This window comes from Candidatus Kapaibacterium sp., assembly GCA_025059875.1.
Taxonomy (GTDB): Bacteria; Bacteroidota; Ignavibacteria; order Kapaibacteriales; family HRBIN21; genus HRBIN21.
Window position 1 is genome coordinate 346030 of the sequence record JANXCT010000002.1, and the last position, 115343, is coordinate 461372.

The 115343-nt window shown below is 58.8% G+C and carries 99 protein-coding genes, 5 tRNA genes and 4 pseudogenes (2 of these 108 only partly in view); 58 read left to right on the forward strand and 50 right to left on the reverse strand.

Translation table 11 applies throughout. The annotated features are described in order from the left end of the window. The 15 genes from atpB to NZ960_04170 form a co-directional block, all read left to right on the forward strand. On the forward strand, positions 1 to 211 hold the 3' end of the coding sequence (atpB, locus tag NZ960_04100) for a F0F1 ATP synthase subunit A (protein ID MCS7176794.1). The gene continues 713 nt to the left of window position 1, outside the view; only the last 211 of its 924 coding nucleotides appear in the window; the start codon falls outside the window, past its left edge; it ends in the stop codon at positions 209 to 211. Positions 212 to 288: 77 nt separating this feature from the next. Continuing rightward, on the forward strand, positions 289 to 519 hold the full coding sequence (gene atpE / locus NZ960_04105; protein MCS7176795.1) for an ATP synthase F0 subunit C: 231 nt from the start codon (positions 289 to 291) through the stop codon (positions 517 to 519). 24 nt (positions 520 to 543) lie between these two features. Then, positions 544 to 1041 (forward strand): F0F1 ATP synthase subunit B, encoded by a 498-nt coding sequence (gene atpF, locus NZ960_04110; protein ID MCS7176796.1) that lies wholly within the window; start codon positions 544 to 546, stop codon positions 1039 to 1041. Between the two features lie 10 nt (positions 1042 to 1051). Then, on the forward strand, positions 1052 to 1651 hold the full coding sequence (gene atpH, locus NZ960_04115) for an ATP synthase F1 subunit delta (GenBank protein ID MCS7176797.1): 600 nt from the start codon (positions 1052 to 1054) through the stop codon (positions 1649 to 1651). Beyond that, entirely contained in the window at positions 1648 to 3210 is a 1563-nt protein-coding gene (atpA, locus tag NZ960_04120) for a F0F1 ATP synthase subunit alpha (GenBank protein MCS7176798.1), read from the forward strand. The genes atpH and atpA overlap by 4 nt, the downstream gene beginning before the upstream one ends. A 6-nt stretch (positions 3211 to 3216) precedes the next feature. After that, positions 3217 to 4176 (forward strand): ADP-glyceromanno-heptose 6-epimerase, encoded by a 960-nt coding sequence (gene rfaD / locus NZ960_04125; GenBank protein MCS7176799.1) that lies wholly within the window; start codon positions 3217 to 3219, stop codon positions 4174 to 4176. A gap of 10 nt (positions 4177 to 4186) precedes the next feature. Further along, positions 4187 to 5068, forward strand: coding sequence for an ATP synthase F1 subunit gamma (gene atpG / locus NZ960_04130; GenBank protein ID MCS7176800.1), 882 nt, complete (start codon positions 4187 to 4189; stop codon positions 5066 to 5068). Between the two features lie 26 nt (positions 5069 to 5094). Beyond that, positions 5095 to 5733: a CoA-binding protein gene (locus tag NZ960_04135; GenBank protein MCS7176801.1), complete on the forward strand. Its 639-nt coding sequence runs from the start codon at positions 5095 to 5097 to the stop codon at positions 5731 to 5733. A gap of 236 nt (positions 5734 to 5969) precedes the next feature. After that, positions 5970 to 6179: a hypothetical protein gene (locus tag NZ960_04140; GenBank protein MCS7176802.1), complete on the forward strand. Its 210-nt coding sequence runs from the start codon at positions 5970 to 5972 to the stop codon at positions 6177 to 6179. Between the two features lie 95 nt (positions 6180 to 6274). After that, positions 6275 to 6538: a hypothetical protein gene (locus tag NZ960_04145; protein ID MCS7176803.1), complete on the forward strand. Its 264-nt coding sequence runs from the start codon at positions 6275 to 6277 to the stop codon at positions 6536 to 6538. Between the two features lie 73 nt (positions 6539 to 6611). Further along, positions 6612 to 6854 (forward strand): acetate--CoA ligase family protein, encoded by a 243-nt coding sequence (locus NZ960_04150; GenBank protein ID MCS7176804.1) that lies wholly within the window; start codon positions 6612 to 6614, stop codon positions 6852 to 6854. Beyond that, the gene (locus NZ960_04155; protein ID MCS7176805.1) at positions 6826 to 7251 is read left to right on the forward strand and encodes an acetate--CoA ligase family protein; all 426 of its coding nucleotides are present in this window, start codon (positions 6826 to 6828) and stop codon (positions 7249 to 7251) included. The genes NZ960_04150 and NZ960_04155 overlap by 29 nt, the downstream gene beginning before the upstream one ends. Further along, on the forward strand, positions 7248 to 8606 hold the full coding sequence (gene radA, locus NZ960_04160) for a DNA repair protein RadA (protein ID MCS7176806.1): 1359 nt from the start codon (positions 7248 to 7250) through the stop codon (positions 8604 to 8606). Before NZ960_04155 ends, radA begins: the two co-directional genes overlap by 4 nt. Positions 8607 to 8630: 24 nt before the next feature. Beyond that, positions 8631 to 9272 (forward strand): sigma-70 family RNA polymerase sigma factor, encoded by a 642-nt coding sequence (locus tag NZ960_04165; protein ID MCS7176807.1) that lies wholly within the window; start codon positions 8631 to 8633, stop codon positions 9270 to 9272. Then, positions 9269 to 9709 (forward strand): hypothetical protein, encoded by a 441-nt coding sequence (locus tag NZ960_04170; GenBank protein MCS7176808.1) that lies wholly within the window; start codon positions 9269 to 9271, stop codon positions 9707 to 9709. Before NZ960_04165 ends, NZ960_04170 begins: the two co-directional genes overlap by 4 nt. 175 nt (positions 9710 to 9884) lie before the next feature. Here NZ960_04170 and NZ960_04175 read toward each other — a convergent pair whose 3' ends face one another. The 6 genes and pseudogenes from NZ960_04175 to ffh all read right to left on the reverse strand — a co-directional run bounded on the left by NZ960_04175 (position 9885) and on the right by ffh (position 16899). Then, on the reverse strand, positions 9885 to 10412 hold the full coding sequence (locus NZ960_04175; GenBank protein MCS7176809.1) for a 3-hydroxyanthranilate 3,4-dioxygenase: 528 nt from the start codon (positions 10410 to 10412) through the stop codon (positions 9885 to 9887). A gap of 130 nt (positions 10413 to 10542) precedes the next feature. After that, a complete protein-coding gene (locus NZ960_04180; GenBank protein MCS7176810.1) occupies positions 10543 to 12510 on the reverse strand; it encodes a tetratricopeptide repeat protein in 1968 nt (655 codons plus the stop codon). After that, positions 12495 to 14378 (reverse strand): PDZ domain-containing protein, encoded by a 1884-nt coding sequence (locus tag NZ960_04185; GenBank protein MCS7176811.1) that lies wholly within the window; start codon positions 14376 to 14378, stop codon positions 12495 to 12497. The genes NZ960_04180 and NZ960_04185 overlap by 16 nt, the downstream gene beginning before the upstream one ends. Then, positions 14365 to 15150 (reverse strand): 23S rRNA (guanosine(2251)-2'-O)-methyltransferase RlmB, encoded by a 786-nt coding sequence (rlmB, locus tag NZ960_04190; protein ID MCS7176812.1) that lies wholly within the window; start codon positions 15148 to 15150, stop codon positions 14365 to 14367. The genes NZ960_04185 and rlmB overlap by 14 nt, the downstream gene beginning before the upstream one ends. Positions 15151 to 15309: 159 nt before the next feature. Next, a pseudogene (gene rpsP, locus NZ960_04195) lies at positions 15310 to 15564 on the reverse strand (30S ribosomal protein S16). Between the two features lie 12 nt (positions 15565 to 15576). Next, positions 15577 to 16899 carry a signal recognition particle protein gene (ffh, locus tag NZ960_04200; GenBank protein MCS7176813.1) on the reverse strand — a complete coding sequence of 441 codons (1323 nt, stop codon included), beginning with the start codon at positions 16897 to 16899 and terminating at the stop codon, positions 15577 to 15579. Between the two features lie 282 nt (positions 16900 to 17181). On the opposite strand from ffh, the gene NZ960_04205 reads away from it, so the two are divergent. Together NZ960_04205 and NZ960_04210 are read left to right on the forward strand one after the other, a co-directional pair. After that, the gene (locus tag NZ960_04205) at positions 17182 to 18453 is read left to right on the forward strand and encodes an amidohydrolase family protein (GenBank protein ID MCS7176814.1); all 1272 of its coding nucleotides are present in this window, start codon (positions 17182 to 17184) and stop codon (positions 18451 to 18453) included. A gap of 6 nt (positions 18454 to 18459) precedes the next feature. Next, positions 18460 to 19350 carry an alpha/beta fold hydrolase gene (locus tag NZ960_04210; GenBank protein ID MCS7176815.1) on the forward strand — a complete coding sequence of 297 codons (891 nt, stop codon included), beginning with the start codon at positions 18460 to 18462 and terminating at the stop codon, positions 19348 to 19350. Here the strand turns inward: NZ960_04210 and NZ960_04215 are convergent. The 4 genes from NZ960_04215 to NZ960_04230 are packed head-to-tail and all read right to left on the reverse strand — an operon-like array spanning position 19299 to position 22458. After that, complete coding sequence (locus NZ960_04215; GenBank protein ID MCS7176816.1) at positions 19299 to 20384, reverse strand: glycosyltransferase family 9 protein; 1086 nt, start codon at positions 20382 to 20384, stop codon at positions 19299 to 19301. The two genes, NZ960_04210 and NZ960_04215, sit on opposite strands and share 52 nt — an antisense overlap. Continuing rightward, a complete protein-coding gene (gene dtd, locus NZ960_04220; GenBank protein ID MCS7176817.1) occupies positions 20385 to 20834 on the reverse strand; it encodes a D-aminoacyl-tRNA deacylase in 450 nt (149 codons plus the stop codon). 3 nt (positions 20835 to 20837) lie between these two features. After that, positions 20838 to 21041 carry a hypothetical protein gene (locus tag NZ960_04225; GenBank protein MCS7176818.1) on the reverse strand — a complete coding sequence of 68 codons (204 nt, stop codon included), beginning with the start codon at positions 21039 to 21041 and terminating at the stop codon, positions 20838 to 20840. Then, the gene (locus NZ960_04230; GenBank protein ID MCS7176819.1) at positions 21034 to 22458 is read right to left on the reverse strand and encodes an RsmB/NOP family class I SAM-dependent RNA methyltransferase; all 1425 of its coding nucleotides are present in this window, start codon (positions 22456 to 22458) and stop codon (positions 21034 to 21036) included. The genes NZ960_04225 and NZ960_04230 overlap by 8 nt, the downstream gene beginning before the upstream one ends. 64 nt (positions 22459 to 22522) lie before the next feature. Between NZ960_04230 and NZ960_04235 the strand changes: the two genes are divergently transcribed. The 3 genes from NZ960_04235 to NZ960_04245 are packed head-to-tail and all read left to right on the forward strand — an operon-like array spanning position 22523 to position 25661. Next, positions 22523 to 23605, forward strand: a complete 1083-nt coding sequence (locus NZ960_04235) for an LptF/LptG family permease (protein MCS7176820.1) — start codon at positions 22523 to 22525, stop codon at positions 23603 to 23605. Further along, positions 23587 to 24264 (forward strand): hypothetical protein, encoded by a 678-nt coding sequence (locus NZ960_04240; GenBank protein MCS7176821.1) that lies wholly within the window; start codon positions 23587 to 23589, stop codon positions 24262 to 24264. Before NZ960_04235 ends, NZ960_04240 begins: the two co-directional genes overlap by 19 nt. Next, positions 24261 to 25661, forward strand: a complete 1401-nt coding sequence (locus tag NZ960_04245) for a hypothetical protein (GenBank protein MCS7176822.1) — start codon at positions 24261 to 24263, stop codon at positions 25659 to 25661. Before NZ960_04240 ends, NZ960_04245 begins: the two co-directional genes overlap by 4 nt. A 7-nt stretch (positions 25662 to 25668) precedes the next feature. Here the strand turns inward: NZ960_04245 and murD are convergent, their stop codons facing one another. Genes murD through NZ960_04265 form a run of 4 tightly spaced genes read right to left on the reverse strand, consistent with a single transcriptional unit; the run spans position 25669 to position 31298 of the window. Next, positions 25669 to 27009 (reverse strand): UDP-N-acetylmuramoyl-L-alanine--D-glutamate ligase, encoded by a 1341-nt coding sequence (gene murD / locus NZ960_04250; GenBank protein MCS7176823.1) that lies wholly within the window; start codon positions 27007 to 27009, stop codon positions 25669 to 25671. Further along, entirely contained in the window at positions 27002 to 27895 is an 894-nt protein-coding gene (locus NZ960_04255; GenBank protein MCS7176824.1) for an endonuclease/exonuclease/phosphatase family protein, read from the reverse strand. Before NZ960_04255 ends, murD begins: the two co-directional genes overlap by 8 nt. 8 nt (positions 27896 to 27903) lie before the next feature. Further along, on the reverse strand, positions 27904 to 28815 hold the full coding sequence (locus tag NZ960_04260) for a proline dehydrogenase family protein (protein ID MCS7176825.1): 912 nt from the start codon (positions 28813 to 28815) through the stop codon (positions 27904 to 27906). 11 nt (positions 28816 to 28826) lie between these two features. Then, positions 28827 to 31298 carry a zinc-dependent metalloprotease gene (locus tag NZ960_04265; protein MCS7176826.1) on the reverse strand — a complete coding sequence of 824 codons (2472 nt, stop codon included), beginning with the start codon at positions 31296 to 31298 and terminating at the stop codon, positions 28827 to 28829. A 133-nt stretch (positions 31299 to 31431) separates the two neighbouring features. Here NZ960_04265 and topA point away from each other — a divergent pair, with 133 nt between their 5' ends. The 7 genes and pseudogenes from topA to tmk all read left to right on the forward strand — a co-directional run bounded on the left by topA (position 31432) and on the right by tmk (position 37969). After that, a complete protein-coding gene (gene topA, locus NZ960_04270; protein ID MCS7176827.1) occupies positions 31432 to 33861 on the forward strand; it encodes a type I DNA topoisomerase in 2430 nt (809 codons plus the stop codon). Positions 33862 to 33892: 31 nt separating this feature from the next. After that, a complete protein-coding gene (locus tag NZ960_04275) occupies positions 33893 to 34417 on the forward strand; it encodes an O-acetyl-ADP-ribose deacetylase (protein ID MCS7176828.1) in 525 nt (174 codons plus the stop codon). Continuing rightward, complete coding sequence (locus NZ960_04280) at positions 34417 to 34926, forward strand: MBL fold metallo-hydrolase (GenBank protein ID MCS7176829.1); 510 nt, start codon at positions 34417 to 34419, stop codon at positions 34924 to 34926. Before NZ960_04275 ends, NZ960_04280 begins: the two co-directional genes overlap by 1 nt. Positions 34927 to 35125: 199 nt before the next feature. Continuing rightward, positions 35126 to 36133 (forward strand): annotated as a pseudogene (locus NZ960_04285) (NUDIX domain-containing protein). 78 nt (positions 36134 to 36211) lie between these two features. Then, positions 36212 to 36676: a tRNA adenosine(34) deaminase TadA gene (gene tadA / locus NZ960_04290; protein MCS7176830.1), complete on the forward strand. Its 465-nt coding sequence runs from the start codon at positions 36212 to 36214 to the stop codon at positions 36674 to 36676. Further along, entirely contained in the window at positions 36645 to 37352 is a 708-nt protein-coding gene (gene rsmI / locus NZ960_04295; protein MCS7176831.1) for a 16S rRNA (cytidine(1402)-2'-O)-methyltransferase, read from the forward strand. The genes tadA and rsmI overlap by 32 nt, the downstream gene beginning before the upstream one ends. 5 nt (positions 37353 to 37357) lie before the next feature. After that, the gene (tmk, locus tag NZ960_04300; protein ID MCS7176832.1) at positions 37358 to 37969 is read left to right on the forward strand and encodes a dTMP kinase; all 612 of its coding nucleotides are present in this window, start codon (positions 37358 to 37360) and stop codon (positions 37967 to 37969) included. Between the two features lie 4 nt (positions 37970 to 37973). Here tmk and NZ960_04305 read toward each other — a convergent pair whose 3' ends face one another. After that, entirely contained in the window at positions 37974 to 38462 is a 489-nt protein-coding gene (locus NZ960_04305) for a hypothetical protein (protein MCS7176833.1), read from the reverse strand. Between the two features lie 32 nt (positions 38463 to 38494). Further along, positions 38495 to 38570: transfer RNA gene (locus NZ960_04310), tRNA-Pro, on the reverse strand. Between the two features lie 94 nt (positions 38571 to 38664). On the opposite strand from NZ960_04310, the gene NZ960_04315 reads away from it, so the two are divergent. The 4 genes from NZ960_04315 to NZ960_04330 all read left to right on the forward strand — a co-directional run bounded on the left by NZ960_04315 (position 38665) and on the right by NZ960_04330 (position 43132). After that, positions 38665 to 39957 (forward strand): MoxR family ATPase, encoded by a 1293-nt coding sequence (locus tag NZ960_04315; protein MCS7176834.1) that lies wholly within the window; start codon positions 38665 to 38667, stop codon positions 39955 to 39957. Positions 39958 to 40029: 72 nt separating this feature from the next. Beyond that, on the forward strand, positions 40030 to 41709 hold the full coding sequence (locus NZ960_04320; GenBank protein ID MCS7176835.1) for a hypothetical protein: 1680 nt from the start codon (positions 40030 to 40032) through the stop codon (positions 41707 to 41709). Then, positions 41706 to 42845: a hypothetical protein gene (locus NZ960_04325; GenBank protein MCS7176836.1), complete on the forward strand. Its 1140-nt coding sequence runs from the start codon at positions 41706 to 41708 to the stop codon at positions 42843 to 42845. The genes NZ960_04320 and NZ960_04325 overlap by 4 nt, the downstream gene beginning before the upstream one ends. An 8-nt stretch (positions 42846 to 42853) precedes the next feature. Continuing rightward, positions 42854 to 43132, forward strand: a complete 279-nt coding sequence (locus tag NZ960_04330; GenBank protein ID MCS7176837.1) for a hypothetical protein — start codon at positions 42854 to 42856, stop codon at positions 43130 to 43132. Here NZ960_04330 and NZ960_04335 read toward each other — a convergent pair. Genes NZ960_04335 through NZ960_04355 form a run of 5 tightly spaced genes read right to left on the reverse strand, consistent with a single transcriptional unit; the run spans position 43109 to position 49065 of the window. Further along, the gene (locus NZ960_04335) at positions 43109 to 44500 is read right to left on the reverse strand and encodes an FAD-dependent monooxygenase (protein ID MCS7176838.1); all 1392 of its coding nucleotides are present in this window, start codon (positions 44498 to 44500) and stop codon (positions 43109 to 43111) included. The genes NZ960_04330 and NZ960_04335 overlap by 24 nt on opposite strands. Continuing rightward, on the reverse strand, positions 44479 to 45105 hold the full coding sequence (locus tag NZ960_04340; protein MCS7176839.1) for a hypothetical protein: 627 nt from the start codon (positions 45103 to 45105) through the stop codon (positions 44479 to 44481). Before NZ960_04340 ends, NZ960_04335 begins: the two co-directional genes overlap by 22 nt. Then, on the reverse strand, positions 45102 to 46964 hold the full coding sequence (locus NZ960_04345) for a bifunctional homocysteine S-methyltransferase/methylenetetrahydrofolate reductase (GenBank protein MCS7176840.1): 1863 nt from the start codon (positions 46962 to 46964) through the stop codon (positions 45102 to 45104). The genes NZ960_04340 and NZ960_04345 overlap by 4 nt, the downstream gene beginning before the upstream one ends. Further along, on the reverse strand, positions 46961 to 47461 hold the full coding sequence (locus tag NZ960_04350; protein ID MCS7176841.1) for a DoxX family membrane protein: 501 nt from the start codon (positions 47459 to 47461) through the stop codon (positions 46961 to 46963). The genes NZ960_04345 and NZ960_04350 overlap by 4 nt, the downstream gene beginning before the upstream one ends. A 26-nt stretch (positions 47462 to 47487) precedes the next feature. Further along, entirely contained in the window at positions 47488 to 49065 is a 1578-nt protein-coding gene (locus NZ960_04355) for a polysaccharide biosynthesis C-terminal domain-containing protein (protein MCS7176842.1), read from the reverse strand. On the opposite strand from NZ960_04355, the gene NZ960_04360 reads away from it, so the two are divergent. The 10 genes from NZ960_04360 (at position 48972) to NZ960_04405 (ending at position 64372) form a co-directional block, all read left to right on the forward strand. Further along, the gene (locus NZ960_04360) at positions 48972 to 50831 is read left to right on the forward strand and encodes a M28 family peptidase (protein MCS7176843.1); all 1860 of its coding nucleotides are present in this window, start codon (positions 48972 to 48974) and stop codon (positions 50829 to 50831) included. The two genes, NZ960_04355 and NZ960_04360, sit on opposite strands and share 94 nt — an antisense overlap. A gap of 12 nt (positions 50832 to 50843) precedes the next feature. Next, on the forward strand, positions 50844 to 51707 hold the full coding sequence (locus NZ960_04365) for an alpha/beta hydrolase (GenBank protein MCS7176844.1): 864 nt from the start codon (positions 50844 to 50846) through the stop codon (positions 51705 to 51707). A 2-nt stretch (positions 51708 to 51709) separates the two neighbouring features. After that, complete coding sequence (locus NZ960_04370) at positions 51710 to 52162, forward strand: hypothetical protein (protein MCS7176845.1); 453 nt, start codon at positions 51710 to 51712, stop codon at positions 52160 to 52162. A gap of 66 nt (positions 52163 to 52228) precedes the next feature. Next, positions 52229 to 52537, forward strand: coding sequence for an MTH1187 family thiamine-binding protein (locus NZ960_04375; GenBank protein ID MCS7176846.1), 309 nt, complete (start codon positions 52229 to 52231; stop codon positions 52535 to 52537). 158 nt (positions 52538 to 52695) lie between these two features. Then, entirely contained in the window at positions 52696 to 56268 is a 3573-nt protein-coding gene (locus NZ960_04380) for a vitamin B12-dependent ribonucleotide reductase (GenBank protein MCS7176847.1), read from the forward strand. Between the two features lie 5 nt (positions 56269 to 56273). Next, positions 56274 to 57182 (forward strand): polyamine aminopropyltransferase, encoded by a 909-nt coding sequence (gene speE / locus NZ960_04385; GenBank protein ID MCS7176848.1) that lies wholly within the window; start codon positions 56274 to 56276, stop codon positions 57180 to 57182. Between the two features lie 484 nt (positions 57183 to 57666). Then, positions 57667 to 59859 (forward strand): hypothetical protein, encoded by a 2193-nt coding sequence (locus NZ960_04390; protein ID MCS7176849.1) that lies wholly within the window; start codon positions 57667 to 57669, stop codon positions 59857 to 59859. 34 nt (positions 59860 to 59893) lie between these two features. Further along, a complete protein-coding gene (locus NZ960_04395) occupies positions 59894 to 61561 on the forward strand; it encodes a hypothetical protein (protein MCS7176850.1) in 1668 nt (555 codons plus the stop codon). A 15-nt stretch (positions 61562 to 61576) separates the two neighbouring features. After that, on the forward strand, positions 61577 to 62989 hold the full coding sequence (locus NZ960_04400) for a hypothetical protein (GenBank protein MCS7176851.1): 1413 nt from the start codon (positions 61577 to 61579) through the stop codon (positions 62987 to 62989). A 69-nt stretch (positions 62990 to 63058) separates the two neighbouring features. Then, positions 63059 to 64372, forward strand: a complete 1314-nt coding sequence (locus tag NZ960_04405; protein ID MCS7176852.1) for an OmpA family protein — start codon at positions 63059 to 63061, stop codon at positions 64370 to 64372. On the opposite strand, the gene mreD is transcribed toward NZ960_04405, so the two are convergent. From mreD to NZ960_04420, 3 genes are read right to left on the reverse strand one after another with little or no spacing between them, the layout of a single operon-like run. Beyond that, positions 64356 to 64886 (reverse strand): rod shape-determining protein MreD, encoded by a 531-nt coding sequence (gene mreD / locus NZ960_04410; protein ID MCS7176853.1) that lies wholly within the window; start codon positions 64884 to 64886, stop codon positions 64356 to 64358. The two genes, NZ960_04405 and mreD, sit on opposite strands and share 17 nt — an antisense overlap. Positions 64887 to 64893: 7 nt before the next feature. After that, complete coding sequence (locus NZ960_04415; GenBank protein ID MCS7176854.1) at positions 64894 to 65745, reverse strand: rod shape-determining protein MreC; 852 nt, start codon at positions 65743 to 65745, stop codon at positions 64894 to 64896. 18 nt (positions 65746 to 65763) lie between these two features. After that, a complete protein-coding gene (locus NZ960_04420) occupies positions 65764 to 66615 on the reverse strand; it encodes a 3-hydroxybutyryl-CoA dehydrogenase (protein MCS7176855.1) in 852 nt (283 codons plus the stop codon). A 125-nt stretch (positions 66616 to 66740) separates the two neighbouring features. Between NZ960_04420 and rimO the strand changes: the two genes are divergently transcribed. Then, positions 66741 to 68051, forward strand: coding sequence for a 30S ribosomal protein S12 methylthiotransferase RimO (gene rimO / locus NZ960_04425; GenBank protein ID MCS7176856.1), 1311 nt, complete (start codon positions 66741 to 66743; stop codon positions 68049 to 68051). After that, on the forward strand, positions 68008 to 69294 hold the full coding sequence (locus tag NZ960_04430; GenBank protein ID MCS7176857.1) for a GWxTD domain-containing protein: 1287 nt from the start codon (positions 68008 to 68010) through the stop codon (positions 69292 to 69294). The genes rimO and NZ960_04430 overlap by 44 nt, the downstream gene beginning before the upstream one ends. A gap of 540 nt (positions 69295 to 69834) precedes the next feature. On the opposite strand, the gene NZ960_04435 is transcribed toward NZ960_04430, so the two are convergent. From NZ960_04435 to NZ960_04460, 6 genes are all read right to left on the reverse strand, one after another. Next, positions 69835 to 69908, reverse strand: a tRNA-Asp gene (locus NZ960_04435). An 8-nt stretch (positions 69909 to 69916) separates the two neighbouring features. Next, positions 69917 to 69989: transfer RNA gene (locus NZ960_04440), tRNA-Ala, on the reverse strand. A 43-nt stretch (positions 69990 to 70032) separates the two neighbouring features. Then, a complete protein-coding gene (locus NZ960_04445) occupies positions 70033 to 71406 on the reverse strand; it encodes a PQQ-dependent sugar dehydrogenase (protein ID MCS7176858.1) in 1374 nt (457 codons plus the stop codon). Continuing rightward, positions 71399 to 73369: a threonine--tRNA ligase gene (thrS, locus tag NZ960_04450; GenBank protein ID MCS7176859.1), complete on the reverse strand. Its 1971-nt coding sequence runs from the start codon at positions 73367 to 73369 to the stop codon at positions 71399 to 71401. The genes NZ960_04445 and thrS overlap by 8 nt, the downstream gene beginning before the upstream one ends. A gap of 67 nt (positions 73370 to 73436) precedes the next feature. Further along, positions 73437 to 79097 carry a C25 family cysteine peptidase gene (locus NZ960_04455; GenBank protein MCS7176860.1) on the reverse strand — a complete coding sequence of 1887 codons (5661 nt, stop codon included), beginning with the start codon at positions 79095 to 79097 and terminating at the stop codon, positions 73437 to 73439. 50 nt (positions 79098 to 79147) lie between these two features. Then, positions 79148 to 80473, reverse strand: a complete 1326-nt coding sequence (locus NZ960_04460) for a hypothetical protein (protein MCS7176861.1) — start codon at positions 80471 to 80473, stop codon at positions 79148 to 79150. A gap of 214 nt (positions 80474 to 80687) precedes the next feature. On the opposite strand from NZ960_04460, the gene lat reads away from it, so the two are divergent. Then, entirely contained in the window at positions 80688 to 82025 is a 1338-nt protein-coding gene (gene lat, locus NZ960_04465; GenBank protein MCS7176862.1) for an L-lysine 6-transaminase, read from the forward strand. On the opposite strand, the gene NZ960_04470 is transcribed toward lat, so the two are convergent. The 3 genes from NZ960_04470 to NZ960_04480 are packed head-to-tail and all read right to left on the reverse strand — an operon-like array spanning position 82015 to position 85116. After that, positions 82015 to 83025: a DHH family phosphoesterase gene (locus tag NZ960_04470; GenBank protein MCS7176863.1), complete on the reverse strand. Its 1011-nt coding sequence runs from the start codon at positions 83023 to 83025 to the stop codon at positions 82015 to 82017. The two genes, lat and NZ960_04470, sit on opposite strands and share 11 nt — an antisense overlap. Positions 83026 to 83027: 2 nt before the next feature. Next, entirely contained in the window at positions 83028 to 84251 is a 1224-nt protein-coding gene (locus tag NZ960_04475; protein ID MCS7176864.1) for a metallophosphoesterase, read from the reverse strand. A 58-nt stretch (positions 84252 to 84309) separates the two neighbouring features. Next, positions 84310 to 85116 carry an SAM-dependent chlorinase/fluorinase gene (locus NZ960_04480; protein ID MCS7176865.1) on the reverse strand — a complete coding sequence of 269 codons (807 nt, stop codon included), beginning with the start codon at positions 85114 to 85116 and terminating at the stop codon, positions 84310 to 84312. Positions 85117 to 85251: 135 nt separating this feature from the next. Between NZ960_04480 and NZ960_04485 the strand changes: the two genes are divergently transcribed. Both NZ960_04485 and NZ960_04490 read left to right on the forward strand, forming a co-directional pair. After that, positions 85252 to 86475, forward strand: a complete 1224-nt coding sequence (locus tag NZ960_04485; GenBank protein MCS7176866.1) for a hypothetical protein — start codon at positions 85252 to 85254, stop codon at positions 86473 to 86475. Continuing rightward, on the forward strand, positions 86472 to 87686 hold the full coding sequence (locus NZ960_04490) for a hypothetical protein (GenBank protein ID MCS7176867.1): 1215 nt from the start codon (positions 86472 to 86474) through the stop codon (positions 87684 to 87686). Before NZ960_04485 ends, NZ960_04490 begins: the two co-directional genes overlap by 4 nt. On the opposite strand, the gene rfaE2 is transcribed toward NZ960_04490, so the two are convergent. Both rfaE2 and NZ960_04500 read right to left on the reverse strand, forming a co-directional pair. Continuing rightward, positions 87683 to 88159 (reverse strand): D-glycero-beta-D-manno-heptose 1-phosphate adenylyltransferase, encoded by a 477-nt coding sequence (gene rfaE2, locus NZ960_04495; GenBank protein MCS7176868.1) that lies wholly within the window; start codon positions 88157 to 88159, stop codon positions 87683 to 87685. The two genes, NZ960_04490 and rfaE2, sit on opposite strands and share 4 nt — an antisense overlap. A 2-nt stretch (positions 88160 to 88161) precedes the next feature. Then, positions 88162 to 89154 (reverse strand): bifunctional ADP-heptose synthase, encoded by a 993-nt coding sequence (locus NZ960_04500; protein MCS7176869.1) that lies wholly within the window; start codon positions 89152 to 89154, stop codon positions 88162 to 88164. 167 nt (positions 89155 to 89321) lie between these two features. Here NZ960_04500 and NZ960_04505 point away from each other — a divergent pair, with 167 nt between their 5' ends. Together NZ960_04505 and rlmN are read left to right on the forward strand one after the other, a co-directional pair. Beyond that, the gene (locus NZ960_04505) at positions 89322 to 91823 is read left to right on the forward strand and encodes an ATP-dependent Clp protease ATP-binding subunit (protein ID MCS7176870.1); all 2502 of its coding nucleotides are present in this window, start codon (positions 89322 to 89324) and stop codon (positions 91821 to 91823) included. An 11-nt stretch (positions 91824 to 91834) separates the two neighbouring features. After that, the gene (gene rlmN, locus NZ960_04510; protein MCS7176871.1) at positions 91835 to 92959 is read left to right on the forward strand and encodes a 23S rRNA (adenine(2503)-C(2))-methyltransferase RlmN; all 1125 of its coding nucleotides are present in this window, start codon (positions 91835 to 91837) and stop codon (positions 92957 to 92959) included. Between the two features lie 95 nt (positions 92960 to 93054). On the opposite strand, the gene NZ960_04515 is transcribed toward rlmN, so the two are convergent. The 3 genes from NZ960_04515 to NZ960_04525 form a co-directional block, all read right to left on the reverse strand. Beyond that, entirely contained in the window at positions 93055 to 94611 is a 1557-nt protein-coding gene (locus NZ960_04515) for a Do family serine endopeptidase (GenBank protein MCS7176872.1), read from the reverse strand. 79 nt (positions 94612 to 94690) lie between these two features. Continuing rightward, the gene (locus tag NZ960_04520; GenBank protein MCS7176873.1) at positions 94691 to 95488 is read right to left on the reverse strand and encodes a hypothetical protein; all 798 of its coding nucleotides are present in this window, start codon (positions 95486 to 95488) and stop codon (positions 94691 to 94693) included. Next, the gene (locus tag NZ960_04525) at positions 95485 to 95724 is read right to left on the reverse strand and encodes a hypothetical protein (protein MCS7176874.1); all 240 of its coding nucleotides are present in this window, start codon (positions 95722 to 95724) and stop codon (positions 95485 to 95487) included. Before NZ960_04525 ends, NZ960_04520 begins: the two co-directional genes overlap by 4 nt. A gap of 112 nt (positions 95725 to 95836) precedes the next feature. Between NZ960_04525 and NZ960_04530 the strand changes: the two genes are divergently transcribed. Then, entirely contained in the window at positions 95837 to 98074 is a 2238-nt protein-coding gene (locus NZ960_04530) for a bifunctional (p)ppGpp synthetase/guanosine-3',5'-bis(diphosphate) 3'-pyrophosphohydrolase (protein MCS7176875.1), read from the forward strand. Here the strand turns inward: NZ960_04530 and NZ960_04535 are convergent. Then, positions 98071 to 99327, reverse strand: coding sequence for an asparagine synthetase B (locus tag NZ960_04535; GenBank protein MCS7176876.1), 1257 nt, complete (start codon positions 99325 to 99327; stop codon positions 98071 to 98073). The genes NZ960_04530 and NZ960_04535 overlap by 4 nt on opposite strands. Positions 99328 to 99441: 114 nt before the next feature. On the opposite strand from NZ960_04535, the gene NZ960_04540 reads away from it, so the two are divergent. Genes NZ960_04540 through NZ960_04550 form a run of 3 tightly spaced genes read left to right on the forward strand, consistent with a single transcriptional unit; the run spans position 99442 to position 101927 of the window. Further along, on the forward strand, positions 99442 to 100227 hold the full coding sequence (locus NZ960_04540; GenBank protein ID MCS7176877.1) for an enoyl-CoA hydratase-related protein: 786 nt from the start codon (positions 99442 to 99444) through the stop codon (positions 100225 to 100227). 24 nt (positions 100228 to 100251) lie between these two features. Next, entirely contained in the window at positions 100252 to 101061 is an 810-nt protein-coding gene (locus NZ960_04545) for an enoyl-CoA hydratase-related protein (GenBank protein MCS7176878.1), read from the forward strand. After that, positions 101058 to 101927: a Cof-type HAD-IIB family hydrolase gene (locus tag NZ960_04550; GenBank protein MCS7176879.1), complete on the forward strand. Its 870-nt coding sequence runs from the start codon at positions 101058 to 101060 to the stop codon at positions 101925 to 101927. The genes NZ960_04545 and NZ960_04550 overlap by 4 nt, the downstream gene beginning before the upstream one ends. A gap of 111 nt (positions 101928 to 102038) precedes the next feature. Here the strand turns inward: NZ960_04550 and NZ960_04555 are convergent, their stop codons facing one another. The 7 genes from NZ960_04555 to NZ960_04585 all read right to left on the reverse strand — a co-directional run bounded on the left by NZ960_04555 (position 102039) and on the right by NZ960_04585 (position 108014). Beyond that, entirely contained in the window at positions 102039 to 104825 is a 2787-nt protein-coding gene (locus tag NZ960_04555) for an outer membrane beta-barrel protein (GenBank protein ID MCS7176880.1), read from the reverse strand. Between the two features lie 115 nt (positions 104826 to 104940). Beyond that, the gene (locus tag NZ960_04560; protein ID MCS7176881.1) at positions 104941 to 105654 is read right to left on the reverse strand and encodes an ABC transporter ATP-binding protein; all 714 of its coding nucleotides are present in this window, start codon (positions 105652 to 105654) and stop codon (positions 104941 to 104943) included. Then, a complete protein-coding gene (gene pheS, locus NZ960_04565; GenBank protein MCS7176882.1) occupies positions 105651 to 106667 on the reverse strand; it encodes a phenylalanine--tRNA ligase subunit alpha in 1017 nt (338 codons plus the stop codon). The genes NZ960_04560 and pheS overlap by 4 nt, the downstream gene beginning before the upstream one ends. A gap of 12 nt (positions 106668 to 106679) precedes the next feature. After that, positions 106680 to 107027: a 50S ribosomal protein L20 gene (gene rplT / locus NZ960_04570; GenBank protein MCS7176883.1), complete on the reverse strand. Its 348-nt coding sequence runs from the start codon at positions 107025 to 107027 to the stop codon at positions 106680 to 106682. Between the two features lie 22 nt (positions 107028 to 107049). Beyond that, positions 107050 to 107247 (reverse strand): 50S ribosomal protein L35, encoded by a 198-nt coding sequence (gene rpmI / locus NZ960_04575; GenBank protein ID MCS7176884.1) that lies wholly within the window; start codon positions 107245 to 107247, stop codon positions 107050 to 107052. Positions 107248 to 107276: 29 nt separating this feature from the next. Continuing rightward, positions 107277 to 107861, reverse strand: a complete 585-nt coding sequence (gene infC, locus NZ960_04580; GenBank protein MCS7176885.1) for a translation initiation factor IF-3 — start codon at positions 107859 to 107861, stop codon at positions 107277 to 107279. 71 nt (positions 107862 to 107932) lie between these two features. After that, positions 107933 to 108014: transfer RNA gene (locus NZ960_04585), tRNA-Leu, on the reverse strand. Between the two features lie 808 nt (positions 108015 to 108822). On the opposite strand from NZ960_04585, the pseudogene NZ960_04590 reads away from it, so the two are divergent. The 6 genes and pseudogenes from NZ960_04590 (at position 108823) to NZ960_04615 (ending at position 112428) form a co-directional block, all read left to right on the forward strand. Further along, a pseudogene (locus NZ960_04590) lies at positions 108823 to 109650 on the forward strand (transglycosylase SLT domain-containing protein). 156 nt (positions 109651 to 109806) lie between these two features. Next, positions 109807 to 109950 (forward strand): annotated as a pseudogene (locus NZ960_04595) (LysM peptidoglycan-binding domain-containing protein). A gap of 3 nt (positions 109951 to 109953) precedes the next feature. Further along, positions 109954 to 110289 (forward strand): LysM peptidoglycan-binding domain-containing protein, encoded by a 336-nt coding sequence (locus NZ960_04600; GenBank protein MCS7176886.1) that lies wholly within the window; start codon positions 109954 to 109956, stop codon positions 110287 to 110289. A gap of 26 nt (positions 110290 to 110315) precedes the next feature. Beyond that, complete coding sequence (locus tag NZ960_04605) at positions 110316 to 111512, forward strand: PAS domain-containing sensor histidine kinase (protein ID MCS7176887.1); 1197 nt, start codon at positions 110316 to 110318, stop codon at positions 111510 to 111512. Positions 111513 to 111588: 76 nt separating this feature from the next. Beyond that, positions 111589 to 112347 carry a hypothetical protein gene (locus NZ960_04610; protein MCS7176888.1) on the forward strand — a complete coding sequence of 253 codons (759 nt, stop codon included), beginning with the start codon at positions 111589 to 111591 and terminating at the stop codon, positions 112345 to 112347. A gap of 7 nt (positions 112348 to 112354) precedes the next feature. Further along, positions 112355 to 112428, forward strand: a tRNA-Ile gene (locus tag NZ960_04615). Between the two features lie 1014 nt (positions 112429 to 113442). Here NZ960_04615 and paaJ read toward each other — a convergent pair. The 4 genes in view from paaJ to paaA are tightly spaced (at most 21 nt apart) and all read right to left on the reverse strand, a layout consistent with a single transcriptional unit that may run on beyond the window. Continuing rightward, complete coding sequence (gene paaJ, locus NZ960_04620) at positions 113443 to 113934, reverse strand: phenylacetate-CoA oxygenase subunit PaaJ (protein ID MCS7176889.1); 492 nt, start codon at positions 113932 to 113934, stop codon at positions 113443 to 113445. Then, positions 113928 to 114704, reverse strand: a complete 777-nt coding sequence (paaC, locus tag NZ960_04625; protein ID MCS7176890.1) for a phenylacetate-CoA oxygenase subunit PaaC — start codon at positions 114702 to 114704, stop codon at positions 113928 to 113930. The genes paaJ and paaC overlap by 7 nt, the downstream gene beginning before the upstream one ends. Next, a complete protein-coding gene (locus NZ960_04630) occupies positions 114701 to 115120 on the reverse strand; it encodes a 1,2-phenylacetyl-CoA epoxidase subunit B (GenBank protein MCS7176891.1) in 420 nt (139 codons plus the stop codon). The genes paaC and NZ960_04630 overlap by 4 nt, the downstream gene beginning before the upstream one ends. 21 nt (positions 115121 to 115141) lie before the next feature. Beyond that, a protein-coding gene (gene paaA / locus NZ960_04635) for a 1,2-phenylacetyl-CoA epoxidase subunit A (protein ID MCS7176892.1) crosses the window boundary here: on the reverse strand, positions 115142 to 115343 show its end. It continues 779 nt past the right edge of the window; the window shows 202 of its 981 coding nt (coding positions 780-981); its start codon lies off the right edge, out of view; it ends in the stop codon at positions 115142 to 115144.

The following is a 115343-nucleotide window of genomic DNA, read 5'->3' on the forward strand; positions in this document are numbered from 1 at the left end:
ATTGTTCGCGAATATGACAGCAGGGCATATCGCTTTGCTAGCCCTCGTGGGGCTCATCTTTTTCTTCGGCACCGTGCTCATTGCACCGGTGTCCATTGCTTTCTCGGTATTCGTGTACTTCCTGGAAACCCTGGTGGCCTTCCTACAGGCCTACATCTTCACAATTCTCACTGCGGTCTTCCTCGGCTTAGCGACCGAGGAGAGCCACTGACGTTGGCACTGTTCAGCCTCCCTCCCATGAGGGATGGTAGGGTGAGATGGTGTAACAACATAACGGAGTGACGTGCCATGGAGCTAGGACTAGCGTGGTTAGCTGCAGGCATTGGTGTTGGCATCAGTGTCTTGGGAGCAGGTACCGGCATTGGGCGTCTGGGTGCTGCGGCTCTGGAAGCTGCCAGCCGCCAACCAGAAACGGCTGCTGAGACGCGGACACTGATGCTGATTGCAGCTGCCCTCATCGAGGGAATTGCCCTCATCGCCTGCATCGTCTGCATCCTGTTGGCTGTCAAGACTGCATAGTGCCCCATCCCAAGAGAGAGTACCATGCCCAACTTCCTGGAGGTCTCTCCCGGCTTGATGTTCTGGACTCTCCTCAATTTCGGCATCTTCCTGGTGCTGCTAGCACGTTTTGCATGGAAGCCCATCTTGAATGCCGTAGAGCAGCGCGAGCGCACGATTGCAGAAGCGCTCAGTAGCGCTGAGACTGCGCGCCGAGAAGCTGAGCGACTCCTCCAAGAGGCTCACCAGCGCCTCCAGGAAGCACAGCAGGAGGTCCATCGCCTGCTCCGCGAGGGCAAACAACAGGCAGAAGCTCTCCTACGAGAAGCCAGCGAGCGTGCTGAACAACTGAAGCGGCAGAAGCTGGAGGAGACCCAGCTGGAAATCCAACGCCAGCTGGAGCGCGCCTATGCCCAGCTCTACGCCGATGTTGCCAACCTAGTGGTAGAGGGCACAGCTCGTCTGCTTCAACAGACGCTCGATCCGGAAGCCCACCGAAAGCTGGTAGAATCTTTCGTCAACGAGATTGCACGACAGAACTGAGCCAAGTGGGATGTCGCCCCTGCGGATTGCGCGTCGGTATGCTACAGCGCTCCTAAGGTTAGCGCAGGAGGGCTCCCTCCATGCTCAGGTCTACGAGGAGCTCTGCTGGTTGCGGGACCTCCTACGGCGTTCCTCGGAGCTGCGGGCCTTTCTACGGAACCCCGTCATCCGAGCGGAGCGGAAACGGGCCGTGGTAACGGAGCTCTTTGCTGGACGGCTGACACCCCTGCTGCTACAGTTCCTGTTGCTGCTCGTCGACAAGCGGCGCGAGGCACTGCTACCAGAAATCATCACCGCTTACGAGGAGCTCTACTTCCAGTACACCGACCGCCTAGCAGTCACGGTCCGCTCCGCTATTCCGCTAGAGACACCGCTCCAGAACCGGCTCGTCGAAGCCTTGCAGGAGCGCACCGGAAAAACGATTGTCCCAATCTTCGCTGTAGATCCTACCCTCATCGGAGGGGTGCAGCTCCAGATTGGGGACACCGTCATTGACGGCTCCCTCCGCCACGCCCTGGAGCGCCTCCGGCGAGACCTACACCAGAAAGCCCCCACACGCTGGCTCCGCTCAAACGGCGAGACAAGTCCCCTAACGGATCACAAGCCATGATCGAGCTCCGACCAGAAGAGATTTCGACGATCCTTCGGCGCCAGTTGGCTGGATTTGAGCGCGAGGTTGACATCTACGATGTGGGCACCGTCCTTCAGGTCGGCGACGGAGTAGCCCGTGTCTATGGCTTACGTCAGGCGATGATGTCTGAGCTCGTTGAGTTCCCTAACGGGGTTGTGGGCATGGTCCTCAATCTGGAAGAGGACCACGTCGGCGTCATCCTCTTTGGTGACGATCGCCTGGTAAAGGAGGGCGATGTGGTCCGCCGTACCGGCCGCGTGGCCTCTGTTCCCGTAGGCGAAGAACTGTTGGGCCGTGTCGTCAATCCGTTGGGGGTCCCCTTGGACGGCAAGGGCCCTATCAACGCCAAGCAGTATTTGCCGATGGAACGGAAGGCCATTGGTGTCATCTACCGACAGCCCGTCAAGGAACCGCTCCAGACCGGTATCAAAGCCATCGATGCCCTCATCCCAATTGGACGAGGACAGCGCGAGCTCATCATCGGAGACCGCCAGACTGGGAAGACGGCTATCGCTATCGACACCATCATCAACCAGAAGTACACCCACACCGAGGAAGCCCGTCGCCGCGGGATTAAGCCTGTCTACTGCATCTACGTCGCAATTGGACAGAAAGCTTCTACCGTCGCAAACGTCGTGGCAACATTACGAGAATACGGGGCTATGGACTATACGATTGTTGTAGCCGCGAATGCCTCTGACCCTGCCCCGCTACAGTATATAGCACCGTACTGCGGTGCTTCCATGGGCGAGTACTTCCGAGACACAGGGCGCCATGCGCTGATTGTCTACGACGATCTCTCCAAACAGGCTGCGGCCTATCGGCAGGTCTCCCTTCTGCTCCGCCGTCCGCCAGGACGGGAAGCATACCCAGGAGACATCTTCTACGTCCACAGCCGCCTGTTGGAGCGCGCAGCGAAGCTCAGCGATGAGCTTGGCGGAGGCTCTCTAACCGCCTTACCCATCATTGAAACCCAGGCCGGAGATGTGGCTGCCTACATTCCTACGAACGTCATCTCCATCACTGATGGGCAGATCTACCTGGAGACCGGCCTCTTCAACGCTGGCATCCGTCCCGCTATGAACGTCGGGATCTCTGTCTCCCGCGTTGGCGGCAACGCCCAAATCAAAGCAATGAAGCGCGTTGCCGGGCCGCTGAAGATAGAGCTCGCAATGTACCGCGAACTAGAGGCCTTCGCCAAGTTCGGCTCAGACTTAGACCCGACCACCCAACGCCAGCTCCGCCGTGGAGCCCGGCTGGTGGAAATCCTCAAGCAACCCCAGTACTCACCAATGCCCGTTGAGGAGCAGATTGCTATCCTATACGCTGCCACCAACGGCTGGCTAGATGAACTCCCGCTAGAGTTGGTTGCAGCCTTCGAACGGGAATTCCTGGAGTATCTCCGTACCTTCCACCAACGCTCTATCTTAGAAGCCATCCTAGACACGCAGGACCTCACACCCGAGATCTCCCAGCGGCTGGACGAAGCCCTACAGCACTTCTGCACGGAATTCCGGCAACGCCACGGGCTCTCGTAGTATAGCATGATTCTACTCACCGGCGGTGCCGGCTTCATCGGTAGTTGCTTCCTCTGGAAGCTGAACCAAGAGGGGATCTTCGATGTCATCGTCGTAGACCGACTCAGCGGCGAAAAATGGAGAAACTTAGTCGGCAAGCGCTTCCGTGAGTTTATCCACAGGGACGACCTCCTACCCCGCCTACTACGGAACGAGCTAGGCACACTAGAGGCCATTGTCCATCTGGGAGCCCGTACCAACACGACGGATTCCAACATCGCTGCTCTACTGGCCGATAACTACGAGTACAGCAAGGTCCTCGCGCGCTATGCGGTCGAACGAGGAATTCGCTTCATCTACGCCAGTAGTGCGGCAACCTACGGCGCAGGCGAGCAAGGGTTCCAGGAATCTCGGCTCTGGGCTCTCCGCCCACTCAGCCCGTACGGGTTTTCCAAGCACCTTTTTGACTGCTGGGCAGCAGCAGAAGGAATTCTAGAGCATGCCGTCGGAGTGAAGCTCTTCAACGTCTACGGCCCCAACGAGTACCACAAGGGGCCGATGGCGAGCATGGTTTGGCATGGTTTCCGCAAAATCCAGCAAACGGGCAAAATGCAGCTCTTCAAATCTACCGACTCGCAGTACGTCGACGGCGAACAGAAGCGAGACTTCACGTACGTCAAGGACGTCGTCGCAGTGCTGTGGAAGCTCTTGACACAGCCAAAGCTCGTGGGTCTCTACAACGTCGGTACTGGACAGGCTCGAAGCTGGAACGAGCTTGCCCATGCACTATTTGCTGCCTTAGGCAAACCTGTGCAGATCGAATACATTGAGATGCCCGCTGAGCTGCGTTCCCAGTATCAGAACTTCACCCAGGCCGATCTTAGCAAATTGCAGGCCAGCGGGGTCGTTCACTCCTTCCGGTCACTGGAGGAAGGAGTGACGGAATACGTGCAGGAGTACCTCCTCCCCGGGCAGTTATACTTGTAGGAGTGCAATCATGGCGACGTTGCGAGACATCCGGCGGCGAATCCAGGCTGTGCGAAACACAGCGAAGATTACTGCGGCTATGCGCATGGTCTCCGCAGCCAAGCTGCGACGGGCCCAAGAAGCCATTTGGGCAGCTCGGCCATATGCCCACAAGCTCACGGAAATCCTCTGGCACTTGTCTGGGACAACCCGCGATTTCCTCCATCCCTTCTTCGAAGCACGAAAGGAGATACGCTCTGTCCTGCTGGTGGTCGTCACAGCCGACCGCGGGCTATGTGGGAGTTTCAACAACAACGTCCTCCGGGCAGCGCTCCAGCGCTTGGAAGCTCTACGGCACGATTTCCCCAAAGCGACTGTGCAGATAGCCGCCATCGGGCGGCGCGGGATCTCGTTCTTCCGCAAGCGTGCCAGCGAACCTATCGCCTACGAGAAACCGGACGTCTTCTCACCCCTACGGTACGAGACGGCTCAAGAAATAGCCCAGTTCTGCATGGATGCCTACATGGCAGGACGCTACGACCGAGTGGAAGTTCTCTACAATGAGTTCCGTTCCGTCCTCCGGCAAGAAGTACGCCACGAGCTCCTTTTGCCGATTACCCCACCGGCGCAGATGGAACTCCCGCGCCGAGAGTACATCTACGAGCCCTCCCAAGCAGACATCCTGACAGCGCTCCTTCCGCTCTCTATCCAAACCCAGCTCTGGCGGATTCTGCTGGACTCCTCAGCGGCCGAGCATGCTGCCCGGATGATCGCCATGGAGAATGCAACTTCCAACGCCCACGAGCTAATCCGCCATCTTCAGCTCCAGTACAACAAAGAACGGCAAGCAGCGATTACGAAGGAGATGGTAGAGATCACCAGCGGAGCTGAAGCACTCCGCGGAACAGGATAGAGAGTTGCATGACGGACTCCCCCTCCATGGCACTGCCAGAAGACTTGGGTCCCTTCATCGATGTCCGTCCGCTCCTGGAGCCACGCTCGATTGCTGTCATTGGGGCCTCTCGTCAGCCTCACACCGTCGGATGGCTGATCTTGGATAACCTCCTGAGCTGCGGATATACAGGGGTCGTCTACCCCGTGAATCCCCGCGCCCATGCTGTGCGGGGTGTTCGGGCATATCCCAGCATAGAGGCTGTCCCCGAGAGGGTAGAGTTAGCCATTATCGCAGTACCTGCCCCTATAGTCCCTGAGGTCCTAGATGCATGCGGGCGGCAGGGAGTGCAAGCCGCTATCGTGCTGAGCGCCGGCTTCAAAGAAATTGGCCCAGAAGGAGCCCGACGCGAGGCTCTCATCCGCGACCTTAGCCAGCAGTACGGTATAGCCCTCCTCGGCCCGAACTGCCTAGGAGCCATGAACACAGATCCCACAGTCCGCCTCAATGCCACTTCTGGACAGGCAATGGCACAAGAAGGAAGGATTGGCTTCATCAGCCAGAGCGGAGCTCTATGTGCCGCTGTCTTAGACTACACTCGTGCCCAGAACATCGGACTGAGTAAGGTCATCAGCCTCGGCAATAAAGCTGGAGCAACGGAGGTAGACTTCTTAGCCTACCTTTGACAGGATCCGCAGACAAAGGTCATCCTGCTCTACATCGAAGAACTCTCCGATGGCCGCCGCTTCCTAGAGTTTAGCCCACCGGATTACGAGCGATACCGATAACCCCAAACCCATCTTGGCCCTGAAAAGCTGGACGGACTGTTGCCGGCGCCCGAGCTCTTGCTTCACACACAGGCTCCCTTGGTGGTAGCGACGAGGTCTATCAGGCCCTCTTCAAGCAGGCCGGGGTTCTGCGTGTGGAGACGGTAGAGGACCTATTCGAGTACGCTCTTGCTTTCGCCCACCAGCCCGTCCCAAAGGGTCCGCGGGTGGCTATCATCACGAATGCTGGTGGTGTGGGGATCTGGCAGCCGATACTTGCATTCAACATGGGCTGGAGGTCCCCTCCTTGTCCCAACCGGAACAGTTTCGAGAGCATTGCCAACTTCCACAACACGCTGGGGTAAGCAATCCGATAGACCTCATCGCTGATACTCGCTTGGAGCGATAGGCCTGTGTCCTCGACGTACTGCTCCATGACCCTGCGTTTGATACCCTTCTGGTGCTCTTCGTCCCGATTCCGACAGCAGACACGGAAGAGATTGCTGACGTCATCTTGCAGGTAGCCCACCAGCGCCATAAGCCACTCGTGACCTGCTTCATGGGTGTCATCGGCATTGGTCCGGCGAAGACAAAGCTCCGAGCAGCCGGTATCCCCTGCTACGACTTTCCTGAAGATGCTGCTCGCGCCTTAGCTGCAATGGTGCGATACCATCGTTGGCGTACACGTCCATCCACTGGACCGCACCTATGTTGTCCAGCATAATGTAGCACGCCAGCTCTTAGAGAATGCTCCTACTACTCCCCACGGATTCATCGCTGAAGACATTGCTTTCCGCGTGCTAGAAGCGTACGGGTTCCCTCTACTGCCGTGGGCAACGGCGCGTTCGCCGGAAGAAGCCGTTGCTGTTGCAGCCCAACTCGGCTTTCCTGTTGCACTCAAAGTACTCTCGCCAGACATCATCCACAAGTTCGACATCGGCGGAGTCCTACTGAACGTGTCCTCTCCAGAAGCCCGTCCATGCTGGATTCCAGCACATCCAGCAAGCTGTCATGCAAAATGCACCCCAAGCTCGGTTTGAGGGGGTTATTGTCCAGAAGATGGGTGCGCGAGGGCACGAACTCATCTTGGGCATCAAGCGCGATCCACAGTTTGGACCCATCATCATGGTCGGTCTAGGAGGGATTTACGTCGAGGTCTTCCGTGACGTTGCATTCCGGATTGCCCCACTTCGCGAGCGCAGCGCTTACCTGATGATTGAGGAGACCCGTGTCGCCTCACTACTCCAGGGCATCCGCGGCCAACCTCCAGCCGATATCGACGCCGTTGCCGACTGCCTCCTCCGCCTTTCCCAGCTATCGCTGGAACAGTCGCTGGTGGACGAGTTGGACATCAATCCTCTACTGTATCCGAAAGGCAATGGGGTTGCCGTCGTTGACGTCCGTATAGCCGTTCGGCGGCATCCTGAGTCCAAGTGAAGGTTCGCACAGTTTACATCTGCCAGAACTGCGGTGCAACCTCTGCCCGTTGGAGTGGACGCTGTCCCTTCTGTGGTGAGTGGGGGACCTTCGTTGAGGAACGGCGGGAGGTCCCCTCTGCATCCCAAGGGGACAGCGATTCCACCGAGCTCGTACAGCCTCTGCCACTCAGTCTCATTGTTTCCCAGAGCGTCGAGCGCCTGCCGACAGGAATCCGAGAGCTGGATCGCGTCATCGGTGGCGGCTTCGTACCAGGAACACTCGTTCTCTTGGCTGGAGACCCAGGGGTCGGCAAATCCACCCTACTACTCCAGGTCTGTGCCCACCTTGTAGAGCAACATCCCTTATACGTCTCCGGCGAAGAGTCCTTGGAGCAGCTCCGGCTCCGTGCTGAGCGCCTCATACCCTCCCCCTCCACTACGGAGGCACTCTCGGAGACGGAGCTAGAGCGAATTGAAGCAGCCCTTGCACGCAGTCCCGCGACGCTGGTTGTTCTTGACTCTGTGCAGACAGTATACAGCTCAGCGCTGGAATCCCCCCCGGGTTCCGTTACTCAAGTCCGAGAAGTTGCTTCTCGCCTACAGCGCTTGGCAAAACGAACCGGCAAGATCATCATACTCGTCGGGCACGTTACTAAAGAAGGACTGATTGCTGGCCCAAAGGTGCTAGAGCACGTCGTGGATGTAGTCCTGCAGCTGGAAGGGGAGGTCGGATACCCTTACCGTGTCCTAAGAGCACTCAAGAACCGGTTTGGCCCCACTCATGAATTGGGCTTCTTTGAGATGACCACCGAAGGACTTCGGGAGCTGCCGAACCCTTCTGAACTCTTTCTCAGTGACGGGACAGCAGGACAGTCAGGAGTCGCAATTGCTGCTGTGCTAGAGGGAACTCGTCCTCTGCTGGTCGAAGTACAAGCACTGGTGACGCCAACGCACTATGCAGTCCCTCAGCGGAATATCACGGGCTATGACTACCGTCGCTTGCAGATGATCGTGGCCATCTTAGAGCGCCGACTGGGAATTCCACTGCGGCAGTACGATCTCTTTGCGAATGTTGTCGGTGGGCTCCGTCTCAGCGACCCCGCTGGCGATGCTGCTCTAGCACTAGCTATTGTCAGCTCCTACCGTGATCAGCCCTTATCACCAGGTACTGCTATTTTTGGCGAACTAGGGCTGACTGGCGAATTGCGCCCAGTCCGCATGCCGGAGGTACGCATTCGCGAGGTTCAGCGGATTGGTTTCCGGCGGGTCATTCTGCCTGCGACGACTGCCAGAGCTCTGCAGGCAGCTACTACGGATATAGAACTCATTCCCGTAGACCGTCTCTCGGTAGCACTCGTCCGGCTCTTTACCTGATGTCCCACTCACGTCGGTAAACGAATGGCTCTCCGTGTCGGTGAGCTCAAAGCCCTTGGGCAACTGAGCGATGAAGAGCTCATGCGGCTCTTCCAGCAGGAGGGGTCCGAGGCTGCCTACACTGTTCTAGTGCGCCGCTACAAATCTGCAATTGTGAATTTCCTCTACCGCTACACTGGCAACTACGATGACGCCCTTGACTTAGCGCAGGAAACCTTCCTGCGGTTGTACAAGTATAAGAGCACGTACGTTCGCAACCAGCGCTTCGCAACATGGCTTTACACAATTGCCACGAACGTTGCCCGCACCTTCTACCAGCAGCAACAGCGGCATGGTACAGTTCCTCTATCTTCGCTCAACCAGCAAGATGACGAAGAGTTACAGGAATGGGAAATCCCTGACACCAACTATGTGCCTGACACTCGGGTTGACTCCTCATACATTGCTCAGCGAATCCAACAAGCTCTCATGCAGCTCCCGCCAGTGTTCCGAGAAGTCATCGTACTCCGAGACATCATGGAGCTATCGTATGAGGAAATCGCTGCAGCTACGCAGGCAGAGCTAGGGACAGTAAAATCGCGCATCAACCGTGCGCGTCAACGTCTACAGGCCCTGCTCCGTGACCTTTACGAGGAACTGTACGGTACACCTCCAACACAGCCATGACAGAACATACCCATCGCCAACCACCTCGACTCAAAGACTTGCTGCCAGAGGTCCCGGTACCACAGGGATTTGAGCTCGGGCTTTGGTTGCGCCGCGCCTTACAAGAGTTGCCCACAGCGCCAGTTCCGCAAACTTTCGAGCAAGACCTCTGGATTCGCATTCGCCGTGAACGACGGCAGGCGATACTCCGTAGAAGTCTTGGCGTCCTTGCAGTTGCTCTTGGGCTGCTAGGTGGTGGACTAGGTCTGTGGCATCTACTAACTCCGACACCACCCTCCCAAGCCCCTCTCCAGAGTGTCTCCACGATTGCCCCGCTGACCGTCCCAGAGGTGAAGGCTGTCTCATCCCGGGTGCTCTCAACGTCATCTCCGAAGCTGCGGCATTCTCCCACCCCCCTCCGGGGCGCAGAAACCCCGCTACCTCCTCCTGAGGACTGAACTTCCGTACCCCCAACTGCACGAGGAAAGGAACAGCCCCACAAAACGAAGGGGCACCCTTCCCCTGAGGGTGCCCCTTTCTGTTTCCTCCGTTCCATCATCCCTTGCTGCGGGCACCCCGGGCACCTTGCACCCAGGGACCCGCACACAAGGGAGACAGCTTCCCCGCGGTCTTTTAGCGTGCCGGTTGGGGTGGTTCCATAACAGCCCCGCACTGTTTGCAAGTGCGGAGCTCAACGGAGCTGTAGAAGCGCTCAAAGACCCGTGGAAGCTGCTCTACGATGTCGCTCACGTGAAGGAATTCCTCGTACAACTTGTTTCCGCACTGCTCGCAGAACCACATGAAGCCATCCAGCTCGTCCGGACGGCGCTTGCGCTCAATGACTAACCCAACCGTGTTGGCCGGACGCTGGGGGGAATGCGGTACACGAGGGGGCAGAAGGAAGATTTCTCCTTGGCGGATTAGAATCTCTTTCGGCTTCCCATCTTCAATGACCTTGAGCACGATATCGCCCTCAATCTGGTAGAAGAACTCTTCACCCTCGTCGTAGTGGTAGTCCTTGCGAGAGTTAGGGCCACCAACAACCATGATGATGAAGTCTGAGTTGTCCTTGTAGACGACCGCATTCCCCACAGGGGGCTTCAGTAGGTGCCGGTGCTCCTCTATCCACTGTTGAAAGTTGATTGGCGGCAGTAGTGGCATGGTTGTTTCTCTGGTCGATGCAACCACCTCTGGCTTGGTATGTCTGGAGGTCGCAATTTAAGGAAAAAGGTCCGAAGGACAGTTTGCACAATTCGTTGCATTCCAACAGCTTAGCAACGGCCTTCCGCGCCTACGGTGGAGCGCCCCCTCCCTCCCCAGAGGGTGCTGGAAAAGACGGCACAACGATAGGTGGCACTCCTCCAGAATCCAAGACTGGCTCAGCCGGTGGGGGGGAGGATTGGAGAGACTGCTGCTCCTGTTGCTGCGGTTGGCTAGTCTCCGAAGGTGGAGCTCCACGGCGCACACGAGCGTATGTGACACTGGTTCGAACATCAGCAGCGTAGTCCGTCTCGGGATAGCGCTCCACAAGGAGCTGGTAGTACATCAAGGCGCTGTCGGTATTCCGGAAGGGACCATGCTCATAGCTCCAGCCCAACGCATACAGGGCCTGGGGGGCTGAAGGGGATGTGGAGAAGTTGCTAACAACCCGTCGCCATTGCTCTCGGGCGAAGGCGTGCTCGCCAATCCGCCACAGACGCAGGCCCGACTCGTAGAGCTCTGCCGCAGTATCTACAACCGCCTCCGGCGTATAGCCCAGTAGGAGCTGCGCTTCCCGGCCATAGGGTGTCTTTGGACAGCATGCAACGAGCTCCTCCAGCAGAGAATCCGCCACCGATGATGGACCTGTAGCAGAAAGCAGCGACGCTAGTGCGAAGAGTGCTCGAGGACGCTGCAAGCCTGTATCCGGGGCTACCTGCAGAGCCCGATCGTAGTAGTACCGTGCCGAGTCCTGGTTCCCTAACCGGCTGTGGACCCGGCCTAAGTCGTAGAAAGCATCGCTGAGCTTGGCTCGGAGGCTATCCGAGAGGGGAGTCGAGGGAGAAGCTCCCCGAGCAACCGCTGTAGTTGCCATAGCCCGTTCCCAGCGAACTAGGAGTTCGCTGTAGTCCCTAGCTTTGGCAAAGACTGGGGAGCGTGTCACGCTGGCACGAGCGAAGAGTCGCTGAGCTTGTCGGTAGTCCCCTTGCTGCAGGAGCTGTAGGGCATGTTCATACTGCACCGCTAACAGCGCCGGATTGCCAGGGAAGGCGGAGTCTGCACGCCGTTCAAGCATCCGCAGGGTATCCTCCGAGGCTTTCATAAGGCGTCGAAGGGCCAGCTCCTGAGCTATGGTGTAGCTGCTCCACTGCTCATACCGACGACGCTGCTTAAGTTTGCTTAGGAGTTGGTCAGCTTCTCGGAAGCGCCCACTCCGCGCTAATGCCGCTGCCCGGTAGAGTTGTGCTTCGTACTCTATCACTACCGACGGGCTATGTCGGAGGACCTCAGCGAAGGCAGCCTCCGCTTCCGCAAAGCGACCCAGGCGGTAGTAGATCGCTCCAATTTCAAACTGCCAGCGAGCCCTTAATTCCCCGTCCGGTGCCAACAACATCGCCTGACGATAGGGACGGAGGGCTGCCTCTACATCACCCTGGCTCAGCGCTAGTTCCGCAAGCAACCGGAAAGCCTCGCTGAGCACGTCGTACCGCCGACGGTACCAGGCAATATCAATCGCGCGCGACAAAGCCTGCTGCCCAAGCGAGACCTTGCGCTGCATCAGATACGCCTTCGCCAATAGTAGCTGGGCGTCTGGTGCCAAATCCCCCTTTGGCGACAGTTGCAGCAGCTCCTGGCACTTAATCTGCGCAGGGAGCCACTCGCTGCGATAGAAGAAGGCCTGCGCCATTAGGAAGAGGGCATCGTCCACGAAGTCCGACCGACTGCGGAAGGCCAAAATTTTGGATCCCTTCTGGAGGATGGAGTCCAACTGCCGTGTGACCGGTTGGAGCTTCGGCGGGTCAATGACAAACTCCTGGAGGAATGGCGGGACTTCGCCTGTCTGCGCTGTTGGAACAACTGCAGGGTCGGGCACGATGACACGCGGGCGCTGCACTCGACGCGTCTCATCGTAGTAGCCAAACTCCTCCTCTACTTCGCTCATAAGGCGGCGCATGTTGTAGTAGGTGTTGAAGTAGGCCTCCGCATTCCACCAGAGTTGGCAGCCGGAGGTCCAGAGGAGCAATACCCCTACGGCAACTTTCGCTATTCGGAACCCCATGGGGACCACAAGGCAAAGGGGACAGCTTCACTCAGCTGTGGCTCCAGCAGAGGCTTACGCAGCCATGTCTCCAGGAGGCGGAACTGAGGACTGCCTTCAGTGGCAACCACCTCTAGCTGCGGACGGCAGCGAGGTTCTGAGCTCAACTGCGTTGTATAGAGTCGTCCGTCGCTAGCAGCTAGAATCTCAACAGGACCTTCCGCCATTCCGAGGAACGCTTCCAGTTGTCCGGGAGTCCGCAGCCGGATACCATTCACAGCTATCAACTCATCGCCAACGGCAATACCAGCAGCGGCAGCAGGCGAGAACTCCTCTACCGCCTCCACTACGACCGAGCCGTCCTCTTGGCGAAGTGTTAGCCCTGTGAAGCGAGCTGTCGGGATGCGGCCGAAGACACTTCTCTCCCCAACCAGCCGGTCCTGCTCACTACCCCTAGTCCACGATAACCGCAACCCAATGGCCGGAAGCACCTCCTCATAAGGCAACTCGCCACGCCCTATGAGCCATTCCATTAAGGGCTCCTTGAGACCGACACCCGTACCGGCCTCTAATGCTGCTACGATCTCCTCTTCGGTCCACCCACGTTCAGGCTGCTGACGGGTCCAGCGCCATAGCTCTTGTAGGCCATCCTGGAGGCGCTTCTGTCCTTGGGTCTGTGCTATAATCCAGGCATCTAGCAACCAGGCGATCTGGGCCCCCTTGAGGTAGTACGATGGGAACCGATTTGGCCCATCAGGGCTCCTGGCGTATAGCTTGACCCAAGCCAGAATGCTGCTATCCCGAACGGAGAGGTAGTAGCGCCCGGGGACGTGGGATAGCTGCTCCACTTCCCAACCCAGGTGTGCCAGAAGCTCACGCCGCGTGAGGAAGCCACACCAGTAGGCCAGCATAACTTCGTAGTACGATGTCACTCCTTCCACTAGCCACAGCAGCGGCGTATAGAGCTCGCGCTCGTAGTCAAAGGGTCCTAGACCTACTGGGCGAATACGCTTCCCGTTCCATGTGTGGAAGAACTCGTGGCACAGCAGCCGTAAGAACCGGTGGACCCCAGCAATCTCCCGCAATGCTGCGGGATCTACTGCTAAGACATGTGCCCGAGCATGTTCTAGCCCTCCAGAGCCATTGGGAACGAAGTGGAAGAAGAAGACGTAGCGGTCATACGGGAGCTCTCCTCCCCAGAATGCAGCGGTAACACGGACGACCTGCTCTGCGGCCCGGAGGAGCCACTCTTCGTCAACCGGCTCATCGCTGACGATGGCTACCTCATGGAGCCGGTCCCCTACAGTGAAGGCAGCTACGCGATGGCTACCCACCTGGAGAGGGGAGTCCGCCAGGACATCGTACGTTACAGCACCGAAGCGCGGAGGGAATCCGATGTCTACCGGCGCCAGAGGAGTCGTTACCCGAGGCCATCGCGCAGGGTCGTGTTCCACGACAACGTGGCAAGGCTCCTGCAGCCGCCCTTCGACGTAGGGGCAGCAGGTAGAGGGCATAATGAAGGCTGACCATCGATTCACGTGGGTTGTCCGAACGGAGCGCTCGTTGGCGAAGTAGACGGCCTTCAGGTAGAGCTTTTGCGCACCTGGGCAGAACACACGGAAACGGTTCTTTGCCCGCCACTCCACCTCCAGCATACGCCCACGTTCATCCAGCGCATTCTCCACCGTGAAATGGGTGCTGAACTCGCGCACCTTGTAACTGCCCGGTGTCCAGGTAGGAAGGACGAACTCCAGTGCATCCTCCCCGCGGGTCTCAGCCTCTATCCGCAAGCCCAGGAGGTGACGCTCGGCCCGCTCGAAGGAGAAGGTGTAGCAAATCGAAGCTGGCAACCCGAAGGCCTCCGTATCACGCTGGTCAATTCGGTACATCGGCGAGCTTCAGCGACTCGGACCAGAGACCGATCTGGTATCGCTGGCGCTGTATCTCGAAGAGCAGGACGGCAGCAGCGGCAGCAGCATTGAGGGATTCCACCCGTCCACGGAGCGGAATCCGCACGATGAGATCACATAACGCCCGAATGCTCGGACGCATACCACGATGCTCACTACCAACGACCAGCACAACAGGCCGGTCGTACAAAGGCTCCCAGTAGAGCCGCTCCCCTTCTACGGCAGAGCCCACAATCCACCACCCTAACCGCTGTAAGCGCCGAAGCACATCCCCTAAGTTCACCACGTGGGCCACCGGCAGATGCATGAATGCCCCTGCAGCCGCCTTTACCGCAGCAGGGGTCAGCGGAGCCGCACGGTGGCGCGGTACGATCAAGCCCTGAGCTCCCGCAGCCTCGGCACAGCGCGCGATTGCCCCAAGGTTCTGCGGGTCCTCCACGCCGTCTACGGCTACCAGCAGGCCTTCAGCCGTTGGAGCCGCACGTTCGAGAAGCTCCTCGGCACTCAGCACCGGTAGCGGATAGACCAACGCAATGACTCCTTGACTCTCCTTCAGCGTCGTACCCGCAGCTTGCGCCAACTCTGTAAAGCGCTGGCGCGATAGCTCGGACACGGGAACACCGGAACGTCGTGCTCTCTCCTGGATGTCCGCGGCACTGCCGTAGAGCACGTAAAGCTTCTGCACTCTGGCAGCCTGTCGTAGCGCCTCCACAATAGAGCGACGTCCGTAGATGTAGAAGGCCTCTGACATCAAGCCATTTGGAGGCTACTGCTCTTCTACCTCTGCAGCCGCTGCCCGGCGCCTCTCACGCAGTTTGCGTCGTTCCTTGAGGCGGAAGTAGCGCTGCCGAGCTCGTTCTCGATGCTCGGCCACCAGTCGCTCCACCTCCTCAGGTGGTTTCCCACTCTTCAATAGTCGGCGGCGGAGCAAGACCCCGTCGTAACTCAAGAGCAACCGCACAATGTGCGTCGGTCGGGCGCCGACGTCCAACCAGTAGATTGCCCGCTCATGGTTTACCACGATCGTAGAGGGCGACGTGTTTGGGTCGTAGTACCCAATCCGCTCTATGAATCGCCCATCGCGGGGGGCACGACTGTCGGCGGCGACGATGTCGTAGAAAGCATAGTTGCGCCGCCCTCGGCGCCGCAGTCGGAGTTTTACCATGGATAGCAGTGCTCACAGTTTGTGGAACTTACCGATGATCCCCAACGGGAAGCGCCCGCGTTGCCACTGCTGAAGTAGCTCCCGCATCTGCTCAAGGTGCGCAACAAGACGATTGACCTCCTGGACCGTTGTGCCACTACCACGGGCAATGCGGCGACGCCGCGAGGCGTTCAACAAGTGCGGGTTGCGCCGCTCTTCAGGAGTCATTGACAGGATGATCGCTTCCGCTCGGACCAGGGCCTTGGGATCCAGGGTCAACCCCTTTGTCCATTGGGCTGCCCCGGGCAGAAGCTGCAGCAACTCCGTCAATGATCCCATGCGGCGGATGGAGCGGATGTATTCCAGGAGCGTCTCGAAGTTGACCTCCTCCGCTGTGCGCGGCTGCGCTTTCGGAGCCGCTTCCATCAGCTGTTGCTGGATCCGCTCCACCAGCGTCGCAATATCCCCCATGCCCAGAATTCGAGAAGCAATCCGCTCGGGATGGAATGGTTCGAGCGCCTCGGGGCGCTCGCCGGTGCCATAGAACTTGATGGGAACTCCAATCGCAGCCCGCAGAGAGAGGGCAGCTCCGCCCCGCGCGTCCCCGTCTAGCTTTGTCAGCACAATCCCCGTCAAGCCAACAGCAGCATGGAAAGCCTGGGCTGTCGGCAGGATGTCCTGGCCACTCATAGCGTCTCCGACGAAGAGGACCTCGTCAGGCTGCAGGGTTCCCCGGATTCGGACCAGCTCTTGCATCAAAGGCTCATCAACGGCTAGCCGTCCGGCCGTGTCTACAATCACCACATCGCGAGCGCCGAGACGTGCCCGGTGAAGTGCTGCTTCCACGACCCTTTCTGGCTCTGCAATCCCCTCGGGACGAAAGAAGGCAACGCCTACCTGAGCTGCCAAGCACTCCAACTGTTCAATAGCCGCAGGGCGGCGCAGGTCAGCGGACGTCAGCAGGGGATGTCGGCCCTGTCGCCGGAGGTAGAGTGCGAGCTTGGCTGCTGTCGTCGTCTTGCCAGACCCTTGGAGACCTACAAGCAGAATCCGTGTCGGAGGCTTCGAGGCAAAGCGCAGCGGTACCCATTTCGTCCCTAAGAGCTGCAGCAGCTCTTCGTAGACGAGCTTCAGCAGGAACTGCTCCGGTAGTACCATCGGCGGTATTTGTGCCCCAACCGCTCGTTCGCGGACCCGCTCCAAGAACTGCCGAACGACGCTGACGTGGACGTCTGCTTCCAAGAGAGCGCGGCGGAGTTCCTGGAGTGGCTCTTCCAACTCGGCCGCGCTCAGGCTACGAACTCCACGCAGTCGACGCAGGACCTGCTGGAGACGCTCAGTCAGACGTTCAAACATCCGACTCTCCGTATCGTCCCAGAACTTGCAAAACTACACCTGCGTGCAACTCTATAGCCCCGTCAACAACGCGGTGCCGATCTCTTGCATCTATCGCTGCGAGTGCGTAATTTTGTAGCGCCTCCTAATGGCCTCCTTTGTGGTGGTGAAAGGTGGGAAGGGGAGTGCCCCTCGGCAGCCAACTGTCGAGGGGCATCTCACTTTTTAGAGCCCCAGAGGCACTCAAGCATTACCGCCCTGCGTCAACAGTCGCCGAGGTCTGTCCACAAGGAGCGGCGCCCGATGGTGGTCTCTCTGTTGCTGCTCTGTTGTAGCGGCATACTCCTGGCCCAGGTCCCTGGAGCACCTCAGCAGAGGCCAATAGCCCTCGTGAATGCGACTCTCTACACCGTCTCGCACGGCATCATAGAGGGTGGGACGCTGGTCTTCGACAAGGGCCGCATTGTTGCTGTTGGGAAGGATGTGACCATTCCTCCGACAGCCCTCCGCATCGACTGCACTGGTAAGCAGGTGTATCCTGGCTTCATTACTGCGTTCTCGCAGCTGGGACTCGTCGAGATTGATGCCGTCCGCGCTACGCGAGACGTGGCTGAAGTTGGAGACTTCAATCCAAATGTCGTAGCAGCCACCGCGTACAATGCCGATAGCGAAATCATTCCCACCGTCCGCTCTACTGGCGTCCTGATTGCCCACGTTGCCCCATTAGGAGGGCTCGTTGCCGGACGAAGTTCGGTGATGCATATGGACGGCTGGAACCACGAAGATGCTACCCTCCGACGGGTTGCCGGGATCGTGGTCTCTTTCCCCTCGCTGAGCCTCCGTGGCAGTTGGTGGGACCAGCGCTCTGTGGAGGAACGTCGCCGGGAACAGCGAGAACGGCTGCAGAAGCTCTACGACTTCTTCGAACAAGCCCTTGCATACCACCGGGCAGCCTCAGCTGGGACAGTTCACCTGGTAGACCTGCGATTTGAGGCAATGCGGGCTGTCTTCCGAGATTCGCTACCGGTCTTCATCCTAGCGGACGAATATGCCCAGATTCTGGAAGCCCTCCGCTTCGCCCGACACTTCGGGCTTCGGTGTGTGATCGTTGGAGGTGCTGACGCATGGCGCTGTCTGGAGGAGTTACGAGAAGCACGAGCAGCCGTCATCGTGCACGTCCATCGACTCCCTCGGCGCGAAGAGGACCCGTACGACATCGCCTATCGGCTTCCGGCGATACTGGAACAGGCAGGGATCCCGTTCGCAATCACCGAAGAGCACACTTGGCCTCAGCGGAATCTCCCCTTCAACCTCGGCACAGCTATAGCGTTTGGCCTCTCCCCTGAAGCAGCTCTCCGCTCCGTGACACTCTCCGCTGCAGAAATCCTGGGAGTGGCTGACCGTGTCGGCTCTCTGGAGGTTGGCAAAGACGCGACACTCTTCATCTGCTCTGGCGATCCCTTCGATGTACGCACCAACCGCGTGGAGTATGCTTTCATCCAAGGGCGTGCTGTTGACCTCAGTAGCCGCCACACGCGCCTGTCGGAGAAGTATCGGCAGCGCTATCGCCAGTGAGTCTGAATGACCGGACAACTCGTTGACCAACAGCCGGTAGAGATCCCATCGAACATCCGGTCGCTCTACCGGCGGCGCCTTTCTCCGGAAGCCTTCGAGCGCTTTTGCCGAGTCCGGCTCTACGGCATCACGTACCTCAGTGATGGCCTGCGAATCCGAGGGTTTATGGCACTACCTCCTGAAGAGCACTTGCCAGCCCCAGCACTCATCTTCAACCATGGTGGGGCAGGCGAGCGTGGGGCCCTGACGGCACGAACTGCTGCAGCAACCATCGGGCTCTTTGCAAGCTGGGGATACGTGGCGCTTGCTAGCCAATACCGCGGCGTTGGGGGCAGCGAGGGGACGGAGGAATGGGGCGGAGCAGATGTTGACGATGCGTTAGCCCTCCTCCCTCTCCTGGAGCGCCTCCCGTGGGCTGATCCCGATCGGATCGGACTCATCGGTGGCAGCCGAGGTGGGATGATGGCCCTACAGATGCTGCGTCGCACGAGTCGCTTCCGCGCTGCCGTAACGATTGGTGCTCCTACAATGCTCCACGCCTTGCCCCAAACCGATCCGCTCTACCGGACGATGCTCCGCTTCCTCCCGCCCCATGTCTCCCCTTCGGAAGCGGCCGCGGAGCGCTCCGCGGTGCTTTGGGCCCATGAACTCTGCAAGACGACACCACTCCTAGTACTCCACGGCACCGGGGACCGCCGAGTCTCCCCTGAGCATGCACTCTACCTCGGCTTAGCCCTCCAGCGCTCGCTCCATCCGTACAAGCTCATCCTCTACGACAACGCTGACCACGTCCTAGCTGGCCGGTGGGCTGAAAGCCTTGCTGACATCCGGTGGTGGCTGGACCACTACGTACGCGATCGCGCTCCGCTTCCCAAGGTAGGCCCCCATGGGGCTTGAGTACCTGCTGAGCACCACTGCTGCAGCACCTCTATGGCGTGGAGCACATGGTGGGGTTCCAACGCCGTCATACAGCGGAAATGCCCCAATGGGCACCGCTCCCGGCCAATGTGAGTGCAGGGACGGCAAGGCAGCGGGTACTGCACTACAACGTGCAGCACTCCGACCGGCTCAAACCCTAGCTCTGGTACCGTCGAGCCAAAGATGACAACGCTCGGAACCCGCCGTGCTGCGGCCAAATGGATGATACCACTGTCATTCCCCACAACGAGGTCCACCCCATCCAGCCGACGCGCAAGCTCTAGGAGGGAGTTGGTCACAACAAGCTCCACATCCGAGCCGATTTCGGTAGGCAGGGAATGAGTGCGGGCGTCGCCAGGATCCGTAACCACGACGAGTTCATATCCCCGCTGTCGCAGCAGCCGTCCGAGCGCTTGGAACCGTTCCAGTGGCCACCGCTTCGTCTGATGCCGGGCACCAGGCACAAGCGCAATCCGCTCCCACCGCCGTGGGCAGGACCGCAGCGAAGGCGGATAGACCTCTGCCGTTCGCTCCTCCGGCAGCCAACACTCTAGCCCTTGTCCGTCATCTTCGATACCGAGCTCCGCAACGGCCTGCCGATACCGCTCCACCACTGAAGGCAGTCGCCACCATCCCCATCGCTTGGCCCATACTAGTAAGAGCTTCCTCCAGCGCGCCTTCGGAGCCCGAAAGAGGCGAGCCCGCGGTCCCCAGCGTAGAAACGCTGTCCGCCAGTTGCGGTGGAGATCCACAATCCACAACTGCTCCCTGGGATTAAGCAGTCCAGCTCGCAGTAGACGGCGCTCCCTCTGGGCACTCCAGAAACCACCGGAGGCCTCGTAGGGCACCACAGCCGTCAAATACGGGTTGTACGCCAGCAGCTCGCGGTAGGATGATCGGACCACGGCAACGAGCTCGGCTGTCGGGAAATGCCGCCGCAGCTGCCGAATCAGAGGGGTCATCAGCAGGACATCACCAAGCGAGCTAAGCCGCAGCAGGACGATGCGGAGCATCTACTCGGCTGCCTCGCGTTCAATCCAGATCGTGACTGGTCCATCGTTGAGGAGCTCCACCTCCATCATCGCCCCGAAGATGCCCGAAGCTACAGGAACATCGTAGTCACGGCAGAAGAGGAGGAACTGGTCGTAGAGCTGTCGAGCCTGTTCTGGCGGAGCAGCATCGGTGAAGCTCGGGCGAAAGCCACGTCGGACGTCGCCGTAGAGCGTAAACTGTGACACCACCAACACCCCTCCCCCAACCTCCCGCACAGAGAGGTTCATCCGCCCTTCGGCGTCCGGGAAGACCCGCAAGTGGAAGAGCTTATGCGCCATCCAACGGAGCACCTCCAGGGTATCCGTTGAGGCAAAGCCGACGAATGCGAGGAGTCCTGGACCAATCTCCGCGACTACCTCTCCATCGACCCGAACGCGAGCGTAACGCACACGCTGCACCAATGTCCTCATCGCTCACCAGGGCTGGAACGGATACCCATTTCCAGTTACGTCCCTGCGGCGATGCCAGCGCCGCAGTAAGTACATCACCAACGGCGGAGCAAAGACTAGCACCAGCAGCACAACGCCCGTCAGCCAGTATACCACCGCCGCCAGCAGAAGCCCCAATAGCACTCCTAGCAACGAGAGTCCCCACGCTTGGCGTTCCAACTCATCCATTTTCCACCGCAACGATGGTCTGCAGACTCCGAGGGATTTGGGAATGGAGCTGTCCGCGGGCATAGAGCCCACAGCCAAGCTCAAACTCGCGGTAGCGCACGTGGACGAAGCCAGAATCTGAGAACCCTGCAGCTACATTCTGGGACTGCCCACTGACGAACCGAAGCGCTTCTTCACGACTCTGCAGCTCAACAACATGGCGCTGGATTGCCGCACCGAGTAGTTGGAGGGCCGCTGTCTTCGGCTTCACATGGCGCCGCTTGTAGCTCAGCAGCGGGATTCCGATGCTCTCCGGCGGGAGCAACGACGGCGGAGTGGTCTCAGGCGTGCTCATCCATACGACCTCCTGCCCACGCATCCAGTAGCGGTAACGGTCGAACAGCTCTGGATCTATCCCAAAGTGCGCCTTCATCCACTCTATCCCTTCCAGCCGAGCAGCTGGGACCATTGGGGCAGCCTGCCGAGGCAGCGTCTTCGCTTGCAGAGGCGGTAGAGGCACATCGGTGCGTCGAATCCGGGCCACGAAGAAGCCTCCTGTGTCGTTCAAGTGCGGCCAGTAGCGGCACGCGTGGACGAGATCGCTCCGCAGCTGTTTTCCTTCCCACTGCGTGATCCCAGGCATCGCCTGGAGCTCAGGGATGGAGTATGGCTCAATGACTCCATAGTCTCCAAGCACCGCGTCCAGCACCAACTCATTCTCCTCGGGGGCAAAGGTGCATGTGCTGTAGACGACCACTCCACCCGGCTTGACCAGCCGCAGGGCATGGCGGAGCAGAGCCCGCTGGACGGCCGTACAGTACTGCCGGAAGCGGTCCGTCACAGGTCGCCAGCTCTGGCCCGCCTTTCGTACCGTGCCTTCGCCAGTACAGGGAGCATCCACCAGTACGCGGTCCCAGACGCCCTCAGGAAGAGGCAGGAAGCGTCCGTCGTGCCAAGTCACCAGGACATTGACCAGCCCCAGACGGTCAACCGTCGTCCGCAAGCTCGACAAGCGCTCCCGTTGGAGTTCATTGGCCAGTACGCTCCCTGCGGGATAGACACGGAGAGCAAGCTGGGCGGTCTTCCCCCCTGGGGCAGCGCATAGGTCCACCACGTGTTCCCCCGGCTGCGGGTCTAGCGCCACCACAGCCGCCATAGCGATCTCTTCCTGGACGTAGTACCACCCCGCGATAAAGGGCAGTGTAGCACCCGGACGGTCAGAATTCCGCAGCCGGAAGGCCCCCGGATACCACGGCACTGCCTCCAGTTCGAATCCCTCCTCAGCACAGTAAGCCTGTAGCGCTTCCGGCGTGGTCTTGAGGGGATTGACCCAAATGCACGGAGTCAGCGGGACCTGCAGGCAGGCCCAGAAGTTTGCCGGGTCGTCCAACAGCGGCACGTACCGCGCGAAGGCTTTCTCGATTCGCTGCCACTCCATGTGTCCTTGGCGCTCCAGAGGTAATGACGAGGGGCCGCCTAAATTTGCGAGCGGCGCAGCACCTATGTGGCAGCTGACACTCTACATCGTACGCCAAATTGCTGCAATCTTTGGCTTCGGGATTGCAGCGCTCTGCATCATCTTCATCGTGGTCAACCTCATCGAGAACTTGGACGATTTCCTGGACACCAACACACCACCCGCGGTCATCGTGGAGTACTACCTCCTCTTCCTGCCGGAGATGTTGAAGTACGTCGCCCCGGTGGCTACCCTCCTGGCATGCCTCTTTGGGATCGGCCGCCTGACGCAGCGCCACGAAGTGACCGCAATGAAGGCGGCCGGGGTAGGACTCCACCAGATCACCGGCCCCGTTGTCGGTGCTGCGCTCTCGCTGAGCTTACTGCAGCTCGGCTTCAACGGCTGGATAGTACCGAAGGCTGCTGAGCGGAAGCTCAGCATTGAACGACGATACCTCCATCGCTCGCCTGGCAGCTCCACGCTTTTCCACTTAGCTTTCCGCGAGAGTCCCACGCTGACCATTCTCATCCAGCGCTACGAACCCGAGCGCCAACGAGCCTATGGGGTGGCCGTAGAGGAGTACTCCTCAGAATCCTCACCCCGGCTGCTGCGCCGTATAGAGGCAGCCGAGATGGTGTGGGACAGCTCCCTACAGCGATGGCGATTGTGGGACGTCCGTGAGCGGCACTACGCCGGAGGAGGATCGACCGTGCGGGCCTTTCCTGAGTTGACACTGGCTCTGCGTCTTCGGCACGAGACCATCCTGCAGCTCCAGCATACCCCTGCAGAAATGACACTACCAGAGCTCTCCCAGTACATTGCCACCCTCTCTACCAGCGGCCAAGACGTGCGAGCACTTCAGGTGAGGTACGTCAGTGAGTACGCCTTGCCATTCGCCCATGCAATCGTCGCACTCCTTGCGGTGCCGCTCGCTTCGGTCTACCGTCGCGCGGGACTAGCGGCTCAATTCGGGACAGCAGCCGTGCTGGCGTTTGTTTACTTAGTTGTCGCCCGCATGAGCCAGACAGCAGGTGCTGTTGCTGGACTCCCGCCGCTAGTGGCGGGATGGCTTGCAAATGGGTTGTTTTTGCTCATTGGCCTCGTCATCCTATGGCGCACGCGGACATAAGGGACTCCACTTCCCAACTCTCGGAGCGAGCACGGGAACTCCTCAGCACTCGAGGAAGGCTCTCCGCCCTAACCTCCACGCTCCGCCTTAGCATCTACGGTGACCCTCAAGAAGGACTTCCCCAAAACGGCTGGGGCAAGGGGATCGCAATCTGGTGGCGCGCCGTTGTGGTTCCGTTCTATTCACACTGGATCTCCAGCGCTGTCTATGCTGGGGCCGCCTTGCTACTGTTCCTGGTTGGTCTCCGGCGCTTTGCAGATGCCGTCAGCACCGAACTCCTCATAGTGGGATTTGCTGCTGAGGCAGTGCTCCTCCTCCTACTTGCGCTGGCGTCGCTCGCTGCACCCGTGGAAGCTCCCCAAAGCCCGAAGGAGCTGCAAGCTCTGACAGGACACATCGAAGGAATGGCCTCACACGTTGCTGACATCGCCGAAATTCTAAGCCACTCGCGGGGGCAGACGGCTACATTGGAGCAAGGCGTAGCCCAACTGACCCGATCCGTCGGCGAGCTTGTCCAGTTACTCCGGCAGACAACACAGGAACTCCAGCAGTGGCGCACCCAGGAGCTTCGGAGCCTGGTCCGCCAGGAGTTAGAGCAACTCCTCAGCGATGCTGTTAGGGAGAAGTTGAGCAGAGGCGGACGGGACACCGCCGAATGATGCATCCTTCTCTGCGGCGCGTGGAACCGTACTTCGTGCTCTACCTGATTGCCCTCTTCCTGCTCCTTGACCCCGCGCCACGGGCGACGGACCGACCTCGCACGCCGTCGCCTGACGAGCCCGCAGCCGTGGAGTTCTCTCTGCAGCCCACCGAACTCCGCTGCATCATCGTTGACAGCAGTGGCCGCAGATTTCTCCGACACTACGACTCCGTTGCAGAGCTACGATACTCTCGTCCGCTGAAATCCGCACGGCTCTCTCTGCAGTTGGATTCCGCAGGACATACGATTTGGCGCTCCGAAGCCAGCGACGTAGCCCCAATCCTCGCCGAGCATTCTCCGCAGGAACGCTGCTTCCGAATACTCTGGCGTTTCCCTTGGTGGAGGCCGGTGCTTCCGCCAGGAGAACACGTCTACACACTGTGGCTCCTGCTTCGCCACTCCGGCCCATTAGGATACTTCACGGAGCGCCTTTCTGCAGCGCTCCGCATTAGCGTCTTAGCCCATTCTCAAGCGGGCACCCAGCCAGAGCCTGCACCACCAGCTATAGCGTCGCAGCCTGCCCCTCCACCACCCCTACTGCTGGTGGCACCAGATACCGTCCTAGAGACCGCCCCATACAGCTCGTGGGAGCTAGACATCCTCGTCTATGGGGCGAGCCTCCCTGCTGATTTGGCCGCTCCCCCAGAGATTCAAGTCACAAGCGCCGCCGGAGGCACTGCAACCGTGATCCGCTACACAGACAACGCCGTGCGCCTTGGCGGCGTAGCCCCCCGCGAAGGGACGATGGACATCCGCCTTACACTGCTCCGCCGCGACGGACAGCAAAGCAGCGTCAGCCTCAGTGTCACAGCTCGTGCCCTACCTAATCCAGAGGTACCCTTGGAGCTCTACCCAGAGCGCACTTACACCATCGACCCCGCGCTCCGCCTACGTGGACAACGCACCCGCGCCGAACTGTGGGATGGGAACCGCCTGTGGGCATCCTCCACCGGCACGCCCCTCTCTATCTCTCCCCAATTGGCCGATACCGGAACAACCCTCCTCCTCCGCCGCTTCGTCAACGACCGCCTGGTTGACGAGTTCCGCATACCCATCCGCGACTTTCCCGCGCCGGAAGTAGTGGAAGTCCTTGCCGAAGGCTCAACACTTGTGGCCCGAACGCGGTGCTTCGGCACAGTCCGAAGCGAGCCCAACCGTTGCGAGCTCCGCTGCCGTGATGGGGCTGTCCGCGAGCTCTACGGAAACCGACGCCGCTACACAGTCGAGCCCTACGGGGTCGTGACGGAACAGAGCTTCGTCATAGAGAGCGTGGGTCCAGCCACCAGCGTAGAGTTCTCCGTGCACGATGCCGCTGGACGAGCGACCTACTGGCGCGGACGTCCGCGCAACCGATAGCACATGCTCACTCTGGTAGCTCCCACACTGCCTGGCGGAAGACCTCGCCGCGGTGCTCGAAGTTGAGGAACATGTCGAACGACTTACACGCCGGCGAAAAGAGCACTACATCCCCCGGCTGAGCAGCGTGAGCCGCAATCTGGACTGCTTCCTGCAGGGAGCTTGCCTTTTGGCACCGGACCATCGTGCAGAAATGTGCAAAGAGAGCGTCCGCCTCTTCGCCGATGGCAATGAGCATCCGAACCCGCTGGCGCACGAGGTCGTCTAGTAGGCTGTAGTCGTTGTGCTCCCCACGTCCTCCGGCAATCCAGAGAATCGGCTGAGTGTAGCTGGAGAGGGCATACCAAGCGGCACTGACGTTGGTTGCCTTGGAGTCATTGATGAAGTCTACTCCCCGCCACCGACGGACGAGCTCCAGCCGGTGCTCCACGCCTGAAAACCGCATAAGGCTGTCGCGGAGGTCTTCATTGCGGATTTCCAGTGCCCGAGCCGCCACCGCTGCTGCCAGAGAGTTGTAGAGATTGTGCACCCCTGGCAGGCGCACCTCGTCGGTTCGCATCACCACTTCCTCTCTCTGCTGCCACACAATCACGATGTCCTTGCCTCGGACATAGGCACCCTGCGGGACGGGCCTCTGTCCGAAGTAGGCACACCGTGCTCGCGTCCGGCGCTCCGCTGCACGAGCATGCCGGTCATCTGCATTCAAAACTAGCAAATCCTCCTGGCGTTGCTGTGCTGTGATCCGCCACTTCGCACGGCGATAGGCAGCAAAGCTTCCATGGTAGTCCAAATGGTCCGGCGTAATGTTTAGCAGCACGGCAATATCGGGTCGGAAGCGGTAGCAGAACTGGAGCTGGAAGCTGCTGACCTCCAGAACGACGATTGCCTCCGGCGGGATTCCCTGCAACACAAGCTCTGAGAGTGGTGTCCCGATGTTACCACCGACGACTACCGGCTTACTGGCCTGCCGGAGGATGAACCCCAGAAGAGCTGTGGTCGTTGTCTTGCCGTTTGTTCCTGTCACGGCCACGACCCTCTGCCCAGAAAGCTGCTGCCAGGCGAACTCCAGCTCCGAGACGACTGGAATCCTCCGGCATAGGGCTTGCTGCACTATCGGTGCGTGTGGAGGGATTCCAGGGGAGATGATGATCTGCGCTGCCTGGAGTACACGCTGACTGTGCCCTCCGAACTCAGCCAGTATGTCCTCTTGCTGCAGTGTCTGAGCTGCCCTTGGACACTGCTCTGCTGGCAAGCGCTCGGAGACAAACACCGACAGTCCCAATCGCCGGGCCAATCGAGCGGCTGCTATCCCGCTACGCGCTGCTCCCAGAACAGCGACGTCAGTCATTATCGGGCTGGGTCACGTCGAATTGCGCCACCACAGGGCAGTGATCGGAAAGGCGCTCGGCCTCGGAGAAGGGGTACTGGGCATAGAAGTTCACGACATGGGCGCTGCCCGAACGGAAGCGCTGCCGGAAGCTACTGCTGACAACCACGTGGTCAATCACATACGCCCGCTCATATCGGCAGCTCCGTAGCTCCGCAGTAAGAAACACCAACGCGGGGTTCTCCAGTAGTGGGGTAAGAGTCGGGTACTTCCGCCGACGCGGAGTGTCGTTGAAATCCCCAACGATCACGATGTCCCTCTCCCTCGATCTTGCCAGCAGCGAATCCACCCACTGGGAGAGACGCTGCGCTTGTCGGAGGCGTAGCTGACGAGACAACACCTGCAACTCCGGAGTGTCGTCGTAGCGTGAGGTAGACTTCAAGTGGACCACCATCAGGTAGAAGTCCGCATTCCCGGCACGGCAGTATGCCAAGAGGCCTGGTCGGGTCCGCCCTGGCTGAACCATCAACGGCGTGTACTCCCCAAGGGAGCGAACCTGCACCGAGCGGCGATAGAGGAGTCCGAGGTTCTGCTGTCCTCCCAGGGAACCAACGATGCCCTCAAAATCCGGCAGATACCGCAGCAGCCGCCGCAGGGCCCGGTCGTTCTCCACCTCCTGCACCCCCAGGAGGTCTACGCCTGAGCGCCGAATGAGCTCCCCCAGACGCCGCAAGTCCTCTTCTGTACGAGGCTTGCGGTCGTTGATTCCGTCGCCCAGCCACTCGATGTTGAAGGTCCCAATCGTGATGAACGACTGGGCATCCCGTTGGGCCGACTGCTGCTGGAACTGGCATGAGCCGATGCTGAAGTAGACGAGGAGCAAGAGGCCAAGGCGGCAGCCCCGCATGGTGCCCATCACCGCTGCCGATCGAACTGGAGGAGGGTTCGGAGGATATGCCCGACAATGTTAGGATTCTCCCGCAGACGCCGCAGGGAGTAGCCGTACCAGTTATGCCCAAACGGGATGTAGACCCGCACTGGATGGCCCTGCTGCCGCAGAAGGCGACGACGCTCCGGGCGGACACCCAGGAGCATCTGGAACTCGTACTGATCGGGTGGTACTTCGTATCGCCGAAGCGCTACCTCTGCGAAGCGTAGCAGCTCTTCGTCGTGGGTAGCAATGGCCGTCGGTATATCATGCCGCAGCATGAGTTCCAGGAGCTCCTTATAGCTCCGTCGGACTTCTTCTCGGCTCTGGTAGGCGATCTCTCGAGGTTCGATGTAGATGCCCTTGCACAGCCGTATGGACGGTCGCAACGGTAGGAGCGACTCCACGTCGGCTCGGCTTCTCCGAAGGTAAGCCTGAATGACGATGCCAACGTTGTCGTAGCCTTCACCACGGAGTCGTCGGTAGAACGCGAAGGTAGTGTCCGTGTACGGCGAACTCTCCATGTCTATCCGCACGAAGAGCCCTAGCTGGCGAGCCTGCTCGACAAGTCCCCGTAGCAGTCCGTAGCTGGCCTCACGGTCGATATCGACGCCAAGCGCTGTTAGCTTCACAGACAGGTAGGCTGGTAGCTGATGCTGTGCTATCGCCTGAAGCACCTCCGACGCTTGTGTAGCATACTGCTGCGCTTGGGCCCAGTCTGTGACGAACTCCCCGAGCACGTCTAACGTACTCCGGATGCCTTGAGCAGCGAAGGTGGCAGCACACCGCACAGCGTCGCTCAGCTCCGCACCAGCAATGTAGCGGCGCCCTACTGCCCACACGAGCTGCCGCGGCAGCAGCGGCAGTACCTGTGCAACCACTGCTGCAATCGCCCCCATGGTCTAGTCCCCTACCAGATGACCCTCAGCGGCAGGCTCCATTGGGCACGATCGGACAAGAATTGCAGAACGTACAGTCCGCTGGGGAGCCTGGTCGGAAGCGCAACACTCAGCACCTGCTCCCCCGCTGGCAGTTCCTCCCAGCGCTCTTCATCAATGAGCTGCCCAAGGAGCGTAGCCAGCCGGACTCGGACCCTCCCGAGAGGTTCCTCCGCGCGAATCCGTATCCACGCCCATGAGCCTTCTACCACGGCGGACGGCGGCTGCACTGGAATGGATCGGTCACCCTGCGACACAGAAGAAGCGGGTTCGATGGCAAAGACAGCAGCGCTCTGAACAGTCTGGCTGGGATTTGCCACGTTGCGTAGCCGCACCAACGCCTGTTCTGTTGGCGTATTCGGCACTTGCCAGAGGTACTCCTGCGGCGCCGCTTCTTGGGAGGCTCGGACGACGATCCAACTCTGTCCACCATCGGTGGAATACTCAATCCGCAGGCGGCTGAGGAAATCCGAACACCACCGAATCCGCTGCTGGCTCCCAACCGCCCACCGCTCGCCTCCATTTGGAGCCAAAAGCTCCAAAACCGGCGCTCCAATAGCAAATGGCTGGCTTTGATCGGCCACCCTTAGATCTGCCGTATCCTGAACCCGCACCACTGCTCGGTCTGTCACGATCGTCGTCGGGACAGTCCATAGGTACGAGCGTGCCGTTGTGGCCCTCGCTAACGTATCCCACCGAGTCCCACCGTCGGACGAAAAGAGCAGATGGACCGCGGGGACCAGAGTCGTGCTCCACTCAATGCTGACCCGCTCCCGGTGGCCGTACCGCTCCCCACCCCGTGGGGTATTGAGAGAGACAGTTGGGACAGCAAGCGCAAAGCTCGCCGTCGTTGTATCCCCAACTTGCGGATTCGTCACGTCGTAGATCCGCAACCACACCCGAGGAAAGGTCTGCTGCGGCGTTACCCACCGGTATTTCCGCTGCGCTGCCAGTACTCCCGAAGCAATGCGCTGCCACGTCCGCATGGTGTCCGTGGAGTACTCGATGGCTACAACTTGGACCTGTGCGGAGGTCCAGCGGACTTCCACGGTATCTCCCCCTCGGAAGTTTTGGTTCCCGACAGGGTGCTGAAGGAGGAGTTTGGGTGCCGTCGGCACGGGCAAGCAGCTCTCAGCACGGCTGTTCCGGATGACAACGGCCACACGTGGCCGAAACGTCAGCGCAACATCTGACTGCACCAAGTGGCAATAGCTCATGATGCTTCCTCCGTCCCACGAGCTGCGCGGTCGAATCGGGGACCGATAGCAGGCGTCCGGCGTTGGATAGGGCTGCCCGTCCTGCGTAACGCATGTATCCAGCGGTGGACTCCACACGCAAGCATGCGTATGGGGAGCACCGAACACATGCCCAATTTCGTGAGCGACGACATGCACATCCCACGTGTAGCTCAGCGTGGGGTACTGGTAGCTCCCTCGGACACCACTGATGCTGTAAGCCCCTCCACGATCACACAGCGTGTTAAGGCGTGCGATCCCGCCGACCATTGTCCCGCCAGGAGCGCTCATCACGTGGACAAGGTCGCGCGGAACATTCCGGCGATTGGCATTCCAGTACGATGCGACTTCACCCAAGAGCGCACCGATGTCGTTGTTGTTGTCGCTCACGTACGGGTCCTCCTCCCCGTCGGGAGGAGCCATCCAAATGAGCACCCACGAGAGTTCCAGCGTGACGTTGACCTCGTCCTCGTAGATGCGGCTCACCATCGCAAACACCGAAGCCACGTAAGCAGCAACTCGGTCGTAGTCTCTGTTGAGGCGCTGGTAGAGCGAAGAGGTCGTCTCCACAGCAACCCTTGCCACCTTCAGAGTCACCATCTGCGGTAGTGGCGGTAGTGGTTCCTTGAAAGAGCGAAGTTGCTCCCAATACTCCGCTGTCTGCTCAATCCCACAGATCCAGGGTCGGAGCTCGCGGAGAGCATCCGAGCCGAAGACATGCTCATAGCGCTCTCCCTGCCTCTGGCCCGTTGGGACCAATGCGAACCGGCGGCCATCCGCACGCCACACTATGCCGTAGAGCTCCCCACCGACGATGCTCAGCACGACCCTCGAACCCTGCTCGCCGACGATCGTACCGGTGAAGACATACTGAGCTCGGCCAGGCATCGGCTCAAGGTGTTCTAACTGTCCAGGGCGGGCCGGACGCACTCCGCGCCACCACTGGGTCTGCCCATCCACTACCGAACGGCTGCGCTGAAGAGCAACGGTGGCTTCTTCTCCGCTACCTACCGGAAAGTCCCGAAGCTCCAGCGACGCAACTGGCAGCTTTGCCACGGCATGGAGTGCTTGCCTGTCTACCCAATACCGTACCGCTACCTGCGGAGCCAAGACCTGCTCGCTGGACTGCAGGAAGAGCCGCGCCGAGAGGAGCTCCCGGGCTACCGCGCAGATAGCAGCAATTCCGAGGATCAGCCCACAACGCCACATCTGTCCTTACGCTGCAACGGTTCGTGTACGGCGAAAATACTAACCATAGCCATCCCTACTGGCGAACCCCTACAACGCTCACGACACCGGTATGTCTTAGCGTCTATACTCCGCGACTGTTCAGGCAGGAGCGATGCCACGGCAGCAGACAAAGAGTAAGCGGAAAACAGCTAGCAAGGTAGCGCATCGCCAATCTTCGGCAGCTTCAACGATAGCTACGACGACTTCTGCCCGGCACCTCGTGGTGGTAGAATCTCCAGCCAAAGCACGGACAATCCAGCATTACCTTGGCAAGGACTACACTGTGGAGGCATCCCTAGGCCACATCAAGGACCTGCCAGAGCACAGCTTAGGGGTGGATGTTGCGCGTGGCTTTCAGCCCTACTATATCCTCATCCCTGAACGCCGTAAAGCCCTCGAGCGGCTTAAAGCTCTTGCTGCAAGCGTCGACAGCATTCTGCTAGCAACAGACCCAGACCGTGAAGGGGAGGCTATCGCCTGGCACCTCGCTGAAGAGCTCCATCCCATCAACCCGAACATCCGCCGTGTCCTCTTCTACGAGATCACCAAGACCGGCGTCCAGAACGGCATTGCGCAGCCGCGGGAGCTCGACCGTGACCTTGTCCTCTCCCAGCAGGCTCGCCGCGTCATGGACCGCCTCATCGGTTATGAGATCTCTCCATGGCTGAGCGACGCATTGGCTCACGAAGTCTCGCATGCCCTCTCCGCTGGCCGTGTCCAATCGGTGGCACTCCGCCTCATCTGCGAACGCGAAGAGAGCATCGAACGCTTCCAGCCCATTCCCTTCTGGCGCATCCGTGCCTACTTCCTTCTGCCCTCAGGTCAGGGATTCTGGGCCGAGCTTATTGCCTACCACGGCAAGCCCATTCGGAACCCTGAGGGTTCGATGCACGAACTGTCGCCAGAACAGCTCAGCAACCTCCACTATCTCCGCTCGGAGGCAGAAGCCGAACGAGTACTGGAAGCGCTCCGCAGATGCTCCTCCTGGGAGATAGCCGAAGTCCGCAAGCGGCGGCAGAAGCGTCAGCCTCCCCCACCGTTCACGACCAGCCTCCTCCAGCAAGAGGCCTCGCGCCGGCTTGGACTCTCGCCACGGCAGACAATGCGCTTGGCACAGCAGCTCTACGAAGGCGTCACCGTAGGAGGCGAAGGGCCCGAAGGGCTCATCACATACATGCGCACCGATTCTATGCGCGTCAGCCACGAAGCCCAGCAGGCTGCCCGTACCGCCATTGCAAATCTCTTTGGCACCGAGTATCTCCCGCCGGAACCACCACAGTACACCAGCAAATCCGCCCATGTCCAAGATGCCCACGAAGCGATCCGGCCTACCCACCTGGAGTACACCCCAGAGCGCGTCCGCCCGTACCTACCGGAGGAATTGGCAGAGCTATACGAGCTCATCTACACCCGCTTCCTAGCCTCCCAGATGCAAGCAGCAGAGCTGGAGTCCGTTACGGTCATCATCGCTGGGGACGATTTCCGTTTCCGCGCTAGCGGTAGTAGCATCCTCTTCGACGGCTTCCTCCGCGCCTATGCTGAGTTCAGCGATGAAGACGACGAAGAAGAGCGCCAGACGCTCCCAGCCGAGCTGACCGAAGGGCTTTCACTGAGTCTCCAGACGTGGGAGGTCAAGCCAAGCCAGACGAAGCCGCCTTCTCGATACACAGAAGCCACCCTTGTCAAAGAGCTTGATGAGCTCGGCATCGGACGGCCAAGTACGTACGCCACGATCGTCAGCACGCTCTTCGAACGCCAGTACGTCCGTCGACAGCGCAAACAGTTGGTCCCAACCCCGCTGGGACGGAAGGTGAACGACATCTTGGTGCGCTTCTTCCCGGACATCTTCTCCGTTGGCTTCACTGCTGCTATGGAGCAAGACCTGGATGCCATTGCAGAAAGACAGGCCAGTTACCGCTCTGTGCTGGAGCGCTTTTACAGCCCGTTCCGCAGCGCCCTGGAACGAGCACAGCAGTCGCTGCGGTCTCCTTTCGCTTGTCCCGCATGCGGCGTGCCGATGCAGGTTGCACGCTCACGCCGAGGGAAGCGATACCTACGATGCTCACAATGCGGCAAGACCCAGCCGCTCCCAAAATCCGCGCAGCCCTCAGAGCCGCGGGCCGACCTCCCCTGCCCAACCTGCGGAGCACCGATGGTGCTGCGGCAGAGTCGGTATGGTGCCTTCTACGGCTGCTCGCGCTATCCCGAGTGCAACGGTACCCGCCCGTTGAGCTCTGGCGTTCGGTGTCCACAGTGCGGCGAAGGAGAGCTTGTCGAACGGATGGACCGCCATCAGCGGCGCTTCTGGGGATGTTCGCGCTATCCCGACTGCCGCTATGCATCCCGCTACCGTCCTCTTCCCTCGCCATGTCCTCAGTGCAGCCATCCGTACGTTGAGGAGCGCGGACGATGGTCCGATGGCGAGTGGGTTACTCTCTGGCACTGTCCGCAGTGCCACTCCGAGCTGACGCCTGCCCCTCCGCCAGAGGCAGAGGAAGAGCCGATCTCCTCCGGCAATCCTATCTCAGAGACCCCCGCATAGCTAGTTCCACTATCGCTGTTCGCCTACCATGTTGGAGCGGATTGAGATCGTGCGCGGAGACATCACAACGGAACAGGTAGACGCAATCGTCAACGCTGCCAACTCAGCACTGCTTCCAGGTGGTGGTGTCTGTGGAGCGATTCACCGTGTAGCAGGACCAGAGCTAGCGGAGGAGTGTCGACAAATTGGTTACTGTGCCCCTGGGGATGCTGTCATCACGAAAGGCTATCGCCTCCCGGCCCGCTTCGTCATCCATACCGTTGGGCCGATTTGGCGTGGTGGAACTCACGGCGAAGACGAGACCTTAGCATCGTGCTACCGCCGTGCGCTGGAGCTCGCCCACACGCATGGCATCCGCACCATCGCCTTCCCATCCATCAGCACCGGGGCTTACGGCTTCCCCGTCGACCGGGCCTGCCGCATTGCCTTGCGGGAGCTCGCTGCCGGGCTGCTCAAGTTTCCAGATATCGAGCGTGTCCGCATCGTTTGCTTCGACGAAGCAACCTACTGCTCCTACCTCGAGGCCTACCAGCAAATGACAGATGCACAGCAGTAATGGAAATCGGCTTCTGGGGTGCAGCGCAGACCGTTACCGGTTCGCTCCACATCGTGCATGTCAACGGCCACTACATCTTCTTGGACTGCGGACTCTTCCAGGGCCGACAGGCAGAAGCATACGAGCGGAACTGCACTCTCCCAATCCCTCCCACAGACGTCCATGCTGTCGTGCTCTCCCATGCCCACATAGACCACTCGGGCAATCTCCCCACACTCGTCAAGCATGGCTTCCCAGGGCTGATCTACGCAACCCCACCAACCCAAGACCTCTGCGCCATCCTCCTTGCCGATAGCGCCCAGATCCAAGAGAAGGATGCCGAATACCTACTCCAGGAGCGGGGTGAGCACATCGTTCCACTATACTGCGGGGAAGACGTACCGCGCACAATGGCGCGCTTCTTCCCGATTGCCTACGAGGAGCCCGTGCAGATCGCACCGGGGGTTCTACTGCGCCTACGTCAGGCAGGGCATATCTTAGGCTCAGCGCAGATACTCCTAACTCCCTGAGCGCGGGCGTACGGTCCGCGTAGGCTTTACTGGCGACCTCGGCCGCCAATCCCCTCTTCTACTCTCTCCCCCTGCTCCCCCGGAACCTGTGGACCTCCTGCTTGCTGAGTCCACATACGCTGGGTGCCGACACGAAGGAAGCCAGGCTGTCCGTCAGCGGCTCTGTGACATCTTCCACGAGATTGCCCGTCGAAAAGGTGTGCTCCTCATCCTTGCCTTTACCGTTGGGAGAACCCAAGAGCTCCTCTTCCACCTCAACGCACTGGCACACGCGGGGCAGCTCCCACCGATCCCTGTCTTCGTCGCCAGTCCGCTGGCCGCAGCAGCAACCCAGCTCTTCCGGACCCATCTGGCGGAATTCAACCAGACCGTTCAGGAGCTTCTCGCTTCGGATCCCGATCCATTCGGCTTTCCACATCTGCGCTTTACCCAGAGCGTAGAAGAATCCAAAGCAACCCTCCGTGAAGCCCCACCGTATGCTGTCATTGCCGGCTCGGCGATGTGCGAATCCGGCGCATCCTGCACCATCTCAAGCACCACATCGGGAACCCGCGTACGCTCATCCTCTTCGTTGGCCACAACGCTGCCCATACCTTTAGGACGCCGCCTGGTAGAAGGAGAACGGCGAGTGCGGATCTTCGGAGAGTCGTACACAGTCCATGCCCACGTAGAGGAACTCCCTAGTTTGAGCGCTCATGCCGATGGAGAGAGACTCCTGCACTATCTTCGCCCGCTCCTCACCAGCACGACGATTGTGCTCGTTCATGGGGAGCAACCCCAACAAAGAGCTACTCCGACAGCAACTGCAGGCGTATGGCTACACCGTTATCATCCCTCAGGCAGGCAAATGGCTGACGCTATGACGGCGGTGGATGTTGTCGCCGGCGTCCTCGTGTCCAACCAGCACGTCCTCCTGTGCCAGCGTGCACCAGATGTCCCATACCCGCTTCAGTGGGAGTTCCCCGGTGGCAAGGTAGAACCCAACGAAACTCCTGAAGAGGCTCTGCGCCGTGAACTTCGAGAAGAGCTGGGCATTGCTGCCCAAGTAGGAGCCAACCTCTGGCTGACGGAGTTTGAGTACCCCGACGGCAAGCGCTTCCGCCTCCACTTCTACGCCATAGAAAGCTGGACTGGGGTCCCCCAGCCACGGACAGGCATTTCCCAGGTGGCCTGGATCCCTCTTTCGGACTTAGAACGTTACAACGTCCTAGAGGGAGACCGGGAGTTCTGCCTCGTACTCCCGTGGCTCCTAGACCCAACGAGCGTCGAAACCGATGTCCTCTTCATGCGAATAGCCCTGCTGGAGGCGCAACGGGCATTCCATGATGGGGAAGTCCCCGTAGGCGCAGTCATCGTCCGAGACGGACGCATTGTCGCACGTGGTCGGAATGCTGTTGAGCGCGGCGGGGACGCTACGCTCCACGCTGAAGTCAACGCCATCCGACAGGCCTCCAAACACTTCGGACGTCGCCTTGAAGGCTGCACCCTCTACGTTACCCTGGAACCCTGCCCTATGTGTGCAGGAGCGATTGTCTGGTCACGAATCCAGCGTCTGGTCTACGGCGCCCCCGACCTCCGAGCAGGGGCCTGCGGAACCCTCTACAACATCGTGGAGGATGAGCGACTCAACCACCGTTGCGCCGTCCGCAGGGGAGTTTTGGCCGAAGAGTCTGCCGCACTCCTCCGTCGGTTTTTCCAACAGCTACGAGCCGAAGACCGTGGAGTGGACACCGGAGCCCCTTCAGAATAAGCTCTACGTCGTGCCGACCCCCATTGGAAACCGCGGGGATATCACTCTGCGGGCGCTGCATGTCCTGCACAACGCGGAAGCCATCGCCTGCGAGGACACCCGCCGAACAGGGCTGCTGCTGAAAGCGTATGGGATCGTCCCCCGCCGCCTCCTACGCTGCGATGAACACACAGAGACCCGTTGTGCTGCAGAGCTTCTGCGCCTCCTGCAGGAGGGGAAGAGCGTCGCGCTAGTGAGTGACGCCGGTACGCCTGGAATCTCCGACCCCGGAGCCCGCCTCATTCGGCAGGTACTGGAGGCAGGCTATAGCATCACCGTCCTCCCAGGCCCAACAGCACTGATACCTGCTCTCGTTGGCAGCGGACTCCCTCCGCAGCCGTTTGTCTTCTGGGGTTTCCCGCCCGTCCGTGGTAGCCAACGTCGAGAGCGACTGGAGGCAATTGCAGCATGTCCCTGGACCAGTGTCATCTACGAGGCCCCTCACCGACTCCTACTGCTGCTGCATGACCTCGTTGAGCTTTGCTCCCCTGACCGTCGTGTCTGCATTGCCCGCGAGCTTAGCAAGTTCAACGAGGAGTACCTCCGCGGTACCCTCGCAGAATGCTGCCGTATCTTGGAGCAGCGCCTGCGAATCCAAGGGGAATGTGTGGTGATCCTGCAGGGAGCGGTGTCGTGAAGGGCATACTCATCAGCTTCGAAGGCCTCGATGGCTGCGGGAAATCAACCCAAGTCGAGCTCCTCGCCGAACGGTTACGATCGCTAGGCTACGCCGTCCAGGTTTTCCGAGAGCCCGGGGCAACTCCACTCTCAGAGTCCATCCGCCAGCTCCTCCTCCACACCCCTACGGAGATCGTCCCTGTAGCGGAGATGCTGCTATTCAACGCAGCACGCGCCCAGCTCGTTGAGAGTGCAATCCGTCCGGCATTAGCGGCTGGTGCTATCGTACTCTGTGACCGCTTTGCAGACTCCACCACCGCATACCAAGGGTATGGTCGCGGTCTGCCGATAGACCAAGTGCTGCTTTGCAATCACATTGCTACTGGCGGCCTCAAACCAGCTTTGACGCTCTTCCTGGACGTCCCCGCGGAGGTAGCTATCCAACGCAGCCAGAAAGGAGACCGCATGGAGCGCTCGGGATACGAGTTCTTCGAGCGTGTCCGGCAGGGGTACTGGGAGATTGCCCGCCAAGAGCCAGAACGGGTCGTCTGCATAGAGGCCTCCTCCTCACCTGAGCGAGTTCACGCCACTGTCTGGGAACACGTCCGCCGACTACTCCCGCAGCCCCCAGGGTAAATCCTCAACGTCGCAAAGCCTCCAAGATCACCTGCTCCAACGTCTTGCCTGGTGGCAACCCACCGGCGATGCTTCCCAGAATTTCCTGCCCGCGGGTGATGAAGAAGGATGGCAAGGTCTGGATGTGGAGCCAATGTTGGTGGGGGTGTCTATCGGCAGCAGTGTGCATCGCGTAAATCTCGCACTCCCCCTCTGGCACACCGGCCGCATGGAGGATTCGCAAGAAGCGCGGGAAGAGCTTCTGCGTCCCTACACACGAGCATGTTGGCTCAACGTAAGCGTAGAAGCGATGCTGGCCCGGAACGTACGCTGCCCGGATCTGCTGCACTAGCGCTGAGTCTGGCTGGTACGCTTGGAACTCTGCCTCAAACCACGCAAATCCAGGAGTAGAGCGCAAGGCTTGCAACGTAAGCCGCTCAGCAACTCCCTCCGGCTGTGTGCTCTGCGTACAGGCAAGGAGGGCGAGCGCCCCTACTGCCACCACGTATCGCATCTCCCTACGCCACTACGCAGCACCACTTCTAGTCGGGGCGGTGGGATTCGAACCCACGACCTCTTGGTCCCAAACCAAGCGCGCTCAACCAGGCTGCGCTACGCCCCGACTGGCAAGCAAAGATACAGAATCTCTTGCGCCCGTATCCCCACCCGTCATCGGAATTGCCCTAATTTTCCTTCCGCAAGCCATGCTAGCGAACATGCAGGACGAATACCACAGTTGGAGCTTCGAGGCGATCTCGCGCAAATTCAAGCAGGCAGCCGATTTTGTCTGCCGCCGGGTGGTGAACCGTGAAGAAGTGGTCGAGCAAGCGTTCTGTGCTCTCATCACTGGGGAACACTTGCTCCTACAAAGCCGGACAGGGGTCGGCAAGAGTCTACTGGCAGAGCAGATCTTCCAGATGTTCTCCGGGGCTCATGTCTTCCGTGTCCAAGCTAGCAAAGAACAGCAGCCCGATACCTACTTTGGGGCCCTGGATATCGAAGAGCTCAAGCGCGGCCGCATCGTCCACAACATTGAAGGTTCGATTGTGGACTGCGAGTTCGCCTTCATCGACGAGATCTTCGACGCCAACGACTTCACTCTCCGGGCACTCTTATCAGTTCTCAACGAGCGACAGCTCATGCGAGGGGTGCAGTGCGCACCAGCGAAGCTGCATACCGTCATCGCAGCCACAAACTACCTGCGGGTCAGCGAGATCACCGAGGCAATCCTAGACCGCTTCCTCTACAAGGCCCTCATCCTTCCCGACAAAGAGCCATATATCCAGTACAAAATTGCCCAGCAGTTCTTGCTGCACGGAGGTAAGCCAGCTCAGCCGCCCGAGCGGATTCCATTTGCGCTCCTCCGCTACGTCTACAGTATCGCCACCGGCCAGAATAGCCGGCAAATCCGTATTCGGCCCGAGCTGGTTTACTTTGCTAACCTTGTCATCCGCCAGTACGAAGTGCTTCGCAATCGCGCCCTCCGTGAGCAATACCGCGGGGCCGCTCCACCAATCGACTACTACATTTCACCCCGAACCCAGGCCAAATCTTTGAATCTGCTCCGTGCCATCGCTCTCCTCCATGGACGAGACGAAGTAGTTGTGGAGGACATCAGCAAGCTCTACTTCCTCTTCGCCACTGTAGGGGTACCAGAGGAAGTGGAGCTCTTCCGGCGGGCTTACACAACAGTCCTCCACTCCCTCCACGCCTCCCACGGTTTTGAACAACTGCAGCTCCTGCTATCCTTCCAGTCGCTGCTAGAACAACTCCAACAGGACCGCAGTCTCTTCTTTAAACCGCTGAGCAGCCTCACCAACTCGCCCCTCCGCCGAACATTCCTACAGTGGCTCAAAGAGACGTTTGGAGGCGCCGATCAGACCGTACAGCAGAACAAGCGTGTCTTGGAACAGTTCCTGCGCGACTTCGTCCCGGCTTGCGAAGAGGTCCGAGAACTGAAGCAGGCACTAGAACGCGAGCTCGCTGCACTCCTACGGACCCTTGAGTAGCACGCCTCACCATACTCGATAGCCCTTTTCCGTAGTTTTGTAGCCGCCCCGCACGTTCAGCACTACGTAGCAATGCCGCAGCAGAGGCTCCAACTCACCTATGGCCTGCGCCAGCAGCTCAAGCTCAATCCTGCCCTCATCCAACAGCAAGCACTATTCCAGAAACTGCTCACGTTACCACACGACGAGTTGGAAGAAGAGCTGCTAAGCCAGTTAGCTGAGAACCCCTACCTGGAGCTAGAAGAGTTCCTGAAGGAAGAGCCACAACGGCTAGAGGTATCAGATACCCCCGAAGCAGAGTCTGAAGAGAGGGGCACTGAAGAAGCTGCCCTGGAAAGCGCAGGCGAGCAACTACGAACGCCAGACACAACAGGGTACGACACGCTCCTTGACCCATTCATCTTCCACTCCATGTTCTGGCAGCCCCAGGCTCCTTTGCCTGCAGAAGGTGGTGGCGAGGAGGAGGAAGAGCCTTTCCAGCCTGATGCACGCCCCAGCTTCTACGAAGAGTTGCTGCAGCAGGTAGCCCTCTTGAATCTGACCCCCGAGGAGCGTATCCTCGCTGAAGAGATCATCGGTAACCTGGACCACAACGGCTACCTTCGGGAGTCTCTCAGTGATGTTCTCGCCAATGCAAATGCGCGGATCGCGGAGTTGAACACAGAACACCTCCTCTCTACTCGGCGGAGCACATCTGATAACCCTGCCCATCAGTATGCTCTGGATCCTGTGGCAGCATACCTGGTCCTCCACCATGAACTCCCCTCGGTGATGCTGCTCCAACCGCTGAATTACGAACAGGCAGAACGCCTGCTCTGGCGGCTGCAGCGAGAGCTAGACCCGCCTGGTCTCGCTGCCCGCAACCTCCAGGAATGCCTCGTCGCCCAGTTAGAGGCTCGGCCACTCCAGAGTGAAGCTGAACACTGGGCACTCCGTATCCTCAAGGAGGCTTTCCCGAGCCTGACCCGCCGTACGTGGTCCGAAGTCATTAGGCATTTTGGCGATGAATTGACCCCTGAGATGCTACGTGACGCCCTGGAAATCCTTCGCCACCTCAATCCTGCCCCCGGAGGCACTCTCTCCGAGCCTGCACAGCAGCGATCTCCCGATTTCGTCGTCACCCGAGACCCCGAGACTGGCGAACTGGCCCTTTCGTTCAACGATTCCTCCCTCCCGAGGGTAAGCATTAACCGTCTGATGGAGAGACTGAAGCAGCTCTCCCGACGCTCTCCTCTCCGTGAGCAAACCAAGCGGAACCTGTCTACTTGGCGTCAAGAGTACTACACAAAAGCCCGAGCACTCCTCAGCGCACTCCAACAACGTAAAGAGACTCTTGCCCGCATCATGACGGTGATTATCAAACTCCAGCGAGACTTCTTCGAGCATGGACCAGAACATCTCAAGCCAATGATCTATGCCGATGTTGCCCGAGAGAGTGGGCTGGATACTTCCACAGTCTGCCGGGCTGTGGCGAACAAGTCCGTAATGACCGACTTCGGAGTCTTCGCGCTAAAGGACCTGTTCTCAGAAGCTCTTCCAAGCACGGAAGGTGAGGGCAGAGTCTCTGTGGAAGTGGTCAAGCAGAAGTTGCGAGAGCTGTTGGAGCAGGAAGACCCCAAGTCACCCCTCAGCGATAACCAGTTAGCTGAGGAGCTTCGAAAGACGGGGTACCAGATCTCTCGACGGACCGTCGCTAAGTACCGAGAGGAATTAGGATTCCCCGCCATGTGGAAGCGGAAAGAGCTCTCATGAGCTGGGGACAACACCTTCTGCGGCTGGGGCACCAGGCACGACTGCTCCCTTTGCCATTCCCGTTATCCTTGAGACTCAACAGTTGGGGACGTCGCCTCCTGTGGAGGCTGTTGAGCTCCCGATCCCCTCAAGAGAGCTTCGTTCCGCCTCCTGCTTTCTGCCGCCGGCTCTGGGGATTGAGCTTCCGCTTCCCACTATTCAACGCCGCCGGGATGTTCAAATACGCTGAAGGATACAACTGGGCATATCGTCAGGGAGCAGGAGCCTACTTGGTAGGGACCACCACGAGTCGTCCCCGCTCAGGACTCCGCCGAGATGGGATCCGTCAGCCCTTCATGAGCTACGTCCGATCTCGAGCTGCCCTCAATGCACTTGGACTCCCGAACCCCGGACATGCTGTCGTCGCTCGAATCCTTGAGCGGTTGCCACGATACCCTAATTTCCCTGTGGGCGCTAGCGTCGCTCTAGACCCAGAGCTTCCCCCACAGGAGGCCTTACACCTCCTGCTGGAAGGTATGCGGCTTTACGTAGCTGCTGGTGTCGACTTCATAGAGCTCAACGAGAGCTGTCCGAACGTACCCCACGATCCTGCCTGGAACTCCTCGGAGACTCGGCTTCGATGGATTGCTGAGCACTTCCTCTCGTGCCGAGAGCGCTCCGTCCCGGTCATTGTCAAGGTCTCGGTTGACATAACACCAGAACTCCTTGTCGCCCTTTTGGAGCTACTGCTTGAGCTCGGATATGACGGCCTCTGCATCGGAAACACTTCCACGGCCTATGAGGGGCTCCTACCAACCATTGCAGTGGAGGAGCGCCCCGACTTCGTTGCCTTCTGGCGACGCATCGGCGGTGGGGTCAGCGGAGCCCCAATTGCTGACCGACGCCGCCACCTGGTCCGATTCGCCACCCAATGGTTGGCCCAGCAGCGGCCTAAGCGTGAGTTCCACATCATCGCCGCCGGCGGAATCCTGACCCCTAGCGATCTTTCCAGCGCTCTTGCAGATGGCGCTAGCCTAGCGGAGTGGTACACGGGCTATATCTTCGCCTACGCTGAACACGGGGAGAGGGTCTACCGATGGATGGCCTCCTGTCTTGGAGCAAGTTCGTACGAAGGCAGTGCTACGCCCTTGCGCTGATAGCCCTCGTGAGTAGCTGCCAGAGCGAGTGGAGTCCAGAGGCCGAACGCTTCACTCAGACGTATGCAGAGATTCTCGTCGCCCGTGAGCTCTATCCGGACACTGCTCAGAGTAACCGGCAGGTCCAGGAGCTCTTGCGGCAGCACGGCTACTCAAGCGAGCAAGAGTTCCGGGAAGCCTTCCTCCGGTTTGCCCAGGACCCCGAGCTCATCCGCCGCATCTTCGATTCTGCCCTCGCCCGCTCGCAGCGAATGCTGGCTGACTCACTCCGCCAGCGCTCCCAATAGCAGCCTCTCGTCACACGGCTCCAGCTCCGCTATGAGCTGGTCCATAAGCTGCTGGAACGCAGGATCGTGCCAGTCCTCCTCGGAGTTTGTTCGCTCCATAAGCGCATCCAAGATGCGGTCCTGTAGGCGCCCCCGCTGTAGCGCTTCCGCGTAAGGCATGTGGCTAAAGGTTACCATCGTGTAGAGCGGCACGAAACGGTCGGGATACCGGTCGGCAAGGTACTGCTCTAGGCGTTTCCGCAGTAGAAAACGTGGATCGGCAACTTTGTCGCGCATCTCCACGAAGTTCTCCAAAGCTAGCTGCGCAATGGCATCCGCATGGGGTTTGCGGAAGCGCTCAAAGGCTCGAAAGGCCGCTGCCCAGTCCGAATCATAGCGCCGGAGGAAGTCCAGTAAGAGCACGCAGTCTTCAAAGCCAGCGTTCATTCCCTGGCCGTAGAACGGTACGATAGCATGGGCCGCATCCCCTAAGAGGAGTACCTTCCCGCTGTAGCTCCACGGAAAGCAGCGGATAGTCAGCAGGCTGCCCGTAGGATTGGTGAAGAACTCCTCTGTCAGGGCTGGCATAAGTGGCACAACGTCTGGGAATTGGCTACGGAAGAAGTTCAGCACATCGGCCTCAGTGCGCAGAGCAGCGAACGAGAGTTCTCCTTCGAGAGGAAAGAAGAGCGTGCAGGTAAAGCTGCAGTCGGGGTTGGGGAGCGCGATGAGCATGAAGGAATGGCGGGGCCAGATGTGGAGTGCCCGTGGTTCCAGGGCCCACTGGCCTAAAGGTGTCGGCGGAATGGTAAGCTCCTTGTACCCGTAGTCCAAGTACTCCTGGCAGTACGAAAAGCCCTCCAGACGCTGCAAGCGAGCACGAACAGCGGAGTATGCTCCGTCAACACCAAAAACGACCTCTGCTTCCAATCGCTGCACTTCTCCCGAAGGAGTCTCCACGACTACTGCGGGGGTGTCGAGGTCGACATCAACACAGCGGTGTTCGAAGAGGAGCGTAGTCCCTGGCAGTTCCTCTACGGACGTCAAGAGCAACTCGTTGAGCCGACGGCGGTGGAACGAGTAGATGGCCTGTCCTGGCTTGCCGTAGGGTTGGAATCGCTGCTGGCCATCGAGGTCATGGATCATCCGCCCCTCCATTGGAAGCGCGAAGGGTCGGACTCGCTCTTCTAAGCCCGCCAACCGTAATCCACGCCATCCTCGCTCGGAGACGGCCAGGTTGATGGAACGCCCACCGGAGATATTCGTCCGCCGCATGTCCGGACGGCGCTCCACAAGCGTCACGCGGTGCCCACGCTGCGCCAAGAGGCGAGCCCACAATGACCCAACCAACCCAGCTCCAACAACGATCACCGAACGCCGCTGTGCCATTCCTCCTTTACGCCGAGCAAAGGAATGACTTCCTGCAGAGCAAGTCCATGCAGCCAGACCGTAGAACCAGGCAACGGCTCTATGAGAACCCATTCCGTCAGTGCCCCTTCGACCGGAATCCATCGCTGGGGCAGGCACTCGAAGCGTATCCAGTAGCCACGCTCTAACTGCACGAGCTCCCACCGATGCCTACCAGCGGGTAACTCCAGCGTGTCCCAAACCGTCGGCGTTCGAAGGGTACAGGTTCCCATCGAATCTACCGTTAGCACTACGGGAGCGGTACGTCCCCGCTTCTGCTCTGTCGGCGTACTCCGTAGGAGGAGACGGTAGCCGCGGGTAGAAGAGACGTGTAGTGTTGCTCGGAACATTGTTAGCCCAGGCACACGTACCCCAATTCCACCACCTGGAGCAACTTGCAGCCCACCATCCTCCGCATACCACCACCTCGGCTCAGTTCCCCATACGGCGACATCCACAGGCAGTAGGACTCCCTGCTGTTCTGCACGGAACCCCTCAGGAGTCGGCAGGTTGTCAAGCAAGAGCGAGACGGCTAGCCCGCAGCCTCCGAGACTTGCAGCAAGGATGAGAGCAGCCACCGCCTTCATATGCCGACTGCCTGCTGTTCTAGCACCGGCAACAGCCCTGCTTGGCGCAGGACTTCTACTGCGACGTCGTACCGCCGAAATGGGGGCATGAGGTAGACCCCGTCAACCGTATGCCGCACTGCCCGGAGGAATTCCACTGCCAAGGCTATGCCCTCGCGCATGGCTGCCTCCGGGGTCGTAGCCCGTGCCATCCGCTGCCGGACCCACTGCGGAATGCTGATTCCAGGCACTTCGTAGTGCAGGAACTCAGCATGGCGCAAGCTCCGCAGCGGCAGCACGCCTACAAGGACCCGCACCGGCAAATGCGCAATACGGCTCCGGAAGAGCTCCCAGAGCTCCACGTCAAACACTGGCTGTGTGAAGACCACTTGGGCCCCCTGGGCAACTTTGCGCTCCAGCCGCTCTATCTCCTCCTCCCACTGCTCGGCCACCGGATTACAGGCACAGGCGATGCAGAAATTTGCCGCCTGGCCTAGCGGGTTTCCCATGGCATCCACCCCCTCGTTGAGCGCTGCGAGGATGCGGATGAGCCCGATGGAGTCAACGTCGAACACTGCTGTCGCGTTTGGGTAATCGCCAATGTGCGGCGGATCGCCGGTTACAGCAAGGATATTGCGCACGCCCAACGCGTGGGCTCCAAGAAGCTCCGCTTGGAGCGCTACGATGTTGCGATCACGGCAAGCGATGTGCGTGATACACTCTATTCCTGCCTGGGTCTGCACCAAGTAGGCCAAAGCAATCGGGCTCATCCGGAGCCGTGCCCGAGCTCCGTCGGAGATGTTGACGGCATCAATGCCGTGTCGGCGCAGAAAGCGAGCACCCTCGACCACCGATGCCATTTCCAGCCCGCGGGGGATATCAAGCTCCACGGTGACAACGAACCGCTTCCCTAGTGCCTGCTGGAAGCGCGTTGGCAGAGGCTTCTCCTGGCTCACAGGGGAAGGCATCTCCTGCGGAGCCTCAGCAATCTCCGGCACCGTTGATGGCGGAGCCTGTGCGGCTGCGCGTGCTACTGCCCGAACACACTCCACTGTTGCACCTCCATCGACTCCCACGATGCGCACCCCAAGCGCGATGAGTTCCTGCACCTTACGGGCGATGTAGTCGGGATCGGGATCGTAGAACCGCCGCTCGCCGACAATCCGAGGTACGCTCACATCGGGCAGCGCCGCAACTGGTAGACTCGCCCCGCTGATGAGAGAGCGGGCGATTCCAACCATCCGCTGGGGACCTACTGTCCCCGCAGCACCGATCGCCGCAACAGGCTGCTGGCTAAGCTCGACGGCAACCTTCCTGGGAAAAGAACCCATCAGCACGGCGCCATCCTCCGGGAAGGCCTTCAGTGCTACGATCGGCAAGTGAGGACTAACCAACCGCGCTGCCTCGATGGCCAGCAGTAGCTCCCGCAGCTCGATGAATCCCTTGAGCAATAGCAGCTCTGCACCTCCATCCACCAACGCGACGATCTGTTCCACGAACACCTGCCGCGCCTCTTCGGGCGATAAATTCCCTAGCGGAGCCAAAAACCTCCCTGTCGGTCCAACAACGCCAGCAGTGTACGCACGGTTGAGTGCAGCACATCGGGCTAACCATATGCCCGTTCGGTTGAGCTCGTAGACCTTCTCTGCGAGTCCATACCGTTCCAGAGCAAGCCGATTGGCCCGCAGTGTGTTTGTCTGCACTAGCTCTGCTCCAGCTTCCACGAAGGCCCGGTGGATCTCCTCCACAATGACTGGCTGTCGCAGCACGTAAAGCTCTGGCGGGAACTCCGTCAACCCCCGCCGCCATAGCTCTGCTTCCAAAGAGCCGTCGCAGACGAGAACACCCTGCCGTAGCCGCTCTGAGAAGGGCAGCTTCATAGCGACCGCCGCAAGTACCGCTCTATGCTCCACCGACGCGGCGTCCAGACGATCAGCCACAGTGATGCAGCCAACAACGCGATATCTTCCACCACCCGCCCCCACCCGATCCGCTCCGCTGCAGTCTGAGAGAAGCAGCCGCAATGGATGTCCAGACCTCGCACCAAAGCCGAGACCAAAGCCACCGTGAAGATTCCCAATAGAACGGCACTGACAAGCGCCGCCGCCCGAACCCGTATCCCTGCCACAAGCATTAGCCCCACAAATAGCTCCAACCACGGCAGTACGATCGCCGGTAGATTGACCAGCTCGATTGGCAGCAACCGGTAGTTAGCAATCGTGCGTGCAAAGAGTTCGGGGTTTGCGAGCTTATCCGAGGCGGCAACCAGGAAGACCATTCCCACCACGACCCTCAAGGCAAACCCCACAAGCTCTCGCAGCCGTATCAACCCAGGAAGCAGACGCGTCACCATGGGAATCCGAGCTCGCTGTAGCATTGCAGCACCGAAATTACAGCAAACCCCTAAACCCACCGACTCCGCCACCGCCACCAACCGGCTAAGAGCAGTCCGCCGAGGAAGGTCCCCAACCCCCGAGCGGCCAGATCGCCACTCCCCACAGCCACGGCTGCAAGGACTATAGCCCACGCCACCCCTACCGAACCCCACGGATACGGAACCGGACGCAAGCGCTGCCCGACGGCGAGCATAACACCTGCCGCCAACGCAAAGGCCGCCGCCGTCGCCCACGCTGCCCCAACGTAGCCCAAACGAGGCACCAGGAGCCAGATGAGTCCAACATTCGTCAGCACCGCTAACCCCATCGCCAGCGAGAGATGCTCCGTCTGCTTCTGAATGTGGATCGCCGATGCCGCGATAGTGTAAATGCCCAACGCAACGTAGCCAGCTGCCACAATCGGCACAACGCCCAACCCCTCCCAGTACGTCGGATGGATCAACGGGCTCCCCCAGAGCGGTATCCGCACCATGACAGGCATCCACAGGACCAACACCATGTACACGAACGCAGCCGCTACATTCCAGTGCCAAAAGACCCGAGCAAAGAGTCTCGGCGCATCCGCTGCCTCGGCTTGCTCCAGGAAGAACGGTCGCCAAGCGTACTCAAACACCGAGACCATCAGCAGCATCGGTAGTGCCAACCGGTAGTTCGCCTGGTACAGCCCAACAGCAGCAGCATCCATCAGCACCATCAGCAACGGACGATCTAGCACATGGAGGGCAATTCCAGCTAGAGCCGCCGGAACCGTCGGCAACCCATACCGAAGCATCTGCCGCACAAGCTCCCCACACCATTCCCACTGGAACTGGCGCACGACCAACGGGCTCATCGCTACCGCTGTCGCCGCAGAGGCAAGCGCCCCCGCACCTAAGACACCAAGCGCACCCCAGTGCAGGACGAAGAGGAAGTAGACCGTCGCTGCCACCATCAGGACAATATTCCCGAGCCGGAGTGCAGCAAAGAGGCCTAACTGCCGCCGTAGACGCAGCTCTGCAAAAGGCACGGCAGCCACCGCATCGCAGACGGCAATCAACGCTGCTAACCGAATCCCATCCGCCCCAAGGTAGCGCAATTCTAGCCACTCGGCAACATTTGGAGCTCCCCACCAGAGCAGGGTCCCAGCAAGTAGGCTATTGAAGGCCACCATTGACCAGGCGAGCGTGAAGATGCGGCAGCGTTCCCAGTCCGCTGCCTCAACAGCAAAGCGCATGTACGCCGACTCCCATCCCAAGGTCAGAAACACCATCGTGAATGCAAGCCCAGCGTAGACGTAGCTGACCTCCCCCAGTTCCGCCGGCTGGAGTGCGTGGGTGTAGACCGGGGTCAACAAGAAGGTGAGGAGCCGGACCAGAACCGTCGTGATACCATACGCGACAACGTCCCAGGCTAGTCGCCGTAGGACGTCTCTACCTGAACGCAGTCCCGCTGCTTCCCAAATGGCCTCAGAAAGTCCTATTTTTGCGCGACTCTGCGAGCCTACGGACCTAGATGCAAAGCTACCGATTTTCAGCGCTGCTGTTGTTGCTGTACTTTTCGACGTGGGGCCTGTCCCAAGCCACTGAGAGCCTTTCGCCGACAGCACTCCGACTTCGAGAACACGTCCGCTTCCTGGCATCGCCTGAGTTAGAGGGGCGTGCGCCAGGTAGTCCCGGCAACTACCGTGCTGCCGCATACATTGCCGAACACTTCCGGCAGGCTGGAGTTTCACCAGTGGCAGGCCGGTACGAGCATCCCTTCTCGCTCGTTGTAGACCTGCGCATCGGGGCTGGAACACGAGCGGAATTCACTATCACCGTAGAGCGTCTCGATCTCCCCCGCGATATGTGGCGCTCTTACAAGGTGCGGTGGACACCCGGCAAGGACTTCGTGCCCCTGAGTTTCAGTGCCAACGGTACCGCCCGTGGGACCCTGGTCTTTGCCGGCTTCGGCATCTCCGCCCCAGAGCGAGGCTATGATGACTACGAAGGCCTCGATGTTCAGGGAAAAGTTGTGCTCATCCTCCGCGGGACTCCATGGGATGAGCGGCTGCGCTCCAAGCTCGTGCGTGAAAAGCTCCAGGAGGAAAAGCACTCTGTAGACCCCCGCTACGCTTCGCTGCGTTACAAGGTCTCCACCGCAGAGAGCAAGGGTGCAGCAGCCGTGATCATCGTTGACCCGCAGGGCGATTCTTCCAACGTCTTGCTCCCGCTCTCTCCCGAGGCGATGACGCCCCAGGCAAGCATCCCTGTCATCCACGCCCAACGCGTCGAAGCCGCCAAGCTCTTTCCGCGAGACCGCTCACTGTACACTCGTGAGCTGGAGATTCTGCGCACGCTTAAGCCCTACAGCTTCGAACTCCCACTGGTGGAGGCCCACATCACGGTAGAGCTGGAGACATCACAGGCAGAAGTGCCGAATGTCATCGGCTACATCCGCGGGAGCGATCCCCAACGAGCCCACGAATACATCATCCTGGGTGCTCACTTCGACCACCTAGGCTGGGGTGGTTCTGGCTCTCTGTCAACCTCTCAGCAACCGGCAATCCACCCGGGTGCCGATGACAATGCCTCTGGAGTCGCACTCCTCCTTGAGCTCGCCTCCCGCTTAGCTCAAGCCCCACCACCCCGGTCCGTGCTGTTGATTACCTTCAACGCGGAAGAGCGTGGACTCCTCGGCTCCAGCTCCTACGCACGTCGTCCCTTGCTCCCTTTGGACAGTGCGATCGCAATGTTCAACTTCGACATGGTAGGCCGTCTACGAGACAGCACCCTCATTGTACACGGCGTAGGAAGCTCTTCGGTGTGGCGTCCTCTGCTGGACTCCATAGTGCCCCTATTTGGCCTTCGAATATCAACGGCTGAAAGCGGCTTCGGCCCAAGCGACCATACGACCTTCCACGCCCGCGGTCTACCGGTCCTCTTCTTCTTCACTGGCCTCCACAGCGACTACCATCGCCCTAGCGACACCTGGGGCAAGCTCAACTACAGTGGCATGGCAACACTTGCTGATGCCGCTGAAGCCCTCATCCGCGCAGTCACCGCTCTCCCTCAACGCCCTGATTTCCAACGGACGCAGGCCCCAGCGGATCTACGTGCCCCAGGGCGGCTACGGGTTCGCCTTGGTATCATCCCAGACTACAGTGACCATCCCGAAGGTCTCCGCCTTAACGGTGTCAGCGAAGGGAGCCCAGCCGAACGGGCTGGACTTCGATCGGGAGACATCCTGACGGCGCTGGGAAGTACCCGGATCCGCACTATCTATGACCTCATGCAGGCACTCCAGGATTTCACCCCCGGGGACACGGCGACGGTAGAGTTCCTCCGTGATGGCATCCCCCGGAAAGCGACGGTTCGCTTCCAGCAGCCATAAGGCACCGCTGGTATGTCCATTGCGACGATTGTGACCGAGCGCTTCCGGCTGACCTCTACCTCTGGCGAGCACATCTTAGGAGACCTCCGTTGGCTCCCGACCCGTGGGAATGGCCCAATGGTCGTCATGCTCCATGGCTTCACCGGGTTCAAGGATTGGGGCTTCTTCCCATACGTGGCTACAGAACTTGCACAACGAGGAGCCTGCGTGGTAACGTTCAATTTCTCCCTCAGCGGTTACATCGAAGGGTCGGACCGCGTCGAGCGCCCTGAGCTCTTCGCACGCAACACCATCCGCCAGGAGATCGATGACACCGTCACCGTACTGACAGCGCTTCTGAAACGGACGGTAGAGGCCCCCCCATCGTGGTGGAAGCGCTGGAACAAGCAGCTGTTTCTCCTTGGCTACTCTCGCGGAGCTGGAGTTGCCCTCATTGTACTCCGAGAACATCCTCAGCTCTCGGTTCAGCGGTTAGCACTCTGGTCCCCCGTCACTACCTTCCACCACTACACCGAACGCCAGAAGAAGCGCTGGCGGCAACGAGGAACGCTGGAAATCTCCCATACCCGCACCAGCCAAATCCTCCTGATGAACGTGCAGTACCTGGATGACCTGGAAGCCAACAAGGAACGATACGATCTCTTCCGGGCAATGGCTTCGCTACGCTGCCCTACACTGATTGTTCACGGAATGCACGATATCACCGTACCGCTGCGCTCTGTACAAGAGCTTGCAGCGGCTGCTCCACCCGACATGATTCAGCTCCATGTGCTGCCTCATACGGGTCATACGCTAGGCGTGGACCATCCCATGCGCCAACCCTCTCCTGCTGTCGTCGAAGCCACAGCGGTCACGGTGGCTTTCTTTGGTCTCTGACTATGACAGGCTCGGTTCTTCTATGGCTGTGCCTCCTCGTAGGGGCTTGTCGGAGCACACGCCCTGAGGCAGTCCAAGGTCCATATTCGCTTCCACCACAGTCTACTCCACTTGGAACGGCTCTCCCCTTCAAAGCAGCTATAGACAGCGGGCGGACCTCTGACGCACTCTTGCTCTTCACCCTTGCTGACGGCAGACCACTACTAGCTGAAGAACGCTACGAGCTTGTCCCCGAGCTGGAACGGCTTTCTAGTCAGATTGCCCGTCTACCAATCACGGGCATCCGTACCGATAGCCTCTCGCCAGCGCTAGTCCGCGTCGAGATGGAGCTTGACTACTGGCAAACCCTCCGCTTCACCTTGCGGCGTCACAGTAGTTTTTGGGTTGTCACAGGATTAGAGCGAATCCCGTGGAATCGTCCCGCCATTCGTATTTTCCCGCAGCTGGCAGAGTAGGGCATTCTACGACCGACCGTCGATTCCGGCAAGAAGGCCGCCGTCTCACAAGATCGGGTTCTCCCCATGAAGGTCACTGGCATGGTTAGCGTTACGCCGATTGGGACAGGGCTGTCGCTCTCCCACTACATTGCTGTATGTGTCCGTACCCTTCAGGAGGCTGGACTCCAGTGCCACCTCCACGCACACGGCACGAACGTCGAAGGGGACTGGGAAGTCCTCGCTGGTGCTCTTCGTCGATGCTTTGAGCGGCTCCAGCAGGAAGGTGTGCAGCGCATCACCCTATGGCTCAAGGTAGAGATGCGAGCTGACCGCGAGCCTTCGCTGGAAGCAGCGGTTCGTTCCGTCGAACGACGCCTTCAACCTTCAGTGTAAGTCCACATCCAGTTCCGTAGTTCGAGAGATGCCCCACAGGTCCTCTGGCTAAAGGGTGGTCGGTTGTTGTAATTTTGCCCCCAACTCTCTGCTCACTGTCCTCGTCGGTGGTGAGAATCCCCTCTTGAGGTTTGTCCCATAGCCCCCACCTACTCCCTATGAAGATCCCCCGACGCTTTACAGAGGCTGGGCGGTCCCCCTACGACTACTTCAGCTACGAACGCCGTTCCTCTGTTCTGCGCAACCCTGATGGTACCGTCGTGTTCGAGATGCACAATGTGGAAGTTCCCATCCATTGGTCTCAGGTGGCTACAGACATCTTAGCCCAGAAGTACTTCCGTAAGACGGGAGTGCCGCAGTACGACGAGCATGGCAATCCACTCCTGGACAGCGAGGGTAAGCCAATCTTAGGCCCCGAGCGCTCCATCAAGCAGGTAGTCCACCGACTCGCCGGCTGTTGGCGATGGTGGGGCGAGCAGTATGGCTACTTCGATACACCTGAAGATGCTCAGGCCTTCTACGACGAGATCGCCTACATGCTGCTTGCCCAGATGGCGGCACCCAATTCCCCACAGTGGTTCAATACAGGGCTCGCCTACGCCTACGGCATCACAGGTCGGGGACAAGGGCACTGGTACGTCGACCCTGCTACCGGCCGCCTCCAGCGCTCCAAGGATGCTTATACCCACCCACAGGCCCACGCTTGCTTCATTCAGTCCATCCAAGACGATTTAGTCAACGAAGGGGGGATCTTCGACCTCCTAACGCGTGAGGCTCGGGTCTTCAAGTACGGCTCTGGCACTGGTACCAACTTCTCCCCCCTGCGGGCGGCTGGTGAACCACTCTCCGGCGGGGGTGTCTCCTCAGGGCTAATGAGCTTCTTGAAGATCTTCGACCGGGCAGCGGGGGCTATCAAGTCGGGTGGTACCACCCGCCGTGCAGCCAAGATGGTGATCGTCGACATTGACCATCCTGACATCGAAGAGTTCATCCTGTGGAAAGCTCGTGAAGAGGAGAAGGTCGCCTCGCTCGTTACCGGTTCGCGGATCTGCTCCACGTTCCTCCAAGCCATTATGGATGAAGCCGTAGCCCGCGGTACGGATTGGCGGAGCAACCCACGCTTGCAGACCCTCATCCGCCGAGCACTCCACCGCGGAGTCCCCCGCGCATACATCCTACGAACGCTCTCCCTCGTTGAGCAAGGCTACACTCGCCTTGACTTTCCCGTCTTCACCCTGGACTACGAGGGCGAGGCTTACCTAACTGTCAGCGGCCAGAACTCCAACAACTCCGTGCGTGTTCCCAACGAGTTCATGCAGGCTGTCCTCCAGGATGGCACGTGGGACTTGCGTTGGCGCACCGACGGACGCGTCTGCCGGACCGTACGAGCCCGTGACCTGTGGAATGCAATCGCCCTCGCAGCATGGAAGTGCGCCGATCCGGGGCTGCAGTTCGACACGACCATCAACGAATGGCATACCTGCCCCAACTCCGGCCGCATCAACGCCTCCAACCCGTGCTCGGAGTACCTCTTCCTAGACGACACGGCCTGTAACCTGGCGAGCCTCAACCTGCTGAAGTTCTACGATGAAGAGACAGGACTCTTCCGCGTTGAGGACTTTCGCCATGCCGTCCGCCTCTGGACGATCGTCCTAGAGATTTCGGTGCTCATGGCCCAGTATCCCTCCAAGGAGATCGCCCGGAAGAGCTACGAGTTCCGCACCTTGGGGCTGGGCTATGCTAACCTTGGAGCACTCTTGATGGTCAGCGGTATCCCCTACGATTCTCCCCAAGCCTTCGCTATAGCTGGTGCAATTACCGCGATAATGACCGGAGAGGCTTATGCCACCTCCGCTGAGATGGCTCGTGAGCTGGGGCCATTCCCTGGATTCGCCGTCAACCGCGACGCGATGCTCCGTGTTATTCGCAATCACCGCCGAGCAGCGTACAATGCCCCACCTCACGAGTATGAGGGCCTCAGCATCATCCCTATGGGAATCGACCCCAAGTACTGTCCCGACTACTTGCTCCATGCTGCCCGGGAAGCGTGGGATCGAGCGCTTGCACTCGGAGAACTCTACGGTTACCGCAATGCTCAGGTGACGGTCATTGCTCCCACGGGGACTATCGGGCTACTCATGGACTGTGACACAACAGGCATCGAGCCCGACTTTGCCCTCGTCAAGTTCAAGAAACTTGCTGGCGGAGGCTACCTGAAGATCGTCAACCAAGCTGTCCCGAAAGCGCTTCGCAGACTAGGCTACAGCGAAGACCAGATCCGAGACATCGTGGCATACTGCATCGGTCATGGGTCGCTCGTGGGCTGCCCCACGATTACTCATGAGCGCCTTCGGCAGAAGGGCTTCACGGACAAGGAAATAGCGCTCGTAGAATCCCTCCTACCGAATGTGTTCGACATTCGCTTTGCCTTCACGAAGTGGACCCTCGGAGAAGAGTTCTGCCTGCGATTGGGCTTCAGCCGCGAACAGTTAGAGTCGCCGACATTCGACCTACTACAGGCTCTCGGCTTTACGCCAGAAGAGATTGAAGCTGCAAATGAGTATGTCTGCGGCACGATGACTGTAGAAGGGGCTCCGCATTTACGCCCCGAGCATCTCCCGGTATTTGACTGCGCAAACAAGTGCGGAAAGCGAGGCACACGCTACATCGACTACCTGGCCCACGTACGCATGATGGCTGCTGTCCAGCCGTTCATCTCCGGCGGAATTTCCAAGACTGTGAATATGCCAATGGAGGCAAGTGTTGCCGACATCGCTGAGGTCTATCTCCAGTCCTGGCGGATGGGGCTGAAGGCTATCGCGCTCTATCGAGACGGTTCTAAGCTCTCGCAGCCCCTCAGCACAGGTATCGCAGAAGGGCTGGAGGATGAGATCGTCATGCTCGGCGACGAGGAGACCCTTGACGAGACGAAGGGTCCGAAAGAGGTGCAGGAACGCATCGTAGAACGGATTGTCTACCAGCGTCCCCAACGGCGTCGGCTTCCCAAGAAGCGCCATGGCTTCGTTCGCGAAGCCTACGTCGGCGGACACAAGGTTTACTTACGCACTGGCGAGTACGAAGACGGCACCCTCGGAGAGATCTTCATCGACATGTACAAGGAGGGGGCATCCTTCAAGGGCTTGCTCAACTGCTTCGCTGTTTTAGCTTCGAAGGCACTCCAGTACGGCATTCCGTTGGAAGAGCTGGTGGATACCTTTACCTTCACCCGCTTTGAGCCGTCTGGTCCTGTTGAGGGTCACGAAGCGATCAAGTACGCCACCTCCGTACTCGACTACGTCTTCCGCTCTCTGGCCTACGACTACCTGGGGCGCACTGACTTCGTCCACGTCAAAGCCGTTGACGAAGTCCCGCCCGACACTTCCCATCCCACTACATCGGCCGGGGAAAAATCCGCATCGCCAACAGCAACTCCTCCTGCACATCCCAGCAGTGGGTCAAGCGGGTCACCCCTACCAAACCCATCTCCGTCCGGGGCATCCCCACAAGTAACTCGAATCATCGAGTGGGAAAACTCCTCGGCCGCGGAGGAACCAGAACTCGTCACTGCTAACGGGATTGGGATTAACGGTGCCTATGCCCGCCGCGTTGCGGAAGCAAAAGCCCGAGGCTACACGGGCGAGGTATGCCCTGTCTGCGGCTCGATGCGGATGCGGCAGAGCGGGAGCTGCTCCGTCTGCGAAGACTGTGGCACAACCAGCGGCTGCTCGTAATTGCGATGAGGAGCGGAATTTGGATTGTCGATCACCACACCCAAGATTTGGAGTTCCACTATCGGGTCACGGAAGTCCTGTATTCCGGAACCACCGCCTACCAGCGCGTCGACATCGTGCGTGCTCCCGCCCTGGGAAAAGCACTCTTCTTGGATGGGCGCATCCAGTCGGCCCAGATCGACGAATTCATCTACCACGAGGTCCTCGTCCATCCCGCGCTTCTCGCACACCCTGAACCACGACGGGTCCTCATCATGGGAGGCGGGGAAGGAGCGACCCTGCGAGAAGTGCTCCGCCATCCCTCAGTACAGCTTGCCACAATGGTTGACATTGACCGCGAACTCGTAGAGCTCTGTGAACGCTACTTGCCGGAATGGCATCAGAACTGCTTCCGCGACCCGCGCTCTCAGCTCGTCTTCGGGGATGCCAGGGCCTTTGTGGAAGGGACAACCGAGCTCTACGACATCATCATCTCCGACCTGACCGAGCCGATAGAAGGAGGTCCTTCAGTGATGCTGTTCACCGTAGAGTTCTACGAGTGCCTAGCTCAGCGGCTCACTGACAACGGGCTCTTCGTGGCCCAGGCAGGGAGTGCCGACCCGGTATATCCCGAGTTCGTTACTAGCCTCTCCCGAACCCTTCGAGAAGTCTTCCCGTATGTACGGGTCTTCTGGGCTTTCATCTACTCCTTCCAGCTCCCCTGGGCATTCGTGTTGGCAAGCAAACGTGATGATCCTGCTGCACTTTCCACTGAGGAAATACGAGAACGCTATGCTGAACGGGGGCTCAAGACGCAGTACTACTGTCCCGAGCTCCACTCAGCACTATTTGCCCTACCAGTTTACCTACAGGATGCCCTCCGTCATCGGGGACAACGCATTACCGATCGATCAGCCTTTATATGGCATGCTTAAGCCCTGTGGCAAGTGGAGTACTGCATATATTTGTGGGTTGTCTGTCTACAGTAAGTGCGACTGCGCTGTCTCACACCGAATGAGCTACGGATGCGCACCCTGAGTCTTGGAGCTATGACAGCTTTCCTGTTATGCCTGAGCGTCTCTCACCTCGTTGCTCACGACGGCTGCGCCCAACAGGCCAAAGCTTCCTGCTGTCGAGCAAAAGCCACAAAACAAGTCGAGCAGCAAGAAGCGACGCCAGAACGGGCTGCAGTGCCAACAACGGTTGCTGACCGAGAGCAAGGGACAGCGGACAAAGAGGGATGTTGTCGCAAAAGTTCATCTGCAGCAAAAACGGCAGCAAAGTTTGATTCCTGCCATGACGACGAAGCAACTCAGGCCCAGGATGGCTGCTGCAGCACCCGATCTACAACGGAAGAAGGCCCTTCCTCCAGCGAGGAAGCCCCACAGTAACACGGTTGGACCGTTCTAAGGAGCTCTCATGGCGCGTGGTGGTGGTGCCGGCAAAGTCTACTTCGTGCTCTACTTAGCCGTAGTCCTGGAGCTACTCCTCATCATCGTGGAGCGGGATGAAGCTGAGGAGCACCTGCTGAAGAAGCAGAAGGAGTCCATGAGAATTGTACAGAGCATCCTGTCACAGCTCCAGGTCGGGACAGGGACGGAAGGCATCAGCACACGTCCAAAGGACGAGATTACGATTGCCGAAAGTTATCTCCAGGCAGCAGGAGGTCCACAGATTCGCCAGGACCGCTACTACGAGGTTGAGGTCGGGGTCACCGACATCAGTGGCATGGGAGCAACCGAAGGCATGGAGCCAGCGGAGGCGAAGAAGCGACTGGAAACTCTGATGCGCTTAGCAAATGTCCAGGAGCTCGACTACCAAATCTTCTACCATCCTAGTCCTAATCCCCAACAGCCACCCTCATTCCCTCCCGATGATACCCTTCGTCGCCTCCGCTGGGAGACCTTCGTGGAAGGTCAGCCGATTGGTCCAGAGGTGGAAGGTTCTCCATGGCGGCTACTCGTGATGAGACGCCTGGAGCTAGACCTATCCGCTATGCGCGACTATCAAACGCCTATCTACAAAGCTTACACCATCGCCATCGGGGATATCCGGCGCTTTGCTCCACCAGATGCGGTTGCCAAAGACAGTATCTACTGGTACGACCACAAGCGAACGCTGGAGCGCGCCCAGCAGAACGGTGGACGTATCAAGAAGCGTGTCTTTGCTGTTCGGTTCCAACCACCCGCGCAACCTGGTTGGTACAAACTCCGCTTCGCCTCCCGGACGAACCGTATCCTCGGTATCCAGGCCGAGCAGCCGCTGGAGCTTGGCGGCGAGGAGACCGTCAACATTGGCACAGTACAGATCAAAGTCAAAGACCTACAGCTCGTCAAACGCGAGTTGGAGTATGAGCTAGATGCTTATAATCCGCCGTTAGCCGATGACCTCATCAGCGGACGCATAGATGCTGAAGGATTCCTCAATGGCCTTGCGGCCTCGATAGAGTACGTACGCCGCGAGTTTCCAGAGAAAGCCCCTGAAATCGCCAACAAGTTGGAGCTCTATGGGTACATTGCACGGCTGCTCGCCCCAGGGCAATCCGCCGGCTTCGAACAGAATCGGTCCAGCATTGCGATCGATATCCGTGTCATCAAGCCTGCCGTTCCACCACCAGCAGATCCCAAGGTCTTCTTGACTCAGGAGGAGTTCTACTCGTTCGACAAAGCCCAGCGCACCGTTATTCCCTTTACAGCAGGCCCCATAAACCCCGGAGGTAGACCACCGACAGTTACGATCCAACCGCCCCTCTCCTTCCGACTCGTAGACCTGGGACCTGAGTTGGTCGCAGGAGGTCCTACCGCTGGGGGTGGAACGAACCATAAGTTTGAGCTCCAAATCAACGAGCCAATAGCAAGCGGAGAGTACACCATCCGGATTACCCACACGAACATAGCAGGGAAGCAAACGACTTCAGAAGCTCGCTTGGTTGTCTTTCCAAGCCGCCTCAACAATGCCCAGGACATAGACGCTGCCCTCCAGAACAACCTCTTCTATGGCTACACTTTTCAGGTCACTGCTGATCCTAGCTCAGGTGGGAAGATCCCAGCAGCCCAGTTCCGCACGAGCATTCAACTCGGAGCTGACCAGCAACCTGCCGCTCCAGGATTGCAGGCTGAACGAGACATTCCTGCAGTTGCAACGACAGTCAACGTGCGGGTCACGTGGCAAAATCCATATACTGGCGAAGTCGTAACCCTCTACGAAGGGAGTGGGACTCCACAGCAGCGAGCTCCACGCTTCTCAGTTAGCGACCTGAAGATTGACCCTACGATTGACCCACGCAATCCGGAGCTCCTCGTTACCGGCATCACAATCCTGCCACCTTTCGTAGACATCCAGCGGCTGGCAACTCCGGAGGATATCCGAGACGTTCGGGTCCAGATTACGCGGGCCGACATCCCTAATTACAAGCCTTCGGCCACGATTAACCGCGTGGGGGCCAATACTTATGAGGTACGGATCCGTTTGGACGGTCCACTTCCCCTACGCCGAGGCCGAGTAGATGGGACAGTCTCGCTCCTGGTCACCGCAAAGGTCCGGAACCCCATCAATGGAGCTGAATCCCGTGAAGGACGCGTAGCTATCCCGAATATCCCGATCGCGTATTGATTGATCACATGTCAGAATACGAGTGCTGATAGCGATGCAACGAATAGCCCAGAAACTGCTTGTAGCAACTAGCTTTTATCTCTTCCTCTCCTGGGGAGTGGGGACCTATGCGCAGGATGCTGAACTTCGGGCCATCCTGCGCAAGTTTAAAAACTACCGCTACAGCACCATTTCCCTCTTCCGCTTAGAGGGACAGGTCTTTTCCGACGTCCAGGAGCTGCTCAACCCAATGCCGAAGGCTCCCCAAGTTGTAGCTAATCTCCAGTCTACGAATCCCTCCCTCTACCAGCAAATTCAAGACCGAGTGATGCTAGAGGGGTGTGCGGCTGAAGTCCAAGAGGTCTTACGGAAGCTACGTGAAGAAGATGGAGTTCCCCCAGGCATAGTAAACCGTGCAGAGACGATTGAGGCCGTCAAGTATGCCGTTCAAGTGATGCAGAACAACTGTAATGCCTTCAAGAGTGCTTTCGTCGTCACCACCCGCTTCCGCCCAGGGGAACCTTTCAGCATTATTGCTCTCATCAAGACCCGTGATCGCTCACGCACTATCGCCCGCGATCTCCGAAGCATCCAGGACGCCGATATTCTACTGTTCTCCGACCTGCGTCGGATCGCTGCACCTCCTACATCACCATCACCGACACTGTACGACTACCTAGCCAATGCCATTATCCAGGGCGCCGTAGAAAATGTCACCCTAGAAGCTCAGGGTATCGGTGACGAAACAACCCAGTTTGCTCCCCCGACGTTTGGTAATGCCGAGCCTGTTCCGGAAGACGATATCCAAACCTACCTGCGAATCTCAGAAGGCCAGCCCTCAGCTTACAGCCATCCTAATGAACTGACTATGAGCTTTCCTGACCTCCTCCGCTACCGGTACTACGCTGTCCGAGCTGAAGAGGTGGGAACAGCCGAAAGTACTGAGGATACCGTCCGGATCTACAATCTCCATCTGCCCCACTTAGGAGTCGAGTTTCGACACGGATTAGAAGAGCTTAACTACCCGTCAGTATGGTCCCAACGAGTAACTCTCAATGCCCTTTGGAGCAGTGCTCGACTAGGGGTCATCCTACCAATGAAGGGATGGGGTGAGCTCTCCTCTAAGATCGGCCCTAAACCTCGCTTGACTCACGCCGGTTGGGGCCTCTATGGAACGGTGGATTTCCCAATCAAGCTCCTCTACGATGGCGGAGTCTTCCACGCCTCTGCCTCGTATGTCTTCGGGGATGCCAAAGCATCAGGTCGGCCTATTTGGAATCCCGAGCTCCAGAGAACCTCGGACTTCTTGATCCGCTACCATGTTCAGCTCCAGTATTCCTTTGCGATTGCCGTAGACAAAAATTACTTCTTCCGCTTCCGGCTAGGGGGAACTGTCTATGGGGCAGAGACTTGGGTGGAGCGCGAGGACACAACAGAAGATCGGGAGATTATCCGCCGCTTCCGAAGGGCAAGCAACGAGACGATTGGCGGTATCAGCGGCGGGGTTGATTTCCTTTCCACCGGAATCCAGACTCCGTATGGCTTTGCTCTCAATTACTTCGACGGGACACTCCTTGGTACCTTGTGGCTGCAAATCCCCGTTACCCGAGGCCTGTCGCTGCGCTTTGACGGGCGTGTCTTCACATGCCTCCTGCGCGATCCTCGGCTTTGGGAAGAGCGAGTCCTCTTCTTCCCTTCTGCACGTGTCGTGTTGAACTTCTGAGCTGACCTAGCGACTATGTATCGACTACTCTTGCTCGCTTCCGGACTCGTCGCTTCAGTAGCAATAGCACAACAGTCCACCACGCCCGCTGCCTCTAGTCCAGCACCGAACTACGACACTGCACTTGCGGCCCTGAAGACAATTGACCCCAATATCCTCCGCTATTTCCCACGGTGGCGGATCTGCGAGCCGAACTTGATGATTCAGATCCATCAAACTTTCCTGCTGCTGGGATACCCCGAGGAACAGCTGGACATGCAGCGGATCATCATCACTGCTGCTCCTACTCTCCGCAGTGGCAACGAGGAGTTTGAGATCCTAGTCATAGAGTGCGGAGCCGCAAAGATGGTCTCCTCGGAAATCGAGGCCAATATGCGGAGCTTAGGCTCATTCTTAGCCGATCCACAGCGCCGATACTGCTATGAAGATATTCCGCCTACTGTTCCCCCAACCCCAGCGCAAGCAGAGGCGATCATCAACTTTACTATGCCTCCAGCAGCAGCACATGCCATCGCTATCTCTGCCTTTGAACAGAGCCTAAAGCTCGGCCGAAGTGGCTTTTGGCTCCGTGCGACATTAGGCGTAGACCATATCGGCTACCACTTCTGGTCTGCCGGTATCGCCCACGTCCTACTCCAGCGTCCTCTCATTCGGAACACCGACCTCCAAACGCAGAAGTCTATCCCTCATCTACTGGATGTCCAACTTGGTATCGGGTACCGCATCACCGGAGGGTTAGACCCAAACTTCCTTGGAGGCTTCATTCCTACCCGAAAACTCAATACCGATGGTGGTGGTCAGCTCCTTGCCGGAGTCGATTTCTATCTCCCCTTCCATCCCGCCGCAGGTACCAGCCTACACCTCGGCCTTCCGCTGCGAGATATCGACCCGACAGAAACCATCAATCTTAACTCCTACGCTATCCTCCCCGTGGGGGCTAACCGTGAACCGCTGCGGGCTGACGACCCCTCTTGGCACATCGCGACAGATAGTGTCGTCCCACTCCTCCGGTCTTACGGCCGATGGACAGTTTTCTACAACTGGTGGCTAACCTCGAGACACCCAGATCACTTCTTCCGCATTGAGTTGGGTGTTTGCTACGCCGAAATCCAAGAAGCCGCTCTACGGTACAATCCTGATCAGAGCATCTCTTTGGTGCGCGATGGAGTAACAGGGCTCCGGCTCTACAAACCTCAACAGCTCGGGGATTGGCTCTACGCACGGTTGGAGTACCGCAACCAGAGCAACTTCCCGTTCGGGATTGCCTTGCAGTACTCCAACCAAATCCTGCTCGGGAGAGCTTACGTACCCATTGTCGGACGCTGGTTGTACGTTGAAGGAAAGTACTCCGCCCCTCTGCGGCCGCTCCGTCCATTCGAGAGGCGTCACTTCTTCGTCCTCTCGCCCCTGTTTCGGATCGTAATGTAACGAGCTGCCCCCACCACGGCATGGCAGTCTCTCTACTGTGACTGAGCTACAAGACCCTAAGGGGAGCCAATGAGAGCTGGATATGCAAGCCTCGTGCTTGCCGGTGCCTTGGGCACGCTGATGGCTCTCCCACAGGAACTCCCCGACACTGCTTCCCTCCAGCGCCGACTCTTAGAACAGGCCCAAATTCAACCTCAGCGCCCAACATTTCAACTCCGGCTACACAACGTGGACATTACGCAGTTCCCGTTGGTCAACTTGATTGTCGAAGTTCTTGGAGAAGAACCCGACACCCTGCTACCCGAAGATTTCATCATCGTGGAGAACAACCGAAGCTACCCTGTGCTGGCTACTAGCCGTCTCTCGCCTCAACGTCGCGTCCCGATAGACTTTGTATTTGTGGTGGATGTCACCGGCACTATGCAGGCTTACATTAAGGGAGTTCGGGATAACATCCTTCGCTTTACGCAGACGCTACTGTTGCACGGCATTGATTACCGACTAGCGTTGATCTTGTTCTCCGACATTATCGAACAGGTATACCCTTTCACGGAGGATGCCAAGGAATTCATCGGATGGATCGCCCGCATTTGGGCGAGTGGTGGAATGGATGAGAAGGAAAATGCACTCGAAGCCTTGGCTGAAGCTTCCAGAATGCCCTTCCGGCCGGCAGCAAATCGAGTAGCGGTTCTCATCACAGATGCCCCTTACCACCAGCAGGGCGAGCGCGGGCACGGACGTACGAACTTCACTACAGAGTCAATCATTGAACTCCTGCGCAGCCACCAGCTCCGCGTCTTCTGTATCACCCGCCCAGAGCTGAAGGAGTATAGGCAGATTGCTGATGCAACGCGCGGCTCTGTGTACGATATCCAGCTGCCATTTTCAAGGATCCTAGATCGCTACGCGGCTGAACTGACCAACCTTTGGGTACTGACCTACCGAACGGGTGAAGACATTCCCCTTGACTCCATACGCGTGGCTATTCTGGACCGCGAACGTCGGCAACTGGTTCGGCAAGTCATCCCAATCGTAGCGATCGGGCGGAAGTTCATTTTAGAGCACCTCCTCTTTGGGATCAATAGTGCAGAACTCCCCGACACGGTACCCGAGCTAGAGACAATCGCACGTTTCCTCAAACGCCGTCCAGAGGTTGTGATCCGGATAGAGGGACATACTGACAATCGCGGCAGTCCAGCCCACAACCGCCGTCTATCCCTCCAGCGGGCGGAGAGCGTCCGCCGGTACTTACTCCGACGTGGAGTGTCGGAACGTCAACTCCTCATTGCAGGATTCGGCTCTACCCGACCCATCGCCGACAACGAGACAGAGTTCGGGCGCAGTCTGAACCGACGCGTGGAGATCGTCATCGTTCGGAAGTAAACCTCCTCCGAACAAGCTGCCAACAGAGTAAGGCAAGAACCGCAACTACCGCTGTATATCCCGTAGTGGCCGCTGCATACTTCAGGACAAACTCCGTTACTGGCACCTCCAATGGATGGACAAAGAGAGCGAAGTACAGTAGGTTGTGAAGGACGCACACTAGCAGCAGAATTCCCATTAGACGGAGTAGATCCACTGTGGCTAGCCACCCAGGATCCTCCGGATGTGCAAAGAGACCACCAACAAACCCCGCTACCGTCTTGGCAAAAGCATGGAGTCCTAACTGTCCCTGCATTGCCCAGTCTAGCAGGAGCCCACATCCAAAGCCTGCAATCATTCCGGCTATCTGCCCTTCCCGCAGAGCAATCCACACCGTTAGCACTAAAAGCACGTCAGGAACAATCCCTGCAACGGCAATCCACGGGAGTACCACTACGTGAAGGACAGCCGCCCCGAGAGCGACGACACTATAGCTTACCACACGCGACCATGCCCGTGCACCTAGCAGCACCATAACCGGTTCACGGCTCCCGCTCTGGACGGAGGAGCCGCTCCTCTAACGCTCGCCGCTCAGGATTGGGGCGATGGAGGAGTACGGCTACAGTCTGGAGGCTCTGATACGCTACGGCTGGTACAACACGAATCCGGTAGAAAGGGGTCGTCGGATCGCGTGTCACTTCCTGGACAGTGCCAACAGGGATTCCGGGTGGGAAACGGTCACTAGAAGCCGAGGTCACAACTCTCTCGCCTGCCTGAACCGACACAGATGTTGGGATGTACTCCAGAGCGAACTCCCCTACGACACCCTTCCACGCCAGAATCCCTTCAGCAGAGGACGATTCGAGCCTTACAGCTACCCGAACTCCTCGGTTATCCAGCAGCTCCACTACGGCAAAGTGTGGACTAACTGCTTGGACTCTTCCGACTAGCCCCGCTGGAGCAACTACTGGCATAGCTGGACGAAGACCGTCGGAAGACCCTTTATCCAAGATGGCGTACGACCGCAGTTGACCGACCGTCAATCCTACTACACGGGCGAAGACAAGAGGGTAGGATAGCCGCTGCCGTAGCTCCGAAAGCTGCTGGAATTGCTTGTTCTCAGCTACCGCTTGCCGGAGACTGATAGTCTCTAGCAGCAGCGCAGTGTTGAGTCGTGCGAGGAGCTCATTCTCTCGGCGCAGTGCTGCAGGATTCGGGATTGCCCCAATGAGCCCCTGCACCACGCCAAGGACCCCAACTGTGAAGGTCGTGAGTCCTGGGATAGCTGTCGGCTGCCCTAACTGCATCAACCCCACACACAGCAGCAGCAGTGCAGCTAGAATCACATACTGCCGGAAGCGCACGAAGAAGGCAGCTATCCGCTGCAGCAGCATTCTGGAGGCCTTACCGCCTCAGCTGTTGTACTCGTAAAAGCCGCGCCCAGTCTTCCGTCCCAGGTGCCCTGCCGCCACCATCTTACGCAGTAGGGGGCACGGACGGTACTTGTCGTCTCCGAGCTCGCGATGAAGGACCTCCAGAATCGCCAAGCAGACATCCAACCCAATCAGATCCGCTAAGGCAAGCGGACCCATCGGATGGTTCATCCCAAGACGCATGACGGTGTCGATGTCCTCTGCCGAGGCAACACCCTCCATGAGGCAGTAGATGGCCTCGTTGATCATCGGCATCAACACTCGGTTGGAGACAAAACCAGGGGAGTCCTGGACACAGACTGGTGTCTTGCCTATGCGGCGTGCCAACCCTTCAGTGGTGCGAAAAGTCTCATCACTGGTCATCAACCCCCGGACAATCTCACAGAGCTGCATAACTGGCACGGGGTTGAAGAAGTGCATCCCGATAACTCGGTCTGGACGCCGCGTGCTTGCAGCCAGCCACGTGATGGGGATGGAAGACGTATTGGTGGCAAAGATGACCTCTGGACGGCAGAGCCCATCCAACCGTGCGAAGAGCTGGCGCTTCAGCTCCGCATGTTCCGGAGCCGCCTCGATGACAAAGTCCGCTGTTGGAGCTGCAGAATCTAGGTCTAACGTGAACTCAATTCGGTTGAGCGTTGCCTCTTTCTCCTGCTCCGTCAGCACCCCTTTGCTAACCTGGCGCTCCAGGCTACGCCCTATGAGCGAGCGTGCCCTCTGGAAGACTTCTTCGGCTACATCGACGACGGCAACCTGAAAGCCATGTTGGGCAAAGACTTGGGCAATCCCGCTACCCATCGTGCCTGCGCCAATGACGAGGATACGCTCCATCCGGCGTCCACCCAGCAATCTTCTACCAACGGCCGCAAAAATACGGACCACCTCCTCTCTTCGTTCTGCAATAGGGCACGTAAAGGGCACGTCTTCCGCTGCCGTGTTGGCTTCTTCTGAGATCCATGCCACGCGCACGCCTGCTACGAACACCAACAGCAGCAATCATCACGCTCGGCTGCAGCAAGAATACGGTTGACTCAGAAAGGCTCGCAGCACATCTGCGGGTGCATGGCGTCCAGCTGACAGAACCAGCTGAGGCTGAGACACTCATCCTCAACACCTGTGGCTTCATAGAAGCCGCGAAGCAGGAGAGCATCGAAGCGATTATGGAAGCCCTTGAGCTAAAACGCTCTGGGCAAGTTCGCCGAGTCATCGTGTCGGGGTGCCTTTCGGCGCGGTACGCTGAAGTACTCCGTCAGGAGCTCCCCGAGGTGGATTACTTCTTCGGCACTGAGGCTTACGAACCCATCGTCCGCGCTGTTACGGGCGATTTCCGCTACGAGCTGGTAGGCGAACGGGAAGTCTCCACCCCCCAGCACTACGCCTACCTCAAAATTGCCGAAGGTTGCGACCATCCCTGTTCCTTCTGCGCCATCCCACTCATACGCGGACGCTACCGATCACGCCCGATAGAGCTTGTGCTCCAGGAAGCCCAGTGGCTTGTCCAGCGTGGGGCACGTGAGCTTATCTTGATTGCTCAGGACACGACGTACTACGGCGTAGACCTCTACGGCAAGCGTTGCATCGCAGACTTAGTAGCCGCTCTCAGCAGCCTGGAAGGAGTGGCATGGATACGCTTGCTCTACGCCTATCCCGCTCACTTTCCCGAAGAGCTCCTCGAGGTCATGGCTGATCATCCCAATGTCTGCCGCTACATAGACCTACCGCTCCAGCACATCTCTACCCCCGTCCTCAGCTCCATGCGACGGGGCGTGACCCGCCGAAGCATAGAGCGGCTGCTTGAAAGGATCCGCTCTCGACTACCCGGAATTACGTTACGCACCACCTTCATTGTGGGCTATCCGAACGAGACAGAGGAGCGGTTCGCTGAGCTTTACGAGTTCGTACGCCAAGCCCGCTTCGAACGGATGGGAGTCTTCCCGTATTCCCACGAAGAAGGAACGGCTGCCTGGATCCTCGGAGACCCTATCCCGCCTGAAGTCAAACAGGAGCGCCTCCGCGCCCTTATGGAGCTCCAACGGGAAATCTCCCTCGAGCTCAACCGAGCAACGATCGGCAAATCGCTCCAAGTTCTCATCGACGAGCAGATTGCCCCGAACGAGTACCGTGGGCGCACCGAGAGAGATGCTCCTGAGATTGACAACGAGGTCTTCGTCCGCTCAGAACGGCCACTAGAGGTTGGCACGTTCGTCACAGTCTCGATAGAAGATGCCACAGACTACGAGCTTTACGGTGTTGCAGCGGATTGCTGAAGTGCTCATCCTCCTGTGCGGACTATCCTCCCAAGCCATCGCCCAAGAGATTCGGCCGTTGGTCGACGTACTCTGCTTCGCTGCCGAGAACGCTGATTCTAACGCCCGCGTAGATGTCTGGACAATCGTCCCATACGCAGCCTTGAGCTTCAGACCGGCCGACACCGCTGGTTTTCGAGCTAGCTACACCCTCGGCGTCGTGATCTACGACAGCCTACGAGCGATCTCCCGCACCCACCGTTACATCCGGCATGTTACTGCTCCCTCATATGCAGTTGCCCAGGGAGCAACCGCTGGCTTTGATTACGTTCAGACTGTAGAGCACCTGTCTCCAGGCACGTACACAATTACCGTCGCTGTCACCGACAATGCCACAGAGCAGACATACTCTAGCGTGCGTCGCTATACAGTCCCGGACTACCGTCTCCCGGAGGTTGCCCTCAGTAGCATCGTGCTAGCAAGCAGCGTCGAGTTCCGGTCAGATCGACCTATTGTAACTCCCTTCTTCGCTGACAATCTCGCGCAACTGGAAGAACATCCCTTCGCTGTACTGGAAGCCTATGCAAAGGTCCCGCAAAGTAAGCTGACCGTGACGGCTGAGCTCCTGACGCCTGCAGCAAAGCCCTTAGCGCCACTATACCGACGGGAGCTGGACTCCCTTTGTCAGGGACGAACCCTCCTCGTCCTGCCGCTCAGTCTTCCAAAGGAACTCCCATCCGGGACCCAGCTCCTTCGAGTCCGAATAGAACGTGACAGTATCCCTCTGGCTCAGAGTGAGCGCTCCGTGAGCTTCCTCTGGACGTTCTGGGGAAGGGTGCTCGGTGACTTAGACCAAGCCATCCGCCAGCTCCGGTACGTTGCCACTCAGGAGCAGATGGACAGCATCGCGAGAGCCCCCACGCTGAGCGAGAAGCGACGCCGCTTTGAGGCTTTCTGGAGAGCACTGGATCCGACCCCAGAGACGCTCCGGAATGAAGCCTTCGAGGAATACTACGACCGGATTGCCCAAGCCAATCGCCTCTTCCGGAGCTATACCGAAGGCTGGCTTACCGATCGCGGCATGGTCTACGTGATCTTCGGCCCACCCTTACGTCGTGACCAGTTCCAGAGCGATGGCCGCCAGTACGAACGCTGGACTTACACCGACCGCGAGTTCCTCTTCGTGGACTACACTGGCTTTGAAGATTACCGCCTGCTCACACCTTTGCCGCCAAACGCGAAGTACCGCTACCGCGGCGGTTAACAGCATGCGGAGCACTTCCGGGTTAGGCAGGTGCAGTAGCGAGCACGAGCCAGCACAAGCCTCTTACCGCCCCCTTCCCTTCTTCGACGTCCTGTGGCCACCCTCGTTGGTAAGCCTAGCCAGGGTGACGAAGCATCTCTGCAATCCATGCCCAGAAAGGCATACCAAATCTGGCCGCACAAGGGTCATAACACTTTCAGCCCCAGCGCTAGGACATGGTGCTTTCAGTCCCAACGCTGCCCAATGATACTGGCCTCGATATCCCCAGCCAGACTCAACGGTCGCATGACTTGAGCACCCTTTAGAGAAGACATTTCCCCTCGCCACTGCGGTCACTGGCACGATGAGTATGCAGAAGGATTCCCTCCGCTGACTTAGCTGTCCCCGAGGACTCTAGTGAGCGCTGAGCTCGTTCACACAGGCTTCCGTCGTGCTGCCTAATAGAGAGCCGCTTTACATCCTCTTTCGGAGCAATGAGGCCATCGATGCACGATAGCCTTCGGCCTCCACCCAGCGGCGATTCTGCCAGCTACAGGGTAGCGGGGCCGACGAGACTCGAACTCGCGTCCTCCTGCGTGACAGGCAGGCGCTCTAACCAGCTGAGCTACGGCCCCAGTTGCCGTGGACCCGAGGGGATTTGAACCCCTGACCTCGTGAATGCCATTCACGCGCTCTCCCAACTGAGCTACGGGCCCAGCGACAGCGCTACAAAATTAGCAGGAATTCGCTATTCCAACTTCAACGAACCAGCAGCACTTGCCGCCACGTGCGTGTCCCTGCATGCACGATCAGCCCATACCAGCCAGGAGCGAGCCGAGGACTTGTCCACCTCTGCCCCGATCCTCCCCGCCAGCGGCAAAGCAGCCGCCCACAGGCATCAACGAGTGCCAGATGAGCAGAACTCCGCACCACGCAGTGCATGCGGTCCATCTCCTGCCAAACGTGGATTGGTGGCTCCCCACTGCCAGTCGTCCCTATATCCTGCGCCTTGGGAACCAGCTCAACGATCTTATCATCCCCTGGGCGAGGCGTCCCGCGACCATCCCTATTGCTCGTGCTGAGGAAGACTCGCCCTTGAGGAGTCACCAACACGTCGCGCAAACGCCCTACTCCCAGCGCATATGGGATCACTTCTGTTATGCGCCGGCCGTCGGCAGAGAGACGAAGCTGGTAGAGGGTGTTTCCCCGTAAGGTCGCCAAGAGCAGGGAATGACGGAACTGTGGCAGATGCGATAGCGCAGAGTCATAGTACGCCAGCCCACAGGGTGCAACAGTTGGCGTCCAGGCGTATAGTGGCGCCGCAACGTTCGAATCCCGACAGAATTGCTGCTCTGTTGGGGTGTCGCAGTAGCCTTCAACCGCTGGCCAGCCGTAGTTCCGGCCCGGCTGGAGGAGGTTGATCTCATCATCCGTGCTAGCCCCATGCTCGGAGCAGTAGACGATCCCGCCACGTCCCAGCGCTAACCCTTGGGAATTCCGTAGCCCCCACGCCCATATTGGGCTGCCGGGCAGAGGATTGTCCGCTGGAATACTGCCATCCCAGCGGATCCTCAGCACTTTGCCGCTTAACGAACGGAGGTCCTGCGAGAGCGACGGAATCCCGCCCTCCCCAACCGTCAGCAGCAGTGTCCCATCAGGCAAGTTCAAGAACCGGCAACCCGCATGGATATTCCCCACCCGGATTCCGGAAAGAAGAACTTGAGGGGCTGTTAGCGTATCCTCCGTAGCGTCGTAGCGATAGCGGACAATTCGCAACTCCACAGTGCTGCCAGTACTCACCGTATACGCTATGGCCACGTATGGAGAGTCCACAAAACGGGGATGGAGCGCCATGCCCAAAAGGCCCGTCTCAGTGTAGGCATAGAGCCCAGGAATGTCCGTTAGCAAAAGGCGCTGCTCGCCCGTCTCTGGATGAATCCGGCTGATCCGACCCGGGCGTTCCGTACACCACAGCCATCCATCAGCTCCCCAGAGCACGGACCAGGGCACCGTAAGTCCTTGCGCCACTACTCGGAGCTCAAACCCCCACTCCTGGGCTTTACAGGATAGCCCTCCCCAGGCACACCAAGCCAGTAACGTACCGAACAGTGCAAGCACCTGGGACTTAAGCATGCCGCCCTTCCGCTCCCGGAACGTTCAGCTCAGCAAACCATCGGACCACCTCCTCCACACTCCGCACTCCCTGATCACCAAGCCCATGCCGCCGAACCGCCACTGTGCCTGCCTCTACCTCCCTACGCCCGAGGATGAGCAGGAAGGGGATTTTGCGGTGTTCTGATTCAGCAATCTTCCGCTGCAGCCGTTCGGATCGAAGGTCCACCTGGACGCGATAACCAGCCTCCTGAAGCCGCTGCGCCAGTTCCATTGCCGCTGCATGCTGGGCATCGGTGATTGGCAACACCATCGCTTGGACAGGGGCCAGCCAGAAGGGGAAGTTGCCGGCGTAGTGCTCAATGAGAATCCCCACAAAGCGCTCCAGCGAACCGAAGGGAGCGCGATGGATGATCACCGGACGATGCGGTTGCCCGTCGGGGCCAATGTACTCCAACCGAAAGCGCTCGGGCATCACATAGTCAACCTGCACTGTCCCAAGCTGCCAACGCCGCCCGAGAGCATCACGAACAATGAAGTCGATCTTCGGCCCGTAGAAGGCCGCCTCTCCCAGCCCGATTTGGTACTGCAGACCCATTTCATCGGCCACCTCCTGGATCTCCCGCTGAGCACGCTCCCAGAGAGCCTTATCTCCACCGTACTTCGCGTCGTTGTCATCTCGGAAGGAGAGCCGTACATCTACGGGCATCCCAAAGCAGCGGAAGACGTACTGTGTCAGCTCCACGACGGCCTTGATCTCGTCCTTGAGTTGCTCTGGCGTGCAGTAAATGTGGGCATCGTCCTGGGTGAATCCGCGGACGCGAATTAGCCCGTTCAGCTCTCCGGACTGCTCGTATCGGTACACTGTCCCAAACTCCGCTAAGCGCAGCGGAAGCTCTCGGTAGCTGCGTGGCTTGGATGCGTAGATCTGGTGGTGATGCGGGCAATTCATGGGCTTGAGTAGGTACTGCTCCCGCTCATCCAGCTCCATCGGTGGGAACTGGGAGTCGGCGTAGTAAGGGTAATGGCCGGAAGTTTTGTAGAGCTCCAGGTTCCCGATGTGGGGGGTGATAACTTCTTGGTAACCGCGCTTCAACTGCTCCCGACGGAGGAAGTTCTCGAGAGTCCGACGCAACACTGTACCGTTCGGCAGCCAGATAGGGAGCCCGGGTCCAACCGCTGGGGTTAGCAGAAACAGCTCTAGCTCACGCCCCAACTTCCGATGGTCACGACGCTCCGCCTCCTCTCGAAGCTGCAGGAAGGCCTCCAACTGCTCCTCTCGCGGGAAGCAAATGCCATAGATGCGCGTCAGCATCTTGTTACGACTGTCCCCGCGCCAGTATGCCCCAGCAACACTCAAGAGCTTCGGATACCGGAGCATCCCCGTGGATGGCACATGGGTCCCTTTGCAGAGGTCGGTGAAGTTGCCCTGCCGGTAGAACGTGATCGGTTGCCCTCGGAGCTCCTCTAGAATCTCCAGCTTGTACGGGTTCCAGTTCCGACGATAGTAGTCCACAGCCTCCTCCCAAGAGACTTCAAAGCGCTCAAACGGAACATCCCGCTGGGCAAGCTCACGCATCACCTGCTCAATCCGAGGCAGGTCATCGGCCGTAATCGTCGTCCCTTCGGGAGGCTCAACGTCGTAGTAGAAGCCATTCTCTATTGGAGGGCCGATGGCGAACTTGATCCCGGGATACAGAAGCTCCAGCGCCTCTGCCATGAGATGAGCGGAAGAGTGCCAGAAGACCTGCATGCCCTCCGGGTCATCGAACGTCAGGACCCGTACTGTAGCGTCCTCCTGTAACTGCCGGGAGAGGTCGTAGATCGTGCCATTGACGACGATGCCAACAGCCTCGGAAGCTTTTTCAGGGAAGAGAGTGGCTACCACATCCCTACCCGTTACCCCCCTTGGGAATTCTACGGTGACCCCATCAGGGGCCGTAATCCGAATGCGTTGGGCCTCGCCGACGATGACCTCCGCCATGGTTTTAGGCTGCCGTCGCCCGAGAGACACACTCACCAGCAGGCAGCAAGACGTTCCTCTATCCGCTTTAGGGCACGACGACGCAGACCCCACTAATCCCTACGCTCGGCCCCATGTGCTGTGGCCAGAGCCTCCAAAGGTAGACCCCAGGAGCCACCCGAGCCGCCTGTACTGTATTCCCAGCCCATTTCCACTCGTTCTGTCCCACGACCACCGGGAGCTCTGCAGCGTACACAAGTTCCCCAACGGCGGAGAAGACCTCTGCCACAACTACCCCCTGCCCCTGCGGACCTTCGTAGAGGAACTGCACCGTGACATCCCTACCCGTGGGCTGCGGATACTGCCGCACAAAGCGGAGCGCTGGACGGTCCACTACCCGCAGCTCTATAGCGAGGGTATCACGCAATCCAGCAGCATCCTCAGCGATTCCCCATACAAAGACGCGCCCTACCGGCAGCCGCCATGGGACAAAGTGTAGCGCTGCCCGAACCGTTGGACCCCGCAACCGGACCGGGAGTGAGTCTACCTCCGCTGTCGTGAAGAACCTGTACTCCTGTGCCGTGAGGCTGTCTACTTGTCGTCCTTCAATCCACAGGCGTGGGAGTTGTGCTCGCGTTAGCGGCTTCGTTCGATCGTTGTCGTGAATAACAAGCCACAGCGTTGGCTGCCGAGATACGGCGGTGGCGGAATCCAGTGGAATGAAGACTTCGCCATCCTGCCACCACAACGTAAGCTGAGGCGGTATGGTATCCAGCCCAAGCCGATAGCTGGCCTCAGCCGTGTTGTTGAAGGAGTAGAGTTCGCCTGCTGCTGCCACTGTTGCCCTCAGGTTCCCCTCAGCATACCACCCTACCGTGGGCAGGCGGACGGTAAACTCCAAGGCCGTGTCCGGCGGGAGTATAGCTGAATGCGTCACAGTGTACTCCCCTTGTCCGGTGTTAGGCCAGACCGTGAAGCGGAAGCGAAGGGACGCAGCCTCAGCACGGAGAGCCCGATTCCAAACACGGAGCCTCACAGGCAGCGTATCCCCAAGCAGTGCCGTCCCAGGTACCAAAGAAGCCTGCGTCACACCAACCTCCCCCTGCGGCTCAAACGCCACACTTAGCTCCCGCAGTGTCGGGGTCACAGAATCCACAGCCCGTGCCTCCAGCTTGAGCTGAATGTAGGAGTACGGTTCCGACCGGAGGTCTATGGCGGTATCAGCAGGGCCAGTGTAGAGGATATCTGGCTCTCGCTCCTCTGCCTCACGGCGGCCGTAGATGGTCAAGAACCATGCAGAAGCGGGCGAGAGATAGGACTGGACCTGCTCCCACCGCCGTGCCGGTCCAATCCAAGGTGTCAGCACGTATCCCTCGGAGGCTCTGCGCTCCACGACCGCACTCAGCATGACGCTATCTCCCCGCCGAAATGCCTCAAAGGGAGACCGACCGCCACGATCTCCAACGAACACGAACGCAATTCCGGTCCGCTGCAAGGAATCCGCTAATCGAGAACCGTAGCGAGAACGCAGCACCTGGCGTAGGCTGTCCAACCGTGCTGGCGTCCAGCGCCATAGACCATCACCCGAAAGAGCCCATGCCACCATCTGTCCGGGGCGGAGGGAGTCTCGTAGCAGGCTCAGGAAGTGCTGGGCATCCTCTTCCTGCCCTGTCCGGCCCGTCCTATAGAAGCGGACCTGAGCAACCGTATCCCCGAGCGAGAACACCACTACTCCAATTCCCGCCTCCTGCTCCAGCTCCATGACTGTCCTACCGTCAAGGCGCAGCACAGCGCGAGTCCGAACGGGATCCGAGATAGCCTCCACTTGCCGCCTCCAGCGCCGGAGCTGAACGACGGACTGCCCATTAGCGCTTACCACCTCCATGTTCTGCAGGACTCCAGCACTCCAATCCGCACTATCCGACTGGCGCCACTGGACAGCACGAAAGGTCGGCAGCGTATCGGTCCAGAAAGGCACTTCCAGCCACTGCGTCCACAGGGTGTCTCCCCGTCGCACGGCTCGGATCCGGAAGAGATAACGACGTCCTGGCTGGAGCACGGCTGCCGGCTGCCAGTCTACGCACTCATCACGTAGCAGTAACTGCTCCTCCGTTGCTGCCTCTATCCGCTCTCCACCACTCCATAGTTCCGCCTCGTAACGGGAGTCAGCAGCCCTCCCCGAGGGATTCAGCACGCGAAATCGAACCCGTCCCGCTGTCACATGCCAGAACGGTAACGGCTCCAATGGTACCAGAAGCGGCTCGCGGAGTACGTACTCCAGCACCGCTTCATTGTTCTGCCACGTACGCTCTGGCACGAGACTATCCGGGTTGAGCTGTACCCACAACTGATGCCTCCCAGCACTCTGCCACTCCGAAGGGAGCGGAATGTCTACTGTAGTCTGTCGTCGGACTGGGCTAACCCCAATCCACACTGAATCCCATCCCTGGGGGCTCCGATGTACCAGACGTAGCCGCCACTGGCGCGACGGCACAATCCCTAAGTTCCCAACAGCTACCCGAACCCACAACGAATCTCCACGAAGCGCCTCCCCCAGCGGACGGCCATCTCCACGGTGGATGAACGGACCGGAGGCGATGAAGAACTCAGGGACTGTGTCAACAGGGAAGCGGAGCAGCGGATCCCCTAAGAGCGTATGTTGCAGGACCGTTGCTCGGTAAACATCTTGAGCCACAAACCCTGCTAGCGGTAGCCGCGCTGCAGTGTACGCCACGCCTAAGAGCCGAATTCCCTCTTCCACAAGTGCGCGGAAGAAGTGGTGCTGAACCGTCTTCTCCACAATGTCCCATCCAATCCCAGCCATCCCCATCGCTGCCACCATCCCGCCGGGGACGGTGACATACTGTTCGTTGTAAGCACGCACGTAGGGCACCGCGAAGTTGCCCATCGAGCACGAGAGCGTCATCAGGATGCTGTAGTGCTCCACATTTGTCAGCCGCTGTGGTTCCCAGCCCTGGACCTCCATGTTGGCCTCCGCCCCGTGGCCGAAGTAGATCGTCAGCCCCACTCCCTCCTGGAGTACCTGCCGGATTTGCGGTCCGTAACGGCTGCTGCTGGGTTCAGGAGTCTCCTTCTGGACTACAGTCGGTTCCATGCCAAGCCAATCCGTGAGCCACTGGTAGTAGGTCTCCATCGTGTTGTTGAAGCCATAGCCGAAGATGAGGAGCGCACGCTTACGCCAGAGCTCTGCGGCAGCATCCTCCCACGCTGCCAGCTTCCCAAGAACTACCGCTGCCTCAGCACTGTCGGCCGCGGGAATCCGCCCAATGAAGAGCTCGGGCAGGTAGTCATCGCCCTGCAGGAGGGTATACCAGTAGTCGCTCGGAGGCACTCCATAGGCCGGCACCAAGTTCGGCTTCCGGTGCCCCAGTAGATTCCGGGCATCCCAACTCGCAGAGCCGAACAGCAACACGAACTGCGGAGCTGGCGACCGCCACCGCTCGTAGGCGTACCGTAGGAAGGCCTTGATTGCATGTGGCGTCAACCGACCGAAGCCAAATGCAGAGCTGATCTCGACTGTCGTCACGATACGACTCCGTATCCCATGCGTCTGCTGCCGCATCTGGGCCCACTGTCGGGCTGCTGCCAGGAGCTGGGGCGGAGCGATGATGATAGCGTCCGCTTGCGGTTCTGCTGCAAGGAGAGAAGGCGGTTGCAGACGCTCTACGCCTATCGGCTGCCAACGTCGCTCATCGGCCACCCACAAGACAGCCGTGTCGCGCCTTGACAAGCTTATCTCAACCCGGTACTGCCCGCTACCCTGCGGAAAGCTCCAGAACAGATTCGCCCACTCCCCTTCGGCAGCCGCACGCTCATACAGAGGTAACGTATCGCCGCGGCGGAGTACCCAGACCCATGCTTGGCCTCCCCGTGTCTGCTCGCCCTGCTGTAGGCCCCACGTCCTAAGTAGTTCCGTCACCGCCGTCGGTAGCGACTCCGTAACAGCCCCGACGACGAACGTCCCTGAAGGTAACTGCACAAGGAGCCGCTGTAGACTGGCAGCATCCCCTTGAATCCACCGCAACTGCTGCTCGTACTGCGGCGGCTGCCACCAAAGGAGGAGCGTCCCCCGTTCTTCCCTGCGAACTACCAAGCTGTCCCCTATGAAGAGCTCTGTCAGCGGCTGTCTGCCCGACCGCGCAGCAACACGAACGACCCTCTCGGGAGTTCCCTCCAAAAGGGCCGCCCGCCAGCGCAGTGTATCAATGGCCATCGCTCGCCGCGTCCGGAAGCCATGGAGAACCAAGCGCGCAGCGGAGTCCGATGTGGTAACCCTGCCATGCCACTGGCCACCGTATGCTACAGGTCCGGGACGTAGAATGAGCTCCCATGCATCAATCCCTTGCTCCGCCACGGAGCAGACAGCTACCGTGTCCGCAGGCAAGGAGCTCACTGCCACCACATTCCAACCCGCTGACCACCGGCTGGGAGGGAGCTTCCATTGCCCATCCATACCACCCCATCCACTCCTCTGGACCGCACCGACCGTGTCCCCGTTGAGGAAGACCATCAGCCGATGCTCCGGAGCACAGGTACTCAGGCTGTTGAGAGCATATCCGATGAGTCGGACCGATATCGAGTCCGTTGCTACCAGTTGAAGCGAATCTCTCCACTTACCCCCAGCTCGCATTGTACTCCAGTACCACCCCTCACCGGGAGCTGTCTCAGTCCAGTTGCGGAAGAAGCCCACGTTCGCTCCCGAAACGTAGACCCTATCGGATTCCCGCCAGAACCTAGTCGGGAGAATATCAGCCTCAGCCAATGGGGACCCATCCGCCTGTAATGGGAGGAAGCGCAGGCCACTGCCGCTGTCGCGCAGTACCAGGAAGAACGGCTCTTCGGCAGTGTAGGCATCCAGCCACGTCGTATCGCCAGCTGGACGGCGCCCAAAGAACAAGAGGGTGTCTGAGTCATCCAGGCTCCCGTCTCGATCAAGCAAAAGACAAGGGGTGGCCATCCCGCGCCAGAGTAGCTCTAGACGGGATGTGGAAGTCCCTCTCCACTCCGGCATCACCTCCAAAACCCGGCGGAGCGGTACTACCGCAATGCCGTCGGAGAGCGTGGTCAACTTGACGATCGGGCGCTCAAACCTAAAAGGCTCCGTTCCTCCATGGAGACCTTCAGTACTACGAAAGCCGAGAGCATGCTCTGGGTTGAGGAGTTGACGTGCCCATTCCCACTCTCCCGGTGCCCAGGAGCCAATCGAAGCTAGTACCTTCATCGGCTCTGGATACCGTATCCGAAGCCGCAGCGCCGCCCACAGGCTTAGCCGACGTCGGTCTGCGTCGTACCTCCAAGGACACACCCGAAGCACCGCTACTGGGATGCCACGCCAAATTCCTGCGTATCGTAGCGCCACTCCAGCCTCAGCTGACCGTGCTTCTGCTGCTGCCGACCCCAGCAATGCTTCACCTACTGTGGCAAGCGCTACATTCTCCCAGTGCCGCTGGTGGACCACTGTGACTTCGACATCGGGGAGCTGTCCCAGACGAGGAATGGCAAGCCAGAACTGCAAGCACTCGCATGCTGGTGCTGCAGAATCCGGTATGAAGAATGCTCCCCTCTCCGCCAGGAATGCCCCGTAGCGTCCAGTCGACAACTGACGAATCTCTGCGCGAGGGAGATGGAGCTCTAGCTCTATTCCCGCGGGAGAAAGTTGCCGTTGCACTGCCGCCGATAGCAGCGCAACACTACTGACGCAGGCCATAAGGACTTGCTTAACTCGCATGCCGAGGTGCTGACAGCACCCCCCATTGCCCATAACTACCGACAAAGCACCTAAACTTTATTGCCGTCCTTGTCTTTGGTCTCCGTTGCTTCCCGGATCCCGATCAGGATTTTCTGGCTGATCTCCTCTGCCACCATCCGCTTGATCTTGTCGTCAGAGGTGAGGTATTCGGTAATAGCCTCCTCGACTCGCCTGCGGATGAGCTCCGTCGTTCCGCCCTCCAGTGCTTCTGCCAAGCGATGGATATCGCGAGACTGCTGCTCCAGTGTCTCCAGCTGCCCGCGAGCTGCATCCTCCATCTTCTTCAGCATCTTGTCCACTCGCTCTTCTGCCTCCGTGTAGAAGAGCGTAAACGCCAGCAGTGCTAACATCGAGAACTCCAGGAAGATAGCAAAGAGAATCAGGCTTGGCCGGGTAGCCGGGATAAACTTCAGCCCGCGAATACCGATCGCAATGATGAGCAGCGCTGCCCCCCCGTACGCCAACCCTGTCACAGCGTTAGAGTACTGCTCTGCGAAATGGTGACTCATGTAGAGCCGTAGCGCCTTGCCAATCTTGAGCCGGTTTTGGCGCCAGAGCTGAGCTGCACGAGTATCCACAATCTCACGCGCAACGAAGTCCGAGAAGTATTCCCGGATGCGGTTGTCTAGAATTTCACGCCGGAAACGGGCAGGGTCTACATCAGGGGTGAAGACCTCTTCGAACCGCAGTGGGTACTTCCGCGAAGCTACTTGCTCTTCCGAAGTCGTCCGCTCCCAGACATAGGCAAAGACACGACGGAGAGTGTTCCACTCCAGCTGTGCCAGTTCCTCGTCCCGCATCACTAGAATGTCGATTACCTCCTCGTTGAAGCCTGTCTGGATACGCACCTTCGCCTTCGTCTCTTCAATCGCTTCTTCCACCTTCGCCGCCATGAGCCCGATGGAAGGAGGCAGGATCAATGTCAGCAGGATAGCTAGCAGGAATCCAATGTCCAGCGACAGAATAATGAATCCAAAGGGTTCCAGGATGATCGGATCCTCGCCGAGTTTTGGGGCTTTTGCGAGCCACTCACTGGCAGCTTTCGTGTAGCCGTGCTCCCACTCATTACGGGCTTTTGGGGTAAAGTCAAAGATGTATTCGCGGTTGATGTACTCCCGCCGAACCTCCATGCCTGCGAACTTCTCTCCCTCAGCAGAGGGTGTAGCATAAACACCGCGGAAGTTGACCAGCGACTTGCCAGTTGCTGGCTTGAACTGGGAGACGAAGAAGTACTCCACTATCCGCGGGAGCAGAAACGTGTGGAATAGCCACGTAGTCCCCACGAAGAGCATGGCAAAGACCACATAATGCGGCAGTCCTGCTCGAGCCGAACGATCCTGCCTTACCTTTGCCATCCCTAACTCCTATCGTGCTTGACTAGACCATTGTAACTTGCAAAACTGCAATATAAGACGTTTACTCTTTCCTACCAAAGCCGCCGGGACACGAGCTAAGACCTCTTCTTCGTTTTCCCTACTGCTGTGAAACGTGTTTTCGGAGCTAGCTATGGGGCAGCTGTTAGAAGTGCTGCCGACACTCGCCTCGCCAGATGCTGCTGCATATGAGCCGATGTTCCCCGTACGCCCAGAAGAGGTACTGCAGGAGCTTTGCCAGCATATCCTCGTAGACGGGTTCGACCTAGTAGTGGATCTGGAACGCAGCACCCCATCTTCCATCGTCGACGCCCGGTCTGGCAAAGAGTACCTAGATCTCTTCACTTGCTTCGCCTCCATGCCCCTCGGGTTCAACCACCCTAAGCTCTTCGAGCCAGGCTTCCTGCGAATGCTCCTCCTTGCGGCACTCAACAAGCCTTCCAACTCCGACCTCTACACCGAGATCTACGCAACATTTGTCAAGACCCTCTTCGCCATAGCTGCTCCGCCAGCATTCCGGTACGCCTTCTTCATCGAGGGCGGCGCACTAGCAGTAGAAAACGCGCTGAAGGTTGCCTTCGACTGGAAAGTCCGCCGAAACTTCCGCAAGGGATACGCCTTTGAACATGGGCACCGAATTCTGCACTTCCGTCAAGCCTTCCATGGACGCAGCGGTTACACCCTATCCTTGACCAACACCAACCCCATCAAGACGATGTACTTCCCTAAGTTCCCGTGGCCGCGCGTCCACAACCCAGCCCTCCGCTTCCCAATCACGGACGCAGAGTTAGAGCGCGTTGAGCGTGAAGAGCGCCAAGTCATCGCTGACATCCTCCAGGCTTTTCATGACTACAAAGATGACATCGCCGCCATCATCATAGAGCCGATCCAAGGTGAGGGCGGAGACAATCACTTCCGACCAGAGTTCCTCCAGGCTCTGCGCCAAATAGCGGATGAGAACGAAGCACTGCTGATCTTCGACGAAGTCCAAACCGGTGTTGGCCTCACCGGGACGATGTGGGCACACGAACAGATGGGCGTGACCCCCGACATCCTGGTCTTCGGCAAGAAGATGCAGGTCTGTGGCATCTTGGTTACCGACCGAGTCGACACGGAGCCTGAAAATGTCTTCCACGTACCCGGCCGTATTAACTCTACGTGGGGCGGGAACCTAGTGGACATGTTGCGTGCAACACGCTACTTGGAGATCATCTACTCGGAGCGATTGCTGGAAAATGCACAGCGAGTCGGAGAGTACTTACAGCAACGTCTTCAGGGCCTCGCTCAGGAATTCCCCGAACTCCTCAGCAATGTCCGCGGGCGTGGTCTCTTCTGTGCCTTCGATCTACCGAATCCTACGGTACGTCAGCACTTTCGGCGACTGGCCTTCGAAGCAGGGCTCCTTCTCCTACCGTGTGGCGAACGCTCTATCCGCTTCCGCCCACCACTGAACATAACGCCGGACATTGTGGACGAAGCGATTGACCGAATCGCTTCCTTCCTACCGCAGCTCCGCCACTCTGTTATGGCCTAAGATAGGCCGCTGCGCGCTCTACTAAGCGCTGGCACACCTCAGGGAGCTCGCCATTCGAGATACGAGCTCCTGCGGCATGTTCGTGACCTCCACCTCCGAACTCTGCTGCAAGCTCATGAACTGATATCCCGGCTCGTGAGCGGAAGGAGACTTTGATTCCACCCTCCATCGGCAGCTCTACAACTAACAACCCAATCTGCACGCCTTCAACAGAAAGTGTGTACTGAGCAAAGCCCTCAATGTCCTCCTCTACAGCTCCTGTCCGAAGGAAGGCCTCCCTCGGCACAACCAGCAGACACACTCTCCCACCGTGGTAGAGTTCCATTCCGGCCAGCACTTCTCCGAGCAGGCGCATCCGCGCCAGCGACCATGAGTGGAAAACATGGTCATGCACTGTTGGGATATCTACCCCCAGCTCTACCAGTTCCGCGACCGTTCGGTGGGCAGCCGCAGACGTGTTGGAGTAGGCAAAGCTGCCCGTATCGGTCATAATGGCTGTGTAGAGGGCTATCCCTATCTCTCGTTGCCGATAAGGTCCACCGAGGAACCGGAGGAAACGCCACACGAGCTCGCCCGTAGCACATGCCGTAGGGTCGATGACGTAGACGTCAGCAAACGGCTGGGGAGAGAGGTGGTGGTCAATTACGACTTTCCGCGCAGGCGAGTTCGCTACACTTTGTGCTAGAGCTCCTAAACGACTCAGCTCACTGGTGTCTACCACAACGATGACGTCGGCTGTCCCGACGATAGCCTTGTGCTCTGCAACCTTCCATTGCTCAATCTCTTCCGCACCCGGCAAGAAACGCAATGGCGCCGGCACCGAGCTGTGGAGGATGATGCGAACGTCTTTCCCTTGCTGCCGTAGGTAGTGCCAAAGGGCTAGCGCTGAGCCAATCCCATCACCGTCGGGATGGATGTGAGTAGTAAGGACGATGGAGCGACTCTGGCAAAGCAACTGTCGTGCTGCTGCAAATGCCGCTCCGAGGCTCCCCTGCCCCACACTTATGCCTCCTCTGCTGGGACAAGTCGGAGGTGGGTAATCTCTGGTGGAGCGTTCCACCGAACGGGGATGCCAACTGTGCCAATACCTCGAGTGACATACATCCAAGCCTGCGGACGGTGCATAGACCAGTATGTGCCAGCAAGATAGGGGGAGACGATTGCTGCTGGTGCAAGCCTCAAACTACCAAGTTCTGCCAATACAATCTGCCCACCATGGGTGTGGCCTGAAAGAACCGCGTCCGCCCCTAGCAAGACAAGATGCTCAAAGTAGTAGGGCCGATGGCAAGCAACGATACGTGGCCGAGGGAGATCCTGCAAGAGGCTCTCCCAGCGTGAAAGCATCCCGTCTGGATCGGCTGCACCTTCTACGTAAGCTGGAAGCAATCGAGCATAGAAGTCATCCAACCCGGCCAGAGTTAGCCGACTGCCATTCCGCTCCAGGACGACGGCTTCGTTCCGCAAGAGGCGAATTCCCGCCTGCTCGATCTCACGGCAGATCCGCTCGACCTCTCCAGAGAAGTAGTCGTGATTACCTGTGACCGCGTATACGCCCAGCGGAGCCGAGAGGCCAGCAAACGCTTCTGCAAAGGGGTAGATTTCTGCCGTTCGGTTGATGATGAAGTCACCTGGCAGGACGACTACATCGCACCCTAACTCTTCGAGCTCTCGCCGATACTGCTCCATTTGGAAGCGCTGCATGAAGGGCCCCGAGTGGATATCGCTCACCACGCCGATTCGGAGCCCCGCCAGCTCCGGCGGAAGTCCTGAAACCGGTAGCTCGACGAACTCAACGTGCCCACGGCGTGGACGCGTCGTTGCCAGGAGCTGGGCTGAGCCAACGATACTGATGCCGCTGAGGACAGCAAAGCGTAGGAAGGAACGCCGCTGTGAGGACACCGGGACATTGGCAGGATTTCCTGCCGCAACCTTGCACCGAGCCACTGCCCGCCACACTGTAAGCCCTAGCCCACTGAGCACGACTGCTAATCCAAAGAACCAGGCAACATACCACACCGTGGCCGGGAGTTCCAGTAGCATCCCCTTGTACAGCAGCAGCCAGTAGAAGAAGGGAGCATGAGCCATTAGCAGCACCAGGGCAATGAGACTTCTCCGCGTAGAGCTAGCCTGTTGTCGCCACAGCCACAGCCATCCTGGAAGCTGTAGCACAATTAGGCCGAGTAGCCCTGCCACTGCGCACACAAATGCAGTCGTCCCGTCTGGCATCGCGGGAGCAGCGTCCACAATTCGGGGTTAGAGACGAACAGGGAGCAACTCGTGTAGGTTACGCTTTCCAAACATGCACCTCTTCCCCAATGGAAACCCCAAGCGTAGCTGCTGCGTCTCCGTTCCTCCGAGCTACCTCCAATAGCCCATCGCTCCCTACGTACGCACAGAAGTCTCCCTCTGGAACATCCGCAAACGTCCTACTCACTCCCACGACCGTCAGGGATCGGACCCGAACGCGCCACCGAGCTCGCTCACGCAGCTCTTCCTCGATTCCCAACTGCTCAGCCAGCAGCGACGTAACAATGTTCCCGAAGCGGTCGATATGGAGCACCTCACCACTCCAGACACCACCATGCTCTTCACACCGCGGCGGCGGAAGCTGGCACAGAGTCTCCGGAGGTACTGGCTCTCCTACAGCCTCCAGTTCTACTCCACGGGCCAGATGGGCTGCCACTGGAGCAAAGATGTCACGCCCATGGAACGTAGAGCTGACACGAGGCAGATGGTACGCCGAGTTGTTCAACACTACGGCACGGGTGACTCCGTAACGCCGAAGTACAAAGCTCAGTACCCCGTTGTCGGGGGCTACGAAGTACTTGCTATGGCTCTCCACTGCTACGGCTCGCCGTTCTGTCCCCACGCCGGGGTCCACGACAACAACGAAGACAGAGCCCTCAGGGAAGTACGGCTCACCCACCCAGAGAGCATAGGCTCCCTGCCGTACTTGCTGAGGACGTACCATGTGGAGCAGGTCAATGACAGGCACACCCGGAGCAATGTGGGCTATTACCCCCTTGACGACGCCGACGTACGTATCCTGAAGCCCGTAATCGGTCAGCAGCACTATCGGTCCCTTAGCCATCTCCCCGCAGCAGGCTCGTTTCGATCAGCCCTTGCCAAAGACGAAGAAGCTCTGTAGGCTCGTAACGTAAAGCCCCGCAGGGCCATTTTGGATTTTGCATTTTTGTAGCTCCTAAGCGGCTACGTGTCTACCAGCATGTGCTTTCTCCCTTACAAGTGCTGCCAGACAGCAGGGTGGGGAGTTGTGCTCTCTCTCCTCTTCTCCTGCAACGAGCCTCCATCGCCAGTTGGAGCCGAATTCCTCCCAGACACTGCTGAGCTGAAGACACTCTCCTCTGCCGATACGCTCCTCATTGCTGCAGCGTTCACAGAGCGCGTACAGCAGCCTATCTTCAATGTCGGCACCCTCTTCGTGGGACGCTTTCAAGACATGGAAGCCCGTACCCTCCTCCGTTTTACCGACATTCCCGACAGCCTCCCCTACGTCACCGCAGCCGACATCCTACAGGCCACCATAGTGCTTACACCTGAACGCTACGCGCTGGGAGATACCTCAGCAGGCGCAACTCATCTCTCGTTCCAAGTTACCAAGGTCCTTCGACTATGGAGTCCCAAGTCGACGTGGGACAGCCTCTTTGCCGCAGGTGATGCAGGAGTAATAGACCCATTGGAACTGGGGCGCTGGGAGGGGAATATTCCCTTGAGAGACACGGCAGAGCCCGTGCGAGTCGAGCTTAATGAGGCTGGCCGACAGCTCATTGCAGAATGGCTCCGTTTCCAGGCAGACAGCACCTTACGGCAGCAGATTTACGGGATTGCCCTTCTCCCAACTCTTGCAATGACTGCTATCCGAGCATTTGCAACGCAAGCCGTCGGCCGCTTGGAACGACCAGCCCCACAACTACAGGTCGCCTACCGGCGGAGAGACAACGTCATCGACACCTTACGTCTCACCGCCGGCTACGCAGGAAGCTTTATCTCCCCTCCGCAGGCCGATACAACCCGCCTCCTCGTTCTGCAGCCTGGAGTCCAATACGCACCAAGGCTACACATTCGCCTAGATGCCCTCCCAGCGACAGCTGCGATTCACCGTGCCGAACTCCGCCTGTGGGCCGATACTACCACCTACTGGACCAGCAACTACGGCAGACTCCGCACCCTCACCTTGACACCGACTGACTCTGGGGTCCCATCCTGGATCGGTGCAACGGCTACCTACGACGCCGCTAGCAGCAGCTTCATCAGTAAGTCGCTGGCCCCAATCCTGGAGCACTGGCTCCGCCGTGGACGGCGGGGGACACTCTCCATCAGCCTCCCAGCAACAGACCTCTACTCTCGGTTGGACCGGATTACGTTAGAGCGCTCCGGCTCACGAGCCCCACTGCTGGTCATCCTCTATTCGGCCCGAAGACAGCCATGAAGCGCCTCGTAGCTTCCATTCTGGCGCCAATTCTGGCGTGGGCTCAGGGAGGCTCAAACTATTCGATGTTCGGCATCGGCGACCTCAGGCCGAGCGTCGGCGCTCTCTACGACGGAGCCAACTCCAGCGCTGTAGCACTCCCTTCGGAGTATGGCATCAGCACAGTTAACCCTGCCCTCTGGACCTTTGTCACTTCGACCCGTCTTCAGGGCGGCTATCGCTTCCATCAGCAGCGGATCAGCAGCCAAGCAGGGACTGCTGCCCAGAACAATGGCAAAGTAGAGGGGCTCCTCCTGATATTTGCTGTAGACACCAGCAAGGGCTGGAGCGTAGGAACAGGTTTCTACCCGTTGACGTCAGTCAACGCCACGGCCGCTGTCCCACTGAGAGCTGTGGTACTCGACGACACCCTCGTTGGGAGCTACCGCGTCCTCGCTAGCGGTGGCATCACCGTTGCCTACGTGGGGATAGCCATGAAGCCAATCCCTACGGTTGGCGTTGGGCTAAGCGTACGATACTACTTCGGCCTCTTCCAGGCCGAGCGAGTCACTCAGTTCCTTGACCAATGGTCTGCACCCGACACGCAAGCAGTTACTGACTGGCTATCCGGGGTTGGGATGAGCGCTGGTATCTGGCACCGTCCCCATCCCCATTGGCTCTGGGCTGTGGCAATCACCATACCGACCGTACTCTCTACACAGCAAGTGTGGCGATACGCTTATCCCCACACCTTTGCCGATACTACCTTCACCCGAGAGTTCCGTTGGAGCCTCCCGGCCAGTATTGCTGGTGGAATCTCGTACCACCACGGACGCTTGGTAGTAGGCGCGGAGGCCCTCTATGCTGACCTTCGGCGATTGGACTATCGCTCCTCGCCGATCGCAAACTTCCAGCCGCTGTATAGCCTCTCCGCGAGCCTCCTACGGACAGCCTCGCCGCGGGAGGGTCGGAGTTACTGGGACCGCATCGGAGTGGCCGTGGGAGTACGCTGGAGTCGGCTCTACTACCGCGTGCACGGCCACTCGATCTCGGAGTATGCACTCTCTGGTGGCTTGAGTTTACCTTTGGGTAACGCAGCGATGCTCGACATGGCATGTCAGGTCGGCACACGTGGACGGAATATCCCGCGGCTTGTACAGGAGTGGTTCGGACGCTTCTCCTTCACGCTCAGCCTAGGTGAACAGTGGTTCCTCCCGGTACGCCGTCGCTAAGGCGTGCAGTACCTCCGAATGAGCTCTTCGACGAACCGCGTTGTCGAGTACCCCTCCACATACGGTAGAATGACCACCTCACCTCCCCACGAGCGGACAAGCTCTGCACCTGCAATTTGCTCGTACTGGTAGTCCCCACCCTTGACTAGTACGTCGGGCCGGAGCTCCGCAATCAGTGCTGTCGGCGTATCCTCGTCGAAGATGGTAACAAAATCCACCGGCTTCAGCGCCGCAACGAGCGCTGCCCGTTCCTGCTCAGACCGGAGAGGGCGTTTCTCTCCCTTGAGGCGACGCACAGAAGCATCGGAGTTCACGCCCACAATGAGAACATCTCCGAGGCGCCGCGCTTGCTCCAAGTACCGCACATGCCCCAAGTGTAGTACGTCGAAACAGCCATTCGTGAAGACCAGCCGCTTCGCGGACGCTCGTAGATGCTGGCAGAGGGCACCCAAGAGAGCTCGCTCGACTACCATCTTCAAAGCCCCGCCTGAATGACAGCCTCCAGCAAAGCCCTCGGCTGGATTGGAACGACGCCAGGCTCACCGCAGACGACCCCAGCGGCGAAGTTGGCTAATGCTGCTGCTTCCCGGAACGTAGCCCCTGCAACCAGCGCGGCTGCAACCGTCGCAATCACCGTATCCCCAGCTCCGGAAACGTCTGCAACATGTCGGGCCCGGGCAGAAATGAAACTCTCACTCCCATCGGCTTCGCACAGGAACATCCCCTCTTCTCCAAGAGTGATGAGCACCGCTTTGCATTCAAGCCGCCGCTGCAGCTCGACTGCTGCCCACCGAACATCTTCTAATGTCGAGAGCGTCCGCTGGAGTGCTTGGGCAGCCTCGCGCCGATTCGGCTTAAAGAAGGTAGCACCAGTGTAAGCGAAGAAGTTCTCCTGCTTCGGGTCCACCAACACTGGGATGCCCCGCCGGCGCATCAGCTCAATGACAGCTCGGATCAGGTTCGGTGTCAGCATCCCCTTGTTGTAGTCCTGGAAGACCACCGCCTGTAGCCTCGTCTCTGCCTCCAGGAGTTGGAGTACATGGTCAACGATAGAGCTGTTGACTGGGGCTCGCGTCTCTCGATCTAAGCGCACCAGATGCTGCCGATTCCCTAGGATGCGAATCTTCTCCGTCGTTAAGCGACCAGATACACGGAACAGCCCGTGGGTCTCCAACCCTAATCCCCGAACCAAGTTCAGCAACACCTCTCCAGCTGCATCCTGCCCAATCACTCCGATTAGCACTGGCTCGACGCCCAAAGTACAGAGGTTGTGGGCAACGTTGGCAGCCCCACCCAAGCGGACTTCCTCTGCCTCGAAGTCCACCACAGGCACGGGAGCTTCAGGAGAAATCCGCGAGACGCTCCCCCAGAAGTACCGGTCTACCATGACATCCCCAATCACCGCAACCCGTTGTCCACGGCAGAGTTCAAGTAGTTCGTGGGCCCGTTCACTGCTTAGGCTATCCATGGCCTTCACCTTCCCGCAGAACAGCCGAAACAAACCGTAGCGCAGGCAAGTACAAAACTACCGGACCCACACGGAACGCTGCAGCAGAGCGGCAACTGCAATAAAGCCAAACGCTGCTGCGTCCCAAGAGAGCGAATATCTCAGCAACTGCGTAGCAATCGGCTGCAATGGAAGCGAACTTCTCGCAGCGTATGCAGGAGGTTATTCAGCTGAGCCGCGAAGAGGCATTGCGGCTGGGCCATGACTACATTGGTACCGAACACCTTCTGCTGGCCATCCTCCGAGAGGGTAGCGGAATGGCTATTCGCATTCTGCGGAATCTCGGAGTTGATCTCGTCCGGTTGCAGCGTGCGATAGAGGAAAACGTCCGCACCTATGGGGGAACACTGACCATCGGGAACATCCCATTGACGAAGCAGGCGGAGAGGGCTCTGAAACTGAGCTACTTAGAAGCCCGATCGTTGAAATCCGACCTCGTCGGTACCGAGCATCTCCTCCTGGCATTGCTCCGCGAACCAGATACAATTGCCGCCCAGGTCTTGGTCCACTTCAACGTTACCTACGAAGCAGCCCGACAGGAGCTCCAGAACATCCTCAGCGGCCGCCCGAGCGCACCACGAGCAGAACGTGCTGGGCGTGTCCGTACCGCCGAACGCGTCAAAACCCCCGTGCTGGACAATTTCGGACGTGACCTCACGAAGCTCGCCCAGGAAGGGAAGCTGGATCCTGTTATTGGGCGGGAGAAGGAAATCGAACGCGTTGCTCAAGTCCTATCACGCCGCAAGAAGAACAATCCGGTCCTCATCGGCGAACCTGGCGTAGGGAAGACAGCCATCGTAGAGGGCTTGGCGCTCCGGATCGTTGAACGAAAAGTTCCACGAGTGCTGCTGGACAAGCGGATCGTTACCCTAGACTTGGCAGCACTTGTGGCTGGGACAAAGTACCGCGGACAGTTTGAGGAACGCGTCAAAGCTATCCTCAACGAGCTGGAGAAGGCCCGCGATGTCATCCTCTTCATCGACGAGCTCCACACCCTCGTCGGCGCTGGCGGTGCTTCCGGGTCGCTCGACGCTTCCAACATGTTCAAGCCAGCGTTGGCCCGCGGGGAAATCCAGTGCATCGGCGCCACTACTCTGGACGAGTACCGGCAGTACATCGAGAAAGACGGAGCGTTAGAGCGCCGATTCCAAAAGATCTTGATTGACCCACCGAGTCCGGAAGAGACCTTCCACATTCTGATGAGCATCAAGGACCGCTACGAGGCGCATCACGGTGTTGTCTACTCAGAAGAAGCCATTCGGGCCTGTGTCCGCCTAGCTGAACGCTACATCACCGACCGCCACTTCCCAGACAAGGCTATAGACGTCATGGACGAGGCTGGCGCACGGGTCCATCTTGCACATCTGACAGTCCCGAAAGAGATCTGCGAGCTGGAAGAACGGATCGAGCGCATCCGTCAACAGAAGAACCAGGTTGTGCGGATGCAGAACTTCGAAGAGGCTGCCCGTCTCCGAGACCTGGAAAAGAAGCTTCAGGCAGAACTGGAGACACTCAAGGAAGAATGGGAGCTACGCTCTGTAGAAATGGTCTACCCCGTCACGGAGGAGGACGTCGCTGAAGTCGTTGCCATGATGACTGGCATCCCAGTCAATAAGGTTGCTGAGAGCGAACAGCAGAAGCTCCTCAACTTGGAGGAGGAGCTCAAGAAGCACGTCGTTGGCCAAGATGAGGCCATAGAGCACCTGGTGCGAGCCATTCGGCGAGCGCGTGCTGGTCTGAAAGACCCCAATCGTCCCATCGGCTCCTTCATGTTTTTAGGTCCGACGGGCGTTGGGAAGACAGAGCTAGCCAAAGCACTCGCTCGGTGCCTCTTCGACACAGAGGAGGCCCTCATTCGGATTGACATGAGCGAGTATATGGAGAAGCACTCCGTCTCTCGCCTCATCGGCGCCCCACCTGGCTACGTTGGCTACGAAGAGGGAGGCCAGCTTACCGAAAAGGTCCGGCGGAAACCGTACAGCATCATTCTGCTGGACGAGATTGAGAAGGCCCATCCTGATGTGTTCAACATCCTACTCCAAGTCCTCGATGACGGTATCCTTACCGACGGCCTAGGGCGCCGGGTAGACTTCAAGAACACCATCATCATCATGACCAGTAACGTCGGGACTCGAGATATCAAGCCTGGCGGCAAGATCGGCTTCACAGCCCATGCAGAGAGTGACGACTATGAAACCCTCCGCAGCACGATTGAAGAGGCCGTCCGCCGCCTCTTCAACCCTGAGTTCCTCAACCGAGTCGACGAGTTCATCGTCTTCCGTCCACTCAGACGCGAGCACATCTCTCGCATCATCGACATCCAGCTCCAGCGGCTACTCAAGCGTCTGGAGGTTCAGCACATCACCCTAGAGCTTACGAAGCCTGCCCGCGAGTTCCTTGTAGACAAAGGCTTCGACGAAAAGTTCGGCGCCCGACCGCTCCGCCGAGCCCTCCAGCGGTACCTGGAAGACCCGTTAGCGGAAGAGATCCTCAAGGGGAACATCAAAGACGGTGCTCGGGTACGTGTCCGCTTCGACCGCAAGCTCAACCGCTTGTACTTCGTGGACGCCTCACAGCAAGCAAGCGTTGCAAGCGAAGAGGTACAAGAGGAAGGCGTCTCGCCCGAGTAGCCTCTCGCGTTATGCGCACACTACCGCTGGAAGTCAACGGAAAGCTCCATCTAAAGGGCTATCTCCGCGCTGCCATAGAACGGCTTTTCCAGGAGTGGGGGGAAGCACGGTATCGAGCAACCCAGCTCCTGGAGTGGATATACGGCAAGGGCGTGGAGTCGTTCGAGGATATGACAAACCTCCCGAAGGCATTGCGTCACCGACTGGCTGAACGATGCACATTACACACACTCAGTCTCGAGCGATGGCAGCGCTCGGCAATGGATGGAACTTCCAAGCTCTTGTTCCGCCTACCCGACGGGGCAGCCGTTGAAGCGGTCCTAATCCCCTCCAGCAATCCATCAGCCACAGGTTCTCGTCGGCGCCTGACTCTCTGTGTCTCTACACAGGTCGGATGTCCTCTAGGATGCGTGTTTTGCGCAACGGCAACCCTCCGTCTGCGTCGGAATCTCAACGCTGCAGAGATCGTTGACCAACTCCTCCAAGCTCAGCGTCTGGCCGGAGAGCGCATCACGAACATCGTCTTCATGGGCATGGGAGAACCCCTCCTGAACACTGATGCCGTGCTGGATGCCATCCGCATCTGGACCGATCCAGCGGTACGGCTCCTGTCAGCCCGACACATAACGCTCTCAACGGCGGGAATTGTCCCAGAAATCTACCGCCTTGCAGATTCCGGAATCCGCTGCAAGCTTGCTATCTCGCTCCACACCACCAAACAGGAGCTCCGGGAACGCCTCATGCCGATTGCTCGACGCTACTCCCTCCGGGATCTCCAACGGGCTGTCTGCTACTATGCCGAGCGTACACAGCGACCCGTAACGTACGAGTACATCCTCTTCGACGGTCTCAACGACTCCTTAGAAGACGCAGACGAGCTCGCTCGATTCGTTCGGGCTACGCCACCAGCGAAAGTAAACCTTATCCCGTTCCACCCGATTGGCTTCACCCACCCCACGGGAATCGCAGCAACCTTACGCCCTAGCCCGCCCGAGCGCATCGCGGCCTTCCAACAGCGTCTACGGTCCCAAGGAGTCATCGCGACGCTTCGCTCCTCGAGCGGCGTAGACATCAACGCCGCATGTGGCCAATTAGCGTTCTCGTGGGAACACGCCGTGACACACTGCGGCAGCTGAAGCTGGCCGGGTACTGCAACGAGATGTCCCCGCCCTTCTACTTGGGAAGAGGTTAACCCTCTTGGTCCCCAGCCACTCGGAGATACCTTTCTCCGTTAGGAAGGAATCTCCACGGAGACTAAGCGTCGGAGGACTTCTCCGTTGGGACCTGCGCTGATCACACGGAGTAGCACGGCCTCTCCTGGCTTCCGCTGACCCAGTAGCCGCCGGAACTCCGTCACTGAACGGACCGGTGTATTCCCCACATGGGTGATGACATCCCCACGGCGCAAGCCACGCTCCCAAGCGTGGCTGTACGGGGTGACCTGGACGACCTCTACTCCGTCTTCGACCTCAAGCTGGTTGCGCTGCCGCTCAGACAGCGGTCCCACGCTGAGACCTAGCTTGTCCAAGTCAACCAAACGCTCCGCTGTTCCTTCAGAAGAGCCTGGTTCCTCCGTATCAGAGGTACGGGCAGCTGTGCCACTCTCGTCGCGGCGGCGCAAGGTAACGGACTTTTCTATTTTTTTACCATCACGCCAGATCGTGAGGCGAACCGTCTGTCCAGCTCGCCGAGTAGCCACTAGCCCCTGCAGATGGTTTGGGCTCTTGACCGGGGTGCCATCGAATTCCAGGATGACATCCCCTTCGCGAATCCCTGCGCGCTCAGCCGCCCCGCCCTTGACGACGCTCGAGACAATTGCCCCCTGAGGCTTGTCTAGCCCTATGGCTTTGGCAGTGACGTCATCTACAGGCTGGATCTGTACTCCGATGTAGCCACGGTCAATCTTGCCGTCTTCCATCAGATCCTCTATGACCGCGCGCACGATGTCAATCGGCACCGCGAAGCCATACCCTTGGTAGAACCCAGTTGTGGTTGCGATCGCTGTGTTGATTCCGATCAAGCTCCCTTGCAGCGTGAAGAGTCCTCCGCCGCTATTCCCAGGGTTGATGGCTGCATCGGTCTGAATGAAGTTCTCCACAGCGTATGGGTCTCCCCCAAGCACGCCCAATCCTCCGCGTCCCACAGCACTGATGATGCCCGCTGTAACGGTGGAGCGCAGCCCGAACGGGTTACCTACCGCAATCACCCACTCGCCTACACGGACATCCTCGATCTTGCCGAAATGCGCTGGCTTAAGACCCCGTGCCTCAACCTTGAGCAGGGCTAGGTCTGTCAGCGGATCACGCCCGACAATCTTCGCCCGAAATTCCTTACCATCATGCGTGACAACGCGAATGTCCTCCTCCTTGGCATTCTCCACCACATGGTTGTTGGTGACGATGTAGCCGTCCTCCGTCACGATAACTCCAGAACCCTGGGAGCGCTGTGGTGGCGGAGACATGTCAGGATGTTCCTCGAAGAAGCGTCGGAAGGGACCAAAGAACTCAAAGATATCCCGCCGCTGCCCCCGCTCTCGAAGAATCCTTATACCCACCACCGAAGGGGTAACCGCATTAGCAACATCGACGAAGACTTGGTTGAGTTGTCGAACGGCCTCGCTGAGCTGGATTGGAGGCTGCTTAGCCCCAAGGGTGGACGAATTCGGGCGAGTCTGTGCTAGCAACGTCCCAATAGCGCTCCCAGAACCCAAATGGGACACCAACACAATCCCCATCACCATGCCGACAGAAATTAAGCCGACGGCCGCTAAGAGCATCCGCCGATCCATCTCTCGCCTCCAGCAAAGCGTTTGTTGAACGGACACTCAAACTCCCACGCTTTTAGACGAAAGCCTCATCGGGCTCGTATTAACCCTGAAGCACCGCAATGAGTAGCGCGACAGCCGCAGCAACAAGTACGACACAGAAAAGCGGGAAAAGGACGGCGAGACGCTGGACCCTTTGCAGGCGACGCTGCAACTCTTGGAGTGCCTGTTCGATTTCCACCATCCGCTGCAAGGAGCTCTCCGAGGGCTGAAGAGCTAACGGTGAAGCCACCTCGGGAACATGGAGATGGAGAAGGGCCGAAGCAAGTTCTGAGAGCTGCGCCTCCAGCTGCTGAAAGCGTCCTTCTATGCTCTGCAGTAACTGCTGACGGAGCCGCTGTAGATCTGAGGCTTCTCGAAGCTGTTCCAGCTGCTGGCGAAGCTCCGCATTATCGCGTTGTGCCAGCAGACGGATTACTTCTATGCGCTGCTGCCACTCCCGCAGCTCTTCCTGTAGACTGCGAAGAGTGATAGCAATCTTCTGTTCGGTGGTCCGCACCAGCGCCTCGGCCTGCGCCAGTACTTCAGCTGCTTGTTCCGCAAAGCGCTCTGGGAACCTGCTAACTCGCTGAACCTCTGTCTCAAGCTGCTCCATACGGGCGACGAGATCACGTGCCCCCACAGTCCGCTGAACGAGTAAGGTAAGGGTCTTTTCCACCTCCTGGTGCAGCAGTCGCAAGGCTGCTTCGGAGCGTTGTTGGAGGCGCTCCAGCTCCTGCTCCATCTGCTCCTGTTGCTGTCGCAGCTGGCGGAGTAGTCTTTCCACTTCTGTAAAGGCTTCCGCGTAGGCATGCGCTTGCTGCCGGACAGTCTCAAAGAGGGCCTCAATCTCGCTCCTCAATGCCTTGCTCCCCACCATGAGCGTGTGTACTCCAGGAAGTAGCTCAGGGCGGCACTCAGCTCTGCCAAGAGATCGCGTTCCAGCTCAGGGATCGGCTCCGGTGAACACCGTAGCAAGATGTCGTACATGTCATATCGGAATTGTTCGTCTTCCCGCATGAGCTGCGAACAGTGTTCTTGCAAGAAGGCATACAGCAACCCTTCAGCAGCCAGCTCCTCATAGAACCGGCGCGGCACCCCATGGCAAAAGTACCAGCCTCGTATCTCAGACGTTGGCAAGAGTGCCCTTCTAGCCCAAAGGAACTCCCTCGGCAGTCAGTATCGGCAGCTTCTCGGAGAAGCTGAACGCATGCCAACGACGACTATCTCCTCGGCAGTCTCTGGAGTCTGCGCATCGCCCGATCACCTCTTGGAGACTCTATTGGCTGACTGTCGGGCATCGCTAGCACAGTGTAACGAACAACTCGTCCGCAAAGCGTTTTACTTCTGTGTCGAAGCTCATAGAGAGAGCCTCCGTGCTTCCGGCGAACCATACTACACCCACCCCGTTGAGGTTGCTCGCATCGTTGCCCGCGAGATCGCCCTCGACGACATCTCCGTCGCTGCTGCCCTCCTCCATGACGTCCTAGAAGACTCCGAGTTCACCTACCAAGACCTACAGGCAGAGTTCGGTAGTACTATTGCCGACATTGTCGAGAGTGTGACGAAAATCGCTGATTTGGTTGAGAGCCGTACCATCACTGAGGCGGAAACCTATCGGAAGCTTTTGCTCTCCCTCATTCGGGATGTTCGAGCAATTCTGGTGAAGCTGGCTGACCGCCTCCACAACATGCGTACGATTGGTGCGCTCCCTCCGGAGCGGCAGGCTCGGATCGCACGTGAAACTCTCGATATCTACGTGCCCTTCGCCCACCGGTTAGGATTGGCCAACCTGAAGTGGGAATTGGAAGACCTCGCCTTCAAAGTCCTCAACCCTGAAAGCTATGCTGCAATCGCCAAAGCTTTGCAGGAGACACGCGCTGAGCGGGAGGCTTACATCCGCCGAGTCATTGCCCCGATTGAAGAGCACTTGCATGCCCACGGGCTACAGTTTGAGATCACTGGGCGCCCTAAGAACCTCTACTCCATCCACTACAAGATGGTCACCCGCGGCAAGCCACTAGAGGAGATCTACGACCTCTTCGCCATTCGTATCATCCTGGACACAGACGACAGCAGCGAGTGTTACTTCGCCTACGGGCTCATCACGCAGCTTTTCACTCCAATCCCAGAACGTTTCAAAGACTTCATCGCAGTCCCGAAGAAGAATGGCTACCGTTCGCTCCATACCACAATCATCGGCCCTGAAGGCAGACCGGTGGAAATCCAGATTCGCACGCGCGCCATGCACGAAGTAGCCGAGCGCGGCGTCGCCGCCCACTTCCGCTATAAGGCAGAACAGGGCGCGCTCCCTGCCTGGAAGGATGATCCAGAGCTGGAAGAATGGATCCAGTGGGTTCGGGAGCTCTTCGAGAAACGTTCCCGTGAAGAGGCAGCTGCAGAGCTGCTGGAAAGCTTTCGTCTCAACCTCTACCAGGACGAAATCTACGTTTTCACCCCCAAGGGCGAGCTGAAGCGCTTGCCGAAGGGGGCTACTCCATTAGACTTCGCTTTCGCTATCCACACCGAAATCGGCCATCACTGCATTGGTGCCAAAGTCAACGGACGCATTGTCCCCTTGGATTACCGACTCCAGACAGGGGACCAAGTGGAAATCCTCACCTCCAAACACCAGGCTCCCAGCCGTGACTGGGAGCAGATCGTCGTCACGCACAAAGCAAAGTCGTACATCCGCCGATACCTCAACGAACAGAAACGCCTCAAGCAGCAAGAGGGCCAACAAGCTCTGGAAAAGCGGCTGCGGAAGGCTCGGATAACTGTCCGCGAGGAAGACCTGGAGCGGGTTGCTCACCTACTCAAGTACGAAAACCGGGCTGCCCTCTACTATGCCATCGGAACCGGAGCTGTAGCCCCCGAGCTAGTCGTCACTCTCCTGCAGCAGCGCCACCGCGACGGCTCTATGGCTGAAGAATCTGCGAAGCCTTCTCCGGCTGAGCAAGCCACAGAGCTCGCTCAGCACTCCAGCACCGGCATTGAGCTTCTTGGCACCCCGACGGGGAATACACCGCTCCTCTACTCCTATGCTCGCTGCTGCAACCCCATCCCCGGTGACGACATCGTCGGGGTCATCACACTCGGGAGTGGAATCCGAGTGCACCGGCGCTCATGCCGAAACGTACAGGAGTTCCTTGCGTCTAACCATCCTCGCCTGGTCCAAGTCCGTTGGGGGAACGTGGGAGATGAGGAGTTCCTAACAGCCCTCCGGATTACCGGCGATGACCGCCCTGGAATGCTCCACGACATCACAAAAGCAATTGTCGCTTGCGACCGCACGAACATACGCTCGGTGAACATCGACTCTTACGGCGGCATCTTCGAGGGGATCTTCACCCTCTACGTCCGCAACACAGAGCACCTAGAGCGGCTCATAGAGAAGCTGCGGCGCATCCGTGGCGTCCGTACAGTTACCCGCCCCGACAGCTTCTAAGTCTTCAGCCGCTTCTTCCGCGCTGCTGGGAAGAGAACGTTGTTCAAGATCAGCCGGTATCCCGGCGAGTTCGGGTAGAGCGACAGGTCCGTCGGAGGGTCTCCAACAGCGTGCTGATAGTCCTCTGGGTCGTGTCCCCCGTACCACGCGAACATGCCGCGGCCAACAGTGCCGTAGATGTACTTGACTTCGTTCGTGCCTTCGCGCTTTGCCAAGACGACCACGGACGGCTTCAACAGCTCCTCCCGAAACGCCGTCGTCTGCCCTAAGAAGCCTTGGATGACGTTCACGTGGCATTGCGTCAGCATCGTCGGTACAGGATCGAGCTTGGCAGAAAAGTCAAACAGGGTGAAGTAGTCAGACGACGGGTCCGCTAACCCCGTCGGGCCAACATCGATGTTGGAGAACTCGTACACGTAGGGGTTCATCTCGAGCGTGAAATTCTGGAAGGCGAAGGTGCGGGAGAAGTCCAGCTTTCGGTTTGCGTCCGGATCAGCGGGATCCCCGTCGAACATCTCCGCGCAGATGTCCACATCGCGGGCTGCTAAGGCAATGTCATACGTGTCCGTAGCGCTGCACATAGCGAACATGAAGCCACCGTCGAGAACAAACTCCCGGATCTTCTCCACCACCGCCTTCTTCAGCTCGGAGACCTTCCGGAAGCCCAACTTCCGGGCAGTAGCCTCCTGGAGGGCCACCTGCTGCTGGTACCACGTCGTATGGGCAAAGGCAGCCCAGAACTTGCCGTACTGGCCCGTGAAGTCTTCGTGGTGGAGATGGAGCCAGTCGTAGTCCCGCAGCTTTCCTGCCAATACCTCTTCGTCCCAGACCTTGTCGTACGGGATTTGAGCATACTCCAGCACAAGCTGGACGGCATCGTCCCATGGCTTAGCTGTAGGCATCACGTAGACAGCGAGTCGCGGGGCCCGTTCCAGCCGGACGACATCCATGTTGGCTTCTGGATCCTGGACCTCCGCGTACACATGGGCTGCCTCTGTAGCAGAAAGGACCTCAAAGGAAACACCGCGTGCACGGCACTCAGCAGCGATGTCGGGCAGATACTCCATCAGGAACGAGCCGCCGCGGTAGTTGAGGAGCCAATCCACCCAGCGCCCCTGCTGTAGGTTCCAGTATGCTATCCCGTAGGCCCGAAGATGATCGGTCTGGCTGAGGTCCATGGGGATGAGCAACTTCTGCTGTGCCCACAGCGATTCCCCCAAGACGAGTCCAGCAAGGATCAGGACGCGCTGCATCGCTCTTCCTTCCAGACTGAGAATTCCTGCCTGCCCGTGGACGTACTACAACGGCCGGTAGCGTACGGCTGCGGGCGGTAATTTTGCGCGTCCCACTGAGCCTTACGGCCACCGATGAGCAACTATCAGTACATCCGCACGTACCGCTACGACAACGATCCAAGGGTAGGGGTGGTGCAGCTCAATCGCCCTGAGAAGCTCAATGCTCTGAGCCTCCCGCTCATGGAGGAGCTACTTGCGGCATTAGAAGCCTACGACGCGGACCCCGAGATCCGCTGTATGGTGCTCCACGGCAACGAGCGGGCGTTTGCCGCTGGTGCCGATATTGACGAGATGGCCGATGCCGACAGCATCGAGATGCTGCTCCGAGACCAGTTCCGCAAGTGGGAGCGCATCAGTGCACTGAAGAAGCCACTCATCGCCGCTGTTAGCGGATACGCTCTCGGCGGAGGCTGTGAGCTGGCTATGCTCTGCGACATGATCATTGCCAGCGAAACGGCCCAATTCGGACAGCCCGAAATCAACATCGGCGTCATACCTGGAGCCGGAGGGACCCAGCGCTTGACACGCACTATAGGTAAGGCAATGGCGATGGAGTTGGTCCTCACTGGCCGCTTCCTCTCGGCTCACGAGGCCTATCGTCTGGGATTGGTAAACCGTGTTGTTCCAGTGGAAGCCTACTTGGAAGAGGCATTGGCTCTGGCGTCACTTATTGCCTCGAAGCCACCAATCGCTGTGCGCTTGGCCAAGGAAGCCGTGCTGAAAGCCCTCAGCACCCCGCTAGAGGTTGGAATAGAGTTTGAGCGCAAGAACTTCTACCTCCTCTTCTCTACCGCTGACCAGAAGGAGGGTATGCAAGCCTTCCGGGAGAAGCGCTCGCCAAATTGGAAGGGTCGCTGAATGTCGCACGAGCTGCAATCTCCGATGGCGTTCCAGACAATCCTCTACACCACTTCCGACGGCGTTGCCACCATCACCCTGAACCGTCCCGAAGCCCACAACGCTATCAACGCCCAAATGGGGGAGGAACTCCTGCAAGCACTCCAGCAAGCACGGGAAGACTCCGAGGTCCGCTGCATCGTGCTTACCGGCGCCGGCAAAGCCTTCTGTGCCGGGCAGGATTTGAAAGAGGTACCACCGCCACCAACAGACTTCTTCGGGCAGGTCCTCCGCCAGCGCTATAACCCTCTCATCCGGATGCTGCGCAGCATTCCGAAGCCCATCATTGGCGCAATCAACGGCGTCGCTGCGGGTGCTGGCCTGGGACTGGCGTTGGCAACAGACTTCCGAATCATGAGTAGCGCTGCTCGCTTCGTGGAGGCTTTCATCGGCATTGCACTAGTACCAGATTCTGGCTGTAGCTTCTTCTTCACCCGCCTACTAGGGTATGCTCGTGCGTTCGAGTTTGCAACGCTCAACAAGCCTATCTCCGCGGAACAAGCACTCCAGTGGGGACTCGTCAACGTGGTTGTCTCTGCGGAGGCCTTCCCAATGGCCGTCCAGCGACTTGCTCAGACGTATGCCCAAGGTCCAACCCAGGCGTATGGCTACGTCAAGGAGCTCCTCAACCGTTCCCTTGTCGCGTCGCTAGAGGATATCCTGGAGTTGGAGGCGGAATACCAGCAAAAGGCTGGGGAGACTCCAGACTATGCCGAAGGCCTCCGCGCTTTCTTAGAGAAGCGTGCGCCACACTTCACCGGCAAACCGCGTCAAGAACTGCAAGGGCACAGATGATGCTCTGGCGCTGGTGGAGAGCTTTGTGGCAGCCCACCTTAGCAGATATCCGGCTACTCGTTAGTGATGTTGACGGTACCCTCGTTATCGGCGAGGAAACCCTCCCAGACTCGACGGCTGAGCTCCTACGGTCCTTGCATCGGTGTGGAGTCCAGCTTGCCCTTGCCAGTGCACGACCGTATCCCAGCCTTGCGGCGCTTGTTCGTCAAGCTCATGTCTCTGCCTGGATCATCTCGCTCGACGGAGCTCTATTGCATGCTCCTGATGGAGAGCTGCGTTTCTCTGTCCCTTTCCCAGCAGAGATCCTACGCTCACTCGTAGAGCTTGCCGGCCACTATGCCGTGCACTATGCAACCTTCACCCCCGAAGGTCTCTACCGCATGGCCGACGTCCATATTCCATCGTACCTAGATGACCCTCTCCTCCCACGTTTCCAGGCGCAGCTCTTAGCCGATTTCTTCCGCCATCCCGCCGTGCTCTTCTGCCTGAGCGGTCCCCAAGCCCACGCCTTAGGGTTTGTCCAAGCCGTAGAAAGTCTGCCGCGCCGCATACGCCGCCATCTGAGCATCGCCGCCGTGGAATCGGCAAGCCAACCAGGACTCACGGTAGTTGAGATCCGGATGCGGGCTGCTCACAAAGGGACGGCAGCCCAAGCTCTCCAGAAGCTCTTGGGCATCCCCCGCCGTGCGACGCTTGCTGTTGGCGACTACCGCAATGACCTTTCCCTCTTTGCCATTGCAGGCCTCCGAGTCGCCATGGCAGATGCAGTCGCGGAGCTCCGTAGCAAAGCTGACTGGATCACTGAGCGCCCTGCTACGGAACGTGGGATTGACGATGTCCTCCGCCGCCTCCTCCAAGAATGCTGATGGGCACCCTCTACGGCTTTCTGTGCACGGACCACTTCTCATTCACTGACAGGTCTGGTTATGCCCAGCAGAAACTCCAGTCTGACACCTTGCCGGCTGCCACGGCGGAGATCACAGAGAGAAGTTCCGAAGCCGGTAGCTGAGCTGCAGCATCGCATATCGCCCTAAGACACGGGTAGAGCTGTCCTCAACGTACTGCCCTGTGACGGTCCGGCTAATCCCCCTATTCTGGTTGAGCACATCAGCAACTACCAGCCGCACCTCAGCGGCATTGTTCTCCAGGAAACGATATCCGACGCCGAGGTTCCATAGTACAACCGGCTTGTCCAGCTCACCTCCCAGCCCACTGTAAGCACGACCACGGAGCTGAGAGGACAAGACCCATGGTCCTGGCATGAGCGTAACATCGGCCGAGAAAGCGTGCTGTAGATACCGGCTGCTGCCACTCGGAGCGGTGGTCAAGACACGCGAAAGGGTGAGGTAATACGCCACAGAAAAGTCTACCCGCTCGCTCCAGTTGCTGCTTACGGTGACCCCAGCCGAGGGAGCTACCCAGTCTGTCTGGACTAGCATGCCGTTGACTCTGCTCGGTATCCTGGAGAAATCAACCGAGGCCGTCAAGCTCAATGTGCTCCGTAGCCACGGTGCAGGGAGCCCAAACACCCAAAAGGTCCGTCCGCTCCAGTAACCGCTGAGGTTCACTGGTACCGTATACTGCCCTCCCCGGGGCAGCGGGACTCCAGCAATAGTAGTATCCCGCTGCACTATGGTCGTCTCGCTACTGATGTAGTCCACGGCGTAGGATAGGTGGAGAATCCCGAAGAACAGACGGCCTCCGAAGGGGTCCGTGGCAGAGTAGCGGGCAAAGAGGGTATGAGTATAGCTGGGACGCAGCGACGGGTTGCCTGTAGCCAGCGCTGGTGGAGTGCTGTTATCTACCGCCGTGCCTAATTGCGCTGGAGAGGGCGTTGTAACGAACGAGCGGTAGACGAGGCGCAGGTTCTGCAAGCGAGTAGGGCGATACTCCAACATGAAGAAGGGAAGCCAGAACCGGAAGTCCCGCAATTCAGACCGTGGTGACTGTGGTCGCTCCTCCGTCTGCAGTCGTTGCCATGAGTGCTCTACTCGAGCAGTCCATTGGAAGACACTGCCTTGGTACATGTATGCCATCCCCACCCGATGTTCTACCACTTGCCGCAGCAGATCTGAGGTGAGTGTCAGTAGCGGTGACTGCAGCAATCCGGCCGTATCAGTGCCCCATGCTTCTTGGCGCAACTGCCCCCAATCCCAGGCTGGAGCATAGCGGAACTGGAGAACGGTAAGGCTATCCAACGGCTCCGTGTACGTGGCCGTAATTGATAGCGCGCTGCTACTCTGCCGACGTGTTACGAGCTGAGTGACTACAGAGTCCTCCGAGGAAGCCCGCTGGAGGGAAAGAGAGATTGTCTGCTGCGTACGGCGCTGTTGAGGGGTATAGTCACCTTCCAGCTCAACGGAGAAGGAGCGATTCGGTGCAAAGCGCCGTACAACGAGCAGTTGAGTGGAACCCTGGAGCACGCGATTCGTCGTCGAGCTTGTAGCCGTCAGGCAGGAGACTGTATCCCCATGTGCCCCGAGCAATGCTCCCCATATTGTCGGACGGCTCTCCGTAGGCTGAAAGGTCAGGCGCGGTGAGAGTAGGACCGTGGTTGCCGTATCTGGTGAGAGCTCTGCCCGCACGTTCAATCGATGCGTCCCCAGCTCTCCCTCAGAGTAGCTCCGCTCAGCGTAGGAGCTCCCGAGACTATCCACGCTGAAGTAGGAGCGGTGGAGCGTGGCGTCTGAGGTATTGAAGAGGGCATTGAAGAGGTAGCTGCCGGTCACATCCAACCAGCTCCCCCAGCGGTTGGAGTACATGCCTCCGACGGAATGAGCTGTGTTGATGCCGCCCTGTTCAGGGACAAAGAAGGTGCCCAACTGAGCGAAGGGTCCACGTGGGCCTCCCCGCTGCCCACCGCCTGGTGGACCTGGGAAGCGACCCCCAGCGAACATCATCCGAAGGAGGCTCGGCGGAGGTCCCCCTGAGAAAGACCGTTGACCGGCGAAGTTGATGATGCCCAACACATCGTCCAGCACAAAGTTCTGCTGATTGATGTTGTTCGTCATCCCTACCACGGAGAACCGGAGCGTATCTCGGAAGAAGTTCAGCGTTGCACCTGCCTGGTAGCGCGAGTCGCTCCCGTACCCGCCGTACACCCGCCCGAAACGCCCTGTGCGTAGTGAGGGGTTCGTGATGATGTTGAGAGTACGTTCTGCGGAACTCGGGTCGCGGACACCAGTCAAGCGAGCCTGGTCACTCTCTCGGTCGAAGACCTGCACCGACTGAACAACCTCCGCCGGTAGGTTGCGGAGGACGGCCATCGGATCCTGTCCGAAGAACTCCCGACCATCCACCAAGACACGCTGGACCGTCTCCCCAAAGGCTTGCAACTGGCCGCCTCGAGAGGTCACCCCAGGCAGCTTCCGGACTAGATCTTCGGCCGTAGCGTCAGGATTGACCTTGTACGCTGAAGCAGCATACTCTACAGTATCGCCCTTGACCCTTGCCCGTTCCTGCATGGCCTCCACCGTCACTTCCTCTGCCTGTACGGCCGCAACCTCCAAGGAGAGTACCCCAAGGTCCTGGGACTCCAACACGACGAGCACTCGTTCCAATGCTTTGTACCCAACTGAGTGCACCCGAAGTCGGTATCGGCCTCCGCTAGGAAGGCTGAGCTGGAATTCCCCTTGGGGGTTCGTCACTGCTCCCCAGCGCCGTGTCGTATCTGGTAGAGTCTGCACTACCACAGTGGCACCGGGGATAGGGCTCCGCTGAGCGGCATCAACGACCCGACCTTGGAGGCTCAACTGAGCTGACACCTCACCTACGGCTAGGACAAAGAGTACAGAGGACAACAGTGCCAAAGAGCTTCCTTTTGGAGCCACAGCTACTATCCCCTTGCTCGACCTATCCCCTTTGACACCACAAGAAGCCTTAGGGTTTAGGCACTAACGGGGAGGCGGTGACAAGCTGTCCATCCAAGAGGTAGAGGCTACGGTCGGCCGCAGCCGCCAGCTCGGGACTGTGAGTTGCCAGTACAAGGGTGCTACCAACCTGTTGTTGGAGCTCTCGAAGAAGCTGGAGCACTAGAGCAGCATTAGCTGAGTCCAAGCTCCCTGTTGGTTCGTCTGCTAAGACGAGCACTGGTCGGTTGATGAGTGCCCGCGCAATGGCGACCCGCTGCTGCTCCCCGCCCGAGAGCTCCGCTGGGAGATGTTCCGCACGTTGCCCCATCCCGATGACTCTGAGAAGCTCCAGCGCGCGCTGCCGTGCTTGACGCCACGGGATTCCTGCAATGAGCGCTGGGAGCATGACATTCTCAAGCGCCGTTAGCTCTGGGACAAGATGATATGCCTGGAACACGAAGCCAAGAGCGCGCTGCCGCAACCACGCTAACCGTTCCTCAGAGAGCTCCTCATAGCAGTACCGCTCCCCTTCCAACCAGAGTTCTATGGTGCCGCCATCCGGACGGTCCAATGTCCCCAGTAGGTGAAGCAGCGTGCTCTTCCCGGCCCCCGATGGCCCAACGAGGGCGACGAATTCTCCAGCAGCCAATTCCACAGAAACCCCTCGCAACACGGGAGTATCATTGAGTGCTCGGCGGGAAAAGCTTTTGACGAGATTCTGCGCACGCAGCAACAGGCTCATTGGAACTGCCTCAGGACGCGGAGATCGTTCTGGTAGAGCAAGCGAATGTCATCCAAGCCGAACCGCAGCATCGCAATTCGTTCAATCCCCATCCCGAATGCGAATCCCAGGTAGGTCTCGGGGTCTATCCCGCCATTGCGCAGAACTGTGGGATGTACCATGCCACAGCCGCAGATCTCCAGCCATCCCGTCCCTTTGCATACTCGACAACCGCTCCCGCGGCAGAGGAAGCACTGGATGTCCATTTCCGCACTGGGTTCTGTAAAAGGGAAGAAGGAGGGCCTGAAGCGGTATGCTATTCCGCTGCCATACATCTGCTGTGCGAAGGCCACCAAAGTCCCTTTCAGCTCGGCAAAGCTCGTCGTGCGGTCCACTACCAAGCCCTCGACCTGATGGAACTCAGCAAGCGAGCGAGGATTGATCTCTTCGTTCCGGTAGACCCGCCCTGGCACGATTGCGCGAATCGGCGGGACTAAAGCACGCATAAGTCGTAGCTGTACCGGTGAGGTATGCGTGCGCAGGAGGATCTGACGGTCTGGCGTCAGGAAGAAAGTATCCTGCATGTCCCGTGCTGGGTGCTCGGGCGGAAAGTTGAGAGCTGTGAAGTTGTGCTCATCGTCCTCGATATCGGGTCCTGTAGCAACGACAAATCCCAGGCGGCGGAAGATCGCGACGACTTCATCGAGGACTTGCTGAATTGGATGCCGTCCACCAAGGAAGCTGTGCCGGCCGGGCAGAGAGAGGTCTATGCTGAGCTGCTCTTCTGCCTGTTCTTCAAGCAAGCGTCGCCGCTCCTCAAAGCAACGGCGGATGGTGGATTCGAGTTCGTTGAGGAGCCGACCGACGACAGGCTTCTGGTCGGCGGGTAGTTCGCGGAAACGTTCTCGGAGACGTCCGAGGGTGCCTCGGCGGACTAAATGTCGCAGCCGAAAGGCCTCCAGATCAGCAAGGGATTGAACAGCTTCCAGCTCATTGAGCAACTCCCCCTGCAGCGCCTGCAGCTCTTCCAGCATGAGGATAGTGCCTTAGGCGTGGAGCGCCATCTGCACGATCTGCCGGAAGACCTCCGGGCGGTTCATCGCTAGCTCTGCCAAGAGCTTGCGGTTGAGCTGCACGTTCTTACGGTGCAATGCAGCCATGAGTCGTGAGTAGGTTGTCCCCTCCTGCCGAGCTGCCGCGTTGATGCGGATGATCCACAACCGCCGAAAGTAGCGCTTCCGTTGTCGCCGGTCACGATATGCATACTGTAGAGCCTTGGCTACGTGGTCCTTTGCCTGACGGAGCAATTTGCTCCGCGCACCCCAATACCCCTTCGCTAGTCGAAGGATCTTCTTGCGCCGCTCTCGCGAGGCACTGCGGTTACGAGCACGCATGGGTCGCCAGCCACCGTAGAACCTACCTTAGACAGAGCATCCGTTCTACACGCCCCCGGTCAGCGCTACTGACCAGAGCAGGATGTCGGAGCCGCCGCTTCCGCTTTCGAGGTTTACCAACCAGCAGGTGGCTCCGATACGCTCGGTTCCGCTTCAGCTTCCCCGTCGCCGTCACGGAGAAGCGCTTCGCCGCAGAACGATTCGTCTTGGCCTTCGGCATCCTATGCCCCTACCTCGTACCAAAGGACTTCACACAGCCGGTTGAGGACGAGGTGCTGAACCAGAGCTACGCTCTTCAGCTTGCCTCCGCTGAATCTTGACCTTATCAGGAGAGACAATAAGCGTCATCATCTTGCCTTCCAGCTTTGCCGGTTGATCCAGCTTTGCAATGTCCTCCACAGCTTGCCAGAAACGATTCAACAGTTCCTCTCCTCGTTCGGGGTAGAGGATTTCCCGACCACGGAAGAGTACAGTCGCCTTGACCTTGTGCCCTCCTACCAAGAACTCTCGGGCATGACGGACCTTGAAGTTGAAGTCGTGGACGTCAGTATTCGCCTTAAAGCGGAGCTCCTTGAGTTGATGGAGCTGCTGCTGGCGGCGCTGGTGGCGCTCCTTCTTCTGGAGCTCATAAGCGAACTTACCGTAGTCTAAGAGCTTGCAGACTGGGGGTTGCGCTTGGGGAGCGACTTCAACGAGATCCAGTCCCACACGCTGAGCATACTCCAGTGCCTCCCGCCGTCGCATAATCCCAATCGTCTTCCCTTCAGCATCTACCACCCGAACTTCCGGTGCGGTGATCTCCTCGTTGACCCGATACCGACGCTGTATCGTCACTTGCAGTCCGAATGCGCGTTGTACTCAACTCCGCTGAGTTTGCTACCTGCAGTACCCTACGACAATCATCGTGCGGAAGGAGGGACTCGAACCCTCACGGGTTGCCCCACACGCCCCTCAAACGTGCGCGTCTACCAATTCCGCCACTTCCGCAGCGCTTACAAAAATACAAAATGCCCAGCCGATCCCTCTACTCCACTCACCCTGCCATCCATTTGGTGCCTGGCTTGCTATATTAGCACGAGCGAAAAAGTGTTTGTCTGCTGGAGGTGGAATGCGGCTGTGGCAGGGAGGGGTGTTGTCGGCTCTGCTAGTATGGAGCTGCAGTACTGTGCCTCCCTCCTCGCAATCGCTCTTTCGCTACTACCTCCAGACACCCCCTAGCAGATTGGTGAGCGCTCGATTCTCCGACGAATTTTCCGAACTGGATGATCCAGACTCTGCATCCCGAGCAACTACTACCGACACGGTCGTCTCCACCTTCGTAGAGCACGCAAGGGCCTACTACCTCCAAGCCCTAGAGCGCCTGGAGAGCGGCGACACTGCCCGCGCAGCCATCGCCTTCGAGCGCTCGCTCTCAATCCTCCACACTCTTGCTTCCTCTCCTGCTGCGCAACGCTCTCAAGAGTTCTCCGAGCTCGTGCAGTCCGTCCTGGAGGATTACGAAACCCATATTCGAAATCCTGAGCTGTTAGACCCCAATTCTGCTTTCTTCCTTGTTCGTGAGCAGCTGTTAGATGCCGTCGACCGCGCTGAAGCCGAGCGGCGTATCGCTACGGCTCAGCCGCCATACCCATCCTATCCCACTGCTGGGGAGCCCAACATACCCAAGACGACGATTCCCCTACCGCGTAACGAATACGTCGAGCGAGCGCTGGATTTCCTCAGCAAGGACCGTGGCCGCCGCTTCATGCAACGCTGGCTCGAACGGAGTGGACGCTACTTCCCGATGATGCGCCGCATGGTTGCCGAAGAGGGACTGCCGGAGGAAATCATCTACTTGTCCATGATTGAGAGTGGCCTCAATCCCTTCGCTGTCTCCTGGGCAGGCGCCGTCGGACTATGGCAGTTCATCTATTCGACTGGCCGGCTCTACGGGCTGCGCGTTACTCCTTGGATTGACGAGCGTCGCGATCCAGAAAAAGCAACTCGTGCTGCTCTCCGTCACCTCCGCGATCTCTATACCGAGTTTGGAGACTGGCACTTGGCGCTGGCGGCCTACAACTGCGGTGCCCAAGCCGTTCGTCGAGCCCTTGCACAAGCCCGACGAGCCTTAGCCGAAGAGAGCACCGCCGCCCCTCCTCAGCGCCTGACTTTCTGGGACATCCGAGAGTACCTCCCAAGAGAGACACGCAACTATGTCCCACTCTACATTGCCACCACTCTCATCGCACTCAACCCCCGCCTGTATGGCTTCAATCCAGACGAGCTGACCTACGAACCTGAGTACGTCTACGACGTCTACGAGCTCTCCGAACCGATGAATCTACAGGCGGTAGCCCGCTGCCTCGACATCAGCGTTGATAGCCTTCGCCAGCTTAATCCAGAGCTTCTCAGCCACAGTACCCCCCCAGATGTCCCCGCCTATCCCCTGAAAATACCTCTGGGTCGCCGAGAGGCTTTCCAGCAGTGTCTCTCGGCGCTGTCTCCTAGTGAGAAGCAACCGTGGATCGTGCATATCGTCCGACGGGGAGAGACGCTTGCCGGGATTGCTGCTCGGTACGGAGTTCCAATGTCAGAACTCCAGCGCCTCAATCGCCTCGGCCGGCGTCTCCGAGCCGGTATGCGGCTCCACATACCCGTTGTGACCACTGCCACCAACCTCAACGCCACTGGCAGTGATTCAGCCCGTGCTCTCCCTCCACCTCCTACTGCTGATATCCCTGGCCCTACTTCCCCTCCCGCTTCTACTGCTACAAGCCCTCCGCAACGGCGAGTCATGTATCACTTGGTACGCCGCGGAGAGACACTGGCGAGAATTGCTCAACGGTATGGCGTTAGCATTGCTGAGCTGAAGTCCTGGAATCGGCTCCGCGTGGACCGACTGAAAGCTGGACAGCGCTTGCGGATCTACCGCACTTCTGACGCGCCTTTGACGTACATACTCCATCGAGTCCGGCGTAACGAGACAGCTCATAACATCGCCCAGCGCTACGGTGTCACCGTCACCCAACTTCAGGAGTGGAACCCGAGCTGCTTTCGCAAGGGGATACTGCTTGCTGGCTCTACCCTTCGGATTTACGTACAACGTCCTATCAACGGAAAGACACCCTCCTCCCGCCAGCAGAATCGCATCTACACAGTCCGTGCCGGGGATTCTCTCTTCTCGATCGCGCGGCGCTTTGGGGTCAGCGTAGAAGAGCTGCGGAACTACAACGATCTGGAAGGCGACTACATCCGCGTCGGGCAGCGTCTGCGTATTCCGTAACTATAGCCCAGCCATAAGGCCATCCTATGTCAGTGCCGCTGCTGATAGGGCGGCTCGCTGCAGCCTTCATAGGTAGATCGCGAAGCACACCACCATCGCTTGTCTCCTGGCAGCGTCGCCAGCCACTCGTCCTCCGTACACTCTTCGAGCATCTCCCTTTAGCAGCAGCCGTCGTTGATGAACACGACATCGTCCTAGCGGTCAATCCCGCCTTCACAGAGCTCTTCGGCTACTCCGCCGACGAAGCTATTGGGCAGCCAATCGGTCCTCTCATCGTCCCTGAAGAGCTTCGCTCAGAGGGGCTTCACTTTACGGAGTCCGCTCTCGCCGGCGAACCTATTAATACGGAGACAGTTCGCCAGTGCCGCAACAGGCTTCGAATCCCTGTCTGGCTACGGGCTGTTCCTATCCGCCTCTCCGGACGCTACCTCGGTGTCTTAGCACTGTACCAGGACATCCGCCCGCTCCATGAACACCGCCAACGACTCACCGAACCGGTCCAAGAGCTTCAGCACCTCAACGCTGCTAAGGATCGGCTGCTAGCCGTCATCTCCCATGACCTGCGTGCGCCCTTGGCAACCGCACAGAGTTTGGCAGGGCTGATCCTGGCAGAAGCACACTCGCCGGAAGCTGTCATAGAACATGCCACCAAGCTTCAGAGACTCCTCAGCGATCAGTTGGAGCTAGTCAACGAACTCCTAGAGTTTGCACGCTCCGAAGAGGGGCACTCTACACTCCAGCGGTCAGCATTGGACCTCTGCGAAGTGCTCATCCACGCTCTTGACAGCGTCACCCTCCTGGCTTATAGCAAACAGATACGGCTGGTACCCAAGCTCCCGGAGATGGGCATTCCAATGGAAGGAGACCCTCATAAGCTCCGGCGAGTTTTCACCAATCTTCTCTCCAACGCTGTCAAGTTCACACCAGAACACGGTGCTGTGGAGATAGAAGCATGGGTTGAGTACGAAGGATCCTCCCTCCCCATCGTTGTACAGATCAGGGATACCGGGATTGGCATTCCTCCAGAGCACCTCCCTTCTCTCTTTGTACCCTACGCAGCCGCACAACGGCAAGGGACACGAGGTGAGCGTGGGGTTGGCTTGGGATTGGCAATTGTCAAGCGCTTCGTGGAGCTCCATGGCGGGACAATCGAGCTCCATAGTGTACCCGAGCATGGGACGACCGTCACCCTGCGTTTTCCCCAAGCTCCCCCTGCACGCTAGCAAGGATAGAGGGACCGTATTTTTGTGTGCTGGTACTGCTACAAGCTCGCTAGTTCCCTCAACAGAGAAAGATCAAATGCGCCTACACTGGATTGTAGCTTGTCTGCTGCTTTGTAGCTTGCTGTCCCTATGGGCCCAGCAAGATGACCTGGACTTAGATCGGCTGGAGACCCCTGTGCCTACTACTGAACCTTCCACCCCATACTTCGGATTAGGAGGTGGCTTTGTAGGGATGTTCCTCTTCCCCCCACTTGACGCGCCCAACCAAAAGGTGGCAGCCTGGGGTCTGCCAGGTTTCTCTTCGCCGCTATTTCTTTCTGGCATCGAGGGAGTCGTGACTGTCGGAATCGTCCCTAACCTACGCCTTGGGTTCTTCGGTGTCGGTGGAAGCAAAGAGCTTCAGAAAAGCTTCGGCCTAGACACCCAGAGGCAGGCAGAGTTACGTTTTAGCGCTACTGGCATCTCTACCGCATACGCGTTCGTCCCACTACGCTCGTTGACCCTTCTACCGACCTTGGCTGGGGGCTGGGGGATGATATCCCTTGAACTGGTACAGGCACCTTCCAGAACTGAGTGGGAGAATCTCACCCCAAAGGATGTAGGAGGAACGATGCTACAGCGGGTTAGTGCTTCCTACCTCTTCTTCCATCCGCAGCTCTACATAGAGTACACTCCACTACCATTTCTCCTCGTGCGTCTTGGGGCTGGATACCAGCTCTCCTCTGTTGGGGAGTGGAAACAAAACCGGCTTGCTGTTGTGGAGGGTATCCCAAAGACCTTTCGTGCCTCCGGTCCTTCGGCCCAGTTTGCTATCTTTGTGGGCCTTTTCAACTGAAGCAAGGGGGCCCGTAGCTCAACCGGTGAGAGCAGCGGACTCATAATCCGTTGGTTGCAGGTTCGAGTCCTGCCGGGCCCACAGTAGCCTTTCTTTTCCTGTCGAGCTCAGCAGAGCATCGCTGCAAGTGCAACCGCTCTAGGTATCCACTCTAAGCGATCGGACATGCTGATCCTGCTCCTCATTAACTAAGGGCCACTATCGATGCCATAGGAGGGGTGTACTCTCGCTTCTACACACGCTGGGCAATTTCGAGTCCTACATCAAAACCCGTGCCTCTAGCTTCGCAATCCTCGGACTTCCAGCAGAACTACTCCCGCAGTTGGTAGATTCACGCTCGTAGCACAGGACAAACCCCTCTGGCAGGCGGGGTGATTGGCAGCCTTGCGTTGCTTCGCTGTCCATCTCTGGTAACCCACGCCGAATCCCTCCGTAGCCATGGCAAACCTTGTTGAGACAGCTCCCGCAATCGCATCCTGGTAAAGTTGAGTTTGGGGAAAGCTCAAAGCTGCTAACAATTCCTGCAGAGTAGGTGATTCTACTCCTGCAGGAGCAAAGCCACCGATCGGCGTTGCACAGAAGAGTTCCCCCTTAGAAGCAAGCTCGATGATAACGATGCCTCGAACTACACACGAAGCTGTGCTTGCAGATCCGTGCTGGAATTGCCTCCAAATTCAATCCCAATCATGGATCCCCTGCCAGCGTGTTGGAGACTGTCTGCCGCGCGAACTGGGAATCGGCTGTTGCCTCAGTTGGCGACTCCTATCCTAACCACATCCACCGTTGGCCGCAGAGCTGCTGTCATTCGTTTAGGTGCTCCAGAGACCCGGTCCTATGACACTGACCCAGCACCTTTGGATTACCAATAGCTGACTTGGTATCCCTGCAGGAGTACAGAACCAAGCAGCCACTCACTGCTTAGCTGTAGCCGGTTAGCGATAAGACCAGCAGTCTGAGCGACGGCATTAGAACACCCAACTAGACAAGCACTTGTGGTAGCAACACGCACTCCCCCTTGTCGTGCAGTTGGCCAGCATTTATGGCTTGCTACCTCTACTCTCTTCGGTAGCCACGCAAATCGTGTGAAGCTTGCCGCTACACCGGCTTGAACTGTTCAAAAGCCTGATGACAAGTGTTGCAGTAGTGAATCGCACGACATAGTGTTGGACCGAAAGGTGTCTGTAGGACCGTGTCCACGCTCCCGCAATATGGGCACTCTACAGGTTCTTGAAGCAGCTCCAACGGGAACTCTAGCCCTTCGTATACTGGCGGCGGTGCGATGCCGAACTGGCGCAAAATCTCTCGGGCCTTTGGAGAGAGCCGATTGGTCGTCCACGGTGGATCATACGTAATCTCCACAACGACGTCACGCAAGGGTAACTGACGGAGACGTTGCTCTACTTCGGCGCGAATTAGAGGAATCGCTGGACACCCAACAAAGGTAGGGGTAAGTTTGACCACCACCCTCTCAGAGTCAGGGTCCAGATGCACATCCGCCACCATCCCCATGTCCGTGATAGCAAGGTTGGGGATCTCGGGATCGTAAACCGTACTTAGCGCTTGCCAGATGTCCTCATACGTCACCATTCTGCGTCGGGCTCACTACGGATTACCTCCCCCATCTCATCCAGGAGAGGCTGGAGGTATTCCGTATGGATACCTCGCCGTCCACCGTACGCAGGCACAACTGTCTGGAGGTCCGGTAATTGAAGCGTCGCCTGCTCTATGATGGAGGAGATCGTCTCTAGCCATCTCTCTTGCAGCACTCGCTCTCCCAGAAAGATCCCTTCTGCAGCAAGGAGCTCGTCGTACGGTGTTACCTCAAAGATTCCTAGTGCCAGCGGGAAGACCCGCTCCAGGGCTTGCTGCATCCGATGGTGGCTCTCCTCCGTCCCCCGAGCTCCCAACTGGACGACCCACTGGGTAGCGTGGAGGACATGGTACTTGATCTCCCCACGTACCTTCCGGGCAAGACGTGCCAGAGGCTCGTAGCGAGAACCCTCCAGAAGATGATATCGCCATTGCTCAGCAACATCGAAGAGGAGATGGCGCATAAGGCTGAAATCATAGCCGCCGTTTGGGTACTCTACCAGGTGGCAGCAGCGAAACTCCGGAGCATCCCGGAAGAAAGCAATTCGGTCAGGATCGGGCTCACCTAATTCGTGCAGTAGTTGGTAGAGCGCATACGCATGGCCAATCTTATCCTGGGCGATAGAGGAGAAAGCGATGTCTTCCTCCAGAATTGGCCCCAAGCCAGTCCATTCCGAATGGCGGTGACCGAGGATAAGCGCATCATCCGCCATTCGGTACAGCAGATCCTTCAGCGCTGGCCGCAGTTCTACGGGTAGGACGGTCATCCTTCCTCTTCAGACGAACGCTCGCGCTGCTGCTGCCGCTTCAGACGTAGGATTTTCTGGACAACCTTGTAGGCATCAGGCTCTCGGTAGGTTTTCTCGGGCACTGTCGCGAAGATGTCCGCATCATCGGGACCAAAGGTGTAGATATCAGCCGTACGGACAACCCAGATAGTGTAGGTCTCGCCTCGGCGACAGTAGCCCTCTTTTGCCAGTACCAAAGCCATCTCTGGGTTTGGAGCATGGACAGTGCCAACGTGTACTGGCTGGTCCCCTGGCTTTTCTTTCCAGAAGACCTCGTACGGCTCCCACTCGTCTAGCTCCGGTTTCGGAGTGAACTCTGGAAGCTCTGCTGGAATGCGGAGGCGATTGATCCGAGGATCGAGGGACTGAATCGTCACGGTATGCGGGGCAGACATCCCAAGAAAGGGCCTACAGACTCAGAAGAGAGGTGCCACATACCGCCCATTCGGTTTCAAGAGGGCGCGACGTACCCACGCTCCAAGCTCATCAGCCATACGGCGAACAGCCAACCGCTCCCGATTGCATGGCCCATTCCCATTGATGACGCGCCAGAACTCATCCCAATCGGGATCGGAGTACTCCCATTTGCCTGTTTCGGGGTTTTTGCGCAGCTTGGGA

Excerpts from the sequence above, each read along its gene's own strand:
- NZ960_04205 (MCS7176814.1), top strand. The coding sequence starts at position 17,182 with ATGGTGGTCTCTCTGTTGCTGCTCTGTTGTAGCGGCATACTCCTGGCC.
- NZ960_04185 (MCS7176811.1), bottom strand. The coding sequence starts at position 14,378 with ATGTACCGAATTGACCAGCGTGATACGGAGGCCTTCGGGTTGCCAGCT.
- lat (MCS7176862.1), top strand. The coding sequence starts at position 80,688 with ATGTTCCCCGTACGCCCAGAAGAGGTACTGCAGGAGCTTTGCCAGCAT.
- atpE (MCS7176795.1), top strand. The coding sequence starts at position 289 with ATGGAGCTAGGACTAGCGTGGTTAGCTGCAGGCATTGGTGTTGGCATC.
- NZ960_04430 (MCS7176857.1), top strand. The coding sequence starts at position 68,008 with ATGCCACAGACTACGAGCTTTACGGTGTTGCAGCGGATTGCTGAAGTG.
- NZ960_04240 (MCS7176821.1), top strand. The coding sequence starts at position 23,587 with ATGGCGCACGCGGACATAAGGGACTCCACTTCCCAACTCTCGGAGCGA.
- paaC (MCS7176890.1), bottom strand. The coding sequence starts at position 114,704 with ATGACCGTCCTACCCGTAGAACTGCGGCCAGCGCTGAAGGATCTGCTG.
- atpF (MCS7176796.1), top strand. The coding sequence starts at position 544 with ATGCCCAACTTCCTGGAGGTCTCTCCCGGCTTGATGTTCTGGACTCTC.
- NZ960_04335 (MCS7176838.1), bottom strand. The coding sequence starts at position 44,500 with ATGGCACAGCGGCGTTCGGTGATCGTTGTTGGAGCTGGGTTGGTTGGG.
- murD (MCS7176823.1), bottom strand. The coding sequence starts at position 27,009 with ATGACTGACGTCGCTGTTCTGGGAGCAGCGCGTAGCGGGATAGCAGCC.
- rfaE2 (MCS7176868.1), bottom strand. The coding sequence starts at position 88,159 with ATGGTAGTCGAGCGAGCTCTCTTGGGTGCCCTCTGCCAGCATCTACGA.
- paaJ (MCS7176889.1), bottom strand. The coding sequence starts at position 113,934 with ATGGTGACGTATGAGGACATCTGGCAAGCGCTAAGTACGGTTTACGAT.
- dtd (MCS7176817.1), bottom strand. The coding sequence starts at position 20,834 with ATGAGGACATTGGTGCAGCGTGTGCGTTACGCTCGCGTTCGGGTCGAT.
- rimO (MCS7176856.1), top strand. The coding sequence starts at position 66,741 with ATGCCACGCGCACGCCTGCTACGAACACCAACAGCAGCAATCATCACG.
- NZ960_04255 (MCS7176824.1), bottom strand. The coding sequence starts at position 27,895 with ATGCGGGGCTGCCGCCTTGGCCTCTTGCTCCTCGTCTACTTCAGCATC.
- NZ960_04325 (MCS7176836.1), top strand. The coding sequence starts at position 41,706 with ATGAGCTGGGGACAACACCTTCTGCGGCTGGGGCACCAGGCACGACTG.
- NZ960_04475 (MCS7176864.1), bottom strand. The coding sequence starts at position 84,251 with ATGCCAGACGGGACGACTGCATTTGTGTGCGCAGTGGCAGGGCTACTC.
- NZ960_04245 (MCS7176822.1), top strand. The coding sequence starts at position 24,261 with ATGATGCATCCTTCTCTGCGGCGCGTGGAACCGTACTTCGTGCTCTAC.
- NZ960_04235 (MCS7176820.1), top strand. The coding sequence starts at position 22,523 with ATGTGGCAGCTGACACTCTACATCGTACGCCAAATTGCTGCAATCTTT.
- mreD (MCS7176853.1), bottom strand. The coding sequence starts at position 64,886 with ATGGTGCTGCTAGGTGCACGGGCATGGTCGCGTGTGGTAAGCTATAGT.
- NZ960_04180 (MCS7176810.1), bottom strand. The coding sequence starts at position 12,510 with ATGGGGTTCCGAATAGCGAAAGTTGCCGTAGGGGTATTGCTCCTCTGG.
- NZ960_04305 (MCS7176833.1), bottom strand. The coding sequence starts at position 38,462 with ATGCGATACGTGGTGGCAGTAGGGGCGCTCGCCCTCCTTGCCTGTACG.
- NZ960_04315 (MCS7176834.1), top strand. The coding sequence starts at position 38,665 with ATGCAGGACGAATACCACAGTTGGAGCTTCGAGGCGATCTCGCGCAAA.
- thrS (MCS7176859.1), bottom strand. The coding sequence starts at position 73,369 with ATGGCGGAGGTCATCGTCGGCGAGGCCCAACGCATTCGGATTACGGCC.
- NZ960_04230 (MCS7176819.1), bottom strand. The coding sequence starts at position 22,458 with ATGGAGTGGCAGCGAATCGAGAAAGCCTTCGCGCGGTACGTGCCGCTG.
- NZ960_04395 (MCS7176850.1), top strand. The coding sequence starts at position 59,894 with ATGCAACGAATAGCCCAGAAACTGCTTGTAGCAACTAGCTTTTATCTC.
- NZ960_04215 (MCS7176816.1), bottom strand. The coding sequence starts at position 20,384 with ATGCTCCGCATCGTCCTGCTGCGGCTTAGCTCGCTTGGTGATGTCCTG.
- NZ960_04490 (MCS7176867.1), top strand. The coding sequence starts at position 86,472 with ATGAAGCGCCTCGTAGCTTCCATTCTGGCGCCAATTCTGGCGTGGGCT.
- NZ960_04320 (MCS7176835.1), top strand. The coding sequence starts at position 40,030 with ATGCCGCAGCAGAGGCTCCAACTCACCTATGGCCTGCGCCAGCAGCTC.
- NZ960_04370 (MCS7176845.1), top strand. The coding sequence starts at position 51,710 with ATGACAGGCTCGGTTCTTCTATGGCTGTGCCTCCTCGTAGGGGCTTGT.
- tadA (MCS7176830.1), top strand. The coding sequence starts at position 36,212 with ATGCGAATAGCCCTGCTGGAGGCGCAACGGGCATTCCATGATGGGGAA.
- NZ960_04485 (MCS7176866.1), top strand. The coding sequence starts at position 85,252 with ATGTGCTTTCTCCCTTACAAGTGCTGCCAGACAGCAGGGTGGGGAGTT.
- NZ960_04405 (MCS7176852.1), top strand. The coding sequence starts at position 63,059 with ATGAGAGCTGGATATGCAAGCCTCGTGCTTGCCGGTGCCTTGGGCACG.
- rlmB (MCS7176812.1), bottom strand. The coding sequence starts at position 15,150 with ATGTCAGAGGCCTTCTACATCTACGGACGTCGCTCTATTGTGGAGGCG.
- ffh (MCS7176813.1), bottom strand. The coding sequence starts at position 16,899 with ATGTTTGAACGTCTGACTGAGCGTCTCCAGCAGGTCCTGCGTCGACTG.
- NZ960_04155 (MCS7176805.1), top strand. The coding sequence starts at position 6,826 with ATGCAAAATGCACCCCAAGCTCGGTTTGAGGGGGTTATTGTCCAGAAG.
- NZ960_04460 (MCS7176861.1), bottom strand. The coding sequence starts at position 80,473 with ATGGCAAAGGTAAGGCAGGATCGTTCGGCTCGAGCAGGACTGCCGCAT.
- NZ960_04530 (MCS7176875.1), top strand. The coding sequence starts at position 95,837 with ATGCCAACGACGACTATCTCCTCGGCAGTCTCTGGAGTCTGCGCATCG.
- rfaD (MCS7176799.1), top strand. The coding sequence starts at position 3,217 with ATGATTCTACTCACCGGCGGTGCCGGCTTCATCGGTAGTTGCTTCCTC.
- atpA (MCS7176798.1), top strand. The coding sequence starts at position 1,648 with ATGATCGAGCTCCGACCAGAAGAGATTTCGACGATCCTTCGGCGCCAG.
- NZ960_04445 (MCS7176858.1), bottom strand. The coding sequence starts at position 71,406 with ATGCTTAAGTCCCAGGTGCTTGCACTGTTCGGTACGTTACTGGCTTGG.
- NZ960_04170 (MCS7176808.1), top strand. The coding sequence starts at position 9,269 with ATGACAGAACATACCCATCGCCAACCACCTCGACTCAAAGACTTGCTG.
- NZ960_04605 (MCS7176887.1), top strand. The coding sequence starts at position 110,316 with ATGTCAGTGCCGCTGCTGATAGGGCGGCTCGCTGCAGCCTTCATAGGT.
- NZ960_04225 (MCS7176818.1), bottom strand. The coding sequence starts at position 21,041 with ATGGATGAGTTGGAACGCCAAGCGTGGGGACTCTCGTTGCTAGGAGTG.
- NZ960_04515 (MCS7176872.1), bottom strand. The coding sequence starts at position 94,611 with ATGGATCGGCGGATGCTCTTAGCGGCCGTCGGCTTAATTTCTGTCGGC.
- NZ960_04415 (MCS7176854.1), bottom strand. The coding sequence starts at position 65,745 with ATGCTGCTGCAGCGGATAGCTGCCTTCTTCGTGCGCTTCCGGCAGTAT.
- NZ960_04380 (MCS7176847.1), top strand. The coding sequence starts at position 52,696 with ATGAAGATCCCCCGACGCTTTACAGAGGCTGGGCGGTCCCCCTACGAC.
- NZ960_04280 (MCS7176829.1), top strand. The coding sequence starts at position 34,417 with ATGGAAATCGGCTTCTGGGGTGCAGCGCAGACCGTTACCGGTTCGCTC.
- NZ960_04550 (MCS7176879.1), top strand. The coding sequence starts at position 101,058 with ATGATGCTCTGGCGCTGGTGGAGAGCTTTGTGGCAGCCCACCTTAGCA.
- atpH (MCS7176797.1), top strand. The coding sequence starts at position 1,052 with ATGTCGCCCCTGCGGATTGCGCGTCGGTATGCTACAGCGCTCCTAAGG.
- NZ960_04390 (MCS7176849.1), top strand. The coding sequence starts at position 57,667 with ATGGCGCGTGGTGGTGGTGCCGGCAAAGTCTACTTCGTGCTCTACTTA.
- NZ960_04360 (MCS7176843.1), top strand. The coding sequence starts at position 48,972 with ATGCAAAGCTACCGATTTTCAGCGCTGCTGTTGTTGCTGTACTTTTCG.
- NZ960_04365 (MCS7176844.1), top strand. The coding sequence starts at position 50,844 with ATGTCCATTGCGACGATTGTGACCGAGCGCTTCCGGCTGACCTCTACC.
- topA (MCS7176827.1), top strand. The coding sequence starts at position 31,432 with ATGCCACGGCAGCAGACAAAGAGTAAGCGGAAAACAGCTAGCAAGGTA.
- NZ960_04500 (MCS7176869.1), bottom strand. The coding sequence starts at position 89,154 with ATGGATAGCCTAAGCAGTGAACGGGCCCACGAACTACTTGAACTCTGC.
- NZ960_04540 (MCS7176877.1), top strand. The coding sequence starts at position 99,442 with ATGAGCAACTATCAGTACATCCGCACGTACCGCTACGACAACGATCCA.
- pheS (MCS7176882.1), bottom strand. The coding sequence starts at position 106,667 with ATGCTGGAAGAGCTGCAGGCGCTGCAGGGGGAGTTGCTCAATGAGCTG.
- NZ960_04455 (MCS7176860.1), bottom strand. The coding sequence starts at position 79,097 with ATGCGAGTTAAGCAAGTCCTTATGGCCTGCGTCAGTAGTGTTGCGCTG.
- NZ960_04350 (MCS7176841.1), bottom strand. The coding sequence starts at position 47,461 with ATGCTACAGCGAGCTCGGATTCCCATGGTGACGCGTCTGCTTCCTGGG.
- atpG (MCS7176800.1), top strand. The coding sequence starts at position 4,187 with ATGGCGACGTTGCGAGACATCCGGCGGCGAATCCAGGCTGTGCGAAAC.
- NZ960_04610 (MCS7176888.1), top strand. The coding sequence starts at position 111,589 with ATGCGCCTACACTGGATTGTAGCTTGTCTGCTGCTTTGTAGCTTGCTG.
- NZ960_04265 (MCS7176826.1), bottom strand. The coding sequence starts at position 31,298 with ATGTGGCGTTGTGGGCTGATCCTCGGAATTGCTGCTATCTGCGCGGTA.
- NZ960_04210 (MCS7176815.1), top strand. The coding sequence starts at position 18,460 with ATGACCGGACAACTCGTTGACCAACAGCCGGTAGAGATCCCATCGAAC.
- NZ960_04345 (MCS7176840.1), bottom strand. The coding sequence starts at position 46,964 with ATGAAGCTGCCCTTCTCAGAGCGGCTACGGCAGGGTGTTCTCGTCTGC.
- NZ960_04480 (MCS7176865.1), bottom strand. The coding sequence starts at position 85,116 with ATGGCTAAGGGACCGATAGTGCTGCTGACCGATTACGGGCTTCAGGAT.
- rlmN (MCS7176871.1), top strand. The coding sequence starts at position 91,835 with ATGCGCACACTACCGCTGGAAGTCAACGGAAAGCTCCATCTAAAGGGC.
- NZ960_04175 (MCS7176809.1), bottom strand. The coding sequence starts at position 10,412 with ATGCCACTACTGCCGCCAATCAACTTTCAACAGTGGATAGAGGAGCAC.
- NZ960_04505 (MCS7176870.1), top strand. The coding sequence starts at position 89,322 with ATGGAAGCGAACTTCTCGCAGCGTATGCAGGAGGTTATTCAGCTGAGC.
- NZ960_04630 (MCS7176891.1), bottom strand. The coding sequence starts at position 115,120 with ATGTCTGCCCCGCATACCGTGACGATTCAGTCCCTCGATCCTCGGATC.
- NZ960_04135 (MCS7176801.1), top strand. The coding sequence starts at position 5,095 with ATGGCACTGCCAGAAGACTTGGGTCCCTTCATCGATGTCCGTCCGCTC.
- NZ960_04560 (MCS7176881.1), bottom strand. The coding sequence starts at position 105,654 with ATGAGCCTGTTGCTGCGTGCGCAGAATCTCGTCAAAAGCTTTTCCCGC.
- NZ960_04420 (MCS7176855.1), bottom strand. The coding sequence starts at position 66,615 with ATGGAGCGTATCCTCGTCATTGGCGCAGGCACGATGGGTAGCGGGATT.
- rpmI (MCS7176884.1), bottom strand. The coding sequence starts at position 107,247 with ATGCCGAAGGCCAAGACGAATCGTTCTGCGGCGAAGCGCTTCTCCGTG.
- NZ960_04400 (MCS7176851.1), top strand. The coding sequence starts at position 61,577 with ATGTATCGACTACTCTTGCTCGCTTCCGGACTCGTCGCTTCAGTAGCA.
- NZ960_04375 (MCS7176846.1), top strand. The coding sequence starts at position 52,229 with ATGAAGGTCACTGGCATGGTTAGCGTTACGCCGATTGGGACAGGGCTG.
- speE (MCS7176848.1), top strand. The coding sequence starts at position 56,274 with ATGAGGAGCGGAATTTGGATTGTCGATCACCACACCCAAGATTTGGAG.
- NZ960_04165 (MCS7176807.1), top strand. The coding sequence starts at position 8,631 with ATGGCTCTCCGTGTCGGTGAGCTCAAAGCCCTTGGGCAACTGAGCGAT.
- NZ960_04545 (MCS7176878.1), top strand. The coding sequence starts at position 100,252 with ATGGCGTTCCAGACAATCCTCTACACCACTTCCGACGGCGTTGCCACC.
- rplT (MCS7176883.1), bottom strand. The coding sequence starts at position 107,027 with ATGCGTGCTCGTAACCGCAGTGCCTCGCGAGAGCGGCGCAAGAAGATC.
- NZ960_04260 (MCS7176825.1), bottom strand. The coding sequence starts at position 28,815 with ATGGGGGCGATTGCAGCAGTGGTTGCACAGGTACTGCCGCTGCTGCCG.
- NZ960_04535 (MCS7176876.1), bottom strand. The coding sequence starts at position 99,327 with ATGCAGCGCGTCCTGATCCTTGCTGGACTCGTCTTGGGGGAATCGCTG.
- NZ960_04340 (MCS7176839.1), bottom strand. The coding sequence starts at position 45,105 with ATGAAGGCGGTGGCTGCTCTCATCCTTGCTGCAAGTCTCGGAGGCTGC.